We start from the raw sequence: 113,767 nt of genomic DNA, 5'->3' as shown, positions 1-113,767 counted from the left end.
GCAATTCGACTGCTCGTCGAGCGGACGCAGATCCTCCGCGTGGCGAGCGTTGCGGATATTGACCCTGCCGCGGCGGGTAAACGCCAGGCCATGGCGGCCGGAGCGGGTCGGCATCACGCAGTCGAACATGTCGATGCCGCGGGCAACCGATTTCAAGATATCGTCGGGCGTGCCTACGCCCATGAGGTAGCGCGGCTTTTCGCCGGGCAGCACCGGCAAAGTTTCCTCGAGCATCTTCAGCATGACGTCCTGCGGTTCGCCAACCGCAAGACCGCCGACTGCATAGCCCTTGAGGTCAAGCTGCGCCAGCTCTACGGCCGAGCGGATGCGGAGTGCGGGAATGTCACCGCCCTGCACGATGCCGAACATCGCCTTGCCCAGCTGGTTGCCGAAGGCGACCTTGCAGCGTTCAGCCCAGCGCAGCGAAAGCTCCATTGCGCGTTCAATCTCGCGCGGTTCAGCCGGAAGCGCCACGCATTCGTCAAGCTGCATCTGGATATCGGAGTCGAGCAGCCCCTGGATTTCGATCGAGCGCTCCGGCGACATGTGATGCAGGCTGCCGTCGACATGCGACTTGAAGGTGACGCCCTGCTCGTCGAGCTTGCGAAGACCTGAGAGTGACATGACCTGGAAGCCGCCGGAATCCGTCAGGATCGGATGTTCCCAGCGGATGAGGCTGTGTAGGCCGCCGAGGCGCGCCACGCGCTCTGCCGTCGGGCGCAGCATCAGGTGGTAGGTGTTGCCGAGAATGATGTCGGCGCCCGTTTCGCGAACCTGGTCAAGATACATGGCCTTGACGGTGCCGACCGTGCCGACCGGCATGAAGGCCGGCGTGCGGATGGTGCCGCGCGGCATTGAGATCTCGCCGAGGCGGGCGCCTGCATCGGTCCTTCTGAGCGTGAACTGGAAATTCTCGATCATCTGTCTTTCCGGAAAAGAAGGCTCGCATCCCCGTATGAATAGAAGCGGTAACCTGTCGAAATGGCGTGTTTGTATGCCGCCTGCATGGTTTCGAAACCCGCAAAGGCCGAAACCAGCATGAAGAGCGTCGAGCGCGGCAGGTGGAAATTGGTCATCAGGATATCGACTGCCTTGAAACGGTAGCCGGGCGTGATGAAGATGCCGGTGGCGCCCGCCCAGGCGCGGATTCCTCCATCGTCCGCGGTCGCGCTTTCGATCAGCCGTAGCGATGTCGTGCCGACACAAATGATACGCCCGCCCCTCGCCTTGACGGCATTCAGCTTTGCCGCCGTCTCGGCGCTGACAAAGCCGCTTTCGAGATGCATCTTGTGATCGTCAGTATCATCGGCCTTGACCGGCAGGAAGGTACCGGCGCCGACATGCAGCGTCACGAAATGGCGCTCGACGCCGGCCTTGTCGATTGCCTCAAGAAGTCGTGGCGTGAAATGCAGGCCGGCGGTGGGCGCTGCGACGGCACCTTCCTCGCGGGCATAGATCGTCTGGTAATCGGTGCGGTCGCGTGCGTCGTCCGGACGCTTGGCGGCGATATAGGGCGGCAGCGGGATATGGCCGACGGAGGCGATTGCCTCGTCCAGCGCCGGGCCGGAAAGATCGAAGGCAAGGGTGACTTCACCGCCCTCACCTTTCTCCTCGACGGTGCAATCGAGCTGGCCGAGGAAGCAGCTTTCGCCGCCGTGGCCGAAGGCGATACGATCGCCGACCTTAATGCGTTTGCCGGGCTTGCAAAAAGCCTTCCAGCGGCTGGCGCCGACGCGCATATGCAATGTCGCCGAGACCTGCTGGCCGCCTGCCCCTTCACGATGGCGGACGCCCTCGAGCTGCGCGGGAATGACCTTGGTGTCGTTGAAGACAAGCGCATCCCCTGCCCGCAGGAACGACGGCAGCTCGCTGACGGCATGGTCGCCGAGAGCCGGTTCGGCATGTGGATCGATGACGAGCAGGCGCGCGCTATCGCGTGGCTCGGCGGGCCGCAAGGCGATGCGTTCATCCGGAAGGTCGAAATCGAAAAGGTCTACGCGCATCGGGCACTTTCAGGCAAAGCGAAACCCGCCCGGCGCCTTCGCGCAAGGGCGGGTTTCAGCAGAAATCACAATCAGGCGTCGGCGGCAACCCGCATCGAGACGATGGAGTCCGGATCGCTGACGGGTTCGCCCTTCTTGATCGTGTCGACCACATCCATGCCTTCGATGACCTGGCCCCAGACGGAGTATTGCTTGTTGAGCCACGGCGCATCGGTGAAGCAGATGAAGAACTGGCTGTTTGCCGAGTTCGGACTTTGCGAGCGCGCCATCGAGCAGGTGCCGCGGACATGCGGCGTCGCGGAGAATTCGGCCTTCAGATCAGGCTTCGAAGAGCCACCCATGCCGGCGCGGCCCGGATTGAAGTTCTCGCCGCCCTTCTTGCCGAACTGGACGTCGCCGGTCTGCGCCATGAAGTCGGGGATGACGCGGTGGAAGACGACACCGTCATAGGCCTTCTCGCGAGAAAGTTCCTTAATCCGGGCGACGTGCTCGGGGGCCACCTGCGGCAGCAGCTGGATGACAACCTTGCCCTTGGTGGTTTCCAGGATAACGGTGTTTTCCGGATCCTTGATCTCGGCCATTTTCATTCTCCTCGTTTCACGAAATTACTTGCCGGCGGTAACTTTGACCATGCGGTCGGGATCGGTCACTTCGCCGTTCTGACCGGCGCCGCGCTTGATCTTGTCGACGTTTTCCATGCCGGAGACGACCTTGCCGACCACCGTGTACTGGCCGTTCAGGAAGGAGCCGTCCGCGAACATGATGAAGAACTGCGAGTTTGCCGAATTCGGATCCTGAGCACGCGCCATGCCCACCGTGCCGCGAACGAACGGCTCCTTGGAGAATTCGGCCGGAATGTTCGGCAGATCGGAGCCGCCGGTGCCCGCAAGGCTCGGATCGTAGCCCTTCGACATATTGCCGTACTGCACGTCGCCGGTCTGCGCCATGAAGCCGTCGATGACGCGGTGGAAGGACACGTTGTCATAGGCCCCCTTCTTCGCCAGCGCCTCGATCTGCGCTACGTGCTTGGGAGCCACGTCCGGCATCAGCTGGATCACGACGGGACCATCCTTGAGTTGGATCGTCAGCGTGTGGTCGGCCTGGGCAAACACGTCGCCAACGAAGGAGGCGAGGTAAAGCACGCCGGCAAATGCAATATAAAAAAGTTTCATGTGAGCTCCGTTGCGGCGGAAAACGCCTCAAGATTTGCGCTTGGATCGAAGGGCCTTCAAAACGGCGGCCGGCACAAAGGCGCTGACGTCGCCGCCCATGGCCGCGATTTGACGGACCAATGTGGCGGTAATGGGCCGTGAGGCCGTCCCTGCCGGCAGAAAGATGGTCTGCACATCCGGTGCCATCTGGCGATTCATGCCCGCCATCTGCATTTCGTAGTCGAGGTCGGTGCCATCACGAAGGCCGCGAATGAGCAGCGCCGCGCCATGCATGCGCGCGGCATCTACGACCAGATTGTCGAAGGAGACGACAGAGATGCTGCCGCTTTTCTGCGGCATGGCATCGGCAAGCGCGTTTCGGATCAGCTCCGCCCTCTCCTCGAAGGAAAATAGCGGCGCCTTGCCGGGGTGGATGCCGATCGCAACGATCACTCTTTCGGCGATGTTCAGCGCCTGGACGAGCACGTCCAGGTGTCCGTTGGTGAGCGGGTCGAAGGACCCCGGATAAAAAGCAGTCGTCATAGGACCCGGCCGTTTTGTTCGATGCCTTTTGTCATGGATACCCGCATCCCGCAAGTCATTTGCCGCCCTGCTGAACGGTAGATGAATGCCGCGTTCAACGCGGTTTCAGATGCGGTGCGCATAATCGGAAACAGCAACGCAGCCGATGCCACCCGCATCGGACACTTCCGAAAGATATCGACATGCTGATCCTGCTTCTCGCCCTTGCCGTCGCTCTCTCGCTACTTGCGGAACTGGCATATGGCTACCTGCAGGACCGCTATACGATGCGCTGGGTGCGCGCCGAAGTCAGCGAGCATCACGCCATCATGCGGCAGCTCGGAAGGGCGCGTTGAGACCTGCTCCCGAATCTGAACGCCAGATGAACAAGGCATTCAAGGTCGCTTCAGACCGGGCTTGCTAAACGAGACGCCAACATCCGCCGGAACCATTTTAAGACGGATACGTTCACTTAACCGAAGCGTAGATGCGATACGCTGCACGAAGGGAAAACAAGATGCCCGATAAGATTACCATCATCAATGTATTCTGGATGGCAATGATCACGGGAATGCTTACCGCAACTGTCGCACTCTATGACCAGAAGACCGATACGTCCAAGGTATATGGTCCTTATGCTTCGGCCCGGACGGCCATCATAAGCCAGTACTGAGGAACGTGAACGCAACTTCGGAAAGGATTGCCCATGTTCACGATCTTGACTGTTCTTACCGCTCTCATCAGCGTCATGTTCATCGTGTCTGTGGCGTCAACTGTTTCCGCGCTTCGCCGCGAAAGCGAAGAAGTGAAGGCGTTCAACGAGAAGAAGCACAGCACTTTCTGAGTTAAGTTCCCCTGCCCTTGAGCGCCTTCCCCTCCAGCGCTCGGGGCCATTCAAAAAGCCGGACGCTGTCCCCGCGTCCGGCTTTTTCTTTGGATGGTTTCAGGCCGGCCGCCAGGCTAGGCCAGCCGCTTTTGCGGAAACGCAGCACCATCAAGACACCGGAAGCGTAGGGCCTGCGCGCGCAATCGGGACTGTCGCCGGTCACGACGACGATGCAGTGCCCCAGACCAGGATTTCACGCTTTCCGGCAGCGCGGCCGGCCCCTCACCCGGCGGACGGAAGACCCTGGCGCCGGGGCATCGCCGGTCGCGATAAAGACGTCTGCAGGCAACAGGACGACCGTTGCGAGGATTGATCTTGCAAATGCCCCCGGCTTCGCGATCCGCACAGCCACTGCCATGGGCGCCTTCCTTGTTAGAAGGCGAATATACTCGATTCAGGGATCAGCAATCGGCCTGTCGCGCAGCAATTTGTGCGAGAGCGGCGATCTTCACCGAGACAAGCAGCCTGTCGCTTTCAAACCCGGTACGCGCGAAAGCGCAATCAGCTCGCCGGGCGGTGGTCTCTGATCGGCCTGCCGCACCGTGAACCACACCATGATGTCGTCAATGCCGGCAATTTCGCGGGATCGTGCCTCCTGCTTTGGCAATACCCGAAAGAATGTGGGTGTCACGTTCTTAGAGACCGTTTGAAAACGGGGTGGCGGTTTGAGGCGGTCCATGATTTAAGCTTCTGATGTGGACAGCGGCGCATCGGGCCCGGATGGCCGCCGGTGTTGGGGCACCTCAAGCGTCCGTTGTTAGACTTAGACTAGGCGTCACCTTGTAGATTGGAACGACACCTTGGAGATTGGAAACATGGCGCTCAAGCGGATGGACAACATAGGAATCGTCGTCGAAGACCTCGGAGGAACGATTGATTTCTTTCGCGAACTCGGCCTCGAGCTCGAAGGGCGGGCCACGATCGAAGGAGAATGGGCCGGACGCGTCACGGGACTGGGCGATCAGCATGTCGAGATTGCCATGATGCGCACGCCGGACGGCCACAGCCGGGTCGAGCTCTCCCGCTTCCTCACGCCGCCTGTCGTCGAAGATCACCGGAACGCCCCGGTCAACGCCCTAGGCTACCTCCGCGTCATGTTCGCCGTGGACGACATCGACGAGACGCTTGAAAGGCTCCGCACGCGCGGCGCGCAGCTCGTAGGCGCAGTAGTCCAGTATAAAGACGCGTATCGGCTCTGCTACATCCGCGGGCCTGAAGGACTTCTCATCGGACTCGCCCAAGAACTCAGCTGAGCGCTATAAGAAGCAAATGGCGAAGAGTGACCAATGTCAGCGAGCGCGTCCGAGGCCTACCCGCCTGTTTGAGGTCCATCCCTCCACGGTCGGCCGCGTTCTCGCTAAGCACGATTAGGTCGTCAACCCGGGCCGGATCGCCCGCGAAAGCCGCCGTCAGCAGCCTAAGAGACCGTTTGAACACGGGGTCGTGGTTTGAGGCGGTCCATGATTCAAGCTTCTGATGTGGACAGCAGCGAATCGGGCCCGGATGGCCGCCATCGAGAAGAAGACCCGCCGTTACCCGACGGATCTCAGACGAAGAATGGTTGCAGGTTGAAGGGCTTCTGCCGAAGCCCCGGAAGACCGGCCGTCGCCGGAATGTTGATTTGCGCGAGGTGTTGAATAGCATCCGATATCTGGCAGGCAGATGCTGCCGGTGAACTTTCCCCCGTGGCAGAGCGTGTACTGGTGGTTCCGCCGTTTCGTCCAATTGTTCCTGTTCCGCACGATCCACGACCTCATGGTCGAGCGCGCCGGACGGGAAGCGAGCCCGAGCGGCGGTATTCTCGATAGCCAGTCGCTCCGGGCACCGGCCCCTGGCGCCGAGCGGGCCTTCTCGATGGCGCCAAGAAGATTGCCGGCCGAAAGCGCCTTATCGCCGTCGACGCCGACGGCCGCTTGTTGGCCGTTAACCTGACCACCGGCGATATCTCGGACAGCGCCGGGGCTCAGATGATCCTCACCGCCATTCGTAAGCGTTGGCCTTGAATCAAGCACTGTACGCCGACAGCGGCTACGACCGGGGCAAGCTCATGGCCAAGGCCGCCTATCTTGTTTTCGTCATCGAAGTCGTCGGACGCATCGAAGGCCAGCCTGGGTTCAATGTTCTGCCGCGACGCTGGGTCGTTGAGCGGACCTTCGGCTGGATGACACGATGGTGGCGCCTTGCCCGCGACTACGAGGCCCGCATCGACGTGTCAGAAGCCATGATCCATGTCGCCATGGGCGGTTTTCTGCTCCGACGTATCAGCCACTGACTTCTCAAACGGACTCTTAGCGCGGCGTTTCGATGAGAATGCGGTCGAGCCTTTCCGAAACGATGCTAACATTGGATTAGCGCATAAAAAACCGGGCGGCAGGGGCCGCCCGGTTCTCAACCAAAGCCTGGTTGAATTATTCTTCCGTTGCAGGTGGCGCCTCGCCGCTTTCAATCGGCGTTTCGTTGACGATCTCGCCAACCTCCTCGCCGTCATCTTCCGGCTCGCTGATGCGCTCGACGGAGACGACCTTTTCATCCTTGGCAGTCGAGAAGATCGTCACGCCCTTGGTGGCGCGGCTGGCGATGCGGATGCCGCCGACCGGGACGCGGATCAGCTGCCCGCCATCCGAGACCAACATGATCTGGTCGCCCTCGTCGACCGGGAATGCGGCGACGAGTTCGCCGATCTCGCTCGTCTTGGAGGTATCGGTGGCGCGAATGCCCTTGCCGCCGCGGCCGGAGATGCGGAAGTCGTAGGAAGACGACCGCTTGCCGAAGCCCTTCTGTGATACTGTCAGCACGAATTGTTCGCGTGCCTTCAGTTCCTCGTAGCGCTCGTCTGTCAGCAGTCCCTCTTCGGTGACTTCCTCGCCGACCAGGGCGATATCCTCCTCGTCGACGCCCGTGGCGCGGCGTTCGACAGCGGAACGCTTGAGGTAGGCAGCACGCTCCCAAGGTTCGGCATCGACATGGCCGACGATAGTCATCGAGATGATGCGGTCGCCATTGCCGAGGTTGATACCGCGCACGCCGATCGAATTGCGGCCCGCAAAGACACGGACATCATCGACCTGGAAGCGGATGCACTGGCCGAGCGCCGTCGTCAGCAGAACGTCGTCATGTTCGGTGCAGGTCTCGACGGAGAGGATTTCATCGCCCTCCTCCTCGAGCTTCATGGCGATCTTGCCATTACGGTTTACCTGGACAAAATCTGACAACTTGTTGCGGCGGACCGTGCCGCGTGTCGTCGAGAACATGACGTCGAGGCTTTCCCAGCTCTCCTCGTCCTCCGGCAAAGGCAGGATCGTGGTGATGCGTTCGCCAGGTGCCAGCGGCAACATGTTGATCAGCGCCTTGCCCCGAGACGTCGGGGTGCCGATCGGTAGGCGCCAGACCTTTTCCTTGTAGACGATGCCACGCGACGAGAAGAAAAGGACCGGCGTGTGGGTATTGACCACGAATAGCCGGCTAACGAAATCTTCGTCGCGCGTCGTCATGCCCGAGCGGCCCTTGCCGCCGCGGCGCTGGGCGCGATAGGTCGTCAGCGGCACGCGCTTGATATAGCCGAGGTGCGAAACGGTAACGACCATGTCCTCGCGGGCAATAAGGTCCTCGTCGTCCATTTCGAGGCCGCCGTCGACGATCTCGGTGCGGCGCGGCGTGCCGAATTCGTCGCGAACCGATGTCAGCTCGTCTTTGACGATCGTCTGGATGCGGACGCGGGACGACAGGATATCGAGATAATCCTTGATCTCGTCGCCGATCTTGTTGAGTTCGTCGCCGATTTCATCGCGGCCGAGCGCTGTCAGGCGGGCAAGGCGGAGCTCGAGGATTGCCCGCGCCTGCTCTTCCGAGAGGTTATAGGTCATATCCTCGTTGATACGATGGCGCGGATCGTCGATGAGGCGGATCAGGCTTTCAACATCTTCCGCGGGCCAGCGGCGCGTCATCAGCTCTTCGCGCGCGGACTGTGGATCCGGCGCCTGGCGGATGACGCGGATCACTTCATCGATATTCGCGACCGCAATCGCGAGACCCACCAAGACATGCGCACGTTCGCGCGCCTTGCGAAGAAGGAATTTCGTTCTCCGGCTAACGACCTCCTCGCGAAAGAAGACGAATGCGCGGAGCATATCGAGCAGGTTCATCTGTTCGGGCTTGCCGCCGTTCAACGCCACCATGTTGCAACCGAAGGAGGTCTGCAGCGGCGTGTAGCGATAAAGCTGGTTCAAGATGACTTCGGCATTGGCATCGCGTTTCAGCTCGATGACGACGCGATAGCCCTGGCGGTCGGATTCGTCGCGGAGATCGGAGATGCCCTCGATGCGCTTTTCGCGCACCAGTTCGGCCATTTTCTCGATCATCGTAGCCTTGTTCACCTGATACGGGATCTCGGTGATGATGATCTGCTCGCGGTCGCCACGCATCGGCTCGATCGCGGCAATGCCGCGCATGATCACGGAACCACGGCCGGTTTCATAAGCCGAGCGGATGCCGGCGCGGCCAAGGATTTTCGCACCAGTCGGAAAATCCGGACCGGGAATGATCTGCATGAGCTCCGGCAGTTCGATCGCTGGATCATCGATCAGCGCGATGCAGCCGTTGATGACTTCGGTCAGGTTGTGCGGCGGAATATTGGTCGCCATACCGACGGCAATGCCGCCTGCGCCGTTGACCAGAAGGTTCGGGAATTTCGCGGGCACCACGACGGGCTCAGAGAGCGTGCCGTCGTAGTTGTCGCGGAAGTCGACCGTTTCCTTGTCGAGGTCGTCGAGCAGAGAATGGGCCGCCCTTTGCAGACGGCATTCCGTGTAACGTTCGGCCGCCGGCGGGTCTCCGTCGACGGATCCGAAATTGCCCTGGCCGTCGATCAGCGGCAGGCGGAGCGACCAATCCTGCGCCATACGGGCGAGCGCGTCGTAGATCGCGGCATTGCCGTGCGGATGGTATTTACCCATCACGTCACCGGTGACGCGGGCGCACTTGACGTATTTTTTGTTCCAGTCGATGCCGAGCTCGGACATCCCATAGAGGATGCGCCGGTGCACAGGCTTGAGGCCGTCACGCACGTCCGGAAGCGCGCGGCTGACGATGACGCTCATCGCGTAATCGAGGTAGGACCGCTGCATTTCCTCCATGATGGAGATGGGCTCGATGCCTGGCGGGAGCTTCCCGCCACCTGGGGGTGTTTGTTCAGTCAAAACAGATCACGATCTCTTTGTAGAATCACTGAAAGATTTATAGCGGAAAGGCTTGCCCGGCGCCAATTTGAGCCGCGGTTTTGAACAGACTTTGCGGCGGAAGGGCGGCAATCAAGCGATTTCAACCGCTTTTAGCGCCGGCCCGCCGCCCGTCATTTGCCAAATGGAAAACCTCGCTTCACAATCGCGAACAATCGAGCCTTCATATGGCGTTCCGGAGAGACGATGGCAAGCGCCGACCAATTGATCAACGCTTTCACGACGCTGCTCGTCACGATCGATCCTCCCGGACTTGTGCCGATCTTTCTGGGACTGACCAGCGGCATGAGCCGCAGCCAGCGCAAGCAGGTGGCGCTGCGCAGCTCCGTCATCGCTTTCATCATCCTCGCCATCTTTGCGCTGTTCGGCGCAAGCGTGCTCGGGGTGCTCGGCATTTCCATCGGCGCCTTCCGCATCGCCGGCGGGCTGCTACTCTTCTGGATCGCCTTCGAAATGGTGTTCGAGAGACGGCAGGACCGCAAGGAAAAGACCAGCGAAGTGGCGATCACAAAGGATCACATCCAGAATATCGCGGTTTTTCCGCTCGCCCTTCCTCTCATTGCCGGTCCGGGCGCGATATCGGCGACGATCCTGCTTGCGGGCTCGCTGCCGACCTCCGTCGAGCGGGCGCAGCTTCTCATCGTCATTGCCGGCAATCTTCTCTTGATGCTGGCTGCGCTGCTGATCGCCGACCGCCTCGACCGCTTCCTCGGCGTGACCGGCCGGGCGATCCTCACCCGCCTGCTCGGCGTCATCCTGGCGGCACTTGCAGCACAGTTCGTCGTGGACGGCGTGAAGGCGGCGATAGCTGTCAGTTGAAAGTGCGCCGCCGCAAGGCACACCAACAGCGCTTGACTTCTCGCGGGCCTGCAGCACATGATTGGGTCTGGGGTCGCGATCACCCCACGAGGCGACAGCTGAAGTATCGCGTCCGATAACCCGTACAACGGAGGACGCGTCATGCCGTCATTTCTGGAAATTTCATCCGACAAGCTCAACCGCATCATCGGAACGCCGAATGTGCCCGTCATTATCGACGTCCGCACGGCCGAGGATTTTGCCGCCGACCCACGGCTCGTCCCGGGGTCGATCCGGCGCAGCCACACCGATGTCAGCGAATGGAGCCACGAGGTTGCCGGCACGGCTGTCATCGTGTGCCAGAGGGGGCAAAAGCTCAGTCATGGCGTGGCCGCCTATCTTCGCCATTTCGGAACGGTCGCGGAAGTTCTCGAAGGAGGATTCGAGGCGTGGCTGCAGGCCGGTGGCCAGGTGGTGCCCTATGTCAAGCTGCCGGCGCGCGACCCGCAGGGCCGTACGGTCTGGGTGACGCGGGCCCGTCCCAAGATCGACCGGATCGCCTGCCCCTGGCTGATCCAGCGTTTCGTCGATCCCAATGCCGTCTTCCTGTTCGTTCCGGCATCGGAAGTGCCAGCCGTTGCCGACCGTTTCGGCGCGACGCCTTTCGATATCGAGGACGTTTTCTGGAGCCATCGCGGCGAGCGCTGCACCTTTGACGTGATGATCGAGGAATTCAATCTCACTTCCAAACCACTGCTGCATCTCGCCACCATTATTCGCGGCGCTGATACTGCCAGGCTCGATCTCGCGCCGGAAGCAGCCGGTCTGCTCGCCGCTTCGCTCGGACTTTCGCGCATGTTCACAGATGACCTGCAGCAGCTCGACGCCGGTCTGACGCTCTATGACGCGTTTTACCGTTGGTGCCGCGACGCCACCGACGAGACCCATAATTGGCCCAACCCGAGGCGGGCGCCGTGATGTGGCCGAAATAATGGATATGGAACGGGAGGCCCCGGCGAGCCGCGACATAGTCCCTCTTGGTGAGGCGGCGAAAGTGTGGGCAAGAGTTGCGGCGCTCAGTTTCGGCGGACCGGCGGGACAGATCGCCGTCATGCACCGCATCGTCGTCGACGAAAAACGATGGATCGGCGAACATCGCTTCCTGCATGCGCTCAACTACTGCATGCTGCTTCCCGGGCCAGAGGCCCATCAGTTGGCGATCTATATCGGCTGGCTGCTCAACAGGACGATTGGCGGCCTGATCGCCGGAGCTCTGTTCGTGCTTCCGGGCTTCATCTCCATCCTTGGGCTGAGCTACGTCTATGCCGCCTATGGAAACGTAAGCTATATCGCCGGTCTGTTCTTCGGCCTGAAGGCCGCGGTGCTGGCGGTCGTGCTGCAGGCAGTGTTCCGGATCGGAAGCAGAGCGCTTAAAAACAACGTGATGATAGGCATCGCTGCCGCCGCCTTCATCGCGATCTTCTTCCTCCACGTCCCGTTCCCCCTGATCATCATTACAGCTGGCGTCGTTGGCTTCCTCGGCGGCCGCGCGGGATCGCCCTTGTTCGAGGTGGGCGGCGGACACAAAGGCGGTTCGGCCGATATCCTCGAAGATCGCGATTCCCTCCTCGGCGAAGATACACCACTTCATGCCCGGCCGAACCTCGCCTGGTCGCTGCGGGTGTCCGGCAGCCTTGCGGCTGCCTGGCTTCTGCCAGTCGCATTGTTACTGGTGACGGTGGGATCCGGCAGTGTCTTCTCGCAGGTCGGGCTGTTCTTCAGCCAAATGGCTGTCGTGACATTCGGTGGCGCTTACGCGGTCCTCGCCTATGTCGCTCAGGAAGCGGTCCAGCATTTCGGATGGCTGAAACCGGGGGAAATGCTGGATGGTCTCGGCATGGCCGAGACAACCCCGGGACCGTTGATCAGCGTCGTCCAGTTCGTCGGCTTCATGGCCGCCTATAGGAACCCCGGCCCGCTCGATCCAATGCTCGCTGCCACATTTGCCGCCATCCTGACGACATGGGTGACCTTCATTCCGAGCTTCCTCTGGATCTTCCTCGGAGCGCCGTTCATCGAAAGGCTGCGCGGCGATCCTGCGCTGACCGGAGCGATGTCAGCCATCACGGCAGCCGTCGTTGGCGTGATCCTGAACCTTGCGATCTGGTTCGGCGTCCATGTGCTTTTTGCCGAGGTGCGCACTGCCTCATGGGGACAAGTTTCAATCGATGTCCCGGTTCCAGCCTCGCTCATCTGGCCGTCGCTGGTACTGACGGTGCTTGCCGCCTTGGCGATCTTTCACCTGAAGCTTTCGGTGATTACGACGCTGGCGATTTGCGCTGCAATCGGCGTCGCATGGACCATTCTGACAGGTTACGGCGCAATCGCGCCGTAACCGCCGAAACATCGTTCGCGCCGAATGCTTTTGCGGAAAAACACCAATAAAAAACCGCTGACAAGCAGCGGTTCTTAAAGAGATGGCTTCTTCTCAGAATGGTAATACAGAGTTTGTTTGTAAAGTGAGAGAGAAATCGTGAGATTTCAGAAGTTTATCTTCTTTCAAATTCGCTCGGATACCACACTTTGTTAATTTGGGGCCGATTTCGCGGTTCGCCGTCCCTCATATTTGGCTGGAATGACGCGGTGGGAGATCAGTCCTTGCAGCCTACTTCCGGGCCTTACAAGATCTAATCTCTGTCGGGTGCCCCCAACGGAAAAAAGCTCCTATAAGGTCGTGCCTCGTCGACGACCCGTGCGACCGAAGGATGGGACAGGAGCCGCGCTCGGTATGCCGCCAGGGCGGGGTAACAGTCGGCAATTGGATGGACCCAGTCTCCGTAAAAGAGCGCCGGTGCGGCGGCGCAGTCGGCAATCGTGAATTCTGCCGCAAGCAGCCCATTCCTTTCCTCTCAGGCGTGGCTCCAGCCAGGCGTAACATCGATCCATCAGTGCATGCGCGTCGGCGACACCACGAGGATCCCGCTCCTCTTTCTTGCGCAAAGCATCGCCGACAATCCGCTGCGTCTGCACGTGGATATAATCGTCGAACACGTCCGCCAACATGCGTGCCTCCAGCGCTTGGCGCGGATCCTCCGGTATCATCGGCGCCCCATCTCCGTGAAACAGGTCGAGATATTCAATCACGGCGTTGCTCTGCGTGACTTCCTTTTCCCCGTCGATCAGCGCAGGAAATTGCCCGGTGGGAGAAAGCGCAGCGATGCGTGCCTGATTTTCGGGATGATCGGGATCGATCATCTTGAACGTGAAGGAAACCCCGCGCTCGTAGAGCGCGATCAGCGGCTTCCAGACGAATGAGGCAAATGGATGCCCGTAAAGCGCGATGGTCATTGCATTGCTCCGCAGGATCTGAGGGTGGCTTCGATCATGTCGAATTGAATTCCAGTCCCGTGGCGGCGGTCAGCAGTGCCGTCCTTCCCGTCCAGGAAAACGATCTGCTCGGTGTAGGAGACGCGAGTTCCTCCTCCTTCCGCTTCGAGTTCCAGACTCGACAAGGTGACCGAATGGAAGCGTCCGGAGTGATGCAGGTCATAGGTGTAGACGAGGCGCCGGGCCGGCTCAATCACATGGAAACGGGCCTCGAAAAGCGTCACCGTGCCGCTTTCGAGGAAGCGCCCTTCCAAAACCTCCTGCCCGCCCACGCGAAAATCCATCGACCGGCGCAGCAATGTCCAACGCTCCGGCGGTCCGGTGAACCACTGGGCCTTCAGCTCCGGATCGCACCATGCGCCGAACACCCGGTGGGACGGGGCCGCCCAAACGCGCTTCAGCGTGAAGGTGCCGTGGAAAAACGGGGCTGCCGTCACGAGTTATCTCCTTCTGCCAATGAATGCGAAGACGCAGCGTTAACTGCGCTGTCGCCGCTTTCGAGCAGTTTGCCGAGCCGGTCGAACCTGCTCTCCCAATGCTGCCGGCGCTCCCTCAGCCAATTCTCCACACGCTGCACTGCCTCGCTGGAGATGCGGCATTCGCGGGTGCGACCGCGTTTTTCCGTCACGACCAGCCCGCTCGCCTCGAGCACTTGCACGTGCTGATGGATCGCGGCCAGCGACGAGTCGTAAGGCTTGGCCAGTTCGCTTACAGAAGCTGGCCCTTGTGAAAGACGATCGAGAATCCCCCGGCGCGTCGCGTCTGAAAGCGCGTGAAAGGCCAAATCCAGTTGTTTTAAATGCTCAACCATGCACTTAAGTAAATAGCCCACTCAGAAAAGTCAAGCGGTTGCTTAAGTGTCCACACGTCAGCTTCTGCTGCGTCTGGATCACGGTCATTTCCTGCGCCCTCTGCCCACCTTGAGCGACTGATCTCTCGCGGTGCAGACCGCCTATAGGGGATCGCAACCGATTTTGCTTCCGAACGGACCTTCTGAAATCAGGGATTGCGCCTTTCACCTGAAACGAAAGGAGCGATCTATGACCTCAGGGGAAATTGTAAGTGGCTAAATGGGCATCAGGACGATTTGGACAACGCGTTACCGCCAAGAGTTCCTGGAACGACTGAGGGCGCAAGGCTATGCGCGCTGCGCCCTGCGCACTAATGAGCGGATCGTCGGGCAATTCTGCGCGGAGATCGAGAAGCGCGGCCTCAGTGCCTGCAAACTCGACGGGCGGCAGTAGAAGCCCTTTGGCAGGCCGTGCTGACGGAGGCAAACGGGAGCGCGCGCACCTACGCCAAGTTTTGCCTGACTCGCTTTATCGATCACCTCGTCGATGCCGGCGTGGCCCGAACAGCTCGCCAAGGACCCGACGGCTCTGGACCGTCTGCGCCAGGAATGCGATGCCTATCTGCGCCAGCAGCGTGCGTTGAGCGAGGCAACAATCTATCACTGCATGCGTTTCCTGGAACGGTTTATGGCCTTTCGCTTCGGGGAAACGCTCGGCGACCTAAACGCAATCACCCCTGACGACATTGTTGCTTTCCTCGGTCAGCTCAAGGCCGGCTCGGCTGCAATCTGGATTTTCGTCGGTTCTGTCCCCAGAGCTAAACTGTGCACTGGTGTGCAGGTTCGCGACGTCTCGATGGAAGTTTACATTTCTGCCAATTCTCTTCCTGAAACAAAAAGTTCAACGCGTCGCTCAAAAAAGAAGCCGCAAAGTCGCTTGTGAACAACGACTTGCGGCATGTTAGTTTACAAAATCCGAGTCACTCTATCCTAGAACGGGATGTCGTCATCGAGATCGCGCGAGAAATTCCCGCCGCCACCGCTGCTGCGACCGGACGGCTGCGCCGGGGCGCCGTAATCGTCTCCGTAATTGCCGCCGCCACCGAAATCGTTGCTGCTGCCGCGTCCGCCGCCGGCGCTCGCAGCGCCGCCTTCGCCGCGGCCGTCGAGCATCGTCAGCGTCGAATTGAACCCCTGTAGCACGACTTCCGTCGAATAGCGGTCGTTGCCGTTCTGGTCCTGCCATTTACGGGTCTGGAGCTGGCCTTCGATATAGAGCTTGGCGCCCTTCTTCACATATTGCTCGACAACCTTGCAGAGACCTTCGTTGAAAACGACGACGGTGTGCCACTCGGTTTTTTCGCGGCGCTCGCCGGAACTGCGGTCACGCCACGTCTCGGACGTCGCGATGCGAAGATTGGCAATCGGGCGGCCATCCTGCGTCCTGCGGATTTCGGGGTCTGCGCCCACGTTTCCGATCAGAATTACCTTGTTCACGCTGCCAGCCATACTTCTCACCTTACTGCCGCCCTGCCCGGCGGCGCTTGAAACAATCGCTGTACCTTAAACTATAGAGCCCCGGCCATGCGCGTCCATCGCCGGTTCATCCACAAGGAATTTTGTTCTTTATTTGTTCTAGTTTATGCTTATGATCCTGTCAACAGAATCGAAAACCTCGCAACAGATGGATATTCAGCCTCGACTCGCCCGGCGGCATCACTAAATAAGGGGCTTACTCCAGCACAGAAGCAAAATTACGATGAGTGAACTTAAGACGATTTCCATCCGCGGCGCGCGCGAGCACAACCTCAAGGGCATCGACCTCGACCTGCCGCGCAACAAACTCATCGTCATGACCGGCCTTTCCGGGTCCGGGAAGTCGTCACTCGCCTTCGACACGATCTATGCCGAAGGCCAGCGCCGCTATGTCGAAAGCCTTTCGGCCTATGCCCGCCAGTTCCTGGAGATGATGCAGAAGCCGGATGTCGACCAGATCGACGGCCTGTCGCCGGCCATCTCGATCGAGCAGAAGACAACCTCGCGCAATCCTCGCTCGACGGTCGGCACGGTCACCGAAATCTATGACTACATGCGCCTGCTCTTTGCGCGCGTCGGCGTTCCCTATTCGCCGGCAACCGGTCTGCCGATCGAGAGCCAGACCGTCAGTCAGATGGTCGACCGTGTGCTCGAATTCGAGGAAAGCACGCGTCTTTATACTACTGGCGCCGATCGTGCGCGGCCGTAAGGGCGAATACAAGAAGGAACTGGCGGAGCTCATGAAAAAGGGCTTCCAGCGCGTCAAGGTTGACGGCCATTTCTACGAGATCGCCGATGTTCCGGCGCTCGACAAGAAATACAAGCATGATATCGACGTCGTCGTGGACCGCATCGTCGTGCGTCCCGACATGGCGTCTAGGCTCGCCGACAGCTTCGAGACCTCTCTGAAGCTCGCCGAAGGGCTTGCCATCGCCGAATTTGCCGACAAGCCGCTGCCTCCGGAGGAAACATCTGCGGGTGGGTCCGCCAACAAATCGCTCAACGAGACGCATGAGCGCGTGCTGTTCTCGGAAAAATTCGCCTGCCCCGTTTCCGGTTTCACCATTCCGGAGATCGAGCCGCGGCTCTTCTCGTTCAACAATCCCGCCGGTGCCTGCCCGACCTGTGACGGCCTTGGCGCGCAGCAGAAGATCGACGCGGCGCTGATCATCCCCGAACCGGAGCGAACGCTGCGCGACGGCGCCATCGCGCCGTGGGCAAAGTCGAGTTCCCCTTACTATAATCAGACGCTGGAAGCGCTCGGTAAACACTACGGCTTCAAGCTTGGCAACCGCTGGAGCGATCTGCCCGAAAAAGCGCAGGACGTCATTCTGAACGGCACGGACGAGAAGATCGAGTTCCACTATGCCGACGGCGCGCGCTCCTACACCACGCATAAGAGCTTCGAAGGCATCATCACCAATCTCGAGCGCCGCTGGAAGGAAACCGACTCCGCCTGGGCGCGCGAAGAGATCGAGCGCTTCATGTCCGCAGCCCCCTGCCCGGCTTGCAACGGCTTTCGCCTGAAGCCGGAAACGCTGGCAGTGAAGATCAACAAGCTGCATATCGGCCAGGTCACCGATATGTCGATCCGTGTGGCACGAGACTGGTTCGAGGCGCTTCCCGCGAGTTTCTCGGCCAAGCAGAATGAGATCGCAGTCCGCATCCTGAAGGAAATCCGCGACCGCCTGCGCTTCCTGAACGACGTCGGCCTCGAATATCTCAGCCTGTCGCGGAATTCCGGCACATTGTCGGGCGGCGAAAGCCAGCGCATCCGTCTTGCCTCGCAGATCGGCTCGGGCCTGACAGGCGTGCTCTACGTTCTCGACGAGCCGTCGATCGGCCTGCACCAACGCGACAATGCGCGGTTGCTCGACACGCTGAAGCACCTGCGCGATATCGGCAATACGGTGATCGTCGTCGAGCATGACGAGGATGCGATCCTGACGGCCGACGACGTGGTCGACATCGGTCCGGCAGCCGGCGTGCACGGCGGCCAGATCGTGGCGCACGGCACGCCGCAGGACATCATGGCGAACCCGAGATCGCTGACCGGCAAGTATCTTTCCGGTGAACTCGGCGTGCCGGTGCCCGACGAACGGCGCAAGCCGAAAAAAGGCCGCGAGATCAAGGTGGTCGGCGCGCGCGGCAACAATCTGAAGAACATCACCGCCTCCATCCCGCTGGGTGTCTTCACGGCCGTGACGGGCGTTTCGGGGGGCGGCAAATCCACCTTCCTGGTGGAGACGCTCTACAAATCGGCCGCACGTCGCGTGATGGGCGCGCGCGAAATTCCGGCCGATCATGATCGCATCGACGGCTTCGAGCACATCGACAAGGTAATCGATATCGACCAATCACCGATCGGCCGCACGCCGCGTTCGAACCCGGCAACCTACACCGGCGCATTTACGCCGATCCGCGACTGGTTCGCGGGCCTGCCGGAGGCGAAAGCGCGCGGCTACCAGCCGGGGCGGTTCTCCTTCAACGTCAAAGGCGGGCGCTGCGAAGCCTGCCAGGGGGACGGCGTCATCAAGATTGAAATGCACTTCCTGCCGGACGTCTACGTCACCTGCGATGTCTGCCATGGCAAGCGCTACAATCGCGAGACGCTGGACGTGACCTTCAAGGGCAAGTCGATTTCGGACGTGCTCGACATGACGGTCGAGGAAGGTGTGGAGTTCTTCAGCGCCGTGCCGGCGGTACGCGACAAGCTGCAGTCGCTATTCGATGTCGGCCTCGGCTACATCAAGGTCGGCCAGCAGGCAAACACGCTTTCGGGTGGCGAGGCCCAGCGCGTCAAGCTAGCCAAGGAACTGTCGAAGCGCTCGACGGGCCGGACCCTCTACATCCTCGACGAACCGACGACCGGCCTGCACTTCCATGACGTCGCCAAGCTGCTCGAAATGCTGCACGAGCTGGTGAACCAGGGCAATTCCGTCGTGGTGATCGAGCACAATCTCGAAGTCATCAAGACGGCCGACTGGGTGCTCGATTTCGGCCCGGAAGGCGGCGACGGCGGTGGCGAGATCGTTGCGGCCGGCACGCCGGAAGCGATCGTCAAGGAAACCCGGTCCTATACCGGCCACTTCCTGAAGGAACTGCTGGAGCGCCGGCCGGTGAAGAAGACGTTTGTGGCGGCGGAATAGGAGTGTCGCGAAGAGCTTTGGCGACGGCGGAACAACGGGAGGAACACATGAGCAAATCCGGCAGCATCCGCGTCGGCGTCGGCGGCTGGACTTTCGAGCCCTGGCGCGACCACTTCTACCCATCCGATCTCAAGCAGAAGGATGAGCTGCATTATGCCAGCCGGCAGTTGAAGGTCATAGAGGTTAACGGCACCTATTACAGTTCGCAGAAGCCGGAGACCTTCGCCAAATGGGCATCCGACGTGCCGGAGGGTTTCCTCTTTTCGCTAAAGGCCAGCCGCTTCGTGACGAACCGGCGCGTGCTCGGCGAGGCGGGCGAATCCATGGAGCGTTTCCTGACGCAGGGGCTGACCGAGCTCGGCGGCAAGCTCGGTCCGATCCTCTGGCAGCTCGCGCCGACCAAGAAGTTCGATGCCGAGGATTTCGAAGCCTTCCTGAAGCTCTTGCCGCACAAGCAGGACGGCCTGCCTTTGCGGCACGTGGTCGAGGTGCGCCACGACTCCTTCAAGGTGCCGGAATTCATCGCGCTGCTGGCGAAATACGGCGTGGCGCCAGTCTGCGCCGAGCACTTCGACTATCCGATGATCGCCGATATCACGGCGGATTTCGTCTATGCCCGGCTGCAGAAAGGTTCGGACGACATCAAGACCTGCTACGCTCCCAAGGACCTGAAGGCCTGGGCCAAGCGCCTTGAGACATGGGCTGAAGGCAAGGTGCCGGATGATCTGCCGCTGATCGACAAGGAGCGGAAGGTCAAGAGCGAGCCCCGCGACGTTTTTGCCTTCATGATCCACGAAGGCAAGGTCAATGCACCGTTCGGCGCGATCGCTCTTCAGGAAGAGGTCGGGAAATAGCAGCCGGCCTAGAGCGTTTCCTCTCTTGTTTGAATCTGTAGGGATTCCCGCGGTCTCGGTTTTGTGATTCAAGATGCTGGCTGGGTAGGAGGCCAGCATCGATGGTCCGACCTCTTTCTGGTGATCTGCGGGAGCGCGCTGTTGCGGCGGTTGTTGCAGGCGAGAGCTGCCGATCGGTGGCGGCGCGGTTTGGCGTTGCGGTTTCTTCTGTGGTGAAGTGGTCTCAGCGCTACCGCGCGACGGGCTCTGTGAGGCCGAGTAAGATGGGCGGCTATCGCAAGCGCGTCCTGGAGCCGCACCGCGACTTCATCGTCGAACGGCTACAGCAGACGCCGCATCTCAGCCTGCACGGATTAAAGAATGAACTGGCGGCGCGCGGCGTCGCCGTCTCCCACAACACGGTGTGGCAGTTCCTCAGGCGCGAAGGGCTGCGCTTCAAAAAAAACACTGCTGGCTCTTGAACAGGCTCGTGCTGATATCGCCCGCAAGCGTCAGCGCTGGAAAGGGTGGCAGGCTCACCTCGATCCGGAACGGCTGGTCTTTATCGATGAAACCTGGATTAAGACGAACATGGCCCCGCTCTATGGCTGGGGATTGAAAGGCAAGCGCCTGCGCGGCTTTGCTCCGCATGGGCATTGGCGCACGCTGACATTCCTGGGAGCGTTGCGCTGCGATCGGCTCACCGCCCCTTGCGTCTTCGACGGCCCAATCAACGGGCAATGCTTTCGTGCTTATGTCGAGCAGCAGCTCGTGCCAGTGCTCCGGCCCGGCGACATCGTCGTCATGGACAATCTCGGCAGTCACAAGTCGGCGGTCGTGCGCCAGCTCGTCCGCGCGGCTGGGGCCAGGCTCTGGTTCCTGCCGCCCTATTCACCCGATCTCAATCCGATCGAACAGGCCTTTGCCAAGATCAAGCACTGGATGCGCCACGCTCAGAAACGCAGCACCGAGGAGACCTGGCGCCTCATCGGCTCGCTCGTCGAAACAATCCAACCCCAGGAGTGCCGCAACTACTTCGAAAACGCTGGCTATGCTTCCAACAAAACGTGAAACGCTCTAGAACGGCTGGACATGGGCCACGAGATCTTCGGCCGTCAGGCCCTTGCCGGCGCGCTGCCCGGCTTCGCCATGGAGGTAGACGCCGAATGCAGCAGCCTCGAATGCGGGCAAACCCTGCGCCAGAAGCGCCCCGATCACGCCGGAAAGGACATCGCCTGAGCCAGCCGTCGCAAGCCAGACCGGTGCGTTCGTGTTGATCAGAGCCCGGCCATCCGGCGATGCGATAACGGTATCGGCGCCCTTGTAGACGATCGCCGCGTTGGCGCGCTGTGCAGCCGCCTGCGCTTTGTCGACCTTGCTGAGCCTCTTGTCTGCCGCGATATCCGGAAAGAGGCGTGCGAACTCGCCTTCATGCGGCGTCAGCACGAGATGCGGCTCGCCTTCCGCAAAGAGGTTGAAAAGCTCTCGCGGGTCGTCCTTGAACGACGTAATGCCGTCTGCGTCGAGCACGAGATGGCGACCGCTGAGCGCGGCGGTGAAGTCTCTTGTCGTTGCACCGATCCCGAAGCCTGGTCCGAGGACGAACGTCTGCAAGCGCTCGTCGGCCAGCCAGTCGCGCAAGGCCATCCCGTCATCGATAACATGCAGCATGACAGCCGTCAGATGGGCGCCGTTTTCAGCCATCGCGTCCCTCGGCGCGGCGATGGTTACGAGACCGGCCCCGGCTTTCAGCCCGGCCATCGCAGACATCCGCGCAGCACCTGTTTTACCCGCGCCGCCTGAAAAAACAGCAAGATGTCCGCGCTTGTATTTATGCGTCTCCAGTTTCGCAGAGGACAGCAGGTGCGCCCATTTTACCGGAGTGTTTTCGGCAATCATTCCGGACGAATGAGCCTTGATGATGCGCGCCGGAATGCCGATGTCGGCAACCTCGACGCTGCCGCAAAGCTCCCTGCCCGGCATCAGCAAGTGGCCGGGTTTGCGGGTCATGAACGTGACCGTGTGGGCCGCCTTGAATGCCGCACCCAGCACCTCGCCGCTGCGGCCGTCGAGCCCGGATGGCAAGTCGACGGAAATCACGGGAACCGCAGCGCCGGTCACCTGCTCGATGACGGAACGCACCTGCGGCGGCACATCCCGTCCGAGCCCTGCCCCGAAGATCGCATCAACAACAACATCGCCCGGCCCCGGGATATAGACAGAGAGCGGCTGCGAGGCGAGCGCGCATTCGGCCTTTGCCCGCGCGGCATCGCCGTGAAGCCTGGCCGGGTCGCCGAGATGGAAGACGGCAACCCGGGCGCCGCTTTCGGCAAGCCGACGGGCCGCGACATATCCGTCGCCGCCATTGTTGCCAGGGCCGCAGAGAACGGCGAAGCGCAGTGCGCCGGGATACAGCCGAAGCGCGGCACCCGCGACGGCCGCCCCCGCGCTCCACATCAGCCCAAAAGAGGCGATGCCCGATTCGGCCGTGGCGGCATCGACGGCAGCCATTTCTGCAGGCGTAAGGAGTAGGTCATCCAGTTTTTCTGCCATGCGCCATTCAATTCAAAAAACGCCTAAAAAACAACCGGATTTACGATCTCTTCTGCAGCTTAATTTTAAGTCATTTGCCTAATTTTAGGGCATTTGCCGTGCGGCGGATGCAATGAGAGCCCCTCCGCATAATTCCTGCTTTTGCTCGATTTTTGAATTTCCGATAGCGATCCCAACCGCTTTTGCTGGAAAAAATGCCTCAAAATGCGCCGCGAAGCCGCGAATTCGGGGGGAATTGCCATATTTTTTCGCTCTCCGGCGTTGCGAACTGGCACGATACCTGCATCATGTCTCGCGAGCGGCAATTTGCCCGCTTTAACGGGAGAAGCGGAGAGTCATTTTCTCATGAAAAAGATCGAAGCGATCATTAAGCCTTTCAAGCTGGACGAGGTGAAGGAAGCCCTTCAGGAAGTCGGGCCTGCAGGGCATCACTGTCACGGAAGCCAAGGGCTTCGGCCGCCAGAAGGGCCATACGGAACTTGTATCGCGGTGCTGAATATGTCGTCGACTTTCTGCCCAAGGTGAAGGTCGAGGTCGTACTCGCCGACGAGAATGCGCGAGGCCGTCATCGACGCGATCCGCAAGGCCGCGCAGACCGGCCGAATTGGAGACGGGAAGATCTTCGTATCCAACGTCGAAGAAGTTATTCGAATCCGTACCGGCGAGACCGGCATCGACGCTATCTGACGGCAGTGCTCGCCCGACGCTGGCGACATTTATTCGCATCGTCAATCATCGTCAACTGAACAGGGAAGATTGTCATGGCGACCGCGAACGAAATTCTTGAAGCAGATCAAGGACAACGACGTCAAGTTCGTCGATCTGCGCTTCACCGACCCCAAGGGCAAACTGCAGCATGTCACGATGGACGTTTCCTGCGTCGATGAGGACATGTTCGCGGACGGCGTCATGTTCGACGGTTCCTCGATCGGCGGCTGGAAGGCCATCAACGAATCCGACATGGTGCTGATGCCGGACACGGAAACGGTTCACATGGACCCGTTCTTCGCCCAATCCACCATGGTCATTGTCTGCGATATTCTCGACCCGGTTTCGGGCGAAGCCTATAACCGCGACCCGCGCGGCACGGCCAAGAAGGCTGAGGCCTACCTCAAGGCATCCGGCATCGGCGACACGATCTTCGTGGGTCCGGAAGCTGAATTCTTCGTCTTCGACGACGTGAAATACAAGGCTGATCCCTACAATACGGGCTTCAAGCTCGACAGCAGCGAACTGCCGTCGAACGACGACACCGACTACGAGACCGGCAACCTCGGCCACCGTCCGCGCGTCAAGGGCGGCTACTTCCCGGTTCCGCCGGTCGACAGCGCCCAGGATATGCGCTCGGAAATGCTGACGGTGCTTGACGGAAATGGGCGTCGTCGTCGAGAAGCACCACCACGAAGTGGCCGCCGCCCAGCACGAGCTGGGCATCAAGTTCGACACGCTCGTCCGCAACGCCGACAAGATGCAGATCTACAAGTACGTCGTGCACCAGGTCGCCAACGCCTACGGCAAGACAGCTACCTTCATGCCGAAGCCGATCTTCGGCGACAACGGCTCGGGCATGCACGTGCATCATGTCGATCTGGAAGGGCGGCAAGCCGACCTTTGCCGGTGATGAATATGCCGGCCTTTCCGAAACCTGCCTCTACTTATATCGGCGGCATCATCAAGCATGCCAAGGCGATCAACGCCTTCACCAATCCGTCGACCAATTCCTACAAGCGTCTCGTTCCGGGCTACGAAGCACCGGTGCTGCTTGCCTATTCGGCCCGCAACCGCTCGGCCTCCTGCCGCATTCCTTTCGGCTCCAACCCGAAGGCTAAGCGCGTCGAGGTCCGCTTCCCCGATCCGACCGCCAACCCGTATCTCGCTTTCGCCGCCATGCTGATGGCCGGTCTCGACGGCATCAAGAACAAGATCCATCCCGGCAAGGCCATGGACAAGGATCTGTACGATCTGCCGCCGAAGGAATTGAAGAAGATCCCGACGGTTTGCGGGTCGCTGCGTGAGGCCCTCGAAAGCCTCGACAAGGACCGCAAGTTCCTGACTGCCGGCGGTGTCTTCGACGACGATCAGATCGACGCCTTCATCGAGCTGAAGATGGCAGAGGTGATGCGCTTCGAGATGACCCCACATCCGGTCGAATACGATATGTACTATTCGGCTTGATCGCTCAGCGGAAGGCTCCGGTTCCGCCGGGGCCTTCCTTCCTTGTCACTGAGGCTGATGGCGACATGACACTCATGTGACGAAGACCCGCAAAAATCTTGATTTGAGCGGGCCCAATCACCAGATCAGGTGATGAAAGGAAGTCGTACCATGAAAGAAAGAGTAGCAAAGTTCAGTATCGGTGAAGTGGTCCGGCACAAGGTTTTTCCGTTTCGCGGCGTCATCTTCGATGTCGATCCGGAATTCGCGAATACGGAAGAATGGTGGAATTCGATCCCTCCCGACGTCCGCCCTGACAAGGACCAGCCCTTCTACCACCTGCTCGCGGAAAATGACGAAAACGAATATGTCGCTTACGTCTCCGAGCAGAACCTGGTGAATGACGAAAGCGGCATTCCGCTTCGCAATCAGCAGGTTTACCAGATTTTCGATCAAGCGCCGTCTGGCCAGCTCAAACCCAAGATGAGCTTCGCCCACTAAGACGCGCAATCGATTATGATTTTAAACCCCGCTCCGGCGGGGTTTTTGTTTGCCGTAACAACAAAAACCCGGCGCGGGTGCCGGGTCCTTGTTCATTCTCTTGCCACCTGGCAGGATTACTGCGCCTTAGCTGCGTTCTGCGCGTCTTCGAGCTTCTTGCGGGCTTCTTCAGCCTTCTTCTGCATGCTGTCCTGCAGGCTCTTCTGGCTTTCGGCGAGCTTGTTCGGCGAAACGGCTTCGCCATCATAGGCGCCGGTAAAGCCTTCGAGCGAAATCTTGATCGGGTTCGGCGCGCGGCGGAAGTTGATCGACGTGAAGATCACGTCGCTGCCCTTCTTGAGGCCGGCGATCATCGCATCTGTCAGCGGGATTTCGGCGGTGCACTTGTCCGGCAGGCAGACGGCGTAATCGAGCTTCTGCCCCTTGTTGTTATCGACCTGCATCATGATGCCCGGCGGAATCAGGCGAGCGGTCGGTACGGATACCTGCAGAATCTTGCGGTTGACCTTGCCGGAGATGCTGATAAGGCCGACAGCCGTGACGAGCTGGCCGCCGTTGGCGAGGATCAGGTTCTGGACGACGCAGATATCGTTGTCTTCCTGCTTGCTGCAGGTCTTGTACCAGCCAAGGCGCGGCGCGCCGGCAGCCTGTGCGGGTGCATCCTGCGCGAAGGAGGATACCGGGGCCGAAGCGGCGCCGAAAGCTACTGCCAGAACGGACAGAGCTGCCCGCAATTTCTTATCAGACTTGAACATCATAACGGATTCTGTCTCCTGATACCCATTCGGGACCGCGATCTGCCGTCCTCTCCAACCGGGGTCATTCGGCATTCCACCTCTAAAAACATTAAGGCAAATGCATGTCCCCCAAAACCCGGGACCACCTGTTACATTGAGGTGATCCAGATATCCAGTATTTCTTTGGCGATTTCTGGATGGGCCGAAAGATTTCGGCATGTGAATGTTCGATTTCCTGCCGTGCATGATAGTCTTTGGCCGAATCGTGCCTTTTGCCGGAAAGGATTTGAGCATGCTCCGGGTTGTTTTCCCTCTTGCCTTTACGCTGTTTTGCGGCGCCGTTGCTGCAAGCCCGCTGCATGGTATCGCCATGCACGGAGAACCTGCCCTGCCCCCGGATTACAGGCATTTTTCCTACGTCAACCCGGACGTGAAAAAAGGCGGCAAGATCACCTACGGCGTCGTCGGCACCTTCGATAATCTCAACCCTTTCATCCTGAAAAGCATGCGGACGACAGCGCGCGGCATGTGGGATCCGGACTATGGCAATCTCGTCTACGAATCGTTGCTGCTGCGCTCCCGAGACGAACCTTTCACTCTCTATGGACTGCTTGCGGAAACCGTCGAATGGGACGAGGACCGCACGTTCATCCAGTTCAATCTCAATCCGAAAGCCAAGTGGTCCGACGGCCAGCCGGTGACGGCCGACGACGTCATGTTCTCCTTCGAGTTGCTGCGCGACAAAGGACGCGTGCCCTTCGCGAATCGTCTCAGCCTTGTCTCCAAGATGGAGAAGGTCGGCGAGCGCAGCGTGCGCTTCACCTTCAACGACAAGGCAGACCGCGAAACGCCGATGATCTTTGGGCTTTTTCCAGTCCTGCCCAAGCACGCCATCGATCCCGAAACCTTCGACCGGACGTCTCTCGTGCCGCCGCTCGGCTCCGGCCCTTACAAGATCAAGACGGTGAAGCCCGGCGAGAGTATCACCTATGAGCGCGACCCGAACTATTGGGGCAAGGATATCCCCTCCAAGGTCGGCATGGACAATTACGACCAGATCACCGTTCAGTATTTTCTTCAGGACACGACGCTCTTCGAGGCCTTTAAGAAGGGCGATATCGACGTCTATCCCGACGGCAGCCCCGGCCACTGGGCGACCGCCTATAATTTTCCGGCGGTTTCTTCCGGTGCCGTGATCAAGGATACATTCCAGTCGAAGCTGCCGAGCGGCATGTTCGGCTTTGTCTTCAACACGCGACGGCCGCTCTTCGCAAACATCAAGGTTCGGGAGGGGCTCTCGCTGATCTTCGACTTCGAATGGGCAAACAAGACGCTCTATTCCGGTGCCTACAAGCGCACGCAGAGCTTCTGGCAGAATTCGAAGCTTTCGAGCTTCGGCGTTCCGGCCGACGCCCGCGAACTCGACATGCTAGGCCCGCTCAAAGACAAGATCGACCCTGCCATCCTCGACGGCACCTACAAGCTGCCTGTGACCGATGCTTCCGGACGCGACCGCACTGTGCTGAAAAAGGCAGTGCAGGTGCTGAAGGAAGGCGGCTATTCGATCCAGGGCGGCAAGATGGCGGATGCCAGCGGCAAGCCGCTTGCCTTCGAGATCATGACGCAGAATGCCGATCAGGAGAAACTTGCGATTGCCTTTCAGCGTTCGCTCCAAACCCTGGGCATTGCCGCTTCGGTCCGCACTGTGGACGATTCGCAATATCAGAGCCGGACCAATAGTTTCGACTATGATGTTATTCTAAAATCTTATGTGTCGTCGCTCTCGCCCGGCAACGAGCAGCTTTCCTATTGGTCCTCGGCTGCGCGCGACCGCGAGGGCAGTTCAAGTTTCGCGGGCGTTGCCGACCCAAATGTCGATACGTCGATCAAGCATATTCTTACCGCCCGCTCCGACGAGGATTTCACAGCCGCCGTCAGGTCGTATGACCGATTGCTGCTTTCCGGCCATTATGTATTGCCTCTCTACCATATCGACCAACAATGGGTCGCACGCAACAAGCGGCTCGGCCGTCCCGACGCTGTGCCGCTTTACGGCTACCAGCTTCCGGCCTGGTGGGATCAGAGCGTGCAATAAGCCTGCCGGAGCCGGTTCCTTTTTCCTGCCTGGTTGAAGTCGGACGCGTCAGGGCATAGATGGCGTGGAAAGCCTCGGACCGATGAAAGGAACCACCATGCAACGCATCACCATCGACGTCGTATCAGATGTCGTCTGCCCCTGGTGCTATCTCGGCAAGGCGCGGCTTGAGCTTGCTATCGCGGAAGTGCAGGACGAAGTGGGCGTCGACATCAACTGGAGGCCCTACCGCCTCAATCCCGACTATCCGCCCGAAGGCGTCGATCAGAAGGAAGCGCTGGAGCAGAAGCTCGGCGGCGCCGAACGCGTCGCCCAGGCCCACAAGATGCTGACCGACTTCGGCCGCGAGGTCGGCATCAATTTCGACTTCGAAGCGATCAAGATCGGGCCGAATACACTCGATGCGCACCGCCTGATCCATTGGGCGATGGTGGAGGACCGCGAGAAGCAGGACCGCGTCGTCAACGCACTCTTCAAGGCGAACTTCGAAGAAGGCAGCAATGTCGGAGACCACGCCGTATTGCTCGACATCGCCGAGCAAGTCGGGCTCGACCGTGCTGTCATCGCCTCCCTGCTTGCTTCGGATGCCGACCGCGACCTGGTGATTGCCGAGATCGAGGCGGCCCAGAAGATGGGTGTCAACGGCGTCCCCTTCTTCATCTTCGACCAGCAATACGCTGTCAGCGGCGCTCAGACGCCGGACGTGCTGGCAGGCGCGCTTCGCGACATCGCCAGGGCGAAGGCGGAAGCGCGCACCGGGCTGAACTGACCGGCCCTACGGCTTTGCCATTTCGGCCAGCTGCGTCATGACGACGGCCGCGCCCTGCAGCCGCTTTTCCGGCGTCGGCAGGTCGCGGGTCAAAAACACGCTGTGGTCCGGGCGGATCTTCGCCATCGTGCCCTGCTTGGCGATGTACCCGACCAGGTTTGCCGGGTTCGGGAATTCCTTGTTGCGGAATTGGACGACCACACCCTTCGGGCCGGCGTCCAGCTTTTCGACATTGGCGATGCGGCAAAGCGATTTGATGTAGACGATCTTCAAAAGATGCTGCACCTCGATCGGCATCGGACCGAAGCGGTCGATCATTTCGGCGCCGAAGGCATCGATCTCCTTGAGCTCAGTGATCTCGCCGAGGCGACGATAGAGCGCCATGCGCAGATGCAGGTCCGGCACGTAGCCGTCCGGGATCATCACCGGCGTCCCGACCGAAATCTGCGGCGACCAGCCGGTATCCTGAATTTCGTCAACGCCCTTCACCTCAGCGACCGCCTCTTCCAGCATCTGCTGGTAAAGCTCGAAGCCGACTTCCTTGATATGGCCCGACTGCTCCTCGCCCAGAAGGTTACCCGCCCCGCGGATATCGAGGTCGTGGCTGGCGAGCTGGAAGCCGGCGCCGAGCGTATCCAGCGACTGCAGCACCTTGAGGCGACGCTCCGCGGTTGCCGTCAGCACCTTGTTGACCGGCAGCGTGAAGAGCGCGAAGGCGCGGACCTTCGAGCGGCCGACGCGGCCGCGGAGCTGATAGAGTTGCGCCAGACCGAACATGTCGGCGCGGTGGACGATCAGCGTGTTGGCTGTCGGGACATCGAGGCCGGATTCGACGATGGTCGTCGAAAGCAGCACGTCGTAACGGCCCTCGTAAAAGGCATTCATGACGTCTTCGAGTTCGCCCGCCGGCATCTGACCATGGGCGACGGCAACCTTCAGCTCGGGAACATCCGACCGCAGGAAGGCATGCACGTCCTCGAGGTCCGCCAAGCGCGGACAGACGTAGAAGCTCTGGCCGCCGCGATAATGCTCGCGCATCAGCGTCTCGCGGATGACGAGGCTGTCGAAGGGCGAAATGAAGGTGCGCACCGCCATGCGGTCGATCGGCGGTGTTGTGATCAGCGACAGCTCGCGAACGCCGGTCATCGCCAGCTGCAGCGTGCGCGGGATCGGCGTTGCCGAAAGTGTCAGCACGTGGACGTCGCTCTTCAGCTCCTTCAAGCGTTCCTTGTGCTTCACGCCGAAATGCTGCTCCTCGTCGATGATGAGGAGGCCGAGATTGGCGAATTTGATGCCTGCGCCGAGCAGCGCGTGCGTTCCGACGACGATATCGGTCTTGCCCTCGGCCACCTCCTTCTTCGTAAGAGCGAGTTCTTTCGCACCGACAAGGCGCGAGGCCTGCTGGATACGCACCGGCAGGCCACGGAAGCGCTCGATAAAGGTCTTGAAATGCTGCCGCGCAAGCAGCGTTGTCGGTACGACCACAGCGACCTGAATACCGTTCATCGCCGCGATGAAGGCGGCGCGCAGCGCAACTTCCGTCTTGCCGAACCCGACGTCGCCACAGACGAGGCGATCCATCGGGCGCCCGGCGGCAAGGTCGCCGCGCACAGCCTCGATGGCATTGTCCTGATCTTCGGTCTCATCGTAGGGGAATCGGGCCGCAAACTCGTCGTAAAGCCCTTCCTGTGTCATCAGCGCCGGCGCGTGGCGGGTCAAACGCTCGGCCGCAATTCGGATCAGCGCGTCCGCCATGTCGAGCAGGCGCTTCTTGAGTTTCGCCTTGCGCATCTGCCATGCGCCGCCGCCGAGCCTGTCCAGCTGGGCTTCGGTTCCCTCACCGCCATAACGTGACAGGAGATCGATGTTTTCGACCGGCAGGAAGAGCTTGGCGTCATCGGCATATTGCAGCTCTAGACAGGCGTGCGGGGCGCCGGCCGCCTCGATCGTCTTCAGGCCGACGAAACGGCCGATGCCGTGTTCGGCATGAACGACGATCGAACCTTCGTCGAGACCCGCAACCTCCGAAATGAAGTCGGCAGCGCGCTTGCGGCGCTTCGTGCGGCGAACCATGCGGTCGCCGAGAATGTCCTGCTCGCCGATGACGATGAGGTCACCCATCTCGAAGCCCGACTCGAGGCTGAGCACGGCTGCCGCTGCCTCGCCCCTGTCCAGCGAATCGACGGCCTTCAACGCTTCGATCGGCTTGACGCGTTCCAGGCCATGTTCGTTCAGCACCTGCAGCAGGCGTTCAAGTGAACCTTCCGTCCAGGCGGTGATGAGAACCTTCGCGCCACCTGCGCGCCTTTCGGCGATATGCTTGACGACAACATCAAAGATGTTGACGCGCTCGGCATTGCCGCCGCCTTCGGCATTCGCCCGCGCCCAGCGTTCGCCCTGGCGCGCACCGATATTGACGACGCGCCTTGCCTCGCCCTCGTGCTCGTTGAAGGGCGAAATCCGCATGGAATTGAACGCATCCAGAGTCTTCGCAAAGATTTCGCTGTCGAGATAAAGCTGACCGGGCGTCACAGGCTTATAGGGTGTTCCCTGCGCCATCTGGCCCTTGACCTGCTGGGCTGAGTTCAGGCGGGCATCGAAGTAGTCGAGAACCAGCTTCGAGCGCTCCTCGGCGGCCTCACGCACGGTATGATCCGTGACCATCCGAAAACCCTTCAGGTAATCGAAGACAGTCTCCAGCTTCTCGTAGAAGAGCGGCAGCCAGTGCTCCATGCCGGGATAGCGGCGCCCTTCGGAAACGGCAAGATAGAGCGCGTCGTCGCGGGTCGCGGCACCAAAAGCCGAGAGATAATTCTTGCGGAAGCGGCTGATCGTATCCGGCGTCAGCGTCACTTCGCTCATCGGGTTGAGATCGAGAGAACGCACCTGACCGGTCGTGCGCTGGCTTGCCGGGTCGAAGCTGCGGATACTTTCCAGCGTGTCGCCAAAGAAATCGAGACGGACCGGCTCTTCGGAGCCCGGAACGAAAACGTCAAGGATGCCGCCGCGCACCGCATATTCGCCGACCTCGCGCACCGTCGCGACCCGGTCGAAGCCGTTGCGCTCCAGACGGCCGGCGAGGTCGTCCATACGCACCTGGTTGCCGGGGCGCGCCGAGAATGCCAGGCTCTCGATCACATCTTGCGGCGCCACCTTCTGCAGCATTGCGTTGACGGTAACGAGCACGATTGCCGCATGTGGCTTCTTGCGATGGGCGATCAGGCCGCTCAGTGCCGCCAGGCGGCGGGCCGAGGTATCGGCGCTGGGAGAAACGCGGTCGTAGGGCAGGCAGTCCCAGGCGGGCAGCGTAAGAACCGGAATGTCGGGCGCGACAAAGCCGAGCATTTGCTCCAGGTCGGCCATGCGCTGCCCGTCGGAAAGCACATAGGCGACCGGTCCGCCAGCGCGTGCCAATTCGGCGAGCAAGAGCGGTTCCAGGCCGGACGGCACATTGCCGATCGTCAGCGGCTCGGCGGCGGCTGCGAGCTTGCTTGCATCAAATCCTGGGATCATTCCGGCTTCCTGGATGCGGTGTCGGCCGGGTATTCGAAATCCGGCTTGAAGGCTGCGAGGCGTTGGAACATCGGCGTTTGAAAGCGCTCCGGCACGGGCCATGTGCCCATAACCCAGCGCAGAAGGTCGTTATCTTCCTCGCCCATAATGGTTTCGAGCTCGTCGAGCTCTGCTTCGGACAGCGTCGCCACCTCGGCTTCGGCGAACTGGCCGAACACCAGATCCATCTCGCGCAGCCCGCGATGCCAACAGCGGAACAATATGCGGCGGCGGCGCGGGTCGAGACCGGCACTCGAGAGTGTCACACCTGTCATGGCATCACCTTCCTGTTGATGCGCCTCTATAGCCCCTCGAAAGCGGCTTGTCAGCCTTGCCAATGCCCTATTCTTCATCGCATTTTGCAGCATGCGCCCCACCATCCTCGATCCTTTGTTTTCCCCCGTTTCGGCTCTTTCGGGCGTCGGCCCGAAGATTGCCGAGCTGCTGGTGAAACTGCTTGGACGCGAGACACCGGACGATACGCGGATCATCGACCTACTCTTCCATGCGCCGCATTCGCTGATCGATCGGCGCAACCAGCCGGGAATTGCACGCGCGCCGCAAGGTGCGATCGTGACGATCACTGCGCGGGTCGATCGGCACCAGCCCCCGCCGAGGGGCAAAAGCAATATCCCCTACCGCGTCTTCCTGCACGACGAGACGGGCGAACTCAGCCTCGTCTTCTTCCGCGGACAGGCGGCATGGCTGGAAAAGCAGCTTCCGATCGACGAGGAGGTCACCGTCAGCGGCAAGATCGACTGGTTCAACGGCCGGGCAACGATGGTGCATCCGGACTACATCGTAAAGGCAGGCGATACGGAGAGCCTGCCGCTCGTCGAGCCCGTCTACCCGCTGACCGCCGGGCTCTCACCGAAAACGCTGCACAAGATCATTGAGGCGGCGGTGCTGCGCATGCCGGAACTGCCGGAATGGATCGATCTTTCGCTGGCGCAGGCACAGGGGCTGCCTTCGATCGCCGACAGCTTCCATATGCTGCATGAACCGCGCGATCCAACCGACGTCGATCCGCAAGCCCCTGCCCGCCGAAGGCTCGCCTATGACGAATTCCTTGCCGGACAGTTGTCGCTCGCGTTGGTACGCCAGCGTCTTCGCAAGGTCCCCGGGCAGCCGGTCCATGCCACCGGCAAAATCAGCGGGAAGATCCTGCAGGCGCTGCCCTTCTCGCCCACGCGCAGCCAGACGGAAGCAATCGCCGACGTCCTGAAGGACATGGCTGGCGAAGACCGCATGCTGCGACTGCTGCAGGGCGATGTCGGCTCCGGCAAGACGCTGGTGGCGCTGATGGCCATGGCCGCGGTGATCGAGTGCGGCGGACAGTCCGTTCTGATGGCTCCGACCGAGATTCTCGCGCGTCAGCACTACGCGACGATCTCCAAATTCGCCGCTTCTGCCAGTCTCGGTATCGAGGTGCTGACGGGCCGCACCAAGGGACGTGAGCGCGACGATATCCTGGGACGCATCGCTTCCGGCGAGGCCCAAGTCATCATCGGCACGCATGCGCTCTTCCAGGAGAGCGTCAACTACAAGAACCTAATGCTGGCAGTCGTCGACGAGCAGCATCGCTTCGGCGTACACCAGCGGCTGCGGCTGACGGCGAAGGGGATCTCGCCGCACATGCTGGTGATGACGGCAACACCCATTCCGCGCACGCTGGTGCTCGCCGCCTTCGGCGACATGGATGTCTCGAAACTCACCGAGAAACCCGCCGGCCGCAAGCCGATCCAGACGATAACCATACCGAGTGAACGGACCGGGGAAATCATCGAGCGGCTGCAAAGCGCGCTTGCCGAAGGCAAGAAGGCCTATTGGATCTGCCCGCTGGTCGAGGAATCCGAAGAGCTCGACCTCATGTCCGCCGAAGAGCGGCATGCGACGCTGGTCTCAACGCTCGGACCGGGCATCGGCCTCATCCACGGCCGCATGAGCGGACTGGAGAAAGATGCCGTGATGATGGCGTTCAAGAACGGCGAACTCAGACTGCTGGTGGCGACGACCGTCGTCGAAGTGGGCGTCGACGTGCCGGATGCGACGATCATGGTGATCGAGCATGCCGAACGCTTCGGTCTCGCGCAGCTCCATCAGCTTCGCGGCCGCGTCGGCCGTGGCGACGAAGCTTCGACCTGCATCCTGCTCTACAAGGGCCCGCTCGGCGAAACCGGCCATGCGCGGCTTTCGATCATGCGGGAGACGGAGGACGGCTTCCGGATTGCCGAAGAAGACTTGAAACTGCGCGGCGAAGGCGAACTGCTCGGTACCCGCCAATCCGGCACGCCCGGCTTCCGGATCGCGAGCCTCGAAGCGCACGCCGACCTTCTGGAGATCGCCCGAAGAGATGCCGCCTATCTGATCGAGCGCGACCCGGAACTCACGAGCGAACGCGGTTCCGCGTTCCGCACCCTGCTCTATCTATTCCGGCGCGACGAAGCGATCCGCTTTCTTCGCGCGGGCTAGCAGTCTCGGTTTTCCCGGAACCGCCGGTTCCTTGGACGGCTTGGCCGGAAAGTCTGGCGCCACGAGGCCGCCGGAGACGAGCAGCTTGGCGCCGTCTTCCGCGCTCATGTCGAGCACGACGATCTTTTCGCGCGGCACGAAGATCAGAAATCCCGCGGTCGGTATTGGCGTCGGCGGCAGGAACACACTCACCATATCCTGGCCCATCGCATTGAACTTCGAAGCGATCTCGCCTTTTGCATCGGTTGCGATGAACACCAGCGCCCAGAGGCCGGGGCTCGGATACTCGATGAGGCCCACCTTCTTGAAGGAATTGCTGCGTTCCTCCAGCACCGTCTCGAATATCTGCTTCACGCTCTTGTAGATGCTGCGCACCAGCGGCACGCGGCGTACCACCGACTCGCCGAACTGGACGATGGTCTGGCCGATGAGGTTCTTGCCGAGAAAACCGATGATGGTGATGAAGATCATCGCGATCACCAGGCCGGAGCCGGGTACGGCGAAATTCAGGTAGCTGGCCGGATCGTAACGCGCGGGAATGTAAGGCTTCACCCAACTGTCAGCCCACCGTACGACGGACCACGTGAGCCACAGCGTGATCGCAATCGGAGCACAGATGATAAGGCCCGCAAGGAAGTTGTTTCTCATGCGGGTCGCTATCGGCAATCGGGGCAGTTTGTGCGTCATCGCTCGCGATGAACTCCCTTGAATCTACCGGCTGACGTGATCAGGCGCTCCCCCGCACCTGGAACGAAGCTGCCAGAATTCGGCCCCTTTCACAAGCCTTCCGGCGGCTTTCCGATTCACTCCACCGTGACAGATTTTGCAAGGTTTCGTGGCTGGTCGACATCCGTGCCCATGAAGACGGCGGTGTGGTAGGCGAGCAGTTGGATCGGCAGCGAGAAGATCATCGGCGCGATGATCTCAGGGACGTTCGGAAGCGCGATCGTCGCCATTGTCGGCAGCTTGGAGGCAGCAGCGCCTGCTTCGTCGGTGATGAATATGATCCGGCCGCCACGGGCTGCGACTTCCTGCATGTTCGAAACGGTCTTTTCGAAGAACCGGTCGTATGGCGCGATCACGATGACCGGCATGTTCTCGTCGATCAGCGCGATCGGCCCGTGCTTCAATTCGCCCGCCGCATACCCTTCCGCATGGATATAGGAAATTTCCTTGAGCTTCAGCGCACCTTCCATCGCCAGCGGGAAGCTGGTGCCGCGGCCGAGATAAAGCACGTCGCGGCACTTGGAGAGTTCGCGTGAGAGACTTTCCATCTGCGGCTGAACGAGGTTCAGCACACGGCTCATGATGCGCGGCATTTCGGCGAGTTGCCGGACGAGCCCCTTTTCCTCATCGGCGCTGACGGTGCCGCGCGCCTTGCCGGCACCGATCGCCAGAGACGCGAGGACGGCCAGCTGGCAGGTGAAGGCCTTGGTCGAAGCAACTCCGATTTCAGGACCAGCCATGATCGGGAAGACGGCATCGGATTCGCGCGCGATCGTCAACTCCTGCACATTGACCACGGCGCCGATCTTCAGGCCGTTGTCCTTGCAGTAGCGGAGCGAGGCCAGCGTGTCTGCGGTTTCGCCGGACTGCGAGATGAAGAGCGCCGCCTGCGACGGCTGCAGCGGCATTTCGCGATAGCGGAATTCCGAGGCGACATCGATCTCGACCGGCAGACGGGCATAGCGCTCGAACCAGTATTTGCCGATCAGACCGGCGAGATAGGCGGTGCCGCAGGCCGAGATTGCGAGGCCGCTGACTGTCTTGAAATCAATCTCCGACGCATTCGCACCAATCGTGTTCTCGGCAAAATTCATGTAGTGGCTGAGCGCGTGGGAGATGACCTCCGGCTGCTCATAGATTTCCTTCTCCATGAAGTGACGATGGTTACCCTTGTCGACGACATAGGCCGTCGCCTGCGATATCTGCCGCGGGCGATTTAGCGGGTTGCCGGAGAAATCGAGGATGGCCGCACCGTCGCGGGTGATGACCGCGCAGTCGCCGTCGACGAGATAGGTGATTTCGTTGGTGAAGGGCGAAAGAGCGATTGCATCCGAGCCCAAGAACATTTCGCCATTGCCGAAGCCGATAGCAAGCGGCGGGCCGGAGCGCGCTGCCAGCAACGTGCCCGGATCGCTCTGCAGCATAACGACGAGCGCATAGGCGCCCGTCACGCGGTTCAGCATCCTCAGCATGGCCGCGCGGGGCTCAAGCCCTTCGCGCACGTATTTCGCCATCAAGTGTGCGACGACTTCGGTGTCGGTCTGGCTTTCGAATACGGCACCTTCAGCGATGAGCTCGTCACGCAGGTCCGAGAAGTTTTCGATGATGCCGTTGTGGACGACCGCCACGCCCTCGACGAAGTGCGGGTGCGCATTGGTCTCGTTCGGAACGCCGTGCGTTGCCCAGCGCGTATGGGCGATGCCGGTCGTACCGGGCAGCGGCTCGACGTCGAGGCACTTCTCGAGATTGAAGAGTTTGCCCTCGGCGCGGCGACGGCTCATCACGCCCTCGTGGATCGTCGCGACGCCCGCCGAATCGTAACCTCGATATTCGAGCCGCTTCAGCGCATCAACCAAACGTTCCGCGACCGGCTGACTGCCGACGATCCCCACAATACCGCACATGAAAATGTCCCCAACGCTTCAAAATTACGAGCCAGTCCTAGCGATTTTCTGTTGTTTCTCAATCGGTCAGCCGGTCACTTTCGATTTCCGGCCGTTACTCAGTCTTGGCTTGCTTTGCGGCCTTGATCGCCTGCGCGCGCTCGCGGATCGCCTTGGCGCGCTCCGGCTTCACTTCCTGGCGCGCCCGGCCGAAAGCGAGCGCCTCGGCAGGGACATTGTGGGTGATGACGCTGCCCGACGCAATATAGGCACCGTCGCCAATGCTGACCGGAGCAACCAGCGCACTGTTGGAGCCGATGAAGGCGTTGGCGCCGATGCGGGTCTCGTGCTTATTCACGCCGTCATAATTGCAGGTGATCGTGCCCGCGCCGATATTGGCCCCGGCGCCGATGACCGCATCACCGATATAGGTCAGGTGGTTGACCTTGGCGCCCTCACCGATCTGCCCGTTCTTCACCTCGCAGAAGTTGCCAACCTTCGATCTCTCGCCGAGATCGGCGCCTGGCCGCAGGCGTGCAAAGGGACCGACCGTCGCACCGACGCTCACATGCGCGCCTTCGATATGGGAGAAAGCATGGATCACCGCGCCGCCGTCGATCACTGCGCCCGGACCGAAGACGACATTCGGCTCGATCAGCGCATCCTGGCCGATGACGGTGTCGTGCGACAGGAAAACCGTTTCGGGGGCGATCATCGTCACGCCGGAGATCATCAATTCGTGGCGGCGGCGCTCCTGCCAGAAACGCTCGATCGCCGCGAGTTCTGCCCTGTTGTTGCAGCCGGTCATTTCCACTTCCGGCGCATCGACGGCCGTTACCCGGCCGCCGAGCGAGCGGGCAATCTCGACGAGGTCCGTGAGATAGTATTCGCCTTTGGCGTTGCTGTTTTCAATGCGCGCAAGGAGATCGAGGGCCTTGCGGCCGTTGATCGCCATCAGGCCGCTATTGCACCATTTGACGGCGCGCTCCGCATCGGTCGCGTCCTTCTCCTCGCGGATCGCAATCAATTCGCCGTCCTTGACGAGTAACCGGCCGTAGCCCGTTGGCTTGCTCGTATGGAAGCCGATGACGACGATGTCGCTGCCCTCCGCCAGTCCCTGGCGCGCCGCCTTCAGCGGCCCCTCGGTCTGTAACGGGACATCGCCATACGTCACCAGGATATCGTCGTAGCCGCGGGCGATCGCTTCGCGTGCCGCAAGAACTGCATGTCCGGTTCCGAGGCGCTCTTTCTGCAAGTGTGCTTCGACCTCGACGCCGCCGATTCTGGCGGCATTCGAGACTTCGCCAGCATCACGCCCAACGACGAGAGCGACCGACGAAATGCCGGCCTTCGCCACCGCGTCCACAACATGTGCGATCATCGGCCGGTTGGCGACCGGATGCAGCACCTTCGATTTCGAGGATTTCATGCGTGTGCTGTCGCCGGCGGCAAGAATGACGGCAAGGCAGGTGCGTTCCATGGGACAGGCTCCGGGAATCCGTTGTTCAGCTCTGCCTCATAGCAGCAAGGCGAACCGGCGACAAAGATGAATTTGGATCAGGCGGAAACCTCGGAGAACGCCGCATAGGCGTCACGCACATGTTTGCGGCCTTCAACGATAACATCTTCCATCGCCTTGCGGGCGCCGGCAACGTCGCCGGCGACGATCGCATCGACAATGCGCATATGCGTGTCGGCAATGTTGGCGAAACCGTTCTGCGATGGCGGCGTGCTCAGGCGGAACATACCGACGAGGGCCGCCTCGATCAGACTTCCGAGCGTGCGCATGAATGGGTTGTGGGAAGCATCGGCGACGGCGAGATGGAATTTCAGGTCGGCGAGCGCAAGGCTCTCCGTCGTGTGGCCGGGCGCAGCCATATCGAGCGCCAATGCACGCAGCGTCGCGATGTCATCGGCGTTTGCACGTTCTGCCACAAGGCCCGCGGCAAAAGGTTCCACAGCAAGGCGGATGTCGTAGAGTTGCAGCAGGAATTCTTCGGTGACGCCGTGGTCGAAGTGCCAGGCGATGATCTCGCTGTCGAACATGTTCCAGAGGTTCTTCTCCGTCACACGCGTGCCGACGCGGGCCTTGGCAACAACCATGCCCTTGGCTGCAAGCGTCTTCATCGTTTCGCGAAGGACGGTGCGGGAGACCTTGAAGCGTTGCGCAAGCTCGACGTCACCGGGCAAAATCGAGCCGACCGGATAGGTTCCGGCGACGATGGCCTTGCCAAGCTCGTCCACGACCTGCGCGTGGCTCGTGCGGGTCTTCCGGCCGGTCCTTCGTGTCTCAAGCAAACGGTTGCGCAACAAGTCCTCCGTCAGGCGTACCTCTTGTTCAAACTGGACAAGAACAGGATGGCCTTTTGCATCAGGATAAACGCAAAGAGCAAAAGGCCGATCAGGATTTTCGTCCACCAGCTCGAGAGCGTCCCGTCGAAGGTGATGTATGTCTGAATAAGCCCCTGTATCAGGAGACCTATGAAGGTTCCTGCTACGAATCCTGCTCCCCCGGTCAGAAGAGTCCCCCCAATGACCACCGCCGCGATGGCGTCAAGCTCGACACCGACCGCCGCCAGGGAATATCCGGCAGACGTATAGAGCGAAAAAACGATTCCGGATAGGCCCGCCAAAAAGCCGGAGAGCGCGTAGATCCGGATGGTCGTCGGGCCGACCGGCACACCCATCAACTCCGCCGTCTGGACGCCACCGCCGAGCGCGTAGACATTTGCTCCGAAGCGGGTGCGATGCGCAATGAAGACCCCGGCGATGAAAACCAGCAGCATGACTCCGCCGACCAGCGTCAGGCGTCCGCCACCTGGCAGACGATAGTAAATTCCGGTCAGCGTCGAATAGTAATCGTGATCGATGGGGATACTGTCGATCGAAAGCACGTAGGACATGCCGCGCGCCAGGAACATGCCGGCAAGCGTCACGATGAAGGCCGGCATCTTCAGATAGTGGATTACCGCGCCCATCAGTCCACCGAAGGCAGTGGTGATGGCGAGAACCAACGCAAAGGCTGCCAGCGGATGAATCGAGGTGTCCCGCAGCACGACGGCAAGAAACACGCCGGTAAAGGCGATGACCGAGCCGATCGAAAGGTCGATACCGCCCGAGACGATGACGAAGGTCATGCCGACTGCGGCAATTCCCAAAAAAGCGTTGTCGGTCAGCAGATTGCCGGCGACGCGGGTCGAGAGCATGTTCGGGTACTGCAGCGCGCAGGCCGCATAGGAAAGGACGAAGATGACGATGGTTGCCAGGAGCGGCAGGTATTTCGAGTTCATTTCAACAGCTCCGCTCTGACTTCTGGCTTGCGGCTGAAGAAGACTGCGGCGGATTGCAGCGCAGGCGACTGGATGATGAGAATGATCAGGACGATCACGGCCTTGATGATCAGGTTGAATTCCGGAGGGAAACCGGACAGCAGGATGCCGGTATTGACCGCCTGGATGATCATCGCCCCGATCAGCGAGCCGAGAATGCTGAAGCGCCCGCCGAGGAGAGAATTACCGCCCACGACGACCGCAAGGATCGCATCGAGCTCCAGCCAGAGACCGGCATTGTTGGCATCAGCACCCTTGATGTCGGCGGCCACGATAACGCCCGCGATCGCCGCACAGAGCGCGCTCAGCATATAGACCGCCATCAATAGAACGGGCGTGCGAACCCCGGAGAGCGTGCTGGCACGGCGATTGATGCCGACCGATTCGATCAGCATGCCGAGTGCGGTTCGCCTGACGAGCAGGATCACCAACGCGCCGGCGATCAGCCAGATCACGACGGGCATCGGCAAAAAGGCGAAGGAGCCGCTGCCGAAGAATATCAGACCCGGATCATTAAAAGTCATGATCACGCCTTCGGTGATCAGTTGGGCGATGCCGCGTCCGGCGACCATCAGCACAAGCGTGGCGATGATCGGCTGGATATTCAGGATCGCCACCAAGAACCCGTTCCAAACGCCGCAAAGCAACCCGACGCAGAGCGTCGTGATCAGCGTGTAGGCCAGCGAATTGCCGGAGACGATCGACGATGCGGCAACAGCACCGCAGATCGCAATGACGGCGCCGACGGAAAGATCGATGCCCTTCGTCGCGATCACCAGCGTCATACCGATGGCGAGCAGTGCAACGGGGGCGCCGCGGTTCAGGACGTCGATCAAACTGCCATAGAGGCGGTCATTCTGAACGACGACATTAAAAAACTGCGGAAACATGATGAAATTTAACAAAAGAATGACGGCCAGCGCAATCAATTGCGGCGCCAGGCGTATGGCAAGCGCCTTCAGCGAGGAACTCATGCATCCTCCATTTTCTGTTCGGCCGCGACAATCGCGTCGATGATGTGGGATGCCGTCAAGCGGTCTCCAGCAAGCTCGGCAATGTGCTCGCGGTCGCGAAGGACGACGACGCGTGAACTATAGGCGACAAGCTCTTCCAATTCAGATGAAATCACGATCAGCGACATGCCCTTTGCACAAAGCTCCTCGATCAGCCGGATGATCTCCGCATGGGCACCGACGTCGATGCCGCGCGTCGGCTCGTCGAGGATCAGGAAATCAGGATTGGTGGCAAGCCAGCGCGCGAGGATGGCTTTCTGCTGGTTGCCCCCCGAAAGCAGCCGGATCGGTTTCTCACGGTCGGTCGTGCGGATATCGAGCGCCTTGATATATTGGTCCGCAAGAGCATTCTGTTCGCCGCGCGACAGCGGTCTTGCCCAGCCGCGGCGGGCCTGAAGCGCCAGCGCGATATTCTCGCGGATCGACAGATCGCCGATGATCCCGTCGGTCTTGCGGTCCTCCGGGCAGAAACCGAAGCCGTGCCGGATCGCAGCGCGCGGGCTCGACAGCGCCACAACCTTTCCATCGATCACCGCCCTGCCGCTGTCGGCGTGCTCTATGCCGAAGAAAAGTTCTGCCGTCTCGGTACGTCCGGAACCGAGCAGGCCGGCTATGCCGACGACTTCACCCACGCGAATGTCGAGATCGAAAGGCTTTACCTTGCCGCGCTTGCCATAGCCCTCGAAGCGATATTTGACGCTACCCGCAGCGGCCGTGCGTTCCTTTGCGGCCTCTTCCGTCTGCGCCAGTTCGCGGCCGAGCATCATCGGGATCAGCGCCTGCCGCGGCAGTTCCGCCACTTCCCGGGTGCCGACAAGCCTACCGTTGCGAAGCACAGTGATGCGGTCGCTGATCTCGTAAACCTGTTCAAGAAAGTGTGTAATAAAGACAATGCCTAATCCACGCTTCTTCAAGTCATTGATGACATTGAAGAGCATCGCGACTTCGTGCGTATCAAGGCTCGCGGTCGGCTCGTCGAGGATCAGAACCTTGCCTGAAAGATCGACTGCACGGGCAATGGCGATCACCTGCTGGACGGCGACGGAGAAGCGCTCGAGTTGTGCCGTGACATCGATGTCCAAGCCATATTGCGCCAGCAGCTCGCGCGCCATCCGGTTCATCGCGCGCGTATCGACCATGCCGAAACGGCGCGGCTGACGGCCAAGGAAAAGGTTCTCGGCGACGCTGAGATTCGGCAGGAGGTTCACCTCCTGATAGACGGTCCCGATGCCGAGCCTCTGTGCCGCCAGCGTATCGGCGGGATCGATCTCGCTGCCCTCGAGCGCAAGTCTTCCCTCGTCGCGGCGATAGGCGCCGGTCAGGCATTTTATGAGTGTGGATTTGCCGGCTCCGTTTTCGCCGAGCAGCGCATGGACTTCGCCCTTGCGAAGCGTGAAATCGACCTTGTCCAACGCCACGGCGCCGGGGAAGAATTTCGATATTCCGGACGCGACGAGAACGTTCTCGAAATCGTGAATCATGGCTCGATATTTTCCAGATATGACCGCTCATGCCCTCGCACTTGCCGGACATGGTGTCCCGCTCGCACGGGCAGCGCCGCACCGGTCCGTTAGGGACCGGTGCGGCAACAGTGTCAATTAGTAACCGAGGCCCTTTTTGGCTTCGTAGACCTTCATCGGATCATCAGCCGGCGTATAGAGCTTCGATTCCGTCTGGATCCACTTCGGCGGCTCCTTCTTGTCCTTCAGATAGGCGTCAAGCACATCGAATGCCGGGCCGGCCATGTTCGGCGTAAGCTCGACCGTCGCATTGGCTTCGCCTGCCGCCATCGCCTGGAAGATGTCCGGAACGGCGTCGATCGAGACGACGAGGATATCCTTGCCGGGCTTCAGGCCGGCTTCCTTGATCGCCTGAATGCCGCCGACGGCCATATCGTCGTTGTGGGCATAAAGCGCGCAGATGTCCTTGCCGCCGTTTTCAGCCTTCAGGAAGCTTTCCATGACTTCCTTGCCCTTGGCGCGGGTGAAGTCGCCGGTCTGGCTGCGGACGATCTTGAAGTTATCGTGGCCGGCAAGCGCCTCCTCGAAGCCCTTCTTGCGGGCAATCGCCGGCGAGGAGCCGGTGGTGCCTTGCAGTTCGACGATATTGCACTTCTTGTCGCCGGCATTCTTGACGAGCCACTCGCCCGCAACCTTGCCTTCATGGACTTGGTCGGAGGTCACAGCCGTCAGATAGAGATCATCCGGAGCCTTGATGGTACGGTCGAGCAGGATGACCGGGATTTCGGCTTCCTTGGCTTCCTTGAGGACATCGTCCCAGCCGGTTTCGACGACGGGAGCGAGAAAAATCGCGTTGACGCCTTGTGCAACGAAGGAGCGCAGCGCCTTGATCTGGTTCTCTTGCTTCTGCTGGGCATCGGAAAATTTCAGATCAACGCCGCGCTTCTCAGCTTCCTGCTTCGTCACCGTCGTCTCAGCGGCACGCCAGCCGGACTCCGAGCCGATCTGTGAAAAGCCCACGACAAGCTCCGCTGCAGATGCGGAACCGAACATGCAGGCAGCCAGAACCGTGGCACTCAAAAGTGCATTCTTCAATTTCATGATTGTCTCTCCCAAATGCCGCTCCTCGCGGCGCAGGAGAGAAAAAATCATATAGTATTACTTTTGTAAATTACTATTTTAGGATGGCTCGCAAAAAAAAGGCGCTCAGAGAGGGAGCGCCTTTTGCAACTGCGAAATGCAGCGATTATTGCGGCAGTTTGTCGTCGACGCCTTGGATGTAGAAGTTCATGCCGAGCAGCGTGCCATCATCGGCCTTTTCGCCATCCTTCAGCCAGGGCGTACCGTCCTGCTTGTTGATCGGGCCGGTGAAGGGATGCAGTTCGCCGGACTTGATCTTGGCCTCGGTTTCTTCGGCCATCTTCTTCACGTCGTCCGGCATGTTCGTGTAGGGCGCCATGGTCAAGATGCCGTCTTTCAGGCCGTCCCAGATCTGTTCAGACTTCCACGTGCCGTCGAGCAGAGCCTTCGTGCGCTTGGTATAGTAAGCGCCCCATGTGTCGACGATTGCCGTCAACTGGGTCTTCGGACCGGCCTTGATCATGTCCGACGCCTGACCGAAGGCCATGATGCCGCGTTCGGCAGCAACCTGCATCGGCGCCGTGGTGTCGGTGTGCTGTGTCAAGATGTCGACGCCCTGGTCGATCAGTGCCTTGGCGGCGTCGGCTTCCTTGCCCGGGTCGAACCAGGTGTTGGCCCATACGACTTTCAGCTTGAAGTCGGGATTGACGGACTTCGCGCCGAGTTCGAATGCGTTGATCCCCATCACCACTTCCGGAATCGGGAAGGAAGCGATGTAGCCGGCGAGGCCCTTCTTCGACATCTTGGCGGCGATCTGGCCCTGAATGTAGCGGCCCTCATAGAAGCGCGAATTGTAGGTCGCGACGTTTTCCGCTGCCTTGAAGCCCGTTGCGTGCTCAAACTTCACCTTCGGGAACTTCTGGGCGACCTTGACGGTGGCATCCATGAACCCGAACGAGGTGGTGAAGATCAGCGAGCAGCCGGAGCGGGCCATGCGCTCGATAGCGCGCTCGGCATCCGGGCCTTCCGGAACGCTTTCGAGGAAAGGTGTTTCGACCTTATCGCCGAATTCCTTTTCGACCTGCAGGCGGCCGTTTTCATGGGCTTGCGTCCAGCCGCCGTCCGTGCGGGTGCCGACATAGATGAAGCAGACCTTGGTCTTGTCTGCGGCTTGTGCGGCCGAGCCGACGCTGATGACAAGCGCAGCGGTTGCCGCAAGTGCGAGTGCTAGTTTCTTCATTTTAGCCCCTGTTGGTTTGGGAGTTTGAAACCCGTCTGTTGTTGTGCGTCACCGGTCAGGCACGAAAGCCTTGCCAAGCGATGCCGGCGTGTTGATCAACGTCGTGCGCCGATTATGAGAAATGATGATGAGAACGACAATAGTCGCGGCATAAGGCAGCATCGAAAGAAACTGCGACGGAATGCCGATCCCAAAGGCCTGCGCGTGAAGCTGACCGATCGAGACCGCACCGAATAGATAGCCTCCCGCAAGCACCCGCCACGGCCGCCAGGACGCAAAGACGACGAGCGCAAGCGCGATCCAGCCGCGCCCCGCCGCCATGTTCTCCACCCATTGCGGCGTATAGACGAGCGAAAGCTGCGCGCCGGCAAGCCCGGCACAGGCGCCGCCGAACATGACCGCCAGGTAGCGGGTACGAATGACATCGATCCCGAGCGCGTGTGCCGAACTGTGATTGTCGCCGATCGCCCGCAACTTCAGGCCCCTGCGGCTTTTGAAGAGAAACCAGTTGATGCCGATGACGAGCGCGATCGACAGGTAGAAAACCAGATCCTGATGAAAAAACACCGGTCCGATGAAGGGAATGTCGGAAAGATACGGAATGTAGACCTGCGGAACCTTGATACCGGGGATGCCGACATAGCTCTCGCCGAGCATCCCGGAGGCCCCAAGCCCGAGGATCGTCAGCGCAAGGCCGGTCGCGACCTGATTGGTTACCAGCGTCAGCGTCAGGAAGCCGAAGAGAAGCGAGAACACCGTGCCGGTCGCGATACCGGCCAGCAGGCCGATATAAGGCGATCCGGTGGCCTGGGCAGCCGCAAAGGCGCCGACGGCGCCCATGATCATCATACCCTCAACGCCTAGGTTCAAGACTCCGGCGCGCTCCGTCACAAGTTCGCCGAATGCAGCGATCACGAGGGGCGTGGCGGCCGTGATGACGGTCAGCAAGATGGCTTCGAAGATCATTGCGCCACCTTTCCGGTGACTGCCTGCGCCCGCGACCAGACGATCCTGATCCTGTAGAAGATCAGCGTGTCGCACGAGAGCACGAAAAACAGCAGGAGCCCCTGGAAGACGCGCGTCACCTTGTCGGACACCCCGATCGAGAGCTGTGCCGCCTCGCCGCCGAGATAGGTAAGCGCCAGAACTAGGCCGGAGGCAATGATGCCGAGGGGATTGAGGCGTCCGAGAAAGGCGACGATGATCGCCGTGAAGCCGTAGCCCGGCGAAATGGCCGGCTGCAGGTGGCCGATCGAACCAGACACTTCGGAAATGCCGGCGAGACCGGCAAGCGCGCCGGACAACAGAAAGCTGAACCAGATCATCCGCCTCGAGGAGAAGCCCGCAAAGCGCCCTGCCCGCTCAGACTGGCCGAGCACGACGACCTCGAAGCCCTTCAGCGTATAGCGCATCATAAACCAGACGAGGATCGCCGCGAGGATCGCGAAGATGAAGGCCCAGTGCGCGCGTCCCGACTCTTCCCAGATAGCCGGAAGGACCGCCTCCGGAGCAAAGTCGCGGGAAACGGGAAAATTGAAGCCCTTCGGATCGCGCCAGGCACCACGGATCAGCCAATCGAGGAAAAGCTGGGCGATATAGACCAGCATCAGCGAGGTCAGGATTTCATTGGTATTGAAGTGTGCCTTCAAGAGTGCCGGGATGGCGGCGAAGAGCGCGCCGCCGATGGCACCCATGATGAGCATCAGCGGCAGCACGAGCGGCGAATGCCAATCGTAGAAGACGATCGGCAGGATCGACCCTGCGATCGCGCCGATGGTGAACTGGCCCTCGGCACCAATATTCCAGTTGTTCGAGCGGTAGCAAACCGAAAGGCCGACCGCGATCAGGATGAGCGGCGCGGCCTTGATCGCCAGTTCGTGCAGCGACCAGACTTCAAGCAAGGGTTCGACGAAGAAGGCGTTCAGCGCCCCGACCGGATCCTTGCCGAGCAGAGCGAACATGATGCTGCCTGCAACCAGCGTCAGCACCAGTGCCAGGAGCGGCGAAACGAACCCGAAGAGTTTCGAGACCTGTGGCCGTTTTTCCAGTTCAATGCGCATCGGCGGTCTCCGCGGCACGCCCGCTTTCATGCAGACCGCCCATCAGGATACCGATCTGCTCGCGGGTCAGTTCACCGGCCGGGAACGGCGGCGAAAGACGCCCTTCCGAGATGACGGCGATATCGGTTGCGACTTCGAATATCTCATCAAGGTCCTGACTGATGACGACGACGGCAGAGCCGGCGCGTGCGAGATCGACGAGCGCCTGACGAATGTGGCTCGCAGCCCCCGCGTCGACGCCCCAGGTCGGCTGATTGACGACGAGGACCGCCGGCTGGCGGTCGAGCTCCCGGCCGACGATGAACTTCTGGAGATTGCCGCCGGACAACGCCCCTGCGACGGGATCCTCACCACTCTTGCGGACGTCCATGTTTTCCGAAATGCGTTTTGCCGCACTCCTCACCGCTCCGCGCCGGATGACCTTGAGAAAGCCGCCGCCAAGGAACGCCTTGCGGTCCGACTGGCTGCGCGCGAGCACCACATTATCCGAAAGCTTCATGGCCGAAACTGCGGCGTGGCCGTGGCGCTCTTCCGGGACGAAGCCCGCACCGAGCAGGCGGCGGGCGGTGATGCCCTGCGTGCCGACAGGCTTCCTGCGGATCATGATCGCCTCAGGCTGCGCCACCGGATATTCGCCGGACAATGCGTCGAAAAGCTCGCCCTGCCCGTTTCCGGCGACACCGGCAATCGCCAGGATTTCGCCGGAGCGGACCGCAAGCGACACATCCCTTAGCGGTGTGGCAAAGGGCGTGCGCGGAGCGACTGAAAGACTTGTTACTGCAAGCTGAACGTCCCCAACATTGCCGCGATCGGGATGGCTCACGCTCGGCACGTGGGAGCCGACCATCATTCTGGCGAGGGAGCCGGGAGTCTCCCGCTTCGGATCGCAGGCGCCGGTAACCCTGCCGTGGCGAAGCACGGTTGCGCGATCGCAAATGCGCTGCACCTCCTCGAGGCGATGGCTGATATAGAGCACAGAGCGGCCCTCCGCCTTCAGCTTGAAAAGCGTTTCGAAGAGTTTGTCGGCCTCCTGAGGCGTCAGAACCGAGGTCGGCTCGTCGAGGATGATCAGCTTCGGATTTTGCAGCAACGCGCGGACGATTTCGATGCGCTGACGCTCCCCGACGGAAAGGTCGGCCACATGGGCGTGCGGATCGAGCGGCAGCCCGTAAGCGCGCGACAATGCCCTCGCCTCTTCGGCGATCCGGCCGATCGGAATCTTGTCATCGAGGGAGAGCGCGATGTTTTCGGCGACCGTCAGGGCTTCGAAGAGCGAAAAATGCTGGAAGACCATGCCGATGCCGAGCTTGCGGGCTTCTCCAGGCGCGCCAACCGCAACCGGCTTTCCCTCCCAGAGGATATCGCCGGCCGTCGGCTCCAAAACGCCGAACAGCATCTTCACCAGCGTGGACTTGCCTGCGCCGTTCTCTCCGAGAAGCGCGTGGATCTCGCCTGGAGCGATATCGAGATCGATTTCGTTGCAGGCGGTAAAGCTACCGAAGAGCTTCGTCAGTTTCTGGACCGACAGTAACGCACCGGACGGCAGCGCATTCAATGACGACACGTTCCCCTCATTTCCCTCTGCCGACCTGTCCGTTCCGGATCGTTTATGGGATCAGCAGCGTAGTTCCCGTAGTTCTTCTTGTTTCTAGATCCGTGTGAGCCCGTCCCACCTCACGCAACGGATAGGTTTGGTTGATATTGATACGCACTTTGCTGCTTAGCACAATATCAAATAGCGCGTTTGCACAGGCGGTCAGTTCATCGCGCGTGGCAATGTAGGTGAAAAGCGTCGGCCTCGTTGCATATAGCGAGCCCCGCTGCGCCAGCATCGCCATCGTGAAATTCTCAATAGCGCCAGAGGATTGACCGAAAGAGACAAACATGCCGCGCGGCTTCAGGCAGTCGAGCGATTGCGGGAATGTATCACGGCCGATCGAGTCATAGACGACGTCCACGCCCTTGCCGCCGGTGACCTCACGAACGCGGTCGAGGAAGTTTTCCGTCCTGTAGTTGATGACGTGATCGTAGCCATGCTCGAGCGCGAGCTTCACCTTGTCTTCCGAGCCGGCGGTACCGATCACGGTAGCGCCCAGCGCCTTTGCCCATTGCCCTGCGATGAGGCCGACGCCGCCGGCGGCAGCATGGAAAAGCAGAACCGTCTCAGGACCGACCTTGAATGTCCGGTTCAGCAGATATTCGGCGGTCATGCCCTTCAGCATCATCGCGGCTGCTGTTTCCAGGCTGATCGCGTCGGGCACCTTGACGAGGTGCTTGGCCTCGACATTCCGCTCGACGCTGTAGGCGCCGTCGGCACCGGCATAGGCAACCCGGTCACCGACTGCGAAATCGTTGACGCCAGGTCCGATCGCCGTCACCGTGCCTGCCGCTTCCTTCCCGGCGATGAACGGCAGATGCGCCGCCTTATAAGTTCCATCGCGGAAATACACGTCGATGAAATTGAGCCCTATTGCAGCGTGCCTAATCTGGACCTCGTCGGCAGATGGCGGCGGCAAATCGACATCGACATACTCAAGAACTTCAGGACCGCCATTGCGGCTGAAAGCAATCGCCTGCGTCTTTGTCATAACCGCCTCCTATTCGCTGCGTCCCAACGCCGGGAAGAACTGCAGGACGGCGCCGATGCAATAAAGATAAACACCGCTGATCACGAAGAGAATAATGGCCCATTGCGGCATGCTGAAGTGCATAAGCAGCGAATACATGCCGAGCGCCGACCAGAAGAAGAAAACGCCGAGATTGATGAACCGCAGACGCTGGACGCGCACCGGATGCAGGAAATTGATTGGCAGGAAGGTAAGGATCACCGAGACGATCACCACCGTCAGGGCTGTCGTAGCGCTTGCGTCGATGACGAAGAGCGTAAAGACGATCATATTCCAGACGACCGGAAAACCGGAGAAGAAATACTCCTCGGTCTTCATTCCCATATCGGCATAGTAGATGGCGCTCGACACAACAATCATGCCGGCGGCGGCAAAAGACCAGGGTTCACCGATCATGCCGCTCTGGTATAGTGCGAAAGCCGGCAAAAGCACGTAGGTCACATAATCGATGATATTGTCGAGCGTGTCGCCCGACCAGTTGGGCAGCACCTCCTTCACTCGCACCTTACGGGCGATGGGACCGTCGATGCCGTCGACGAGCAGAGCAAGGCCCAACCACCAGAACATGTCGATGAAGCGGTGTTCGGCGGCGGCGACCACACCCAGAAACGCGAGGAAAGAGCCGGACGCCGTCAAAATATGGACGGAAAAGGCGCGTATCTCTGCATAAGGAACGCGCTTGTAGTTGAAAATCTTCATGTTTCCCCGTACCGCCTGCCGCCGCTTAAACCTGTCGGCAGCGTTTTGGCCTAATATGCATCCTTTGCCCCGCTTCGCCAGCGTAAAAGCAACAAGATCACGCAGGCATTGATACATGACAATGATACGCATATTTCCTACTGATAGCGTCGCGGAGAATGGAATGCCTTTAATTTCCGGCGTATTTGTAATATCTGCCTCGCATCAGACCGATCATGCGACGAATACGGGATCCGATACCGAATGAACGCTCCAGCAAAGACCGAAGATTTCGCCTCCGCCGTTCCGGCAAATGTCTATGCCGAAACGGTGCTGAGCGTCACGCACTATACGGACCGGCTCTTCCGCTTCACGATGACCCGGCCGCAGGGTTTCCGTTTCCGTTCCGGCGAGTTCGCGATGATCGGCCTCATGGTTGATGGCAAGCCGATTTTTCGTGCCTACTCCATTGCAAGCCCAGCCTGGGCCGAAGAACTCGAATTCTTCTCGATCAAGGTGCCGGACGGCCCGCTCACATCGCATCTCCAGGGCATCAAGCCGGGCGACCAGGTTCTGATGCGCAAGAAGCCGACGGGTACGCTGGTGCTCGACGCGTTGACGCCCGGCAAGCGGCTTTACATGTTCTCGACCGGAACGGGCATCGCGCCCTTCGCAAGCCTTATCCGCGACCCCGATACCTACGAGAAGTACGAGGAAGTGATCCTCACCCACACGACGCGCGAGGTCGCGGAACTGAAATACGGCTTCGATCTGATAGAAGAGATCCGGAACGACGAACTGCTGAGCGAGATCGTCGGCGACAAACTGCGTCACTATGCGACGGTCACCCGCGAGGATTTCGAATATCGCGGTCGCATCACCGACCTGATCTCCTCCGGTAAGCTCTTTACCGATCTTGGCGTTCCGCCGCTCGACCCGGCAATCGACCGCGGCATGATCTGCGGCTCTTCCGCCATGTTGAAGGACACTAAGGAACTGCTCGAAAAGGCAGGCTTTGAAGAAGGCGCCAACAGCAAGCCGGCCGAGTTCGTCATCGAACGCGCCTTCGTCGGCTGACGGTTTTTGGATTATTGATCGAACGGCTCCGGAGACGGGGCCGTTTTCATTTGTGGCTGAGATAGTCGATCAAGGCCGCCATTGCCTGCCGCGATTCTTCCACCTTGCCCTGCTGGATGGCGCGAATAACCGTGACGTGCAGCTTGATCGAGCGGTCCATCCGGTCCGGAGTGGCCGTCGAATACCAAAGACGGCGTGAATGTGTCTGCACAGGCCCGAGCGCCGCGGTGATGTACGTATTCGGGCAAGCCTCCTCGAGAAGCTCGTCGAATGCCTTGTCGGCAGCGAAGAAGGCGGCAAGATCGCCATTGACCGCGCAATTGGTCATTGTGCGGGCGCAGTCTATCAGCGCCCCCCGCTGCTCGTCCGTCGCATGCCTCGCGACCAGCGACGCAGCAATAGGCTCCAGTTCCCTGCGCACCTGCATGACATTGGCATGATCGTCCGGTTTGATCTCCGCCACCTGCAGCCCGACCCGCGGCCTGACGATGATGAGCCCCTGCCAGGCAAGCTTCTGTATCGCCTCGCGCACCGGCGTACGGCCGTGACCGGCAATATCGATCAGCTGCTTTTCGGTCACCAGCGCGCCCGGCTTCAACACCAGCGTCACAATCGCGTGTTCAAGTGCGAGATAGGCCAGATGGCTCTGTGAACTCTGCATTCGATAGTCCATACTTCATTCTGATATATCAGATATTGACACGACGGAAATCAGATGGCAAGCTGCTGTGATATATCAGAGTCAAGGAGACGAACATGTGGCGCGGCGTATTTCCTGCAGTAACGACGAAATTCACTGAGAGCGGCGAGCTAGATCTTGCCGAAATGGAACGCTGCTTCGGGCTCCAGGCCGATGCAGGTGTCGATGGCATCATCGTCTGCGGCTCGCTGGGCGAGAACATGACGCTCGAGCCGGAAGAGAAGCTGGAAATCCTGAATGTAGCGCGCTCGGCTGCGGGTTCGAGGCCAGTCCTGATGACGGTCTGCGAAAGCTCGACAAAGCGCGGCGCCGCTGCAGCCAAGGCCGCAGCAAAGGCCGGTGCGAGCGGCTTCATGGTCTTGCCAGGCGTGCCCTACAAATCCGCTCCGGAAGAGACGCTGACGCATGTCCAGACGATTGCCGCAGCCGGTGGCCTGCCGATCATGGTCTACAACAATCCGGTCGCCTATGGCGTAGACGTCACGATCCCGATGTTCGAAGAGCTGGCGAAGAACGATCTCGTCGTCGCCATGAAGGAATCGACCGACGATATCCGCCGCGTGACGGACGTCTTCAATGCCTTCGGCGAACGCTTCGATGTGTTTACCGGCGTCGACAACCTGGCGCTCGAAAGCCTGTTGATGGGGGCGCACGGCTGGGTCGCCGGTCTCGTCGTCGCCTTCCCGAAGGAAACGATCGCAATCTATAAGCTCGTTCAGGCGGGCCGCCTCGATGAAGCGCGCGCCATCTACCGCTGGTTCCGGCCGCTGCTCGACCTGGACGTCTCGACCTTCCTCGTCCAGAACATCAAGCTTGCGGAAGTCTACGCCATCCAGTCGAACGACCGCGTCCGCGCCCCTCGCCTGCCGCTTTCCGGCGAACAGCGCCTGCGCGTCGTTGACGTGATCGAAAAGGCGCTTTCAAACCGCCCGGAACTGCCGAAGTTCTGATCAATCGGCACACGGAGTGTAACAAGGCCGGGCATCACCCGGCCTTGTTCATTCGTGCCGTAAGGCCTCGATCGGATTCAGCTGCGCTGCCCTTCGCGCCGGGAAATAGCCGAAGATCATGCCGATTGCGGCCGAGAAGACGAAGGCGACGGCGATCATCAGCGGGCTGACGACGAAGGGAACTTTCAAGAGCGTCACGGCGGTGAAGCCGATGCCTAATCCGAATACGATGCCCGTGATGCCGCCGAAGAGCGACAGCGCAACCGCCTCGACCAGGAACTGCAACAGTACCTGCGTCTCCAATGCGCCGATCGCAAGCCGGATGCCGATCTCCCGCGTGCGTTCAGTGACCGACACTAGCATGATGTTCATGATGCCGATCCCGCCGACCAGAAGGCTGATTGCGGCGACAGCGCCAAGCAAGCCCGTAAGCAATGTCGTCGTACCCGTCATGGCTTCGGCGATCTGCGTCATGTCGTTGACGTTGAAATCGTCTTCGCGGCCCGGCACGATCTTGCGGCGCTCGCGCAGCAGGTTCTCGATCTCCGTCTGAACCTTGGAGGTCGAAACGCCATCGCGGGCCGAAATGACGATCATCTGGACATTGGCGTTGGCCCTGCCGCCGATCCGGCGCTGATAGATCTTCACGGGCATGATCACGACATCGTCCTGGTCAGTGCCCATGCCCGATTGCCCGCGCTTCGCCAGCACGCCGATGACGCCGCAGGACACCTTGCCCACGCGAATCTGCTGCCCTGTCGGATTGGCCGCGCCGAAAAGCTGCGATCGGACCGTCTCGCCGAGGATGCAGCGGGCGCGGCCGCGCTCTTCGACCGCCTCGAATGTGCGGCCGAGGGCAATGTCCCAGTCCTGCGCGATAAAATAGTCGTTGGTCGTGCCCATGACGGTAGTCGAATGACTCTGGCCACCGTAGATCGCCGTCGCCGTCGTCTGGTTGAGCGGCGCGACTGCACGTAGGCCAGTTAGCTGATCGCGGATCGCATCGACGTCCTTAACGGTGAACCGTCTCGCCTCGGAGCTCGCGCGCCCCGGACCGAACTGGCCGGGACGCACGAAGAGCATGTTGGTCCCGAGCCGCGAGAGCTCTGTGGAGACCTGCTCTGTGGTGCCGTTGCCGATCGTCACCAAGGCGATGACGGCGGCAACGCCGATGACGACGCCGAGCACGGTGAGGAAGGAACGCAGGATGTTGCGGCTAATGGCACGCAGCGCGAGTTTCAGTGTTTCAAGAAACATGATCCGCCTCGCCCTGATGCGCGACCTCGGCTTCGAGCTTTCCATCGACGAAACGGAGGATGCGCTCTGCATAGGCCGCAATGTCGGGTTCATGCGTGACCATGACGATGGTGATGCCCTGCTCCCGGTTCAGCCGCGTCATCAGATCCATGATCTCGGCGCTGGTTTTCGTGTCGAGATTGCCGGTCGGCTCGTCGGCAAGCAGCAGGGCTGGTTCGGTGACGATCGCGCGCGCGATTGCCACGCGCTGCTGCTGGCCACCGGAAAGCTCCTGCGTCTTATGGTGCTCGCGCCCCGTCAGTCCGACCAAGCCAAGCGCTTGCTTGGCGCGCCGGTGGCGCTCGCCCGCTGCGACACCGCGGTAGATCAGCGGCAACTCTACATTCTCGACCGCCGATGTCCGCGCGAGAAGATTGAACCCCTGGAAAACGAAGCCCAGCATATGGCGTCTGAGCAGCGTCAGCTGACTGCGACCGAAACCGGTCGTGGAAATGCCCTGGAAGACGTAGTCGCCGGCGCTCGGAACATCGAGGCAGCCGAGGATATTCATTGCCGTCGACTTGCCTGAACCCGACGGCCCCATGATCGCAACAAATTCATGGGTGCCGATCCGTAGATCGACATGGTCGAGCGCGCGGATCGCCGCCTCGCCGTGACCATAGATCTTCGATACCTGCCTGAATTCGAGAAGCGGCGGACTGATCATCGTTCGCCCGCCTATTGCGTCCGTGTCGTCGCGTCGGTCACAAGCGCATCGCCTTCCTTGAGTTCACCGGCCGTGACCTGTGTGAACTGACCGTCCGAGGAACCAACCTGGATGACGAGAGGCACCTGGCGGCCTTCGCGCAACACCCAGATGCGCCGTTTGGCGCCGGTGAGCACTTCACTGCGGTTGCCGCCGGAGCGAGGTCCCATGCGCGGCGGGCGGAAAAGACCGAAGATGCCGCGGCTGCCGCGCGATTCGGCTTCTGGCGGCGCATAGCGCAACGCAGCGTTCGGCACCATCAGGGTATCCTTGACGGCCTCGACGGTGATATCCGCCGTTGCCGTCATACCCGGGCGCAGCAGGAGATCAGCGTTGTCGACCGAAAGCACGGCCTTGTAGGTGACGACATTGTTGGTCGTCTCGGAGGCGAAACGGATCTGCTCGATCTCGGCGGGAAAGGACTTGTTCGGATAGGCGTCGACCGTGAAGGTTGCCTTCTGCCCGACGCCAATCTGGCCGACATCGGCCTCGTCCACATCGACCTGCAGTTCCATCTTCCTGAGATCGCCGGCGATGGTGAAGAGAACCGGCGCCGAAAGCGACGCGGCGACGGTGGCACCCGGATCGACAGAGCGGGTCAGGATAACGCCGTCAACCGGCGAAACGATCCTGGCCTTGGCAAGGTTGACCTCGGCGAGCCGCAGGTCGGCCTCGGCAGAGAGCACTTCCGCCTCGTTGATCTGCTTCGTGGCTGCGGCGGACTCGTATTTGTAGGTCGCATCGTCAAGGCTCTGCTGCGTCGAGACGCTGCCTCTGACGAGGCTCCTCAAGCGCTCTAGCGAAACCTGCGCCGACAGCAGATCTGCATTCGCCTTCAGCACATTCGCCTTGGCCGAATCGAGCTTCGCGCGCGAGCTCTTCACATCGGCCTCCAGTTTGTTCGTATCGAGAACTGCCAGCACCTCGCCGGATTTGACCTCGCTGTTGTAGTCGACATTGACGTCGCGCACGGTGCCGGAAAGTTCACTCGATATGTCGACCTGCTCCGTCGGCTGCACCGAGCCGGTCGCCGTCACGAGAACCGTCAGGTCGCCGCGCTTTGCCGGCTGCGTCGCATAGCTGTATCCGTTGCCGCCGCGGCCGTTGTAAAAATAGGCACCGGTCCCAGCGACCGCGATCAATGCTGCAGCGGCGATAAGGCGGCCGCGCCAGCGGCGGCCCTTGCCGCGCTTGGCGGAGGCCGCCAGGACGGCAGCAAGATCGGTATTGGCTGCTGCAGCCTTCCTGCCGGTTCCGGAATCGTCCATAAAACCCTCAAGTCAAAAATAGGAGCGCCTGCTCCCTTTACCATCCAAATAGTCATAACGAAGATGAACCGGAAATTAGCGTTAGGGGCGCATTCGCACGGAATGACGAAAAAGTGCAATTAAATCTTGGTAATGAAAGTCCGCTTTAGCCGGCATCTTCCTGATACTGGTCGGTCCCCTGCAGCGGATGCAACCAGCTTTCGCGGCGTTTGATCCACACCTCGTAGAGCGGCTCGATTTCCATCGGCGCCTCATCGAGAGATCCAAGCCGGAGCTCCGCCTCCTTCTCGGTAAGACAAAACAGCCGACCGCCGCATGCCGGACAGAAGCTGCGGCCTTCATATGTCGCGACCGAACCGGAATGCGCGAATGCCGCGAGCGGCCATACGGCGAACGTGACGAAGGCCGAGCCGCTCTCTTTCCGGCAGTCCGCACAGTGGCATAGCCCGGCACGAAGCGGCTCGCCCTTCACTTCATATCTGACGGCGCCGCAAAGGCAGCCCCCAGTGCGCATTCTCATCAGGCGTCGAAATCCAGGGGCAGCCTCGGCGGCTTGCGCTTGGCGGCCATCAGGAGATCGAGTTCGGTCGCCGACGGTCCGAATTTTTCATAGAGCCGCTTGGCCTCCTTTTCATCCAAACGGTATTTCCGGGCGAATTCGCTTATGCTGTAAGGCCGGCCGCGCAACACCCTGCGCGTCGGCACCGTCTGATTGGCAGATTCGGCCATGGCAACCTCCTTTATACAACCCGGAAGTTAGGGCGCTCAGGGCTGTTGGGAAGCTTACTGAAGCCCGAAAAACGACAGACTAAAGGCTCGAATCGTCGAGAAAGGTGCCATGCCCTCCGCGGCGCATAACGAAACACTCGGCGTCAGTTGGTGTGGGAGACTCCTTCTAATGATGCCTCGGATCGAAACGCATGCGGTGGATATTTACCGGCTATTATCCTTACCGGTTCATTGAAATGGACCGACTGAACGAAAGCCGATCAACGTTATCGGGCCGTAGAACACCCCTCCCCGCTACGGCAGGAGACCTGGCAATCGGGCTACAGGAGGCCCGCGGCTGGGTCTCCGCCATTACGTTCTCGCATCCGGAAGCGCAAAAGCCCACTCGACGGCAGGCCCGACTGTCAGCAATTCTGCTGCTCTTAGCCCATCCGCATCGCGTCCATGATTTGATCTGTGGTTTGTCGAGGTCCCCGCTTGGAGACACAGTTCTCAGCGGTATGCAGCCTATGTGCCGCAAGGGCTTCGGCAACCTTCTCAGTTTCTTTCCGTTCCGCGGTTAGCTTGCTGTCCAAGTACTTCCATGTACAAGCCGAACCCGTAAAAGAAGAACAGCACTGTGTACATGATTTTCTGGCTGGTCATTTCTGCACCGCCTTGCTACCCCGCACCCCCAAAAATAGTCCGTGTGTCACTTTCAAGTCACTCGACAATAAACATCAAGTATGTTTAAGTATTTCTTGCTCTGCTAATCAACTTTCTGGGACTTACGATACTTGCATGACACAAATCCGAAATGCGCTTCTGACCGTTGAGGCATGGGCCCGATACCCGGTGTCCGACTCTGAGGAAATGGACACCAACTTGCCGGGTCTCAGTGAGGCCTGGGAGATGGATCTAGTTGAGGAAAACAGTTCCGGCTTCGACGCCTGCATGCATTTCTCATTGACCCGCGCTGGTGTAGAGTTCCTTCACGGCCCTCAACCTTCGCTAAGTGATGTAATTTTGAGATCGGCACGACGCCTATTCGGTCATATCGTTGGATCTCCCATCGCCTGAACGTCTTGAATGCGGTCAAGATTGCCACCTTAGCCGTGCCGTTCGCCCAATTGATATGCAGCCGTCGCCGACGCCGTTGAAGACATTGCTGTCGCGGGCGGTCGAGACGATGTCGGCTGGTTCGAAAGCCGTGCCGAATTCGCCAATGCCGGACTGGGAACGCAGCCACGGGTTCAGGGCGGTGTAGATCGCCACTTCCGCGCCCGTGAAATTCTGGTTGGGCGAAGAGTCGCGAAGTGCGGTGATGCCTTCGCGTTAGCCTTGGCGGCAAGCGTCGTAGGGAAGCCCCGGATTTGCGTCAGGGTGGTTCCGATCGTTGATGCCAAGGAAACGAAAGCGTCCTGGCAACCCTCTGCAAGCGGCGGTCGGCATTAACCAACGATGCCATGAGACGGCCAGTATATAGGGTGTCATCACCGCCTGGACGCCCGAGAATACGCCGCAACTGCGCGTCGTTTCTTTATCCGCTCAAACGCCCTGTCAAGCCGCTCATGCAGGCCGTCGTTGCGGTTACCCCACGCCTTCGATCGCGCGAAGCTGTGCTCTTGCATGCCGGCCTTGGCTTGAGGCGCGCGAGGGGATGGCATTGGAGAGCAACAAATATCCCGCCTGCATTGTTATTTCATTTGATTCTAAATTAGACTTTAGTAGTGTTCCTCCATCATGAGCGGGAGGATTCCATGGAACGCGTTGAGCCGGAAAATGCAGATTCCAATATGGCGACGAAGGTCTGGTCGGTGACGGAGTTCTGCGCGCGACATCGATTGGACGAAGAAGAAGAAACGAGACTACTTGTGTTGTTTGGTCCATTCGCGACCGCATGCGAACTCATGCACAACGCCAAACGGGCACCGAAGTGGCGGTAATCCTGCGACATGGGTAAAGGCGCGTCCCGCTGCGTTTCGCTTGGTTGACCTTGAGCGTGGCGGGATGGCCCAAAAGGAGAGGGCCGCTCGATAGCGGCCCCGGAATTCGTTTTATATTTGTAACCGGATTTTTCCCGGAACTGGTGTGCACCGGCTACGCCGGTGGCTTTTCTGATCGCGATACTATCGTTAACGGCTGTTAACTTTCTCATATTCATCCCTCCTAAAATATGGTACCGCGGTTCACCGTTTGGAGACTTTGCGATGCGACGTTTCAATCTTCGACATGAAGTCGATGACAAGTGGCTTGTTGTGGATGGGCTCACGATGGAGCCTGCCACGCTTGGTGACGTGAAGGTGAGTGGCATGTCTTGGGCCGAGGCCTGCGACTTTGTCGACTTGATGAACTCGCTGGATGCTATCGAACGAGATTCGAGCCGCTATGCAGCACCTTTCGCTGCGGAGTGATTGTCGTTCGCTGCCTACGGCGCTTCCCGGCGTCACTTTGCCCTTTCGTGGAGCGTGTCATGCACCTTCCCGGCCTGTGCACCGTATGTGAAGCGCCTTCCGTCGGATGTTTCCATCGGCCGCAGTCCGTAAAGCCGCGTGTCCGCGCTCAGATCGAATAGCGCAAGGGTTCACACCCCGCGCTTTGCGCCAACTGCCTGGTCCACACTCGATCGGCACGGACCTAAATTCTCCGATTGCACCTTCGTTGAAAAGGCCACAATCGGATCGGTGCCTGTGAAGCACTACGCTGCGAGGTGGCATAAATTTCTCCACAACGCCAATATGGAGTTTTGGGTTTCCGATAAGGATGGACGGATAATGAAGACCTTGCGTCGATATGATGACCCCATCTGGGAGTTTTCATTTCCGGTGGCGCTGGAAGTTTTCATCTACGATCCGGCAAGTGCCGTCACGCCTCGTGATTGACCACTTCCAGCCGATCAAAGCCGACAGCGCGTTAAGCCAGGAACATTTGACAGTCTGGAATGTTAGAAACCGGGTCGCGTGGCTACAGCCCTCCTGTGATGTGCAATGACCCTTGCACTGCTACGCGATCCGCCTTTCACGAGCGCCACGTAAGTACGGCGCGGGCACGCTGGGGAGGTATGCTGATGGTGCCGAACAGGCTTCACTTCATTGTCGACGTCGAGATCCAACCGCCTGAATGCGCAAAGCTGGCCGATGACATTCAAGTAACGGCGTTCGTCCTTGATTTCTTTCATGCCTGACTTGGTCGGCGCACGCTGGGAGCACCGCGCACAGGCTTGCCAGCATCAGGATCTGGTCAGCTTCACGCTGGAGCTCCTCAATTTTGTTTTGTAGGGATTCGTTGGCGGCCTGCATTTCGGCAATCCGTGCGGCTTCGCGTTCTTTGGCGGCGTTGTTCGCGGCGTCTTGGCGCTCGATTTCTTTGGCGCGCGCGTCTGCCGCCTGCCGGTTCAGCTCGGCTATTTCTGCCGTGAATTTGGCGCTGGCCGCACCATAGCCGCGGTCATAAATGCCGTCGTAAACCTTGTATCCAGCGAAGAACACGAGGCTGGCCGCCAGCAGGATTGCCGCGCCTTGCACCAGCCATTTGTCGATACCAAGGAATTTTGCGATCCACGCGCCGCCCGTCGCCCCAGCGGACGCCGTGAACGACTTCACATATAATCGCAAATCGAGGTGCCCTAGGCAGGTGGGTGGCGCAAGAGGCGCGACCACCCCCTATCCCATCTCAATTGGATAACCATCAAGGCCATAGGTCACGACCATCTTGCCACGATCAATCATCTGCTTCGCACTATCGTGATGGCGTTTGCAAAATGACTGCAGGTTCGACGGATCGCAGAAAAGTTCGCCATTGCCTTTGTGAGCTTTGATGTGGTCGACGATCGTGGCCTCGGTCACGTCTTCTGTGATCAGGGCGGAAACGGCAAAGCGGCTCCATTGCCAACTGGTATTGGCGCAGTGGTTTTCACTCTGCTGTATCGTAAAGACGATGCCAGACTTTGGCCTCCGCTGAGCGTCGATCGGGAACCTTGGATTCGGTCATACGTTCACCACCTGCAGTGGAAGGAGGACCACAATGGCAGACGACAAGAGCAAGCGTGGCAAACCTGACCGGAGCCGAGTAGCGGCTGGTGAGCCGTACGAGGTGAGCTACTTCGCGAAGAAGCACGGCATCTCAAAGGAGCAGGCTGAGAAGATCGTGAATAAGCACGGCTCTGATCGTGACGCCGCGAATAAGGCGGCAGAAAAGATCAAATAGCAAACGCGGCAGGGAGCCTAGATTGCAAGCTCAACCTGCCGCAGATCACCATGTCGCCGGAGGAGGCAGCGCCATGCGGATGGGTGAACGACGCAAAAAAAGGCGTCAACATGTCTTATTTTATTTATTTCTAAATTATACCTTGGTATAGGTCTTCCCAACTGTATGGGAGGAGTAGCGTATGCAGCGAGTTGAACCGAATATCGTCGGCACCGGAGCCACGACACGTGTTTGGTCAGTCAAGGATTTTTCCAAGCGGCGCCGGCTCAACGAGAAAGAAGAGGCTCGACTGCTACAATTGTTTGGACCATTCGCGTCCGCCAGCGAATTGCTGCATAACGCAACACGAGAGCCGCGGTGGCGGTAGGGCGGCTCCGGCATCGATCGCGAGTTCTTAAACGTCGGCTCGAATTCTGCTCCCCAAAAGGAAAGGCCGCGTATTGGCGGCCTCTTTCATAAAGATACGTCACATTGCGCCACGTTTAAGCACACGGGCTGCGACTCATTATCGTCCGCCGCTGTCAGAATTCTGGCAACTTCAAGTAGGCGCAGCCATACCAGCCCGGTCAGCGTATTCTTCGGCGTATCCCAGCCGGATGCCGATTGATTTGAGTGTGCCTCGGCCGGCAACTTCTTCGATCACGGCTGCCGCTTCGGCCTTGTTTGACTTCGGGGGCCTCCCAAGCCTGGGCGCCGCTGGAAGTGTTGCCCTTAGGACTTGATACGCCACCCAGGAAGCATGCACCTTTTGCAACCACATCCTCACACAACGACACCAGCACCGTCGATGCCCAGACTCCGCAGAAGCCGACGACCTTCCTCGACACCTGTAAGCGGATCCAGCATCGGCGGCAGCACGGGCCGGCCAGACATATTCCTGTCGAGTGGCGTGGCTTCGAAAGGCGACGGTGTCGTGCCTTCGTAGACAGGTAGCGGTCAGGATTTCGCTGCGAGGTTTTCGTGGAACTCGCCGGAGCAACCCGATCAACTGGCCGGAGTTTGTGTGCCCCTTTTTCGTCACTGCCCATTCGACCACTCGGCCACGCAGAAACTTGAGTGGGCCAAAGAGCGCTGCTGGACGACCCACCTCTGGTACGACATCGGCATCGATAATGACGACTTGCGAACGGCGGGCGTTGGATATGAGGAGCGGATGGATAAGTTAGGCGGTCGCTATATGCTGGCAAAGACCCAGATCGAAACGGCCGTCGCGAAATATGAGGCGAGCATGGACGCTCTTCGCGAAGAAGGGCGGTGAGTATGAACTATCCGTCAACCCCTGCTACGCGTTATCCCCGATGTCCTTCGCTGTCAGCACTAATTCAGTTTCTTGCAAGGGGTCAAGGGTAGACCCGTCCCCGAGCGGCCCCGGCGCAGACGCCTCTTAAGCCGTCAGCCCAGCCATATCCTCAATACTTGGGTCTATGATTTGGGCAACCAATGTATAATTTCGCAAGGCACAATCGGGTGATAGGTTCCTTCGTCGCCTCAAAACGCCACCCCCAGGGAGGCGACGACCTATCGACTTCGGTGCCCCTTATTCTCACCGTGGTCGGCGGATATCGAATCCGCGTTGACCGCCTCACAGACTGGGGCGGTCTTTTTTTTGAGTTGATGTCGGCGTGTGACACCAAGAAAAACCCGCCGGCTGGTGAGGCCGACGGGCTGGGCTGAGGGGGAATCCGTTTTGGATCGTCGCTTTTCCCTGGCCTGCGAGCGCTACTGGCTAGAAATTAAAATAGATGCTGACTCCCGACCCTCGGTGGTAGCGGTAATAGTCAGGATAGCCGCCGTAGTACCGAGGATAGCCGTAGTACCCGTATCGGCGAGGGTAGCAGTTGCCGTAGTAACGGCAGGAACGGTATGCGTACCGCCGGTTCCAATAGCGATCCGAACGCCAATGACGGTGGTGCCGTCTTTTGACCTGCACGACATCACCGGTCTGCACCTGTTCTGCTTTCGGCACGAAGATCGGCGCAGCGTTTAGCGGCAGGGCGAAAGAGGCAGCCAGGACTACAACTGCGAGGGCGGATAAGAGCTTTTTCATCATGAACTCCTCCTCGCTATCTACATTGAACCATCGCGCCTGAACCACCGATGAACGTTGCGTGTGCTGCGACTGCGCTGGCCGGCGCGCTGCTTGTGTGGGCGCAGGTGGTGACCGCGCCGGCCATTGGTGTTGGAATAAAAGGCCGCGCTCAACGAACGAGCGGAGCGCGGCAAGTCGACCCCGCGGTCGAAAGGCGGTAGGCGCTCGCGAATGTAGGAGCCGGTGGTGGTCGCACCAACCTGTCGTGTATTCATTTCCTTGGCGATATGAGTTCCCAGAATTCGCCGCGTCGGTAGGTTTTGAACGTCAGCCAATCCATCGATGATCCGCGCATTCCGTTACACTCCCGGCATGCGACTGCGATGTTGTCCCACTTGGTCCAGCCATGGACGCGGCCGGTCAGAAGATGTTCAATCGTTGCGGCGTCTGGCTTCTTTTGGTCGCCGCGCTACGACACGATAACCATCGGACGGTCGCAGTAGCAGCAAAGACCGGCCTGTTTTTGGAATAGCTCATGCAGCAGTTTGCGCTTTACGGCGGTCTTCATGGCGTGTTCTTCGCAATCCCTCTTCGAGCATGAGGCGCTTGGTGATTGGGGCAGCTCCCGATTCACAAGGCTAGATCGATTGCGCTGCTCAACTTTAATGATCTTGCCATGCCCATAAGGACCCTGGATGCCGCATCTGCAACTTATCAGGTCTGGATGGCTGAGGCCGCGCTGGTTTCGACGAACTAACGGCAAAATCTCCACTCTCGCAGAAGGCTTCGAAGAAGTTTATAATGTCTGGCTTCAGGAGTTGAATAATTTTCAGGAACACTGCAGCGGACTACGCCATGGAGCGCGACGGCAAGGTTTGAGATGATAAGGCCCCTTACACTAAACGATAACTCGCCTGCTCAGGCCTCAATCTCATAAATCGCCGCATTCTCCTCCGCTTCGCGCAGCCCCTTGTACGGATGACTGCCGCAGCTTGCCGTCATGGGTCCAGGCGCGATATTCGACCTCGGCCACCAGCGCTGGCTTAACCCACACGATGTATTTGCGCCAGCCGGAATATTCCACCGGTGGCTTTTTCACCTTGAGCTTGTCGAGAGCCTCGCGCAGCTCATGCGCTGTTCGTTCATTAAACCCCGTCCCGACCGATCCGACATAGACCAGCTTGCGGCCATAGCGCGCCCCGAGCAGCAATGAACCAATCCCTGCCCGCGCAACGAACGAATGCTCGTAGTCAATGATCGCGAATCCGTCGCTCTGAATGCATTTGATCTTCTGCCAGTCGCCACGCCGGCCGGAGCGATACGGGCTCTCACGGTCTTTCGCGATGATTCCCTCAAGGCCATGCTCACAGGCAGCAAAATACAGCCGGTCTCCATCGGCCTCGATCTCTTCCGAAAGCCGGATGACATCGTCCCGGCTCTTGATCAGCCCCTCCAAGAGATGCCGCCGAGCGGTGAATTCCAGCTTCCTCAGATCATGGCCGTCGAAATAGAGCAGGTCGAACGCCATGAAGATCACTTCGGTTCGAGATGCGCTTGCCGCCCCGGTCGCCGAGCGATTGCTGCAGCAGTCCGAAGTCCGAACGGCCTTGCTCGTCGAGCACGACGGCCTCGCCATCAAGGATCGCAGTTGCCACGGCCTTGGTTTCAACAGCGCCAGGCACGGCTCTATGCGGTCTGGCATGGGATCGAGGGGAAGATTGGGCTGTGCTGGATCTCGCCGCTTGCGAGGCCGGGATCGAACCGGCGCGTTGGCATCGCTGAGGAGAGGCTTTGATTTTGGCGGCCTGGACATGGAACGGCTTGACCCTACGCTGAACTAGCGCCATGTCATATGTAGCTCGGGCGGGAGCTTTCCATAATCATTGCAGGGCGTTTGACCTCAAACGAGGAGAGGATGACGTATGGCCGTGGCTCAAAGCTGTTCAGCGGCCTCGACCATAAATTCGCGCATCTTCGCTGCGACGTCCTGCTCGCTGATACTGTGACCTGCCGCTTTGAAGATCAGCTAGAGCTTTCGAGAGAACTCCAGCGTCCCCACCACCTTTGAAGCGGGCATCAGTCATTTCATCAGCGTAACCTGCGACGTCATCCCGACCAATCAGGCCTGCGATCCACTTCGCCAAAAGCCTGTCATGACGCAGTATTTGAGCTTGAGGGTCCTCTCGGCGTCCTGGAAGTATTGGTCTTCCATTGCCTTTTTGCGGTCTTTTCAAAATCGGCCATCGACTTTCCTCCTCATTCGTGTTATTGTGAATCCGCTCAGACGGGCCTGTCCACCATAGGCGACATATCCAAGTACCTCAAGGTCGATCTTTAAAGATCGGCAATACTTCGTCCCTGAAGTAATCTAACACAGCTGAACGCTCAGTACCCGAAATTAACTTGACGATTGGCGATGTTCATGCCGGCCGCAAAGCGCCACGCGCATGACAACGAAGAAAAGCTGAATAAGGTGGTTCGACGGTTCCCCGATGACGACAAGCGGTACCCTTCCGCAACTCTATTGGCCATCTCGGACTATGAAGTTGAACATGCGAAGCCGCCGGCGCCCGAAGAGATCGCTCAGTGATCCCTCCCGAGCTTCGAGTCAGCTTTTGGCGGTTTGGTCGGTGCGCTATGAGCGGGTCGTTCTCGACGTCCGCTCGAACGCCCCGTCGAGCCGCTCGTTCAGTCCGTCGATGCCGATGACGTAGAGCCAGCAAAGAGCACAAAAACGAAAAGCCGCCTCCCCGATTAAGGAGAGGCGGCTTTGGTACGGCTACGTCGTTCAACGTAATGTAGCCGTCACTAAAATATGCTTGATGGAGGTGAGGCGTTCTCGCCTCGATCTCCAAATGTCATGCTCTTTGGCCCGCCAACACCCCCGGCGGGCCCTTTTTTCATTTCGGTGCGGCCCAGATGGGGCGGTGGGGTGTTGCCAGAAAAAGATCATGGTCATTTCTTGCACCTTACCGTGCATTAACAATCATGATACTCGTCCCCAGTCGTGTGGTTGGGGGCAAACACCGTGGCATTCGCATTTCCTCGCTTCGGCAGAACAGCCGAGCTAAGAGCTTTCGTTGATGAGAGCAAATGGCATCTCTGCAGAACTCCGTTCTTCGCCAAGCGAACCATTGACGGAGGCAACACCGGCGGCATGGGCAAGACTTGGCGGCGCAAAACCGTGAACGGATGGGAATACCGCCAAGATGCCGAAACCCTCGAAGAATTCGAGGCTCGCCAGTACTAGCACCATCAAACAATGCAGAGCATCAGATGCCATCGCAGCTTTACGACCTCGTCGTCGAAATCCACCGGGAAGCCGCCAAGTCCTTGGATGGGACATACACGCTCAGCGAGGCATCAGTCGATGACGAAGAGCGAAAGCTTATTGAGCAGGCGGCCCACGGCGGTCTGATTAACCTCAGGGTTAAAGATGACTTCGGTGACTATTTCATCATGTCATTGACGACTGAAGGGCGGCGCGAATTCAACCTCCCAGAGGTTAAGCGGAAGCCGCTTTGGGCGCGGCTTCTCGCAATGATCTCCTCGGGTATCACCAGCCATTCGCGGTGATCCAGTTTGCAATGAAAATTGCCCATTGCCGCATGCCCTGCGAGGTAGGGGTGGTGGGTGTTAGGCCCTGTCGTAGGGAAGTTGGCCTTCCACTGCGATAATTCGGTCAACAACGACTTTCAGACCGGTCGTCGTGTAGAAGCCGGGTGTCCTGACCTCGATATCGGTGATGTTTGACGCAATCAGAAGCGATGTCGCGCCCCAGATGAAGCCGTCTCGTCCGTTGCCGGAGGTGATGGCCCACCCACGGCTTGAAGCATTGTAAGCACCGCCGCCGTTGCTGCTCATCACCACGTCAGGGCCATAGACGCCCGCCGTGTTGGAAGCCGGGATCCGAAACCTTGACGCGACAGTGATATACTTGTCGCGAAGGGCTATAGCAGCAGCCCCGGTGATGACCTGCGTCATGCGCGGCTGGCTTGTCGATGTAGACGTGATCTCACCGGCCCATTCGCCGGTTTCTTTGTTAACTGTATCCTTAGCGACGGTGCAGTTCACCGGGGTCCAATTGTCCGGGTTTGCGCCGGGCCATGAGGCGAAGTCACCCACAACTCTGCCGCCGAAGATAGGCGGTGCGTAGATGCTTGAACCAAATGCCACCTGTCGATGAAGCTCGAGAAGTGCGAATGATTTGCCGGTGTCGCCGGCAGCCGAAACCATGCCAGGAATGCCAAGGGGGATCACGCCGTCTACTAGATATTCGACCGCCGGCGCCTCGCCGACGAAGCGATCGACCGTCCATTCGAAGATAGATAACGGCTGAACTGCTGGCGTGTTGTCGTTTGCCGGTACTGGTGCGGCGGCACGACAAATCGCTTCAAGTTCCTCGGTGGTTTGCACCGCGTCGAGCCAGTCGGTTACATCGCCCTTGTCGGGCAGTTCTGGCAGATCAATCCGATAAACGGTAGCGATACCCTCGAGACGGCTTATGGCAGTCGACGCCCTTTTATCGCCAGCTGAGTCGTTGTCGGCCAAGACATAGATCGTGCGGCCGAACAACACCGACAGATCGTCAGGCCACGAGCCATTTGGCACAGTCGTTGCCAGATAGCCGAGACTGGCGAGCCGGTCGGCATCCTTTTCACCTTCGGTCACGAAGACAGGATCAGTCATATTCGCCGCGATCTCATGAAGCCGATAAAAAACGGGATCGCCTCGGCCGCTATGCCAGCCGCCGTTGCCGTCAGGTTGCCGCTGGATGAATGTCTTTGTTTCGTTCGGGTGCTCGTAGCGAAGAACCTCGAACAGAACCTCGCCATCAACCGACGTATAGTCGTACGTCACCACGTGGTGATATCCGCGCGCGATCAGATACTGATCGCTGAACTGCCTTGGTGGCTCGGCCGGTTTCACTAAGCGCACGTGCGATACCGGAGCGGGCCGTTCCTGGCCATTCGGTTTCCATTCCAGGAGCCCAGCCTTGGCCCTCACGTAGTCCCGCATAGCGATTGCATCCTCGCCGGCGTGGGCGTGGATTACAAAACCTTCCGGCGCCGAAGGATCGAGGAGGATGCGGAGTGACCGGTCCTTCCTGGAGTGACCGGGACCGGGAGCTGATATCTGATTGCCTCTAGCTGTTCCGCCGAGTGCCGCGGCAATTTCTCTTGGATTGAGATGGACGGGTTCACGCTGTGCGGCGGTGAAGGTCATTGGCGGTTACTGCCTCCAGTTCGGTCGATGCTGCTGCCGTGATGGCTTCAGAGAGTGATCGCGAGAAAGTCGCGGAACGCCGGTTCCCAGCTTGGGCTGCATATGCGAAGCGCTTTCCGTCAGGGGTCTCCATCAAGCGCAGCCCATAAAGCCGCGCGTCCGCGCTCAACTCGAGATCGAATAGCGCGAGGGTTCGCACCCCACCGCCAGGACTGGCGGCGGGTGTAATGTTGAGAATCTTCATTTATTAGCCGACCAGTGCGTTCGTGAGCGGTCCAAAGTCGGATGCAGATCGGACGCTGTTGCGCGTCGAGAAGTACCTGCCGCCCAGTTCGTCGGTGTCGCCGATCGCCTTCATTCCGCATGCTGCCAGGAAGGACTCAAATCGGTGAGAACGTCGCTTGTTGTCTTGACTGACGAGGAACTGGAAAACTGTCATTTCCCGGTAACCGCCACCGGCCGGATCGCAAAAGACCTTAACGCGCCAAAGGTCGTCTTCATCCGCATCCATCTCTGCGGCGATCACCCGCCAGCCGACCCATCCGCGGACAGTCGACATACAATTGGCGGCGGCGCGCTCTACACGGGCAACGTCGTCGGAATCTTCGATCATTGTGAATGCAAGAACTTCGGCCAGCGATGGGCCTTTGACAGCTGCTGAAATGCGCAAGATATCCTCCTTCGCCGGCGAGCAGCCGGTCGGCAAATGGTTGATGATGATGTAGCTGCGGGTATTGTCGGTATTGCCGGCGCGATTGTCCAGAAAAGGACCAGGCTAGGCCGCCCTAGCCGCCCTCGCGTTGTCGTTGGCGCCGACCCACGTTTCAGTGCGGGCTCGCTCAGCCTTCCATGCGTCAAGATCCGCGGTATCGTAGATCACGGCGCGGCCAAGTTTGTAATATCGTGGCCCACCCCCGAAATGGCGAAGCTTGTCTAGCGTTGACTTCGATAGGCCAAGATGGAACGCGGCTTCTTTCACGCGAATGTTTCGCGGCATCGGCACCTCCTTGTTTCGAGTTGATGCCCGGAAAGTAGGTGAAACGCGCGGAAATTGGTACTTTGCTTAAATCGACACGGTCAGATTCGTTGGACGAGGCGACGCCTCAGGGCACGCGCCACAAGACAGTTATCTCATTTGCCGTGGCGACTGGAGCAGTCACTAAAGGCTTGAATACTCACCAAGTTATTGAAATCCTTGGTGAGAGCGCCGGGGCTCGAACCCGGGACCTACTGATTAAAAGTCAGTTGCTCTACCAGCTGAGCTACGCTCTCCCTTGACGCCTTGAACTCAAAAACAGCCCCGGCCGGAAGTGCGCGGAACATATGCAGGCGACCTATTGCGGTCAACCGAAAAATCTCCCTTTTTCGCCGCGTTAGGCATATTTCTTGCCGGGGGCTCGAAAAGGTGATTGGCATTCGGTTGGTTGCGGCGCTAAACATCCGCCAGATTGCAGCCGGAGAGAATGCGTGTCGATTGCCGATATTTCCCTGTTGAGCGCCCTGCTTGCGGGTGCCCTCTCCTTTCTCTCCCCGTGCGTGCTTCCCCTCGTTCCGCCCTATCTGTGCTACATGGCGGGCATATCGGTCGAGCAGTTCCGGGGCGGCAATGCTGTTGCGGTTGCGCCCGATGTCCGCCGCGGAGTGCTGTTTTCGGCGCTGTTCTTCACGCTCGGGTTCGCCACGGTCTTCGTCGCGCTCGGCGCCGGCGCTTCCAGCATCGGAATGCTGCTGCGCCAGCATCTGGATCTTCTGGCAAAGATCGGCGGCCTCATCATCATCCTCATGGGGCTAAACTTCCTCGGCGTCTTCCGAATCGGGCTTTTCGCGCGCGAGGCCCGTTTCCAGAGCGGCGGAAAGCCGGCGACGCTGACCGGCGCCTATATCATGGGACTTGCCTTCGCCTTCGGCTGGACGCCCTGCATCGGGCCGGTGCTCGGCGCCATTTTGGGGGTTGCGGCATCGCGCGAGACCGTCGGCTCCGGCGCGGGGCTTCTCGCCGTCTATTCGCTCGGCCTCGCTATTCCCTTCTGGATCGCCGCCGGCTTTTCCGGTGCCTTCATGAATTTTCTGGCGCGCTTCCGCCGCCATCTCGGCACAATCGAAAAGATCATGGGAGGCTTCCTCGTGCTCACGGGGCTTGCCTTCATCTTCGGTTTCGTCACCGATACTGCCATCTGGTTCCAGCAGACCTTTCCGATCTTGATGCGGATTGGCTAAAGGCAGCACATCATAGCTTGCCTTGCAAAGATTAAGCCGCCGTACCGACCGCGATCAGATCAGCCTTTCTTCCGGCTGAATTTTTCCCGCAAGGCAGTCGGAATATCCCGCAATCCGCGGCCCGGCTCGATGCCTTCGCGCATGACGACGCTGCGTAGCGGTGGAAACGCCGAGAGGATGTGGAGGCTCGCGGCGCGCAGCATCTGCACCGGCAGGAAACCCGAGAGAAGCGAGCGGTTCAGCAAATCGACACTGACCGTTCGCGTCATGATGTCGGCGCGGCGCCTGCGGTCAAACCGATCGCCCGAATCGGCTGGTATCGGCAGTTCGGCCCGGTCGCAGAGAATATCCGTCAACGCCATGATATCGCGCAAGCTGAGATTGAGGCCTTGTGCTCCGATAGGTGGGAAAACGTGCGCGGCTTCCCCGATCAGCGCCATCCGGCCCTTGCCGAAGCGGTGCGCGATCATGCCCGAAAGCGGCCAAATCTGGACGCCTTCCTCGACGCTTACCTTGCCGAGCAGCGACTGCATCCGCTCTTCGACGACATTGCTCAATTCGGCAAGCGACAATTCGAGGCCGGCGGCGGCATCCGACGGATTCTGTACCCAGACGAGGCTAGAGCGATTGCCGCGCAAGGGCACCTGGGTAAAGGGGCCGCATTCGGTGTGAAATTCCGTCGAGGTGTTTTCGTGCGGCAGCGAATGGCCGAAATTCAGCACCATGGCCGACTGTGGATAGGACCAGTTGCGCGCGCCAATGCCGGCTTTTTCCCTAAGCTTCGATTTGCGACCGTCGGCGCCGGCAGCGAAATCTGCAGACAGCATCTCGCCGCCCGCCAGCATAATCGAAACGGCATTCTCGCCGATATCAATGCTGTCAGCAAAAGCAGTGAAGCGCGTGATATTGCCTTCGAGGGCGACCGCCGCCTCGAGCACGTCGGTCAAAGCCTTGTTCGGGAAGTTGTAGCCGAAGGCGTCGAGCTCGACTTCGACGGAGCGGAACGTCGTGGTTGGTGCACGCAGCAGGCGATGTGTGCCGTCGATGATGCGCATGCTTTTCAGCGGCGCGGTCTCGGGCTTCAGCTTTTCCCAGAGCGCCAGGCGATCAAGGAAGCGGATCGACTGATCCATCAGCGCCGTCGTGCGCCGGTCTTCGGTCGCGGCGGGAGGCGCAATCAGCGCCACGCTGCGGCCGCCGCGGGCCAGTGCGATCGCGGCCACCATGCCGGCGAGACCGCCACCGATCACCGCCACTTCGAAATGTTTCATTGCATCGCTTCCGTCATCAGAGACGGCGAGCCGGCATTATGCCGCCGGCTTCGCCTGACGGCGCCAACTATAGCCCTTGCCGACGTCCGCGTCACGCACAGCCGGCTGATAATGATGGGGAATTCCGGGCAGCCGGTTTTCGGAAAGGCGCTTGAGCGCCGTTTCATTGGTCACGGCGAAGCTGTCGATCCCGACGCGCAGCATCAACGGAATCTGGTCGATTAGCACATCGCCTACCGCCCGCAATTCGTTGGCATAACCCAGTCGCTCGCGCAGGAGCGAAGCATGGCTGAAGGCACGGCCGTCGCTGAATGCCGGAAAAGCAACAGCGACGATATCGAGGCGATCGAGGTAAGGCTCGAGCTTGCGCACGTCGTCGGCGGGCTTGATGAGCACACCAAGCCCGACATCGTTGCTCTCTCCGGCCGTGGCGATCAACTCATCGAGGCCGAGCAGAGGCTTCTGATCTTCGGTCGCTTTCACCTCATCACTCTCGATCACCCAGGGATCGTTGGCGACGAAACCGGTTTCTCTCCAAATCTTCGTCATCATTCCCTCCTTATGCCGCTTCCGCGGCCGCGCCATAAAGCGCGTCCTTGAAAGGCTGGGGTCCGACGCGGCGATAGGCTGCAAGGAAGGTTTCAGACGGGTCCCGGCGGATGCCGAGATAGGTATCGACGATCGTCTCGATTGCGTCCGTCACCTTGTCCGGTTCGAAGCCGCGGCCGACGATCTCGCCGATCGAGGTGTGTTCGTCGCCGGAGCCGCCAAGCGTGATCTGATAGAGTTCGGCACCCTTCTTCTCGACGCCGAGCAGGCCAATATGGCCGACATGGTGATGCCCGCAGGCGTTGATGCAGCCTGAAATCTTGATCTTCAGTTCGCCGATCTCCGCCTGACGCGCCGGATCGCCAAATCGCTTGGAAATCTCCTGCGCAACCGGAATGGAGCGCGCATTGGCGAGCGCGCAATAGTCCAGTCCCGGACAGGCAATAATATCCGTGATGAGGCCGGCATTGGCAGTTTCGAGATCAGCCGCGACCAGGCCGCGATAGACGGCTTCCAGATCGCCCAGCGCCACATGCGGCAGGATGAGGTTCTGTTCGTGGCTCACGCGAATTTCGTCGAAGGCATATTCCTCGGCGATGTCGGCAACTGCATCCATCTGCGCGTCAGAGGCATCACCCGGGATGCCGCCGATCGGCTTCAGCGAGATCGTCACCATGCCGTAATCGGGGTTCTTGTGGGGCGCTACGTTCTGCTGCACCCAGCGAGCAAATGCCGGATCGGCCTTCTTCCAGCGGGCAAGGTTCTCCCAGCCTTCGGCGCGTTCCGGCAGCACGGGCGGCGCGAAATAGGCGGCGATCGCCTGGACGTCCTTCTCCGGCAGCTTGAGCTCGGTATCCTTGAGCTGCACGAACTCAACCTCGACCTGGCGCGCCAGTTCTTCGGCACCGGTCTCGTGCACGAGGATCTTGATGCGCGCCTTGTACTTGTTGTCGCGGCGGCCGTGCAGATTGTAAACGCGCATGATCGCGGTCGTGTAGGACAGCAGGTCCTCTTCCGGCAGGAAGTCGCGGATCAGCTTGGCGACCATTGGCGTGCGGCCCTGGCCGCCGCCGACGTAAACGGCAAAGCCGATCTCACCCTTGTCGTTCTTCTTCAGATGCAGGCCGATATCGTGGACCTGAATCGCCGCGCGGTCGCGCTCGGCGCCCGTGACGGCGATCTTGAATTTGCGCGGCAGGAAGGAGAATTCCGGATGCACGGACGACCACTGGCGCAGGATTTCCGCATAAGGACGAGGATCGGCGACTTCGTCCGCCGCGGCACCGGCGAAATGATCCGCCGTGACATTGCGAATGCAGTTGCCGGAGGTCTGCATGGCATGCATCTCGACCGTCGCAAGTTCGGCAAGCACGTCCGGCATGTCGGAGAGCTTCGGCCAGTTGAACTGCAGGTTCTGGCGGGTCGTGAAGTGACCGTAGCCGCGGTCGTAGGTGCGGGCGATATGGGCGAGCATGCGCATCTGGCGCGAGGAGAGCGTGCCGTAGGGGATGGCGATGCGCAGCATATAGGCATGGAGCTGCAAATAGACGCCGTTCATCAGGCGCAGCGGCTTGAACGCATCCTCGGCAAGCTCACCGGACAGACGGCGCTGGACCTGGTCGCGAAACTGCTCGACGCGCTCGGCGACAAAGGCGTGGTCAAATTCGTCGTAACGGTACATCAGCTTCCTCAGACTGCAATGAATTCGGGATCGGCCGGCTTGTAGCCCGGCGCATATTCCATGGTCGGGCCTTGGGCGCGGATGCGCTCGCGGAGGCGGAGCGGCCATAGAACTCCGTTGGTTTCCTGAACTTCGATGACGGCAACGTCAACGACCTTGTTGTCGGCATAGGATTTCTTGCCGATCTCTTCCAAAGCCGTCACGGCCTCGGCATGGCGGGCGATGAGCGCATCCTGCAGCGAGGTTACCCATTCGCCGCCGGCGTTAAGCCAGACCGCCACGCCGTCCGTCAGCCTGTTGGCGGTCAGAACCTTGTCGACCATGTTCAGCTCCTTGCAAATTCCGGCGCGGTCGCCTCATGGCGCACCAGTGGCTCGGACAGTTCGAAATTGGCGCCTGCGACGGCATCGCCGATAATGACCATGACCGGCCCGGTCAACTCGTCACGATGCTGCAAGTCGGGAAGATCGCGCAGAATGCCGTGCAGTAGGCGACGGTCCGCACGGCTGGCATTCTCGACGACGGCAACGGTCGTCTCGGCGGGAAGCCCAGCGCTCATCAGCCGCTCGGAGACCGAAGCTGCGACGGTCCGTCCCATATAGACGGCGATCGTCGCGCCGGACACGGCAAGGCTTGCCCAATCGGGCAGCACGTCGCCGGTCAGATCATGCCCGGTCGTGAAGACCAGCGACGAGGCAACGCCGCGCAGCGTCAGCGGCAGCTCGAAATCGGCCGCGGCAGCGAAAGCGGAAGTGATGCCCGGAACGACCTCGTAGCCGATGCCCGCGGCTCGCAGCGCCGCCATCTCTTCCCCTGCCCGGCCATAGACCAGCGGATCGCCGGATTTCAGGCGCACGACGCGCCTGCCCTGGCGCCCAAGCTGGACAAGCAGATCGTTGATCTCTTCCTGCGATTTCGAATGGCAACCCTTGCGCTTGCCGACCGAAAGGCGCTCGGCATCGCGGCGGCCCATATCGACGATCGCCTGCGGCACCAGCGCATCGAAAACGATGACGTCGGCTTCCATCATCACGCGCTGGGCGCGCAACGTCAACAGATCTTCGGCTCCAGGACCGGCACCGACGAGCCAGACGCGACCGTCAACCTTTTCCGCCGAGCGCAGGAGGCCATTTGCGGCACGCCGCGCTTCGGGAAGATTGCCGTTTGCAACGGCGTCCGCCACGCGACCAGAGAAGAAACGGCGCCAGAAGACCCTTCTGGCGACGCCGCGTGGAACGAGATGTTCGACGGTCTTGCGGTAGCTCGTCGCAAGATCGGCCAGGCGGCCGAGCGACGGGGAAAGCAACTGATCGACCTGCGCACGGATCATCTGCGCGAGCACCGGGCCGGCACCTTCCGTGCCGATCGCAACGGCGACCGGCGCGCGATTGACGAGGGCGGGCGTGAAGAAATCGCAATAGTCCGGCTGGTCGACTGCATTGGCCGGAACTCTGACCGCCCGGGCAGCTTCCACGACCGCGCGATCTTCGGCAGCATTACCGGTTGCAGCAAAAACAAGCGTCGCACCATCCACCTGCTCGGGCGAGAAAGCGACACGGACCGTTTCGATTCGATTGGAAATCAGGAACGAATGATAATCCGCCTCGGGATGGTCCGCATAAGCAACAATGCGGGCGCGCGTGTTCAGCAGCAGGCGCACCTTGGCGAAGGCCTCGTCTCCATTGCCGAAAACGGCGGCGATCCGCCCTTCCACACGGAAGAATGCGGGAAACACCGATAGCTGTTCGTTGCTAAAAGGCATTATCATTCCACTTCGAAGTTGGCCGACTATGCCTTTTACGGTCAACGGATTGAAGAAACAGAAATTCGAAAGCCCCGCTGAGCGCGTATTCTTTTGCTCGCCATCTCAAGGATTTGAGAAAAGTCGCCCGGTCGTTTGAAAATGCTGCTGCAGCGCATCATAAGCTTGTGACAAATGCACAAATTCGGCGGGATCATGCATTCCGCTTCCCGGCGGCAACCGGTAAACTGCACGAAACAGGAGAACACCATGCCGGAAAAGACGATTGCTGCCCGTCTTCTCGAAGTCATCGAGAAGCATATCCTGCCGATCACGGAGCTCGGCGTTTCCGAGGGCAACAAGGTCTTCGGCGCGGCAATCCTGCGTAAGTCCGACCTGGCGCTGGTCGTCGCGGAAACGAACAACGAATTGGAAAATCCGCTATGGCATGGCGAAGTCCACACATTGAAGCGCTTTTACGAGTTGTCCGATAAGCCCTCGACCAAGGATCTCATTTTTCTCTCGACGCACGAGCCCTGCAGCATGTGCATGTCGGCGATCACCTGGGCGGGTTTCGATAATTTCTATTATTTCTTCAGCCATGAGGATTCGCGCGACAGCTTTGCCATCCCGCATGATCTGAAGATTCTGAAGGAGGTCTTCGGCCTCGAACCGGGCGGATACCGCCGTCACAACGCATTCTGGAACAGCCTGGCGATCGCCGATCTCATCGAAACCGAGGACGAACCGCTGAAAACCGGTCTGAAAGCGCGGGCCGCCAGCATCAAGGCCCGCTACGATGCGCTGTCCGACATCTATCAGGCGTCCAAAGACGCCAATGCCATCCCCTTGAACTGAGATATCATGGAAGCTTCAAAAGATATTTCGCGCCTGATCGAGATCATGGCGGCACTGCGCGATCCCCAAACCGGCTGCCCCTGGGACATCGTCCAGACCTTCGAAACGATCAAGCCCTATACGATCGAGGAAGCCTACGAGGTCTCCGATGCGATCGAACGCAACGACATGGACGACCTTTGCGAGGAACTTGGCGACCTGCTGCTGCAGGTCGTCTTCCATGCCCGCATGGCCGAGGAAGCCGGAAAATTCACCTTCGGGGACGTCGTCGAAGCCATCACGCGCAAGATGATCCGCCGCCACCCGCATGTCTTCGCGCGATCCGATGCCGACACGCCGGAACTCGTCAAAAAGCAGTGGGACGAGATCAAGCAGGCGGAGAAACACGAGCGTGCCGAAAGGCGCGCAAGGCGCGGCGTTTCCGAAGATTTCAGGGCAGGCTTTCTTGGCTCCGTGCAGCGGAGCTTCCCCGCGCTCACAGAAGCGCTGAAACTGCAGGAACGCGCCGCAAAGGTCGGGTTCGACTGGTCGGCGCCAGAGCCCATCCTCGACAAGATCGAGGAAGAGATCGGCGAGCTTCGTGCCGCACTCAAGGAGGCCAATCACGCGAAGGTCAGCGATGAACTCGGCGACCTGATCTTCGCCATTGCCAATATCGGCCGGCATGTACAGGCCGATCCCGAGCAGGCGCTTCGCGGCACGAACACGAAATTCAGGCGCCGATTCAATCACATAGAGAAAACACTTGAAGCAGATGGCGAAACGCTGGAGGCGGCAACGCTGGAGCGCATGGAGGAAATCTGGCAGGCCGCCAAGGCGATCGAGCGGGCGGTCGCGGGGGGCTAGCGTCGAGAAGTCGACGCTCATTCGTCCAATCTGCCGCCTTGTGCATAGGTGCCTGAAGGCGAAGCCGCAGGGCCTCGAAGGATCTCCTCCCCGCAGGTCGCCTTTGCGGTATGGATCCGCTGAATGACTGCCCTTTGCCACCAGCGTCCATCCCATGCTCGCCTCACAGGAAGCCAGCCACCGCGCGTCCGCGCGGTGAATAACTCACATGCCACGAGAGAAAAGTTGCCTGCACCCAAGGACTTGAGCGCTGGAACCCTGCGACAGGCACAGGGATGAGAAGGAGGCAAGGCGACATCAAACAGCGACAGCTTCTGTGCCGAACCGTCTTTTCATCCGCAACGGACGCCGGGTCTCGAATTTGCTGAGAAGCGGTCAGGCGTCTCGCTATTCCCAGTCTTCCTTCTGCGGCTTCGGGCCGTCGCCCATGCGCCGTTCCAATTCGGCGGCTTCGCTTTCAGCGAGCCTTACGTCGAGCGTCACCGTGCCGTCTTCATTGTCTTCGCGGCCGTCGACGATCGAATGTTCGTAAAGCCAGGGTAGCAGCGCCAGCTTGCCCAAAGGCAGCTTGATCGTCGTCGCGGTCATCACCCCGGAAAGGCGCTTGCTGATTTCCTGCATCAGGTGATCGATGCCCTCGCCGCTGATGGCCGAAACAGCGACCACGTTTTCGGCGCCCGCAACCTTCTGCACCATCGCATCATGCGTTTCCGGTTCGAGACGGTCGATCTTGTTCCAGACTTCGACGATGCGTCGTGCCCCTTCAGCCTCGTCGATACCGAGATCTTTCAGGATGCGCATCACGTCTGCGCTCTGCGCCTGATTGTCCGCATCCGACATATCGCGGACGTGGAGGATCAGATCGGCTTCCAGCACCTCTTCAAGGGTTGCGCGGAAGGCGGCGACAAGATGCGTCGGCAGGTCGGAGATAAAGCCGACGGTGTCGGACAGGATGACGGTCCGGCCATGCGGCAGCTTCATGCGGCGAAGCGTCGGGTCGAGCGTTGCGAAGAGCATGTCCTCCGCGAGCACGCCTGCGCCGGTAATGCGGTTGAAGAGCGTCGACTTGCCGGCGTTGGTGTAGCCCACCAGTGCCACGATCGGATGCGGCACCTTCTTGCGCTTGGCTCGGTGCAGCTGGCGGGTGCGGACGACCTGCTCCAGCTCGCGCTCCAGCTTGATGATTCGATCCTGCAGCAGACGGCGGTCGGCTTCGATCTGCGTTTCGCCCGGGCCGCCCATGAAGCCGCCGCCGCCGCGCTGGCGTTCAAGGTGGGTCCAGCTGCGGACCAGACGGCCCTTCTGATAGTTTAGATGCGCAAGATCGACCTGCAGCGTGCCTTCCTTCGTGGAGGCGCGGCGGCCGAAGATTTCCAAAATCAGGCCCGTGCGGTCGATGACCTTGGCATTCCACTCCTTCTCGAGATTGCGCTGCTGCACCGGCGTCAGCGGGTGATCGACGATCACCAGGCCGGAATCATGCTCATCGAGCTGCGCCTTGATGTCCTCGATCTTGCCGGTGCCGAGCAGCGTAGCCGGACGCGGGTCGGAGATCGGTACGATCGCGCCGTTGACCACATCCAGATCGATTGCCTCAGCGAGACCGCTCGCTTCCTCAAGGCGGCTTTCCGGCGAGCGGGTCGCAGCTCCTTCGATGGGCGCACTCCTACTCCGCGCCTGCTTGAGCACAGGCACGACGACGGTTGCCCGCATATCATCCCGAAGTCTCTGAGCCTCCGGGATGATGGAATCATTCCTGGTATCGCGTGTCGAAATGACTGCTGACCTTGTTAGGACGCTGCTTCTTCGCTCTCGAACATCTGCATGGGCTGACCCGGCATGATCGTTGAGATCGCGTGTTTATACACGAGTTGCGAATGGCCGTCACGGCGAAGAAGAACGCAGAAATTGTCGAAAGAAGTGACAACGCCCGTGAGCTTTACGCCGTTAATGAGAAAAATTGTGAGAGAAATCTTTTGTTTGCGAACAGTATTGAGAAATAAGTCCTGCAAATTCTGAGAACGTTCCGCCATCGCGCCGCTTCTTTCTTTATTGCCGGCTTGATCTGGCCGGTGAATATTAATCAACCTCTCCTGAAAGACGGATGGTAACCCTCATCCCTTCCGTCCAGCAAATCTTGGTATCAAATCGCAATCTTTTCCGCAACGTCGAAAAAGGCTTCTCGAATATTCTGCGAGATCGTGCCGGGATGACCGTTGGCAATTGTCTGCCCGTCGATGGAAACGACGGGAAAACAAATGCTTGTGGCGGCCGTAATGAAGACCTCGCGTGCCGCCAGCATTTCGGCGACGGTGAAGTTCCGCTCGGCGATCCTGAGGTCGAGCTTCACCGCGACATCCATCAGCGTCGTGCGCGTGATGCCGCGCAGAATACCATGTTCGGCAGGGCGCGTGATCAAGGTGCCGTCGGCGTCGACCATCCAGACATTCGTCGCGGCACCTTCTTTCACGCAGCCGTTGGCATCGACATAGATGGCCTCCTGGGCGCCGGCTTCCTTCGCCTGCTGGCGGACCAGGGCATTCGAAAGAAGACCGACCGTCTTGATATCAACCCGATCCCAGCGATTGTCCGGAACGGTGATCGCCTTGATGCCGTTTGCGTTTTTCTTCGCGATGATCGCGGGATCGGTGCTTTTGGCCGTGATGACCAGCGAAGGCTTGGTGCCTTCAGCCGGAAAGACATGGTCGCGGCGCGCCACGCCGCGCGTCACCTGCAGATAGAATAGGCCGTTGCGTACCTTGTTGCGGCGCGCGGTTTCACGAATCACATGGATCATCGCCTGGCGGCTCATCGGCCAGGTGATACGCAACTCGCCAAGCGAGCGGTTCAAGCGGTCGAGATGGCGTGTGATATCAACGATGTAGCCGTGACGTATTTCGCAGACCTCGTAGACCCCGTCCGCGAACTGGTAGCCGCGGTCTTCGATATGTACCATCGCATCGGCGTGCGGCACGTAGCGGCCATTTACATAGGAAATTCTCGGCATGGAAATCCTGCATCCAAGGCAATGAAATGGGAAACCGGCGCAGAAAATTGCGCCGGAGCAATCAGACGCCGAGCGACTTCAGCTTACGATGAAGCGCCGAGCGCTCCATCCCGACGAATTCCGCGGTGCGCGAGATATTGCCGCCGAAGCGGTTGATCTGCGCGATGAGATAATCTTTCTCGAACATCTCGCGGGCTTCGCGCAGCGGAAGCGTCATGATGTGGTAGTCGTTCTTGGCAGACACCTTGGGCAGCATGTCGCCGAGGTCCGTCGGCAGCATGTCGGCTGTAATCGGCGCATCCGGGCCATCCGAGCGTGCAAGGATCATCAGCCGTTCGATATTGTTGCGCAGCTGTCGGATGTTGCCTGGCCAGTCATGAGCCTGCAGCACCGCCATTGCATCGTCGCCGATGCGGCGCAGGCGGATGCCCGCCTGCTCGGAAATCTGACGCATCAACTGATCGACAAGGAACGGGATGTCTTCCCGGCGTTCGGCCAATGCCGGTACGCGAACGGGGACGACCGCAAGGCGATGGTAAAGGTCCTCGCGGAACCAGCCTTCGGCGATGCGGCTTTCCAGATTGTAAGCCGTCGAAGAGATGATACGGACATCCACCTTCACGCGCTTCGATCCGCCGACGCGCTCGAACTGCTGGTCGACAAGCACGCGCAGGATCTTGTTCTGCGTCTCGCGCGGCATTTCGCCGACTTCATCAAGATAGAGTATGCCGCGGTGGGCTTCTTCCAGCGCCCCGGTCTTGCGCGCTTGGCCAGGGGAGCCTTCCGTCCCGAAGAGGGCGACTTCCATGCGGTCCGGCGTAATGTTCGCAGCGTTCAAGGCCACGAAAGGCCCGTTGGCGCGCGCCGACTTTTTGTGGATCATCCGCGCCACCAGCTCCTTGCCGGAACCAGATGCGCCGAAGATCATGATGCGGCTGTTGGTCGGCGCGACCTTTTCGATCGTCTGGCGAAGCTGCGAGACCGCGACGGAAGTGCCGATCAGTTCGACGGCGTCGCCTGCGCGCCGCTTCAGCTCGGATACCTCCCGCTTCAGCTTTGAGTTTTCCAGCGCGCGTTCGGCAATCAGGATCAGGCGATCAGCCTTGAAGGGCTTTTCGATGAAATCGAAGGCGCCGCGTTTGATGGCGGAAACAGCCGTTTCGATATTGCCGTGGCCCGAAATCATGACGACCGGAATGTCGGGATGGCGCGTCTTAATCTCGTCCAGCAATGAGAGACCGTCGAGCTTGCTGCCCTGCATCCAGATATCCAGGAAAATCAAGCGCGGCGCGCGATCAGAAATCGCGGCGAGCGCGCTGTCGCTGTCATGCGCGGTACGCGTCTCGTGTCCTTCATCAGAGAGGATGCCGGAGACGATCTCGCGAATATCATGCTCATCATCGACGACGAGAATATCAGAGGCCATACACACTTTCCTTGTCATTTGACGCCGGGGCGGCGGGAACCGGCTCGAGACGCGGCAGATGCACGCGGATCATGGCCCCCCTTCCCTGGTCGAAATCGGCGGGCGCATCATGCAGTTCCAACTGCCCGCCATGCTCTTCAATGATCTTCTTGACGATTGCGAGGCCGAGGCCAGTGCCCTTGTCCCGCATCGTCATGTAGGGCTCCAGGATGCTGTGCCGATTTTCCACCGGCAGTCCCCGGCCGTTGTCGATGACGTCGACCGTGAAGCGGTCGCGGCTCTCGTCCAACGACGCCCTAACGAGAACCTTCCGTTGATCGCGCTCGCCACTCGGGACAGCCTCGATGGATTCGACCGCATTCTTGATCAGGTTTCCGAATGCCTGGCCCAGCATGCGGCTGTCGAACTGGCCCTCCAGCGGTTTGTCGCCGAATTCCTGCAGGAAGCTCACATGCGTATTGCCCATCTCACGCAGGAAGATGGCATCGCGGAGAATATTGCGCAGATCGGTCTGTTCCTTCGTCGGCTTGGGCATGCGCGCAAAAGCCGAAAACTCGTCCACCATGCGGCCGATATCGCCAACCTGCCGGATGATCGTATCGGTACACTGATCAAAGACCGTGCGATCCTCCTGATTGATCTGCTTTCCGTAACGGCGCTGGATGCGCTCGGCGGAGAGCTGGATAGGCGTCAGAGGGTTTTTAATCTCATGGGCGATGCGCCTTGCCACGTCGCCCCAGGCCGTCGAGCGTTGCGCGATCACGAGATCGGTAATGTCGTCGAGGGTGATCACGTAGGAATCGCTGGTATCGCGAACTTCCTCGCGCGTGACCTGCACGCTCAGCGTTCGCACCGTTCCGCCGCGCACGAGGGCAATCTGCTTGCGGAAATCGCCGCGGTAGCGCGATGCGGCTTCGCTGAGCACCTGATCGACTTCGGGAGCAATTTCATTCAGCTGCTTCCCGAGCATCTCGCGTGCCGGCAGCGACATCAGCGTCTCGGCAGAACTGTTGACGATGGTGATCCGCCGGTCGTTCTCGACGCCTATCACTGCGGCGGTGACACCCGACAGCACGGCCTCGATGAAGCGGCGGCGGTCGTCCACCTCGTCCTTCGCCTCCAGAATCTCGTCACGCTGTGTGCGGATTTCCGAAATCATCTTGTTGAACGTGCGGGATAGGTTTGCAACGTCGCCATCGACCGCATGAACCGGCACGACGATATCCATGTTGCCGGACGCCACGCTGTCGGCCGCGGTGATTAGCAGGCGGATCGGGCGGACAATCCGGTCGGCAACGGCAATAGCCGTCCAGATCGCCGCAAGCAGCACGATCAGGGCAAAACCGATATAGAGAACCGCGAACGCGATCTGCAGCGAGACGCGACCCGCCTCCATCGAGCGGTATTCCGTCGCGTTTTCCTCCATCATGCGCATTGCGCCCATGACCTTCGGATCGACGGCGCGCACGGTGTAGAGGAACGCGCTTGGAATCTGCTCGAGTTTGATGATGGCGCCGACAAGGTTGGTTACGCCCGGCGGAATGAGCGTCGGCTGGCCAGCGGCGGCTTTCTGCAGGGCATCCTGCGGGATCGCTGGTAACGGCTTCTCGGTCTTGATGTCCGCCTGAACGATGACAGTGCCGTCGCTTTCAACCAGGAATGCGCCAAGCAGCCCGCGGCCCCGCGCCTGACGCGTCATCAACTCCCCGAAGCCCGTGCGGTCGAGGTTGTAAAGCACCCGGTTGCGTTCCAGGTCGTTGGCCATGGAGATGGTCTGGCCCTGCAGATAGCTGGCGTTCTCCATCATGTAGGCTTGGCCGATATTGCGCGATGAACTGACGATGGATTGCGTGCGCAGCGCGAACCAGCGGTCGAGCCCCGCATTCAGCGTGATACTTGCAAAGATCGCCACCAGGATCGCCGGCGTGATGGCGACGATCGAGAACAGGACAACGATCCGGATGTGCAAACGGGCGGCGGCGCGGCCGCGGGTGCGCGCTTTGAGCAACCGCGCAACTTCGCGTCCGATCAGCGCTATCAGTGCAAGCACGAAGAAGGAATTCACCACGACCGAAGTGATGACGACGCGGGTCGTCGGGTCGATCGGCGTCACACCCAGCAGAATGAAGAGCGTCAGCGTCGCGCAGAGCAACGCGCCGCCGGCCAGGACAAGACCCGGCAGCGCAAACAGCGCCCGGCGATCGGTAACGGTCGAGACCGTATCGCTGTCTGCCGCAGGCGGTGCCGCATCCTGCTTCATCAAGTCATCACTCCAAGCGGCAGAAGCCGGTATATCACGGTTCATCGACTGGATATGATCGCCATGCATGCAAAGCCCCCGGCGTCTCAGCCTTCTGCTGAAACGGCGCCGGACAGCCTGAAACATGAGCTTCAGCAGCCTCGATGAGATGGCGAAGTCCAAACCCTATGCGTGACCTTTAAGCAACGCATTGTGGCGAAAATGCAACGCGGCCTGCAGCCTTGTCAAGCTGTTCGAGAGCTTCTGTAAACGGAGACGCCGAGTTCGCGGATCTTTTTGCGCAGCGTATTGCGGTTGAGTCCGAGCAAATCCGCCGCTTTGATCTGGTTGCCGCGCGTGGCCGTCAATGCGGCGAGGATCAGCGGATATTCCAGTTCCGTCAGCACCCGGTCGTAAAGGCCCGGAGGCGGCAGATTCTCGCCGAAACTTGCGAAATAAGTTCGCATGTTTTCTTCCACTGCCTGGGCAATCGTCATCGATCCCGCACGGATCGGCCCCTTGTCGATCGGGCTGTCCGGCACGTCGGAACGAAGCTCGGCTTCGATTATCTCGCGCGTGATCACGTCCTGTGGATAAAGTGCCACCAAGCGGCGGATAAGGTTCTCCAACTCGCGCACATTGCCCGGCCAGGCGTAGGCCTTCATCAGCTCAATAGCTTCCTGGTCAAACCGCTTGGTACCGAGCCCTTCCTTTTCGGCCTGCTGGATGAAGTGCCGAACCAGGTCCGGAATATCCTCGGCGCGGTCGCGCAACGGCGGAAGCCGTAGCGGGACGACGTTCAAACGGTAATAGAGATCCTCGCGGAAGAGCCCCTGGTTGATCGCCTGCTTCAGATCCTTGTTGGTCGCCGCGACGATGCGGACGTCCGTGCGGATCGGCGTGCGCCCGCCGACAGTCGTATATTCGCCCTGCTGCAGGACGCGCAAAAGACGCGTTTGTGCGTCCATCGGCATATCGCCGATTTCATCGAGGAAGAGCGTGCCGCCTTCGGCCTGTTCGAAGCGGCCGGTGGAACGGGTCTGCGCCCCGGTAAAGGCGCCCTTTTCGTGGCCGAAGAGCTCGGATTCGATGAGGTCACGAGGGATGGCCGCCATGTTGATCGCCACAAACGGTCCGTTGCGGCGCTTGCCGTAATCGTGCAACGCGCGGGCCACAAGCTCCTTGCCGGTACCGGATTCACCCGTGATCATCAGCGTCAGGTCGGTCTGCATCAGGCGGGCAAGGACGCGATAGATTTCCTGCATGGCCGCGGAACGGCCGACAAGCGGCATGCCGTCCTGCATGTCTTCGTCGAGCTTGGCTGGTTTCTTTTTCGGCTCCGCCAGCGCGCGACCGATAATGCCGATGAGTTCCGTCAGGTCGAAGGGCTTTGGAAGATAGTCGTAAGCGCCCTTCTCGGAGGCTTTGATGGCCGTCATGAATGTGTTCTGCGCGCTCATGACGAGCACCGGCAGCTCGGGACGAGCCTTCTTGATTCTCGGCAGCAGATCGAAGGCATTCTCGTCCGGCATCACCACGTCAGTCACGACCAGATCGCCCTCGCCAGCCGAAACCCAGCGCCAGAGCGTGGCGGCATTGGAGGTGATGCGAACATCATAACCTGCACGGCTGAGCGCCTGGTTTAGCACGGTACGGATGGCCGCGTCATCATCCGCGACGAGGATCGTTGCTGTCATCGAGAAGTTCCTGTTGGGTTTGCAATTGCCGCATCATCGGCCGAAGCATCCTTGGAAGCCGGCATAAGGACGCGGAACGTCGTCTTGTTGTTCTGGCTGTCGCATTCGATGATGCCGCCGTGATCGCCGATGATCTTGGCGACCAGTGCAAGGCCGAGGCCGCTGCCGTTCGTCTTTGTGGTGATGAACGGATCGAAGAGATGCGGCAGCAAGTCGGACGGCACGCCGGGACCGTTGTCTTGCACGCAGAACTCCAGCGGCAGCGAGATTTTTTCGCGCGTTCCGGCGACAGAAAGGCGGATGCCGGGGCGATAGGCCGTCGTCAGCATGATCTCGCCGTCCTGCCGGTCTCCGACTGCTTCGGCTGCATTCTTCACGAGGTTGAGAAAGACCTGCACGAGCTGATCGCGGTTGGCGTAAACTGCAGGTAGCGACGGATCGTAATTCTCGGTGATGCGGATGTGCCGGGCAAAGCCTGCCTTTGCCACCGCCTTCACATGGTCGAGCACCGAATGGATGTTGACGGGCAGACGATCGACAGGGCGCTCGTCTGAGAAGACCTCCATGCGATCGACCAGCGACACGATGCGGTCGGTCTCGTCGCAGATGAGCCTCGTCAGCGCGCGGTCCTCATCGACGACCGACTGCTCGAGAAGCTGGGCCGCACCACGAATGCCGGAGAGCGGATTCTTGATTTCGTGGGCGAGCATGGATGCAAGGCCCGTCACCGACCGGGCGGCCGCCCGGTGCGTCAGCTGACGGTCGATCTTGTCGGCCATCGAACGCTCCTGGAACACCACGACGACGGAGCCGGGCTCGCTGATCACCGGCGCGACGTAGATATCGACCAGCTTGTCTTGGCCAAGACGGGGCGAACTCAGGTCGACGCGGTATTCGTTGACGGGCGCCCTGCGCTCCCGCACCTGATCGATCAGGGCCAGTAGCGGGCTTCCGAACGGAATGAAGGTGGAAATCTTGTAGCGGGCAAGGTGCGAGGCGCTGGCGCCGAAGAACGATTCCGCCTCCCAGTTCGCGAAGGCGATCAAGCCCGCCTCGTCGACCATCACCACCGGATTCTGGATCGCGTTCAGCACTGCCATCGCAACGCCACCGGTATGATCGGCTTGAACCTTGTCCATCATGCCGCCTCCCGGCTCTTTGAAATTTCCAAACCGGCCGCCAGCGCATCGCGAAGGCGCGAGACTACTTCTGCCCGTGTATGCGATGTCATGATTGCCGCCTTCTGCGAAACCGGCAGCAACGGTGCGAAACGCTCCAGATACCAGCCGAGGTGCTTGCGGGCATGGCGGATAGCCGGTGCCTCGCCATAGAAATCCAGCATCATTTCGTAGTGCTCGACGGCAATGTCCGGTATTTTCTCCCGCAACGGCGCGGGTGCGCCAGCCAGCACGCCTGCGTGCCATGGCCGCCCCTGACAACCCCGGCCGATCATCACCACATCAGCGCCCGAGCGGCGAAGGATCTCCTGCGCATCTGCATTTGTGTCGACATCGCCGTTTGCGATCAGCGGAACCGAAATTGCGTTGCGAACGGCGCGGATCGCGTCCCAGTTCGCCTTGCCTTCGTAAAACTGCATCCGCGTACGGCCATGAATGGTGATCAGCTTTACCCCTGCAGCTTCGGCACGCTTGGCGATCTCTGGTGCGTTAATCGAATTGTCGTCCCAGCCGAGCCGCATCTTCAGCGTCACCGGAACATCGACAGCCTTCACGGTTGCCTCGATAAGGCTCAGCGCATGATCCGGATCGCGCATCAGCGCCGAGCCGGAATAGCCGCCGATCACCTTCTTGGCCGGACAACCCATGTTGATGTCGATGATGTCGGCGCCGCTATCGGCCGCGATCTTGGCCGCCTGCGCCATCCAATGCGCCTCGCGGCCGGCGAAGCTGCACCATATGCGGCTTGAAGCCGGCAGCCCTCAGTCGCGACCATGATTCGGCGGTATTGTTCACGAGCTCCCTGCTCGCTACCATCTCGGTTACAACCAGGCCTGCGCCGTAGCGCCAGGCGAGTTGCCTGAAGGGCATGTCGGTGACGCCGGACATCGGCGCCAGCACAACGCGGTTGCGCACGGAGACATTTCCGATCTGCAAGGGCGCCGCAAGATTTACTGGATGCAATTGATTATCTTTCAGGCACACGATACTGCTGCACTATTTTTAGCCATACTAAGGGGGCTTGCCAAGAGGCTTCGGTGAGAATTGATATTTTTTGGGCAGATGCTGGAAAGCGAACCGCGAAGACGATAGAGCAGTCACGCCGCTTTCCGCACATTTTTAGGGATTTATGCCGCAAATGCATTCGAAGCAACCGATCTCGGCTGGAATTGTCATCGTTGCTGCCGGCCGCGGCGAGCGGGCGGGCTCGCATGAGGAAGGTCCGAAGCAATACCGATTAATCGGCGGAAAGCCGGTTATCACGCATACGCTGGAAAACTTCATGACATGGGAGCACGCCGCCCACGTCGTCGTCGTCATCCATCCCGACGACGATGCGCTGGTCGCAAAGGCATTTCGCCAGGCGCTGTCCGCCACGCCGATCGAAGCCGTTCACGGCGGTGAAACGCGACAGCAGTCTGTTCTCGCCGGACTGAGGCACCTGAAAAACAAAGGCATTACGCATGTCCTCATTCATGACGCCGTTCGCCCCTTCTTCGACCACCAGCTTCTCGATCGCATTGCCGATGCACTGGCCGGCGGCGCGCCGGCGGTCCTGCCCGCAATGCCTGTTGCCGACACGCTGAAGCGGGCTGACGGTACGGGCACGGTTCTGGAAACGGTGTCGCGCGAGCATCTTTTCGCGGCCCAGACGCCGCAATCCTTCGTCTATGACACCATCCTCTCGGCGCATGAAAAGGCAAGCGAGATCGGCCGCACGGATTTCACAGACGACGCATCAATCGCCGAATGGGCGGGGATTCCCGTGACGATCGTCGAAGGTGCTGCCGACAACGTGAAACTGACGGTCAAACGGGATATCGCCCTTGCCGACGACCGACTTTCGTCATCGCAGCTGCCCGACGTGCGCACCGGCAACGGCTATGATGTGCATCAATTGGAAGCCGGCGACGGGGTCACGCTGTGCGGCGTCTTCATCCCGCACGACCAGCGGCTCAAGGGCCATTCGGATGCGGACGTCGCGCTGCATGCCCTGACGGACGCGCTGCTTGCCACCTGTGGCGCAGGCGATATCGGCGATCACTTCCCGCCTTCGGACCCACAATGGAAGGGTGCCGCCTCGCGCATCTTCCTCGAACATGCGGCGAAGATCGTGCGCGATCGCGGCGGCACGATCATGAATGCCGACGTCTCGCTGATTGCCGAAGCGCCGAAAGTCGGCCCGCACCGCCACGCGATGCGGACCAATCTCTCCGAATTTCTGGGTATCTCGATCGACCGCTGCTCAGTGAAGGCCACGACGAACGAGACGATCGGCTTTGTCGGCCGCCGCGAGGGCATTGCGGCGATCGCAACCGCGACCGTCGTCTATCGCCGAGCAAAGGGGTAAGTATGTTCACCGCCGACATTCTCTCGCTCGCGGAGACCATCGTGCGCGATTTCACGACGGCAAAGAAAATGATCTCAACTGCTGAAATCCTGCACCGGGGGGCTGATTGCCGGCGCGCTCACCGAGATCTCCGGCTCCTCGGCAGTCGTCGATCGCGGTTTCGTCACATATACCAATACCGCCAAGATCGAGATGCTCGGCGTTCAGGAACGCACACTCGAAAGCTTCGGCGCCGTTTCCGAGGAGACTGCGCTGCAGATGGCGCACGGCGCCCTTTTCCGCTCCCGCGCCGACGTCGCGGTCGCCGTGACAGGGATTGCCGGGCCGAGCGGGGGCTCGCCGCAAAAGCCGGTCGGATTGGTTCATCTGGCGGCGAAATCGCGCACCGGCGCCCTCATCCGCCGCAAGATGCTCTATGGCGATATCGGCCGCGACAGGGTGCGTCTTGCAACCGTACAGACCGCGCTGGAAATGCTGATCGAACTCCAGGAAAACCGGGCCTAATCCTGCGCTTGGAACAAAGAGCACTGGCGCCCGTTCCTATGCCGGATTTCATTCCGCAAAGGGTTACGTCGATGAGATATCTGGCCGCAATGGGAGTTGCTTTGAGCCTGGGCTGCGTATCGGCTGCCGAGGCCCCGTCAAACTATCAGACATATCATGGAATCCGCGTCGATTCCCGACCCTGTCTTGCTGGCGAAATACGACCGTGCACTTGGATATTGCCAGTACGAGGCGATGTCCTGGCGAAGAGGGTCGCCCAACCCGTACAGCCTCGTTTACAACGCGGCCCTGAGAAGTTGCCTGTCCCGGCGTAACTTTATTGATCGGGGGGCATATGCCTATCCGGCAAATCGGTACTTCTATCACTTCTTCGATCGGTAAGGCTGTCAGGACACGGCCGTCTGGCGACTATCCGGTAGACCGCTTCCGCCCTCTTTTCGAAGGCCTCGGAAAACATGCGGAAGGCGCGGTCGAACATCGAGCCCATCAGCGCACCGAGGATGCGACTCTTGAACTCGTAGTCGATGAAGAAATGGATGGTACAGCCGTCACCGACGGCCTCCTCAAAGCGCCAGCGATTGTCGAAGCGCACGGAACGGCCCGTCGATATATTCGACGTCGATGAAGCGCTCCGCCTTGTTCAGCAGCACCTGCGTCGTGAAGGTCTCGCGGATCGCCTTGTAGCCGACGGTCATGTCGGCAATCAGCAAGATCTTGCCGTCGCGCTCCTTGCAGCTGCGGATGCTCAAGGCTTCGCAGAGCGGCAGGCATTCCGGAGAGCGTTCCACATCGGCCACGAGGTCGAACATCTGATCAGCGGAGTGCGGGACGCGGTGATGCGTTTCCGAATTGCGGCATGATCGGCAGTTAAGCGGGAGAACCGAGAAGATCAAGAAGCTCGCGCATCTGATGGCGTGATTTTAGCTGGAGAACCGGGACATCGGGGCCGTGGGCGGCCATGGCGCCGAGAACCGGGGGGAATGCTGCTTTTTCGAAATTCCAGATGTAGCGCAGGAATTCGAGATCGACCTTCTCCGGACAGCCCGGCGTCATTTCCGGCCGTGTACGCCCAATCCACTTCAGCCAGCGGCTGACGGCGCCCCAAACGCATATCAGACGCGGCATGCGGACCCATAGGACGATATCGGTCCGCGGCAGCCGGAGATCAAAGCTCGACGAGGTCGGGCTTCCGTCCATGATCCAGCGATCCCGCTTGATCCGTTCGGCTATCAACGCCCGCTGCTCCGGCCGTGCGCGTGCGACCCAGCCCGGCAGCCGAGAAGAACTCGCGATCCATGGAAATGAAGGGCAGGCTGAAGCGCGTTGCGATCGTCCGCGCAAGCGTGGTCTTGCCGCCGCCGGAGCAGCCGATGACGAGTACGCGATCAGCTGTCTTTAGCCGGTGGGCGGCATCCCTGACATCGCTCATCCAGGCCATGGCATCCTCCACAGAAAAAGCCGCGGGGACGATCGCCGCGGCTTTTAGAAAATACAAGCCTTCGTTGATTATTCCCCCGCCATCAGCAGCTTCTTTTCGCGTGCCGCCCTCAATCGGGTGAAATCGTCGCCGGCGTGGTGCGAAGAGCGGGTGAGCGGGCTCGATGCCACCATTCAGGAAGCCCTCGGCGTAGGCGACGGTTTCGTAGGACTTGAATTCGTCCGGCGTCACGAACTTCTCGATCTTGTGGTGCTTGCGGGTCGGCTGCAGGTACTGGCCGATCGTCAGGAAGTCGACGTCGGCGGTGCGCACGTCGTCCATCAATTGGAGCACTTCGTTGCGCTCTTCGCCAAGGCCAACCATGATGCCGGACTTGGTGAACATCGTCGGGTCCAGTTCCTTCACGCGCTGCAGCAGGCGAATGGAGTGGAAAATAGCGGGCGCCTGGACGGACCGTCAGGTAGTTCGACGGCACGGTTTCCAGATTGTGGTTGAACACATCCGGCTTGGCGGCGACAACGCGCTCCAGGGCGCCCGGCTTGCGCAGGAAGTCCGGCGTCAGGATTTCGATCGTTGTTGCCGGCGAGGCGGCGCGGATCGCCCAGATCACCTTCTCGAAATGCTCAGCACCGCCGTCTTCCAGATCGTCGCGGTCGACCGAGGTGATGACGACGTGGGAAAGGCCCATCTCCTTCACGGCCTTGGCGACGTTCTCAGGCTCTGCCATGTCGAGCGCGTTCGGCTTGCCAGTCGAGACGTTACAGAAGGCGCAGGCAACGGGTACAGACCCCGCCCCATGATCACGAAGGTCGCGTGCTTCTTGTCCCAGCACTCGCCGATATTCGCGACATCCGGCTTCTTCGCAGACGGTGACGAGCTTGTTTTCCTTCACGATCGCGCGCGTTTCGGCATAGCCCTTCGAGGTCGGGGCCTTGACGCGGATCCAGTCCGGCTTGCGCATGACTTCCGTATCGGGGCGGTTCGCCTTTTCCGGATGCCGCACGCGCTTGACGTCGGGATTGACCGTGTCGAGAATGGTTACCATTGCCGTATCGACTTTCCGCCCGCCCCATGCGGCTTCGTCATCCGTCTCGCACATAAGCGTTTTGCGCGAGCCTTACAATTCGAGTTCGTGATGCGCATTATCGCCGCACCGAGCCGGGCGATGAATATCAGCAGGCAGGCGCCGAGGAAACCGGTGACGAAGTAGCCGAGCCGTCCTGCGGCCACCTCGACATGGAATTGCGCCAGGATGGCGGTCGCGACCACCGAACCGACGATGCCGAGCACGATGTTCAGCACAATGCCATATCGCGCTTCCATCAGCTTGCCGGCGAGCCAGCCCGCAAAACCGCCGATGATGATTGCCGCTATCCAGCCGACGCCTTCCATGATGATCTTTTTTCCCTAAGCTATCGCCCTTGCAATCAACACCACGACAATGGCGCCGACTGTGGCGTGAATGATCTGCACGACCAACACATTCTCAATGCCGAGCGATATACCCAGGGCATTGAACAGAAACCCGCCCACGAACGCGCCGATGATGCCGCTGAGCAAGGTACTGAATCCGCCTCCGCCGACCACCAAGCTCGCGAGGAAGCCCGCAACGAGGCCGATCAGCAGGAAGACAAGCCATGCCTGCGTCTCCATAGACATCATGATTTCCTTTCGTTTTTTCTACCTCGGATAGAGGGTGGAAAGGGAAATTATAAGACGTTCAACACTCGGCCGTAGGCGTCCGAGCACGGCTCTCCTGCATCAATCTCGCTGAGACCGTCGGGTGCGGGAAGACCGTGTGCATCAGCTCTTCCTCGGTGGTCTCGAGGTTCATGCGCGATCGACGAAGCCCTGGATCAGCTCGGTTACCTCAGCGCCGACCATGTGTGCGCCGAGAAGCTCGCCGGTCTTCTTGTCGAAGATCACGTCTTCACGAAGCCCTCGGCCTCGCCGAGCGCGATCGCCTTGCCGTTGCCGATGAAGGGGAAGCGGCCGACGCGGATGTCGTAGCCCTGCTCCTTCGCCTTGGCTTCGGTGAGGCCGACGGAGGCGATCTGCGGACTGACAATAGGTGCAGCCCGGGATCTTGCGCCTTGTCCATCGGCGTGCGTGTGCAGGCCGGCGATGCGTCTCGACGCAGATCACGCCCTCGTGCTCGGCCTTGTGCGCCAGCATCGGCGGGCCGGCGACGTCGCCGATCGCGTAGATGCCCGGCACGCTGGTCAGGCCGTAGACCGTCAACGTGACCACAGTCAGCCGCGCTCCGATCTTCACCCCGAGCGTTTCGAGGCCGAGCAATTCTCGATGTTGCCCTGCACGCCGACGGCCGACGATCATGCGCTCCGCGGTGATCGTGCTGCGATCTTCCGCCCTCAGCCGTCATCGACGTGTGGCGGTGGTGCTAGCCGGCGCCCTTCTCCACCTTCGCCACCTTGGCGCCCGTGACAGGATCTTCATGCCGCTGCTTCTCGCAGCTGCTTGCGGGCGATGGGCGGTCGACTCTCCGCATCCTCGACCGGCAGGATCGTGCGGCAGCACCTCGACCACGGTCACCTCCGACGCCCATCGGTGCGGTAGAAGCACGCGAACTCGATGCCGATGGCGCCCCAGCCCATCACGATCGAGCGACTTCGGCATGGACGGCCGGCACCATGCGCCTCGAAATCGGTCCAGATCAGCTTGCCGTCCGGCTCGATGCCCGGCAGCGCGCGCGGACGCGCGCCGGTCGCGACGATGATGTGCTCCGCCGTCGTACTGTGCCGGGCTCCAGCACGCCTCTTCGGCACCGGATGCTGCGGCTGCATGGCGGCCGGCTTCGGACGCCGTGGACGACGACGACTCTCGCCCGGCTTGGAGATGCTTGGCTTCGCCCCAGATCACGTCCACCTTGTTCTTCTTCAGCAGCGATGCCGACGCCGCCGTTGAGCCGTGCCCGAGACGCCGCGCGAACGGGCGACGACGGCAGCTTCGCATCGGCAGCCGACCTTGCCCTGCGCCGAACGAGGCCGTAATCCTTCGGCGTGCGTGGAATGGTCGTGGTAGTCTCGGCCGAGCGCAGCAGCGCCTTGGTCGGGATGCAGCCCCAGTTCAGGCAGATGCCTCCCAGGTGCTCGCGTTCGACGATCGCGGTCTTCAGACCGAGCTGGCCGGCACGCACGGCGGCGACATAGCCGCCCGGACCGGAGCCGATGATGATGACGTCGTAGTTCTGCGAGCCACGTTTTCCTGCCTTTTTTATCCGGCGAGGCGGGTCAGAAGCACCCACTCGTGTTTCCTGCTGTTTTTCAGAAAAGCGCCACGGCCTCAGCGCGGGCGGCTTGCGAAAATCCATTCTTCTCGTACAGCGCGAGCGCTGCCTCATTATCACTTGCGGTGATCAGGCTGACGGCCCGCTCTCCCGCCTTCTCGATCTGATCGCCCAGCAATCGCTTTCCGATGCCAATGCCGCGCAGATGGCGGTAGACGGCCAGAGTGCCGATGAACCAGTTTCCGGCCGCCTGCTTCTGTAGCGCTATTACCGGCTCCAGCGCCGGACGATCCCGCCGCGATCGCTCTCGATCTCTTCGCCAAGCGCATAGCCCACCGCCGTTCCGGCGATCTCGCCGTGCAGCCTCGGCAATCACCGCACTCTGCCAATTCCCCCACCCGCCATCGCGGCTCATCTTCATCCGGCCCCGCTCCAGCGGCGTGTCGGCGCTGCTGCCCGCCACCTCCGCCAACCAAAGCCAGGAAGCAAAGCCGTGCGAGCCGATGTCCACGAGGATGGCCAGCTCCGCCGCGTCCCGCCGTTCTGCCGGCCGCAGCGCGGCGAAAGCGGCCATGGTCAGAGCCCCAGCATCATCCGTACCGTTGAATGTCCAGCCCGCGCCCGAGAGCACGGGTATTTTCCGCATCGAGATGGATGCCGTCGACCGGTGTCGTCTTCGCGACCGAGTTGCCGTCGAAGAATCCGCAACCGAGTTCGTCGGCAAGGTCACGATAAAGCGTTGCAAGTTTTGTCGAATTCCTCGATACCGCCCGGGAACGAAGCGGCAAACGGCACATTCCCTGTCGCGCAGATCGCCGGCGGTGCTATGATTAGGATGTCCGGCCCATCGTACTCGAAGGGCCAGGCATGAGTGCGGACCAGGCGCACCAGGCGGCCGATGCCCTGGCAGGCGGCAAAAGCCGATCCCGCCACGACCGACTTCATGTCGTTGGTTCCGAGCATGATGATGACGAGATCAAGCGGCGCATGCGTCTGCAGGATCGTCGGCAGGACGCGCGCACCGTTGCGGTCGCAATCGGCGAGATGGTCGTCGAAAGCGGTCGTCCGGCCATTCATTCCTTCCGGAATGACATGCGCCGCACCGCCAAGCGCTGCCTGCAGCACGCTCGACCAGCGGTCCTCATAGGCATGCCGCCTCAGCGAAACAGGATCGTAGCCCCAGGTCGGCGAGTCAGCCATAGCAAAGAACGGTCTTCGTCATTTCCGTCTCCGCTCAATGATCAGACAAGCATGCTCATCGGGTTTTCGATATAGGCCTTGAAGGCCTGCAGCAACTCGGCGCCGAGCGCACCGTCGACGCAACGGTGGTCGGTCGAAAGCGCGACGCCGATCACGGTCGCGATCGCCACTTCGCCCTTCTTGAGCAACGACGCGCTGCTCGCCGGCGCCGACCGCAAGGATCGTCGCATGTGGCGGGTTGACGACGGCTGCGAAGTCCTTCACGCCCATCATGCCCATGTTCGAGACCGAGGTCGTGCCGCCCTGGTATTCCTCAGGTTTCAGCTTGCGGTCCTTGGCGCGCTTGCCGAGATCACGCATCTCGTTGGAGATGGCGGACAGCGTCTTTTCTTCAGCCTTGCGAACGATCGGGGTGATCAGCCCGCCTGGAATGGAGACGGCGACGCCGACATCGGCATGCTTGTGCTTGACCATGTTGTTTTCGGTCCAGGACACATTCGCGTCCGGAACGTCTCGCAGCGCAAGCGCCATCGCCTTGATGACCATGTCGTTGACAGAAAGCTTGTAGGCCGGGGCACCATCCTTGCGCGGGGCGGAATTGTTGAGCTGGGCACGGAGCGCCAGCAGCGCATCCAGTTCGCAATCGACGGTGACGTAGAAGTGCGGGATGGTCTGCTTGGATTCCACCAGACGGCGGGCAATCGTCTTGCGCATGCCGTCATGCGGCACCAGCTCGTAGGAGCCTGGCTCAAAGAGCTTGAGGACAGCCTCTTCCGTTGCCCCCTTGGCTGCAGCCGGAGCCGGGGCCGCAGCAGCCTGCTGCGCCGCCGCAGGGGGCGCCGCTTTAGCGCCACCACCGGCGACGGCGGCCTCGACATCGCTCTTAACCACGCGGCCGCGCGGGCCGGAACCGGCAATTGCGGAAAGATCTATACCGGCTTCCTTGGCCAGACGCCGCGCGAGTGGCGAGGAGAAGGTGCGTGTGCCGCCCTCGCCCTTCGGGGCGGCCTGGAGCGGCACCTCAGGGTGAGGGCTCACATTGGCATTTGCGGCAAGCAGGGCAGCGGCTGGTGCGGTGCCTTTGCCTGCCTCATCGCGAGGGGCGGAAGCGCTTTGGGCTTTCGCTTCCAAGGACGAGGCAGCAGCCGAACCCGCGCCGCTTGCAGCGACAGCAACGTCCTCGCCTTCGCCGGCAAGAACCGCGATCAGCGCATTGACCTTGACACCTTCCGTACCGGCCGGAACGACGATCTTGGCAATCGTGCCCTCATCGACGGCTTCGACTTCCATTGTCGCCTTGTCTGTCTCGATCTCGGCGATCACATCGCCGGACTTGACGGTGTCGCCTTCCTTGACGAGCCATTTGGCCAGATTGCCTTCTTCCATCGTCGGAGAAAGGGCTGGCATCGCGACGTTCGATAGGCATCGAAATACCCTCCCCTTGTTATTTGTAGCAGACGGCCTTCACCGCATCGACGACTTCGCCGACATTCGGCAGAGCCAGCTTCTCGAGGTTGGCCGCATAGGGCATTGGCACGTCCTTGCCGGCAATCGTCAGGATCGGGCGCGTCGAGATAGTCGAAGGCCGTGCTCCATGACGCGGGTGGCGATCTCCGTGCCGACGCCCGACTGCGGATAGCCTTCCTCGACGGTGACGCAAGCGGCCCGTCTTCTTGACCCATTCGATGACGGTCGGCGGGTCCATCGGACGGATCGTGCGCAGGTCGATCGACCTCGGCCTCGATGCCAAGTTCCTTCGCCAGTTCCGCGGCGGCCTTCAGTGGCGTAGGTCATGCCGATGCACCCACGAAACGACGGTCGACGTCCTTGCCCGGACGGTGGATACGGGCCTTGCCGATCGGCACGAACGAAGTCATCGAGCTTCGGCACGTCGAAGTGCTGGCCGTAGAGGATTTCGTTCTCGAGGAAGACGACCGGGTTCGGATCGCGGATGGCGGCCTTTAGCAGGCCCTTGGCGTCCGACGCCGTGTACGGCATGACGACCTTGAGGCCCGGGATGCTGCGAGTACCAGGCCGCGTAGTCCTGGCTGTGCTGGGCGCCAACGCGGGCAGCCGCGCCGTTCGGGCCGCGGAACACCATCGGTGCGCCCGATCTGGCCGCCGGACATGTAGAGCGTCTTGGCGGCCGAGTTGATGATCTGGTCAATCGCCTGCATGGCGAAGTTGAAGGTCATGAACTCGACGATCGGCCGTAGGCCGGCCATAGCCGCGCCGACGCCGATGCCGGCAAAGCCGTGCTCGGTGATCGGGGTGTCGACCACGCGGCTTGCGAGCCGAACTCCTGCAAGAGGCCCTCGAGTTACCTTGTAGGCGCCCTGGTACTCGGCAACTTCCTCGCCCATCGACGAAGACGCTCGTCGTCGCGCGCGCATCTCCTCGGCCATGGCGTCGCGAAGCGCTTCGCGAACGGTCATCGACACCATCTCGGTGCCCGTCCGGGATTTCCGGATCGTTCGGAACGACAAGCCTTAGGCTCGGCCGGGAACGGACGCCGTGCGGCGGCCGGGATGGTTTTCCGGTCGGCCTGACGGAGCCTCGTCAGCGGCGGAGCCGGCTGCTGCGGCGCCGGCGCTGCGGCGGAGATGTCCGAAGCCGATTCGCCGTCCTCGCCAGCAGCACGGCGATCTTGGCGTTCACCTTGACGTTTTCGGTGCCGGCCGGGACCAGCAGCTTGCCGATCACGCCTTCGTCGACGGCTTCGACTTCCATCGTCGCCTTGTCGGTCTCGATCTCGGCAATCACGTCGCCGGACGTGACCTTGTCGCCTTCTTTCTTGAGCCACTTGGCCAGCGTGCCCTCTTCCATCGTCGGAGAGAGGGCGGGCATGAGGATATCGATAGGCATGGGTTCCCTCCCCGATTAGAGCAGAATGTCGGTGTAGAGCTCGGATACATCCGGCTCTGGATCGGCCTGGGCGAAATCGGCGCTGTCGGCGACGATATCGCGCACGTCCTTGTCGATGGACTTCAGGTCATCTTCCGACGCCCAGCCCTTCTCGATGAGGCGCAGGCGCACCTGCTCGATCGGATCGGATTCGGAGCGCATCTTCTGCACTTCGTCCTTCGAACGATACTTCGCCGGGTCGGACATCGAATGGCCGCGATAGCGATAGGTCAGCATTTCGAGGATCATCGGACCCTTGCCGGAACGGGCAATACTCGATCGCTTCATCGGCAGCAGCCTTGACGGCGCGCACGTCCATGCCGTCCACCTGCATCGCCCGGAATGCCGAAGGACGCGCCGCGCTTGGAGAAATCGGCCTGCGCCGTCGCGCGAGCGGTCGAGGTGCCCATGGCGTAGCGGTTATTCTCGATCACGTAGATGACGGGCAGCTTCCAGAGCTGCGCCATGTTGAAGCTTTCGTAGACCTGGCCCTGGTTGGCCGCGCCGTCGCCGAAATAGGCGAGGCTGACATTGTCATTGCCGCGATACTTGTTGGCGAACGCGAGGCCGGTGCCGAGCGAAACCTGGGCGCCGACGATGCCGTGGCCGCCGTAGAAATGTTTTTCCTTGGAGAACATGTGCATGGAGCCGCCCTTCCCCTTGGAATAGCCGCCCCTGCGTCCCGTCAGCTCCGCCATCACGCCGCGCGCGCTCATGCCGGTCGCCAGCATATGGCCGTGATCGCGGTAGCCGGTTATGACCTGATCGCCTTCCTTGAGCGCAAACTGCATGCCGACGACAACGGCTTCCTGGCCGATATAAAGGTGACAGAAACCGCCGATGAAGCCCATGCCGTACAGCTGGCCCGCCTTTTCCTCGAAACGGCGGATGAGCAGCATTTCGCGATAGGCCTTAAGTTCGGTATCGCGGTCGAAATCGGCGATAGCCCCGCCATTCGATTGCTTGCTCTGAGGTTTTGCGCTGGTTTTGCGGCTGGAAACGGTCGCGGTCTTTCGCGGCGCCATTCAACCCTCCCTATGGGTTTGTCGTTTGTTAGGTGGCGCGTACCATAGGGAAGAAATTTGGCCACAGCAATGCCATAAATGCATGGCACGTATTCTGCTTTAAATAATTGATAAAGCTACACAATTGCCAATTAACTTGTTTCTGGTTAATTGGCATAAGAATTGAATATGACGATTTCGTCGGCCCGCGACATGTTCAATTGATAGCGGGCTTTTTCGTCCAGCATGTCCTTGTCGAGCGAGCCATCGCTCAACAGCGCGACTTGCTGCTCCAGTGTTCGCGTTTCGCCTTCAAGACCGCAAGCTCACGCTCGCGCGCAATTCGGCGCTTCTCGAAGCCTTCGGTGGCCCGGAGACCATAGTCGCCGTGAATGCAGTGATAACCGAAATAGGAGAGAAAAGCGACCGTCATGGCCGGAATGACGAACCGACCGATCTTTCTCTTCTTATGATGCTTTGTCCACATACGCGCACATGCTCTCAAACGCATTACCTATTTAACCAGCTTACGCCTGAGAGATTAACCGTCCGTTGACTATGAACTTAGAGCAAAAAAACCCGCGCCGGTGAAGCGCGGGTTCAAGGATCTGATTTTTAAAGGCTATCAGCCACGGATGATCGAGCGGCCGGCATAGCGAGCCTGCGGGCCAAGGCCCTCTTCGATGCGGATCAGCTGGTTGTACTTCGCCAGACGGTCGGAGCGCGACAGCGAGCCCGTCTTGATCTGACCGCAGTTGGTCGCGACGGCGAGATCGGCGATCGTGGAGTTTTCGGTCTCGCCCGAGCGGTGTGACATGACGGCGGTATAGGCTGCCTTGTGCGCGGTATTGACGGCGTCGAGCGTTTCGGTCAGCGATCCGATCTGGTTGACCTTCACGAGGATCGAGTTGGCGACACCCATGCGGATGCCGTCGCGCAGGCGCTCCGAGTTGGTGACGAAAAGATCGTCGCCCACCAGCTGCACCTTCTTGCCTGCGAGGTCCGTCAGGGCCTTCCAGCCGTCCCAATCGTCTTCAGCCATGCCGTCCTCGATCGAGATGATCGGGTACTTGCCGGCGAGATCGGCGAGGTATTCAGCCATGGCGCCCGATTCAAGCGTGCGCCCCTCTCCTTCGAGAACATACTTGCCGTCCTTGAAGAATTCGGTCGAAGCGCAATCGAGACCGAGGCAGATGTCATCGCCTGGCTTGTAGCCGGCTTTCTCGATCGACTTCATGATGAAGTCGAGCGCTTCGGGCGCGCTCTTCAGGCCCGGCGCGAATCCGCCCTCGTCGCCGACATTGGTGTTGTGCCCCTGGGCCGAGAGCTCCTTCTTGAGGACGTGGAAGACTTCCGAGCCCATGCGAACCGCTTCGCGGATCGAATCGGCGCCGACCGGCATGATCATGAATTCCTGGAAGTCGATCGGATTGTCGGCATGCGCGCCGCCGTTGATGATGTTCATCATCGGAACCGGCAGCAGATGCGCGCTCGCGCCCCCAACGTAGCGATAGAGCGGAAGGCCGGCAGCCTGGGCGGCAGCCTTGGCGACGGCGAGCGATACTCCGAGGATGGCATTGGCGCCGAGGCGGGCCTTGTTTGCCGTGCCGTCCAGTTCGATCATGATGTTGTCGATCTGGATCTGGTTCTCGGCATCGATGCCGCCGATCGCGTCGAAGATTTCCGTATTGGCAGCTTCGACGGCCTTTTCAACACCCTTGCCGAGATAGCGCTTGCCGCCGTCGCGAACTTCGACGGCCTCATGCGCACCGGTCGAGGCGCCGGACGGCACAGCCGCACGGCCCATACTGCCGTCTTCGAGATAGACATCGACTTCAACGGTCGGATTGCCACGGCTGTCGAGAATTCCGCGGGCGATAATGTCGGTAATTGCAGTCATGATCTCTTCCTGCTCGGTGGGTGATAAATCGTTCGAAGCCTGTTTAATCGAAGGCACGCAAATTACAATGCCACACCGACGACACACGGCATGGGCCATGGCCTATAGCCCGAATATGTCAGGCTTTTGAAGAAGCCGCTCGCACCCCATCGATCCCTGCCGCGAGCTTGCTCCGGCGTTCGGAACCTCAGGTTTTGAAATGACACTGGTCACTTTCGATTTGGTTGTAAATTTATCGGTCAGTAACCAATCAATATTATAATTAATACTCAGTGAGGAAATACTGCCCCGCTCTTTGGCAAGTAGTATTGCATGATGCGCTTCCTCGTGCGGTCCAAATCCGCCTGATTATACGGACCTCACGATTTCAGGTCCCCTCGGAAATTCCAGAATAATTTCAAGCGAACAGCATCTGTTCGCTATTCAATTCATGGGGCGCAGGATGAAACTCAATATTGCACGCAGTCTTGCTATCTTCGCGGTGGTCGTCGCCGCCGGATTGATCGCTTCGATCGGCATACAGAATTATGCCTTCAATCAGCTGCGGGTAAACGGCGAGATGTATAAGCAAATCATCTACGGCAAGGATCTCGTCGCCGATATCCTGCCGCCGCCCCTCTACCTCGTTGAGTCTTACATGCTTGCGCTCGAAGCGGTGCAGCGCCCCGACATTGCCAAGAAGAACGTCGACCGCATAGAAAATGTCCTGAAGCCCGCCTACGAGGACCGCCGCAAATATTGGCTAGCGACCGCGCTCAGCTCGGACCTTAAGCAGAAGCTCTTGAACGATGTCCTTGTCAAAGGCGACGTGTTCTGGAAGGTGATGGAGGAGGAACTCGCGCCGGCCATTGTCAAGAATGACTCCGCGGTCATTCCGGCGTCCTTCGAAAAGCTTGCGACGAATTTCCATATCCATGAAAACGCCGTCAACGAACTCGTCGATATGGCGAACACCTTCCTGGCGTCCGCTGAAAAGGACGCCGCCGAACAGACACGCATCCTTTCGGCTATAACGCTCGCGGCTGCCGCAGTCTCGCTTTGCCTGCTTCTCGGCGGCCTTTACGTCTTCCGCCGCCGCGCCATCGTGCCGCTCTCGGCGATGCGCGACTATATGGCGGTCCTTGCCGGCGGCGACTATTCGAAGGATGTGCCCTTCAGCCGCCGGGCCGACGAGATCGGGGAGATGGCGCGCGCCGTCACCGTCTTCCGCGAATTCCGCCGAAGAGCGGAACAATATCCGTGCGCGCCAGGATGCCGAACGTCAGGCCCAAGCACAGCGCGATGCGGCGCTTGCCGCTGCCAAGGCAGACGAGGAAGCCGTCCGCGAGGGCGTCATCGCCAGCCTGAGCCGCGGCCTGGAACGGCTCTCCGGCGGCGATCTCACAGTCCAGCTTAGCGAGCCTTTCGACGCAGCCTACGAGAAGCTGCGCGGGCAGTTCAATTCGAGCGTCCGCACGCTTTCTGAAGCGATGAAGGAAATCTCGACCGTGACGAATGTCGTAAGGACCGGCTCCGGCGAAATCGCATCGAGCACAAACGATCTGGCCCGGCGAACAGAGCATCAAGCCGCCTCGCTGGAGCAGGCGGCCTCGGCGCTCGCCCAGATCACGGTCACTGTCAAGAACTCGTCGGAACGGGCCAATGAAGCCAACGTGATGATGACGGCGACGAAGGAAAGCGCCAGCTATTCGGCAACCGTCGTGCACGAGGCGGTCGCTGCGATGGAGAAGATCGAGACATCATCTGCGCAGATCGGCGAGATCATCAACGTCATCGACGAAATCGCCTTCCAGACCAACCTGCTCGCGCTCAATGCCGGCGTGGAAGCCGCCCGCGCGGGTGAGGCGGGAAAGGGTTTTGCGGTCGTTGCACAGGAAGTGCGCGACCTTGCCGGCCGCTCCGCCAATCTGGCAAAGGAAATCAAGCAGTTGATCGAGACGTCTTCCAGCCAGGTTTCGGCCGGCGTTGCCTTGGTCAACCGCACCGGTGAAGCGCTCGGCAATATCGATCGGCAGGTTCTGAAGGTCACCGCGCTGATCGAGTTGATCGTGCGTTCCTCTGCCGAACAAACGACCGCTCTCCTGGAAGTCAACGCCGCCGTCAACACTATGGACAGCGTCACGCAGCAGAACGCGGCTATGGTTGAACAGACAAATGCTGCCTGCCGCGAGCTGGGTGACGAGGCGATACACCTCAATCACCTGTTGGCCCGTTTCCTTCTCGAAGACGCAACGGCGTCCGCGGCAACGCGGTCGTACTCAAGCCAAAGGGTGGCGCTCGCCGGTTGACGGCGGGCACCTTCCGCCAGTATCAGGCCACCTTGGCGACGGCGTCGAGGGCCAGCAGCTTTTCCAGAAGCCGCGGCATGTCGTTCAAATACACCATGTTGGGGCCGTCGCAGGGGGCATTGTCCGGATCTTGGTGGGTCTCGATGAAGACACCTGCAACTCCGACCGCAACCGCCGCCCGCGCCAGCGTCTCGACGAACTGGCGCTCCCCGCCCGACGTCGTGCCCTGGCCACCGGGCTGTTGTACGGAATGGGTCGCATCGAAAATGACCGGAGCCCCCATGGCCGCCATGATCGGCAGCGAGCGCATGTCCGAGACCAGCGTATTGTAACCGAAGGACGCGCCACGCTCACAAAGCAGAACATTCGGGTTGCTGCTCTGATTTAGCTTGGCGAGAACATTCTTCATGTCCCAGGGAGCGAGAAACTGGCCCTTCTTGACGTTGATGACACGGCCGGTCTTCGCGGCTGCCACAAGCAGGTCCGTCTGACGGGAGAGGAAGGCCGGGATCTGCAGAACGTCCACGACCTCGGCGACCAGCGCGCATTGCTCTTCCGAATGGATATCTGTCAGGACCGGAATGCCGAGTTCCTTCTTGAGGTCGGCGAAGACTTCCAAGCCCTTCTCTAGGCCGATACCGCGTTTGCTCGACAGCGAAGAGCGGTTCGCCTTGTCGAAGGAGGTCTTGTAGACGAGCCCGATGCCGAGCTTGCCGCAAAGCTCCTTGAGCGTTCCCGCAACCATGAAGGCATGGTCGCGGCTCTCCATTTCGCATGCGCCGGCGATCAGGGACAGCTTGCCACTGTTGGAAAATACGACGCGGCCGGCACCTTCGCCCACTGCGACTTCGGAATTCGTATTGCTCATCGGGTCTCCTCGAAGGCGAAGATCGCACCTTGGCCGGGCGCAGGCTTCACCAGGACTCTGTTGTTCTTGCGTGTATAGGGCATCCCGTTATCAGCCAAAAGCGCTTCTGTCACGGCAAGATCGGTGGTGCGGAAAACGATAGCGCTGCCTCTCAGCCCCTTATCCACGGTTAACGGCCCCGAATCGAAATAAGCCTCCATCCCTTCCGGCGACAGCAGACTGATCCTGACATTCGCGGCCGCGATCGCCACGCCAAACGGTGTCCGCTCGATTTCCGTCGTAGACACGGCCAACTGAAGGAACGAACCGAAGGCTTCAGGCTCGGGCGCGCTTAGCACCATCTCCGAGATACCGGTTGCACCGTTCGCGTGCTTTTCCAGCGCGCTCCGATCGCCCGGAGAGGCGTTGATGCGCTGGCAGTCAAAGAGGAAGAAATCCGGCGCCCGAAGATCGGCGGCAAAGGCAAGCTTGAAAGTGCCTGTCGATTGCGACCCGTCCGGCATCTTGATCAGGCGCGAAAACTCCAGCATGGCGCCGCCGCTCTTTCTCGCACGCACGAAATGAGCATGATCGGCGTCCGCGTCGTCCGTGCTGAATGCTGCCGCAGAGAACCCGTCATTGCCGCACCGGAACCGAAAGGCCTGGTCGCGCGCCACAAAGACGTTTCCGTGCCGCACTGATTCTTCACATTCTTTCGCACTCGCGACGCCAAGCGGCTCGAGATAGGTCTTGTCGGCGAAAAAAACGCAAGCATTCACCGTGCCGAAAGGATGACGGCCCTCGGCGGCAACCGTGAACCCCAGTCGTCCCAGCCGCTCCCGCGCGAGATCGATGTTGGTGACCGGTAGAACAAGATGATCCAACGGATGCAGCATGGCGTCAGGTCTCCATTTCCTGTGCTGAAGATGTGTGCCGCTATGTGGTCAATGCAAGCTGAAAGCGCTGATCCGGCAAACAAAAGTTTCAGGAAATGAACGCAGTTGAGACGAAGTTTTACGAAAATTTAGGTACTTGCGGAACACATATGGAACATATAGTGTCTGTTCTTGATTTGTTTCACGACTCTGGAGGTTGAACTTGCCATGCTGACCCGCAAGCAACAGGAACTTGCTTCTCTTCATTCATGAACGTATGAAGGAGTCCGGCGTTCCGCCGTCCTTCGACGAAATGAAGGATGCGCTGGATCTCGCGTCCAAATCCGGCATCCACCGGCTGATCACCGCCCTCGAAGAGCGCGGTTTCATTCGTCGGCTACCGAACCGCGCGCGCGCGCTTGAAGTGATCAAGCTGCCGGAAGCCTATAGCCGCGAGCATCCAGCCCCGCCGCGGCTTTTCGCCGAGCGTCATCGAGGGCAGCCTCGGCAAGCCGCAGCCGTGCTGCCGCCGCGCCGAAGCCGGCAGACGGTAGCACGAATAACAGCTCCGTTTCGGTTCCCGTCATGGGCCGCATTGCGGCCGGCGTGCCGATCTCGGCGATCCAGAACAACACGCACGACATTACCGTTCCGGCTCGATATGCTCGGCAGCGGCGAACATTATGCGCTTGAGGTCAAGGGCGATTCGATGATCGAGGCCGGCATCTTCGATGGCGACACGGTCATCATCCGCAACACCAGCACGCGCCAATCCCGGCGACATCGTCGTGGCACTGGTCGATGACGAGGAAGCGACGCTGAAGCGGTTCCGCCGCAAGGGCGCGTCCATTGCGCTCGAAGCGGCCAACCCGGCCTACGAGACGCGCATCTTTCGGACCGGATCGCGTGAAGATTCAGGGTAAGCTCGTCGGCCTGATCCGCCGCTATCATTGACCGGCAGCGTGTCGCCGGCAAAGGCGCCGGCGCGCCAATCATAGGCGTGGCGGCTCTAGGGGCGATCGAGTTTGTCGAAGGCTGTTGTTCAAAGCACGGTTCGACGGCGCCGGTTTTCCGCAAGGTTTCATCCGCGAAATGCGCTGCGCCGGACCGGCAGGCGCCGAACCGCAGCCTTGCCCGCGTGACCGACGATGTCCGCGGCATCGCGAAGCCGGCCGTGGCACCATTCCGCATCGCATTTCTTGCCTCTTCCTGCTGCTCCGGTGAAAACTTCGCTTTCCCTCCATCTTTGGCGGGTCGCAGCGCCTCGCGGCTGCGATCGGTCAAGGCCAAAGCGTTGAGCCCTATATGACCGAAGTAGCAGGGAAACGTTCGTGCCGGACGCAAACCAGATCGCCGCCCCAAGCCCGAAAAAACCGTCGCAAAGTGCACGCGTGTGCCCCTGAGCGGCTTCGCTCGCCATTTGCAGGTCGAAAGCTGGGAATGCAGCCAGAATGATTTATCTGTGGCTATGGGACTGAACGGTGGCTGTTGACTGGGCGAGAGCTCTCTGCTTTTGCCGAAGGCTCCTTCCCGCACTCCAAAAGCGCAGGCCGGGAAGCGCGCACACTGCTTGTCCGCGACATCTGCTGAAGCGGAAATGCGCAGCTCGGCCGTTTTCAACTCCGGCATGCACCCAGCCGCCGACACCCTATGAATACAACCGGAATGCAGCCCTGAGGGCGTTTCAGCAACAATAATCGATTGAAAAAAGACCAAAAAATTCGATTGCAAAAAGCCGAACTAAATCATTGGCTTCCGCTATGCGCCTCCGGCATCGCAGGAGTGTCTAAAAGTTGATACTGCGATGCACAAAATGGCGCCACGTTAACTTGGCATTGGCGCCGTGATCATATAGCTATCGGAGAGGACGCTTAACCCTATGGCGCTTTTATGGCGCCGCCGCCAGTTTGGAGGATCAGCATGACGGATCAAAGCGCAACAATCAAAATCGGCGACAAAACCGCCAATCTTTCCGTGAAAAGCGGAACGATCGGTCCGGATGTCATCGATATTGGTGCACTCTATAAAAACACCGGTTCCTTCACGTACGATCCTGGTTTCACCTCGACCGCTTCCTGTGAATTGAAGATCACCTATATCGACGGCGATGAAGGCATTCTGCTGCATCGCGGCTACCCGATCGAACAGCTTGCCGAACATGGCGACTTCCTGGAAGTCTGCTATCTGCTGCTTTACGGCGAATTGCCGACGGCTGCCCAGAAGAAGGATTTCGACTACCGCGTCACGCATCACACCATGGTGCACGAGCAGATGTCTCGCTTCTTCACCGGCTTCCGCCGCGACGCCCATCCGATGGCCGTCATGTGCGGCTGTGTCGGCGCTCTGTCTGCCTTCTACCACGACTCGACAGACATCACCGATCCGCATCAGCGCATGGTCGCAAGCCTGCGCATGATCGCCAAAATGCCGACTATCGCGGCCATGGCCTACAAGTACTATATCGGCCAGCCTTTCGTTTATCCGAAGAACGATCTCGACTACGCCTCGAACTTCCTGCGCATGTGCTTTGCGGTACCGTGCGAAGAATATGTCGTGAACCCGGTTCTCTCCCGCGCCATGGACCGTACTCTTCATCCTGCACGCCGATCACGAGCAGAATGCCTCGACCTCGACAGTTCGTCTCGCCGGCTCTTCGGGCGCCAACCCGTTCGCATGCATCGCGGCCGGCATTGCCTGCCTTTGGGGCCCGGCACATGGCGGTGCCAACGAGGCGGCGCTCAACATGCTTTCGGAAATCGGCTCGGTCGAGCGCATTCCGGAATATATCGCCCGCGCCAAGGACAAGAATGACCCGTTCCGCCTGATGGGCTTCGGTCACCGTGTCTACAAGAACTACGATCCGCGCGCCAAGATCATGCAGAAGACGACGCATGAGGTCCTCGCCGAACTCGGTCACAAGGACGATCCGCTTCTCGAAGTGGCGATGGAGCTGGAACGCATCGCGCTGACCGACGAATACTTCATCGAAAAGAAGCTCTACCCGAACATCGACTTCTATTCCGGCATCACGCTGAAGGCGCTGGGTTTCCCCACGACGATGTTCACGGTGCTCTTTGCGTTGGCCCGCACGGTCGGCTGGATCGCCCAGTGGAATGAGATGATCGAGGATCCACAGCAGCGCATCGGCCGTCCGCGCCAGCTCTATATCGGCGAACCGCTGCGCGACTACGTTCCGGTTTCGAAGCGCTAAGCCGCTTCCGCCCGAAAAAAACCCGGTCAGAAACGGCCGGGTTTTTTCTTGTCCAGAATGTCGAAAACGATATCCGCCGCTTTCTCACCCGGCGGCTTTTCCGTCTGCATGCGCTGCCAGACAAGGTCGAAACCTTCGAGCATTGCGCGCCGCTGGAGCGTGTCGCTGGAAAGGCGTTCCATCCAGCGCGCCAGGCTCGCGCCACGAACGACCTCGTTGATATATTCCGGGACGACGGCATAGTCGGCGATCAGATTCGGGATTGCTCCTGTCCACGTCTTGATGCGCCGCGTCATCATCGTGATGATCCAGTCTGTCTTATAGACTGAGACTGTCGGCACGCCTGTAAGTGCAAGCTCAAGGATGACAGTCCCCGAGGCAGCCATTGCCGCATCGGCCTCCGCGAAGGCCCGCCATTTCTGTTCATTGCCAGTCAGGATCTCCGGTTTCGTTTCCCAGTCCTTCACGAGGTTGCGAACCATCGATTCCCTGCCGGCTGACGGTCGGCATGAGAAACCGCATTGTGCCATCGCGGGCGACGAGCTCATTGACGGCATCGCGAAAATAGGGAAGCAGTTTTGTGATCTCCGACGAGCGCGAGCCCGGGAGCAGCATGATCGTTTTCCGGCCCTCGCCGGCGGTCTTGGGCTTTTCTGCCCGGCCGCGCCTGGCGGCAATCAAATCCGCATCCGCCGTCAGCCGGTGCCCGACATAGGTCGTCTGCGGTCCGCCGAGCTGCTCCATCACCGCGGGCTCGAACGGCAGAACGGCCAGCACATGGTCGACGTAACCGAGCATCTGCTGGGCCCGATATTCCTTCCACGCCCAAACGCTGGGACAGACATAATTGACGACCGGGAGTTCCGGCAGGGCTTCGCGAACACGTTTGGCAACGCGATGGGTGAAATCCGGGCTGTCGATGACGATCAGTATATCGGGCTTTGCAGCAATGATTGCAGCCGTCGTCTGCCTGATGCGGGCGACAAGCTTCGGCAATTTTCCAAGCACCTGTGTGACGCCCATAATCGAAAGCTCGGAGAAGTCGAAGAGCGACTTCAGCCCCTGTGCCTCCAGCGCGTCGCCGCCGACGCCGACAAGTTCAATCCCGGCATGCCTGCGCTTCAGTGCAGCCACGAGATCGGCGCCGAGAAGGTCTCCGGAAACCTCGCCTGCCACGATCGCGATCTTCATCACAGCCCCCATGACGGCAGGCCGCGATCGAGCCCGCAGACAAAAAGCCCGGCTTCGTCGGCTGCCTTGATCACAGCCTGGCGATCCAGCACGAGAGCACGTCCCGCCTCGATTGCAATTCCCGCCAAGCCCGCCGCCTTGGCATTCGTTCACCGTGGAGAGGCCGATCGACGGAAGGTCGGCGCGGACATCCTGCTGCGGCTTGCAGAGCTTGACCAGCACGCCACGGCGGCGCGGCGATATACGCCCGGCGCCACGCAGCGATGCGACGCGCTCAAGCATTCCGTCGGTCCCTTCGGCGCCCTCGAGCGCCACGATGCGTCCGCCGACGGAGACTGCGCCCTGCCCGACATCGAGCGCACCAAGCGCTTCAGCGGCTGCTGCCGCCTTCAGGATATCGATCTTGTCGTCATTCCCCGGCGACATGACGCCGATCGGCCCGACAGCCGCCAGAAGGTCGGGGGCGATATCTCTGAGCGCCGAGGACGCGCCGGCCGTCGTCTTCGATGAGCTTGATGACCATCTGCAACACCGTATCGTCGCCGCCCGAAAGCAGCGTACGCACCACACCCGGCATCTTTGCGACCGTCCGCCAGGTTGGCCTCACTTCCCGCCATTCGGGGCGACGGCGAACGCCGCCAGACATGACGACGCGGGTGATGTTGTTGCGTTTGAAAATTTCTGCCAGCGCCGACAAATCACCGACGCCGATGACTGCATGGTCATAGTCCTCCCATCGACCGGTCAAGTTCGCCCTTCAGCGAAATCACGAATGGATCCTCGCCGGCTGCCCGCGCCGCCTCGGCGACATAAGACGGCAGAAGACCGTTTCCCGCAATGATCGCCAGACGGCCTTTGTCGGTATCACCGGCGGGGGACAAGGTCAGCCTTTCTGTCCTCGCGTCGGCGATGACAGCGCGCGGTCGCTTTCCGCGGCAATGAAATCGAGGATTTGCATCACCGGCTCGCAATCGGCATATTCGTCGCGGATCGCTGCCGCGTTGTCGCGGATCGAACCTGATCCTTCAAAAATCGCCTTGTAAGCGCGCCGCACCGTATGGATGACAGCGCGATCAATCCCGGCCCGCGTCATGCCGACTACGTTGAGACCGCCCAGCAAACCGGGATTTCCATTGAGCATCCCATACGGAATGACATCGTAGCTGACAGCCGAAAGGCCGCCGACGAAGGCCTGGCGGCCGACGCGCGTGAACTGATGCACGGCCGATCCGCCGCCGAGAATGACCCGATCCTCGATCGTCACATGCCCGGCGAGCATGACATTGTTCGACATGATGACGTGATTGCCGACACGGCAGTCATGGGCGACATGCGAATTGGCGAGAAACAGGTTGTTGTCGCCGACGATTGTCTTGCCGCCGAAATCGGCGGTGCCGGTATTCATCGTCACGCCTTCGCGGATGGTGCAATTCTCGCCCACCGTCAGCGTCGTCTCCTCGCCGCCATGGTGCACGCTCTGGGGGTCGCCGCCGATGACCGCCATCGGGAAAATCCGGGTGCCTTTGCCGATCTCGGTTCTGCCGGTCACCACGACATGCGCCAGCAGTTCGGCATTGTCATGAAGAACAACCTTCGGACCGACATGGCAAAACGGACCGACGGTCACGCCTTCGCCGATGACCGCGCCATCCTCGACAACGGCCATGGCATGGATGCGGGCGCTCCCTGCGATCGTGCTCATCGCTCGTCCTTACGAAGAATCATCGCGCCGATATCAGCTTCCGCGGCCAATGCGCCGTCGACCTTGGCGTCGCAATGGAACTTCCAGATATTACCGCGCTGCTTCTGCTTCTTCACATGAAATTCGACCCGATCGCCCGGGATGACGGGCTTGCGGAAACGTGCATTGTCGATGGTCATGAAATAGACGAGGTTACCGCTCGTTCCGTCCTTGCGCGCGCAGATCGCACCCGCCGTCTGCGCCATGCCTTCGATCAGCAGCACACCCGGCATGATCGGCGACTCGGGAAAGTGGCCGGTGAAATGAGGCTCGTTGGCAGTGACGTTCTTGATGCCGATTGCGGAATCATCGCCATCGATCTCAATAATCCGGTCGACCAGCAAAAACGGATAGCGATGCGGCAGAAGCTTCATGATCTCCATGATGTCCGCCGAAGCAAGCGTCTCCTTGACCCCTTCAGTCATTGTTGATCTCCCGTTTTATGAGCCCGAGCGCTCACGCGCGCCATTATTTCCGCCGAGTCTCGAAGAAAATCCTTTAACGGACGTGCCGGAATGCCGCCATAACGCTCACCGGCAGGAATACTGTGAATGACGCCGCTCTTTGCCGCGATCTGTACGCCATCGCCAATCGTAATATGGCCATTGATACCTGTCTGGCCGCCGATCTGCACGCCGTTTCCAATAACCGCACTGCCGGCGATGCCGACCTGCGAAACGATCGCGCAATGACGCCCGATCCTGACGTTGTGGCCTATCTGCACCTGGTTGTCGATCTTGGTGCCCTCGCCGACGACCGTGTCGTCCATCGTGCCGCGATCGATCGTCGTGTTCGCGCCGATCTCGACATTGTCCTGGATGATGACCCGGCCGATCTGAACGATCTTGATCATCCCTCTGGGGCCAGGCGCATATCCAAAGCCATCCTGGCCAATACGCGCGCCGTTGTGCACGATCACGCCATTGCCCAAGAGCGCGCATATCACGCTGGCACCGCCGGCGATCGTGCAATC

93 protein-coding genes, 1 tRNA gene and 23 pseudogenes (2 of these 117 running past the window's edge) are annotated in these 113,767 nt (G+C 60.3%); 37 read left to right on the top strand and 80 right to left on the bottom strand.

Features of this window, described 5'->3' with window-relative positions:
- From tgt to coaD, 5 genes are all read right to left on the bottom strand, one after another.
- Positions 1-921, bottom strand: partial view of a tRNA guanosine(34) transglycosylase Tgt gene (gene tgt / locus ACW4PC_RS05665; protein ID WP_455873117.1) — the 5' portion only. The gene continues 210 nt to the left of window position 1, outside the view; 921 of the gene's 1,131 nt are visible here — the first part of the coding sequence; the start codon lies at positions 919-921; its stop codon lies off the left edge, out of view.
- Positions 918-2,003, bottom strand: coding sequence for a tRNA preQ1(34) S-adenosylmethionine ribosyltransferase-isomerase QueA (gene queA, locus ACW4PC_RS05660; RefSeq protein ID WP_455873116.1), 1,086 nt, complete (start codon positions 2,001-2,003; stop codon positions 918-920). Before queA ends, tgt begins: the two co-directional genes overlap by 4 nt.
- 71 nt (positions 2,004-2,074) lie before the next feature.
- Complete coding sequence (locus ACW4PC_RS05655; RefSeq protein ID WP_039844879.1) at positions 2,075-2,584, bottom strand: peptidylprolyl isomerase; 510 nt, start codon at positions 2,582-2,584, stop codon at positions 2,075-2,077.
- Positions 2,585-2,608: 24 nt separating this feature from the next.
- On the bottom strand, positions 2,609-3,175 hold the full coding sequence (locus ACW4PC_RS05650; protein ID WP_455873115.1) for a peptidylprolyl isomerase: 567 nt from the start codon (positions 3,173-3,175) through the stop codon (positions 2,609-2,611).
- A 27-nt stretch (positions 3,176-3,202) separates the two neighbouring features.
- Entirely contained in the window at positions 3,203-3,697 is a 495-nt protein-coding gene (gene coaD / locus ACW4PC_RS05645; RefSeq protein WP_074068109.1) for a pantetheine-phosphate adenylyltransferase, read from the bottom strand.
- Between the two features lie 182 nt (positions 3,698-3,879).
- On the opposite strand from coaD, the gene ACW4PC_RS05640 reads away from it, so the two are divergent.
- From ACW4PC_RS05640 to ACW4PC_RS05620, 5 genes and pseudogenes are all read left to right on the top strand, one after another.
- Positions 3,880-4,032: a hypothetical protein gene (locus tag ACW4PC_RS05640; protein ID WP_455873114.1), complete on the top strand. Its 153-nt coding sequence runs from the start codon at positions 3,880-3,882 to the stop codon at positions 4,030-4,032.
- A 161-nt stretch (positions 4,033-4,193) separates the two neighbouring features.
- The gene (locus ACW4PC_RS05635) at positions 4,194-4,349 is read left to right on the top strand and encodes a hypothetical protein (protein WP_022715592.1); all 156 of its coding nucleotides are present in this window, start codon (positions 4,194-4,196) and stop codon (positions 4,347-4,349) included.
- Between the two features lie 33 nt (positions 4,350-4,382).
- Positions 4,383-4,520: a hypothetical protein gene (locus ACW4PC_RS05630; RefSeq protein ID WP_166677326.1), complete on the top strand. Its 138-nt coding sequence runs from the start codon at positions 4,383-4,385 to the stop codon at positions 4,518-4,520.
- Positions 4,521-5,377: 857 nt separating this feature from the next.
- The gene (locus ACW4PC_RS05625) at positions 5,378-5,815 is read left to right on the top strand and encodes a VOC family protein (RefSeq protein ID WP_455873113.1); all 438 of its coding nucleotides are present in this window, start codon (positions 5,378-5,380) and stop codon (positions 5,813-5,815) included.
- 223 nt (positions 5,816-6,038) lie between these two features.
- A pseudogene (locus ACW4PC_RS05620) lies at positions 6,039-6,834 on the top strand (IS5 family transposase).
- Between the two features lie 136 nt (positions 6,835-6,970).
- Here ACW4PC_RS05620 and gyrA read toward each other — a convergent pair.
- On the bottom strand, positions 6,971-9,757 hold the full coding sequence (gene gyrA, locus ACW4PC_RS05615; RefSeq protein WP_455873112.1) for a DNA gyrase subunit A: 2,787 nt from the start codon (positions 9,755-9,757) through the stop codon (positions 6,971-6,973).
- Between the two features lie 225 nt (positions 9,758-9,982).
- Here gyrA and ACW4PC_RS05610 point away from each other — a divergent pair, with 225 nt between their 5' ends.
- The 3 genes from ACW4PC_RS05610 to chrA all read left to right on the top strand — a co-directional run bounded on the left by ACW4PC_RS05610 (position 9,983) and on the right by chrA (position 12,989).
- On the top strand, positions 9,983-10,615 hold the full coding sequence (locus tag ACW4PC_RS05610; protein ID WP_455873111.1) for a MarC family protein: 633 nt from the start codon (positions 9,983-9,985) through the stop codon (positions 10,613-10,615).
- A gap of 141 nt (positions 10,616-10,756) precedes the next feature.
- Positions 10,757-11,572, top strand: a complete 816-nt coding sequence (locus tag ACW4PC_RS05605; protein ID WP_455873110.1) for a chromate resistance protein ChrB domain-containing protein — start codon at positions 10,757-10,759, stop codon at positions 11,570-11,572.
- A gap of 13 nt (positions 11,573-11,585) precedes the next feature.
- On the top strand, positions 11,586-12,989 hold the full coding sequence (gene chrA, locus ACW4PC_RS05600; protein ID WP_455873109.1) for a chromate efflux transporter: 1,404 nt from the start codon (positions 11,586-11,588) through the stop codon (positions 12,987-12,989).
- Between the two features lie 329 nt (positions 12,990-13,318).
- Here chrA and ACW4PC_RS05595 read toward each other — a convergent pair whose 3' ends face one another.
- Genes ACW4PC_RS05595 through ACW4PC_RS05585 form a run of 3 tightly spaced genes read right to left on the bottom strand, consistent with a single transcriptional unit; the run spans position 13,319 to position 14,792 of the window.
- On the bottom strand, positions 13,319-13,942 hold the full coding sequence (locus tag ACW4PC_RS05595; protein WP_455873108.1) for a glutathione S-transferase family protein: 624 nt from the start codon (positions 13,940-13,942) through the stop codon (positions 13,319-13,321).
- Positions 13,939-14,418: an SRPBCC family protein gene (locus ACW4PC_RS05590; RefSeq protein ID WP_455873107.1), complete on the bottom strand. Its 480-nt coding sequence runs from the start codon at positions 14,416-14,418 to the stop codon at positions 13,939-13,941. The genes ACW4PC_RS05595 and ACW4PC_RS05590 overlap by 4 nt, the downstream gene beginning before the upstream one ends.
- Positions 14,415-14,792, bottom strand: a complete 378-nt coding sequence (locus ACW4PC_RS05585; RefSeq protein WP_455873614.1) for an ArsR/SmtB family transcription factor — start codon at positions 14,790-14,792, stop codon at positions 14,415-14,417. Before ACW4PC_RS05585 ends, ACW4PC_RS05590 begins: the two co-directional genes overlap by 4 nt.
- A 526-nt stretch (positions 14,793-15,318) precedes the next feature.
- Here ACW4PC_RS05585 and ACW4PC_RS05580 point away from each other — a divergent pair.
- Positions 15,319-15,714, top strand: coding sequence for a hypothetical protein (locus ACW4PC_RS05580; protein WP_455873106.1), 396 nt, complete (start codon positions 15,319-15,321; stop codon positions 15,712-15,714).
- Positions 15,715-15,761: 47 nt separating this feature from the next.
- Here ACW4PC_RS05580 and ACW4PC_RS05575 read toward each other — a convergent pair whose 3' ends face one another.
- Complete coding sequence (locus ACW4PC_RS05575; RefSeq protein WP_455873105.1) at positions 15,762-16,280, bottom strand: single-stranded DNA-binding protein; 519 nt, start codon at positions 16,278-16,280, stop codon at positions 15,762-15,764.
- A gap of 250 nt (positions 16,281-16,530) precedes the next feature.
- Between ACW4PC_RS05575 and uvrA the strand changes: the two are divergent.
- The 3 genes and pseudogenes from uvrA to ACW4PC_RS05560 all read left to right on the top strand — a co-directional run bounded on the left by uvrA (position 16,531) and on the right by ACW4PC_RS05560 (position 21,360).
- Positions 16,531-19,456: pseudogene (uvrA, locus tag ACW4PC_RS05570) on the top strand (excinuclease ABC subunit UvrA).
- A 47-nt stretch (positions 19,457-19,503) separates the two neighbouring features.
- Complete coding sequence (locus tag ACW4PC_RS05565) at positions 19,504-20,310, top strand: DUF72 domain-containing protein (RefSeq protein WP_455873104.1); 807 nt, start codon at positions 19,504-19,506, stop codon at positions 20,308-20,310.
- Between the two features lie 101 nt (positions 20,311-20,411).
- Positions 20,412-21,360 (top strand): IS630 family transposase gene (locus ACW4PC_RS05560; protein WP_133938656.1). Its coding sequence is split into 2 segments (ribosomal slippage): positions 20,412-20,747 and positions 20,749-21,360, totalling 948 coding nucleotides; the frame shifts between segments, so codons are not numbered across the junction.
- 6 nt (positions 21,361-21,366) lie between these two features.
- On the opposite strand, the gene ACW4PC_RS05555 is transcribed toward ACW4PC_RS05560, so the two are convergent.
- Complete coding sequence (locus ACW4PC_RS05555; protein WP_455873103.1) at positions 21,367-22,842, bottom strand: NAD(P)H-hydrate dehydratase; 1,476 nt, start codon at positions 22,840-22,842, stop codon at positions 21,367-21,369.
- 345 nt (positions 22,843-23,187) lie between these two features.
- Between ACW4PC_RS05555 and ACW4PC_RS05550 the strand changes: the two are divergent.
- From ACW4PC_RS05550 to hspQ, 3 genes and pseudogenes are all read left to right on the top strand, one after another.
- Positions 23,188-23,529: pseudogene (locus ACW4PC_RS05550) on the top strand (P-II family nitrogen regulator).
- Positions 23,530-23,603: 74 nt separating this feature from the next.
- Positions 23,604-25,017: pseudogene (glnA, locus tag ACW4PC_RS05545) on the top strand (type I glutamate--ammonia ligase).
- 150 nt (positions 25,018-25,167) lie between these two features.
- On the top strand, positions 25,168-25,497 hold the full coding sequence (gene hspQ / locus ACW4PC_RS05540) for a heat shock protein HspQ (protein ID WP_022715579.1): 330 nt from the start codon (positions 25,168-25,170) through the stop codon (positions 25,495-25,497).
- 116 nt (positions 25,498-25,613) lie between these two features.
- Here hspQ and ACW4PC_RS05535 read toward each other — a convergent pair whose 3' ends face one another.
- On the bottom strand, positions 25,614-26,255 hold the full coding sequence (locus ACW4PC_RS05535) for an invasion associated locus B family protein (protein WP_039844866.1): 642 nt from the start codon (positions 26,253-26,255) through the stop codon (positions 25,614-25,616).
- Positions 26,256-26,526: 271 nt separating this feature from the next.
- Here ACW4PC_RS05535 and ACW4PC_RS05530 point away from each other — a divergent pair, with 271 nt between their 5' ends.
- Together ACW4PC_RS05530 and ACW4PC_RS05525 are read left to right on the top strand one after the other, a co-directional pair.
- Complete coding sequence (locus tag ACW4PC_RS05530) at positions 26,527-28,329, top strand: extracellular solute-binding protein (RefSeq protein ID WP_455873102.1); 1,803 nt, start codon at positions 26,527-26,529, stop codon at positions 28,327-28,329.
- Positions 28,330-28,426: 97 nt separating this feature from the next.
- Positions 28,427-29,098 (top strand): DsbA family oxidoreductase, encoded by a 672-nt coding sequence (locus ACW4PC_RS05525; protein WP_455873101.1) that lies wholly within the window; start codon positions 28,427-28,429, stop codon positions 29,096-29,098.
- A 6-nt stretch (positions 29,099-29,104) separates the two neighbouring features.
- Here the strand turns inward: ACW4PC_RS05525 and mfd are convergent, their stop codons facing one another.
- Positions 29,105-32,611, bottom strand: a complete 3,507-nt coding sequence (gene mfd / locus ACW4PC_RS05520) for a transcription-repair coupling factor (protein WP_455873100.1) — start codon at positions 32,609-32,611, stop codon at positions 29,105-29,107.
- Positions 32,608-32,925: an FAD assembly factor SdhE gene (locus ACW4PC_RS05515; RefSeq protein ID WP_455873613.1), complete on the bottom strand. Its 318-nt coding sequence runs from the start codon at positions 32,923-32,925 to the stop codon at positions 32,608-32,610. Before ACW4PC_RS05515 ends, mfd begins: the two co-directional genes overlap by 4 nt.
- A 91-nt stretch (positions 32,926-33,016) precedes the next feature.
- On the opposite strand from ACW4PC_RS05515, the gene recG reads away from it, so the two are divergent.
- Complete coding sequence (recG, locus tag ACW4PC_RS05510) at positions 33,017-35,122, top strand: ATP-dependent DNA helicase RecG (RefSeq protein ID WP_455873099.1); 2,106 nt, start codon at positions 33,017-33,019, stop codon at positions 35,120-35,122.
- On the opposite strand, the gene ACW4PC_RS05505 is transcribed toward recG, so the two are convergent.
- The 14 genes from ACW4PC_RS05505 to pcsA all read right to left on the bottom strand — a co-directional run bounded on the left by ACW4PC_RS05505 (position 35,078) and on the right by pcsA (position 51,239).
- Entirely contained in the window at positions 35,078-35,809 is a 732-nt protein-coding gene (locus ACW4PC_RS05505; RefSeq protein ID WP_455873098.1) for a DUF502 domain-containing protein, read from the bottom strand. The genes recG and ACW4PC_RS05505 overlap by 45 nt on opposite strands.
- Before the next feature lie 116 nt (positions 35,810-35,925).
- Positions 35,926-37,752 (bottom strand): glutamine--fructose-6-phosphate transaminase (isomerizing), encoded by a 1,827-nt coding sequence (glmS, locus tag ACW4PC_RS05500; protein ID WP_455873097.1) that lies wholly within the window; start codon positions 37,750-37,752, stop codon positions 35,926-35,928.
- 94 nt (positions 37,753-37,846) lie between these two features.
- Positions 37,847-39,211 (bottom strand): bifunctional UDP-N-acetylglucosamine diphosphorylase/glucosamine-1-phosphate N-acetyltransferase GlmU, encoded by a 1,365-nt coding sequence (gene glmU, locus ACW4PC_RS05495; RefSeq protein ID WP_455873096.1) that lies wholly within the window; start codon positions 39,209-39,211, stop codon positions 37,847-37,849.
- Between the two features lie 77 nt (positions 39,212-39,288).
- The gene (locus tag ACW4PC_RS05490; RefSeq protein WP_074068082.1) at positions 39,289-40,041 is read right to left on the bottom strand and encodes a FadR/GntR family transcriptional regulator; all 753 of its coding nucleotides are present in this window, start codon (positions 40,039-40,041) and stop codon (positions 39,289-39,291) included.
- Positions 40,042-40,052: 11 nt separating this feature from the next.
- Positions 40,053-41,021 (bottom strand): galactofuranose ABC transporter, permease protein YjfF, encoded by a 969-nt coding sequence (gene yjfF / locus ACW4PC_RS05485; protein WP_455873095.1) that lies wholly within the window; start codon positions 41,019-41,021, stop codon positions 40,053-40,055.
- Positions 41,018-42,034 carry an ABC transporter permease gene (locus ACW4PC_RS05480; protein WP_455873094.1) on the bottom strand — a complete coding sequence of 339 codons (1,017 nt, stop codon included), beginning with the start codon at positions 42,032-42,034 and terminating at the stop codon, positions 41,018-41,020. Before ACW4PC_RS05480 ends, yjfF begins: the two co-directional genes overlap by 4 nt.
- A complete protein-coding gene (gene ytfR, locus ACW4PC_RS05475) occupies positions 42,031-43,554 on the bottom strand; it encodes a galactofuranose ABC transporter, ATP-binding protein YtfR (RefSeq protein WP_074068078.1) in 1,524 nt (507 codons plus the stop codon). Before ytfR ends, ACW4PC_RS05480 begins: the two co-directional genes overlap by 4 nt.
- A gap of 117 nt (positions 43,555-43,671) precedes the next feature.
- Entirely contained in the window at positions 43,672-44,634 is a 963-nt protein-coding gene (ytfQ, locus tag ACW4PC_RS05470) for a galactofuranose ABC transporter, galactofuranose-binding protein YtfQ (RefSeq protein WP_022715566.1), read from the bottom strand.
- Positions 44,635-44,779: 145 nt separating this feature from the next.
- Complete coding sequence (locus ACW4PC_RS05465) at positions 44,780-45,853, bottom strand: BMP family ABC transporter substrate-binding protein (RefSeq protein ID WP_455873093.1); 1,074 nt, start codon at positions 45,851-45,853, stop codon at positions 44,780-44,782.
- Positions 45,854-45,901: 48 nt separating this feature from the next.
- On the bottom strand, positions 45,902-46,819 hold the full coding sequence (locus ACW4PC_RS05460) for an ABC transporter permease (RefSeq protein ID WP_455873092.1): 918 nt from the start codon (positions 46,817-46,819) through the stop codon (positions 45,902-45,904).
- Entirely contained in the window at positions 46,816-47,913 is a 1,098-nt protein-coding gene (locus tag ACW4PC_RS05455) for an ABC transporter permease (RefSeq protein WP_455873091.1), read from the bottom strand. Before ACW4PC_RS05455 ends, ACW4PC_RS05460 begins: the two co-directional genes overlap by 4 nt.
- A complete protein-coding gene (locus tag ACW4PC_RS05450) occupies positions 47,903-49,468 on the bottom strand; it encodes an ABC transporter ATP-binding protein (RefSeq protein WP_455873612.1) in 1,566 nt (521 codons plus the stop codon). Before ACW4PC_RS05450 ends, ACW4PC_RS05455 begins: the two co-directional genes overlap by 11 nt.
- 52 nt (positions 49,469-49,520) lie before the next feature.
- A complete protein-coding gene (locus ACW4PC_RS05445; protein ID WP_455873090.1) occupies positions 49,521-50,501 on the bottom strand; it encodes a quinone oxidoreductase family protein in 981 nt (326 codons plus the stop codon).
- A gap of 9 nt (positions 50,502-50,510) precedes the next feature.
- Positions 50,511-51,239 (bottom strand): phosphatidylcholine synthase, encoded by a 729-nt coding sequence (pcsA, locus tag ACW4PC_RS05440; RefSeq protein ID WP_455873089.1) that lies wholly within the window; start codon positions 51,237-51,239, stop codon positions 50,511-50,513.
- A gap of 243 nt (positions 51,240-51,482) precedes the next feature.
- Between pcsA and ACW4PC_RS05435 the strand changes: the two genes are divergently transcribed.
- Complete coding sequence (locus tag ACW4PC_RS05435) at positions 51,483-52,295, top strand: ferredoxin--NADP reductase (RefSeq protein ID WP_455873088.1); 813 nt, start codon at positions 51,483-51,485, stop codon at positions 52,293-52,295.
- 46 nt (positions 52,296-52,341) lie between these two features.
- Here ACW4PC_RS05435 and ACW4PC_RS05430 read toward each other — a convergent pair whose 3' ends face one another.
- Positions 52,342-52,956, bottom strand: coding sequence for a GntR family transcriptional regulator (locus ACW4PC_RS05430; RefSeq protein ID WP_455873087.1), 615 nt, complete (start codon positions 52,954-52,956; stop codon positions 52,342-52,344).
- 95 nt (positions 52,957-53,051) lie between these two features.
- Here ACW4PC_RS05430 and ACW4PC_RS05425 point away from each other — a divergent pair, with 95 nt between their 5' ends.
- Entirely contained in the window at positions 53,052-53,945 is an 894-nt protein-coding gene (locus ACW4PC_RS05425) for a dihydrodipicolinate synthase family protein (protein WP_455873086.1), read from the top strand.
- A gap of 48 nt (positions 53,946-53,993) precedes the next feature.
- Here the strand turns inward: ACW4PC_RS05425 and ACW4PC_RS05420 are convergent, their stop codons facing one another.
- The 6 genes from ACW4PC_RS05420 to ACW4PC_RS05395 form a co-directional block, all read right to left on the bottom strand.
- Positions 53,994-55,202, bottom strand: coding sequence for an ABC transporter permease (locus tag ACW4PC_RS05420; RefSeq protein ID WP_455873085.1), 1,209 nt, complete (start codon positions 55,200-55,202; stop codon positions 53,994-53,996).
- A complete protein-coding gene (locus tag ACW4PC_RS05415; protein ID WP_455873084.1) occupies positions 55,192-55,908 on the bottom strand; it encodes an ABC transporter ATP-binding protein in 717 nt (238 codons plus the stop codon). Before ACW4PC_RS05415 ends, ACW4PC_RS05420 begins: the two co-directional genes overlap by 11 nt.
- 11 nt (positions 55,909-55,919) lie before the next feature.
- Positions 55,920-57,215 carry an efflux RND transporter periplasmic adaptor subunit gene (locus ACW4PC_RS05410; RefSeq protein WP_455873083.1) on the bottom strand — a complete coding sequence of 432 codons (1,296 nt, stop codon included), beginning with the start codon at positions 57,213-57,215 and terminating at the stop codon, positions 55,920-55,922.
- Positions 57,216-57,360: 145 nt separating this feature from the next.
- Positions 57,361-57,735 carry a GFA family protein gene (locus tag ACW4PC_RS05405; protein ID WP_455873082.1) on the bottom strand — a complete coding sequence of 125 codons (375 nt, stop codon included), beginning with the start codon at positions 57,733-57,735 and terminating at the stop codon, positions 57,361-57,363.
- Positions 57,735-57,944 (bottom strand): hypothetical protein, encoded by a 210-nt coding sequence (locus tag ACW4PC_RS05400; RefSeq protein ID WP_455873081.1) that lies wholly within the window; start codon positions 57,942-57,944, stop codon positions 57,735-57,737. Before ACW4PC_RS05400 ends, ACW4PC_RS05405 begins: the two co-directional genes overlap by 1 nt.
- A 1,074-nt stretch (positions 57,945-59,018) precedes the next feature.
- Positions 59,019-59,198 (bottom strand): hypothetical protein, encoded by a 180-nt coding sequence (locus ACW4PC_RS05395; protein ID WP_455873080.1) that lies wholly within the window; start codon positions 59,196-59,198, stop codon positions 59,019-59,021.
- A 485-nt stretch (positions 59,199-59,683) separates the two neighbouring features.
- Here ACW4PC_RS05395 and ACW4PC_RS05390 point away from each other — a divergent pair, with 485 nt between their 5' ends.
- Positions 59,684-59,869: a hypothetical protein gene (locus tag ACW4PC_RS05390; RefSeq protein WP_455873079.1), complete on the top strand. Its 186-nt coding sequence runs from the start codon at positions 59,684-59,686 to the stop codon at positions 59,867-59,869.
- A 264-nt stretch (positions 59,870-60,133) separates the two neighbouring features.
- A complete protein-coding gene (locus tag ACW4PC_RS05385) occupies positions 60,134-60,337 on the top strand; it encodes a hypothetical protein (RefSeq protein WP_022715545.1) in 204 nt (67 codons plus the stop codon).
- A 675-nt stretch (positions 60,338-61,012) separates the two neighbouring features.
- Here ACW4PC_RS05385 and ACW4PC_RS05380 read toward each other — a convergent pair.
- Together ACW4PC_RS05380 and ACW4PC_RS05375 are read right to left on the bottom strand one after the other, a co-directional pair.
- A complete protein-coding gene (locus tag ACW4PC_RS05380) occupies positions 61,013-61,525 on the bottom strand; it encodes a hypothetical protein (protein ID WP_455873078.1) in 513 nt (170 codons plus the stop codon).
- 60 nt (positions 61,526-61,585) lie between these two features.
- A complete protein-coding gene (locus tag ACW4PC_RS05375; protein WP_455873077.1) occupies positions 61,586-61,768 on the bottom strand; it encodes a hypothetical protein in 183 nt (60 codons plus the stop codon).
- Positions 61,769-61,946: 178 nt separating this feature from the next.
- Between ACW4PC_RS05375 and ACW4PC_RS05370 the strand changes: the two genes are divergently transcribed.
- The 3 genes from ACW4PC_RS05370 to ACW4PC_RS05360 all read left to right on the top strand — a co-directional run bounded on the left by ACW4PC_RS05370 (position 61,947) and on the right by ACW4PC_RS05360 (position 63,387).
- Positions 61,947-62,129 (top strand): DUF3606 domain-containing protein, encoded by a 183-nt coding sequence (locus tag ACW4PC_RS05370; RefSeq protein ID WP_455873076.1) that lies wholly within the window; start codon positions 61,947-61,949, stop codon positions 62,127-62,129.
- A 181-nt stretch (positions 62,130-62,310) separates the two neighbouring features.
- Positions 62,311-62,496 carry a hypothetical protein gene (locus ACW4PC_RS05365; protein WP_082046511.1) on the top strand — a complete coding sequence of 62 codons (186 nt, stop codon included), beginning with the start codon at positions 62,311-62,313 and terminating at the stop codon, positions 62,494-62,496.
- A 636-nt stretch (positions 62,497-63,132) separates the two neighbouring features.
- The gene (locus ACW4PC_RS05360) at positions 63,133-63,387 is read left to right on the top strand and encodes a hypothetical protein (RefSeq protein WP_455873075.1); all 255 of its coding nucleotides are present in this window, start codon (positions 63,133-63,135) and stop codon (positions 63,385-63,387) included.
- A 468-nt stretch (positions 63,388-63,855) separates the two neighbouring features.
- Here ACW4PC_RS05360 and ACW4PC_RS05355 read toward each other — a convergent pair whose 3' ends face one another.
- The 4 genes and pseudogenes from ACW4PC_RS05355 to ACW4PC_RS05340 form a co-directional block, all read right to left on the bottom strand.
- Positions 63,856-64,176: a hypothetical protein gene (locus tag ACW4PC_RS05355; protein WP_455873611.1), complete on the bottom strand. Its 321-nt coding sequence runs from the start codon at positions 64,174-64,176 to the stop codon at positions 63,856-63,858.
- A 253-nt stretch (positions 64,177-64,429) separates the two neighbouring features.
- Positions 64,430-64,600, bottom strand: a pseudogene (locus ACW4PC_RS05350) (HNH endonuclease); the annotation flags it as partial.
- A gap of 476 nt (positions 64,601-65,076) precedes the next feature.
- Positions 65,077-65,971: pseudogene (gene ligD, locus ACW4PC_RS05345) on the bottom strand (non-homologous end-joining DNA ligase).
- Positions 65,972-66,101: 130 nt separating this feature from the next.
- Positions 66,102-66,302 carry a hypothetical protein gene (locus tag ACW4PC_RS05340; RefSeq protein ID WP_455873074.1) on the bottom strand — a complete coding sequence of 67 codons (201 nt, stop codon included), beginning with the start codon at positions 66,300-66,302 and terminating at the stop codon, positions 66,102-66,104.
- A gap of 278 nt (positions 66,303-66,580) precedes the next feature.
- Here ACW4PC_RS05340 and ACW4PC_RS05335 point away from each other — a divergent pair, with 278 nt between their 5' ends.
- From ACW4PC_RS05335 to ACW4PC_RS05325, 3 genes are all read left to right on the top strand, one after another.
- Positions 66,581-66,748, top strand: coding sequence for a hypothetical protein (locus ACW4PC_RS05335; RefSeq protein ID WP_455873073.1), 168 nt, complete (start codon positions 66,581-66,583; stop codon positions 66,746-66,748).
- Positions 66,749-67,186: 438 nt separating this feature from the next.
- Entirely contained in the window at positions 67,187-67,408 is a 222-nt protein-coding gene (locus ACW4PC_RS05330) for a hypothetical protein (RefSeq protein ID WP_455873072.1), read from the top strand.
- 26 nt (positions 67,409-67,434) lie between these two features.
- Positions 67,435-67,734 (top strand): hypothetical protein, encoded by a 300-nt coding sequence (locus ACW4PC_RS05325; RefSeq protein WP_455873071.1) that lies wholly within the window; start codon positions 67,435-67,437, stop codon positions 67,732-67,734.
- A 60-nt stretch (positions 67,735-67,794) separates the two neighbouring features.
- Here ACW4PC_RS05325 and ACW4PC_RS05320 read toward each other — a convergent pair whose 3' ends face one another.
- The 4 genes from ACW4PC_RS05320 to ACW4PC_RS05305 all read right to left on the bottom strand — a co-directional run bounded on the left by ACW4PC_RS05320 (position 67,795) and on the right by ACW4PC_RS05305 (position 70,656).
- Positions 67,795-69,384 (bottom strand): AAA family ATPase, encoded by a 1,590-nt coding sequence (locus tag ACW4PC_RS05320; protein WP_455873070.1) that lies wholly within the window; start codon positions 69,382-69,384, stop codon positions 67,795-67,797.
- Positions 69,385-69,631: 247 nt separating this feature from the next.
- Positions 69,632-70,054 carry a hypothetical protein gene (locus ACW4PC_RS05315; protein ID WP_455873069.1) on the bottom strand — a complete coding sequence of 141 codons (423 nt, stop codon included), beginning with the start codon at positions 70,052-70,054 and terminating at the stop codon, positions 69,632-69,634.
- 105 nt (positions 70,055-70,159) lie between these two features.
- Positions 70,160-70,381 carry a helix-turn-helix transcriptional regulator gene (locus ACW4PC_RS05310; RefSeq protein ID WP_455873068.1) on the bottom strand — a complete coding sequence of 74 codons (222 nt, stop codon included), beginning with the start codon at positions 70,379-70,381 and terminating at the stop codon, positions 70,160-70,162.
- A 199-nt stretch (positions 70,382-70,580) separates the two neighbouring features.
- Positions 70,581-70,656, bottom strand: a tRNA-Lys gene (locus tag ACW4PC_RS05305).
- Between the two features lie 195 nt (positions 70,657-70,851).
- Here ACW4PC_RS05305 and ACW4PC_RS05300 point away from each other — a divergent pair.
- Positions 70,852-71,601 carry a cytochrome c biogenesis CcdA family protein gene (locus ACW4PC_RS05300; RefSeq protein WP_455873067.1) on the top strand — a complete coding sequence of 250 codons (750 nt, stop codon included), beginning with the start codon at positions 70,852-70,854 and terminating at the stop codon, positions 71,599-71,601.
- Between the two features lie 59 nt (positions 71,602-71,660).
- On the opposite strand, the gene ACW4PC_RS05295 is transcribed toward ACW4PC_RS05300, so the two are convergent.
- From ACW4PC_RS05295 to cysG, 5 genes are read right to left on the bottom strand one after another with little or no spacing between them, the layout of a single operon-like run.
- Positions 71,661-72,872, bottom strand: a complete 1,212-nt coding sequence (locus ACW4PC_RS05295) for a UbiH/UbiF family hydroxylase (RefSeq protein ID WP_455873066.1) — start codon at positions 72,870-72,872, stop codon at positions 71,661-71,663.
- A gap of 36 nt (positions 72,873-72,908) precedes the next feature.
- A complete protein-coding gene (locus tag ACW4PC_RS05290) occupies positions 72,909-73,421 on the bottom strand; it encodes a DUF934 domain-containing protein (protein WP_133937790.1) in 513 nt (170 codons plus the stop codon).
- A gap of 10 nt (positions 73,422-73,431) precedes the next feature.
- Positions 73,432-75,102, bottom strand: coding sequence for a nitrite/sulfite reductase (locus ACW4PC_RS05285; RefSeq protein ID WP_455873065.1), 1,671 nt, complete (start codon positions 75,100-75,102; stop codon positions 73,432-73,434).
- A gap of 8 nt (positions 75,103-75,110) precedes the next feature.
- Complete coding sequence (locus ACW4PC_RS05280) at positions 75,111-75,425, bottom strand: DUF2849 domain-containing protein (RefSeq protein WP_194729659.1); 315 nt, start codon at positions 75,423-75,425, stop codon at positions 75,111-75,113.
- A gap of 2 nt (positions 75,426-75,427) precedes the next feature.
- Positions 75,428-76,864 carry a siroheme synthase CysG gene (cysG, locus tag ACW4PC_RS05275; protein ID WP_455873064.1) on the bottom strand — a complete coding sequence of 479 codons (1,437 nt, stop codon included), beginning with the start codon at positions 76,862-76,864 and terminating at the stop codon, positions 75,428-75,430.
- A 249-nt stretch (positions 76,865-77,113) separates the two neighbouring features.
- Between cysG and ACW4PC_RS05270 the strand changes: the two genes are divergently transcribed.
- Both ACW4PC_RS05270 and mazG read left to right on the top strand, forming a co-directional pair.
- Positions 77,114-77,701, top strand: a complete 588-nt coding sequence (locus tag ACW4PC_RS05270) for a nucleoside deaminase (protein ID WP_455873063.1) — start codon at positions 77,114-77,116, stop codon at positions 77,699-77,701.
- Positions 77,702-77,707: 6 nt separating this feature from the next.
- A complete protein-coding gene (mazG, locus tag ACW4PC_RS05265; protein WP_455873062.1) occupies positions 77,708-78,547 on the top strand; it encodes a nucleoside triphosphate pyrophosphohydrolase in 840 nt (279 codons plus the stop codon).
- Positions 78,548-78,934: 387 nt separating this feature from the next.
- Here the strand turns inward: mazG and hflX are convergent, their stop codons facing one another.
- The 8 genes and pseudogenes from hflX to dusB all read right to left on the bottom strand — a co-directional run bounded on the left by hflX (position 78,935) and on the right by dusB (position 89,078).
- Positions 78,935-80,260, bottom strand: coding sequence for a GTPase HflX (gene hflX, locus ACW4PC_RS05260; protein WP_455873061.1), 1,326 nt, complete (start codon positions 80,258-80,260; stop codon positions 78,935-78,937).
- A gap of 77 nt (positions 80,261-80,337) precedes the next feature.
- Complete coding sequence (gene hfq, locus ACW4PC_RS05255; protein ID WP_003539403.1) at positions 80,338-80,580, bottom strand: RNA chaperone Hfq; 243 nt, start codon at positions 80,578-80,580, stop codon at positions 80,338-80,340.
- Between the two features lie 110 nt (positions 80,581-80,690).
- Complete coding sequence (locus tag ACW4PC_RS05250; protein ID WP_455873060.1) at positions 80,691-81,554, bottom strand: D-amino-acid transaminase; 864 nt, start codon at positions 81,552-81,554, stop codon at positions 80,691-80,693.
- 61 nt (positions 81,555-81,615) lie between these two features.
- On the bottom strand, positions 81,616-82,980 hold the full coding sequence (ntrX, locus tag ACW4PC_RS05245; RefSeq protein WP_022715522.1) for a nitrogen assimilation response regulator NtrX: 1,365 nt from the start codon (positions 82,978-82,980) through the stop codon (positions 81,616-81,618).
- The gene (locus tag ACW4PC_RS05240; RefSeq protein ID WP_455873059.1) at positions 82,970-85,240 is read right to left on the bottom strand and encodes an ATP-binding protein; all 2,271 of its coding nucleotides are present in this window, start codon (positions 85,238-85,240) and stop codon (positions 82,970-82,972) included. The genes ntrX and ACW4PC_RS05240 overlap by 11 nt, the downstream gene beginning before the upstream one ends.
- Before the next feature lie 224 nt (positions 85,241-85,464).
- Positions 85,465-86,916 (bottom strand): nitrogen regulation protein NR(I), encoded by a 1,452-nt coding sequence (ntrC, locus tag ACW4PC_RS05235; RefSeq protein WP_455873058.1) that lies wholly within the window; start codon positions 86,914-86,916, stop codon positions 85,465-85,467.
- Entirely contained in the window at positions 86,913-88,058 is a 1,146-nt protein-coding gene (locus ACW4PC_RS05230; RefSeq protein WP_092587129.1) for a two-component system sensor histidine kinase NtrB, read from the bottom strand. The genes ntrC and ACW4PC_RS05230 overlap by 4 nt, the downstream gene beginning before the upstream one ends.
- Positions 88,055-89,078, bottom strand: a pseudogene (gene dusB, locus ACW4PC_RS05225) (tRNA dihydrouridine synthase DusB). Before dusB ends, ACW4PC_RS05230 begins: the two are co-directional and overlap by 4 nt.
- A 145-nt stretch (positions 89,079-89,223) precedes the next feature.
- Here dusB and ACW4PC_RS05220 point away from each other — a divergent pair.
- The 3 genes and pseudogenes from ACW4PC_RS05220 to ACW4PC_RS05210 all read left to right on the top strand — a co-directional run bounded on the left by ACW4PC_RS05220 (position 89,224) and on the right by ACW4PC_RS05210 (position 91,329).
- Positions 89,224-90,444 carry a bifunctional 2-C-methyl-D-erythritol 4-phosphate cytidylyltransferase/2-C-methyl-D-erythritol 2,4-cyclodiphosphate synthase gene (locus ACW4PC_RS05220; protein ID WP_455873057.1) on the top strand — a complete coding sequence of 407 codons (1,221 nt, stop codon included), beginning with the start codon at positions 89,224-89,226 and terminating at the stop codon, positions 90,442-90,444.
- 2 nt (positions 90,445-90,446) lie between these two features.
- Positions 90,447-90,948 (top strand): annotated as a pseudogene (locus ACW4PC_RS05215) (CinA family protein).
- A gap of 71 nt (positions 90,949-91,019) precedes the next feature.
- Positions 91,020-91,329, top strand: a pseudogene (locus tag ACW4PC_RS05210) (hypothetical protein).
- Positions 91,330-91,360: 31 nt separating this feature from the next.
- On the opposite strand, the pseudogene ACW4PC_RS05205 reads toward ACW4PC_RS05210, so the two are convergent.
- The 15 genes and pseudogenes from ACW4PC_RS05205 to eno all read right to left on the bottom strand — a co-directional run.
- Positions 91,361-91,806, bottom strand: a pseudogene (locus tag ACW4PC_RS05205) (type II toxin-antitoxin system RatA family toxin); the annotation flags it as partial.
- A gap of 9 nt (positions 91,807-91,815) precedes the next feature.
- Positions 91,816-92,386: pseudogene (locus ACW4PC_RS05200) on the bottom strand (AAA family ATPase).
- 68 nt (positions 92,387-92,454) lie between these two features.
- A pseudogene (gene lipA, locus ACW4PC_RS05195) lies at positions 92,455-93,431 on the bottom strand (lipoyl synthase).
- 110 nt (positions 93,432-93,541) lie between these two features.
- Positions 93,542-93,778: pseudogene (locus ACW4PC_RS05190) on the bottom strand (GlsB/YeaQ/YmgE family stress response membrane protein); the annotation flags it as partial.
- Positions 93,779-93,793: 15 nt separating this feature from the next.
- The gene (locus ACW4PC_RS05185; protein WP_455873610.1) at positions 93,794-94,045 is read right to left on the bottom strand and encodes a GlsB/YeaQ/YmgE family stress response membrane protein; all 252 of its coding nucleotides are present in this window, start codon (positions 94,043-94,045) and stop codon (positions 93,794-93,796) included.
- Positions 94,046-94,216: 171 nt separating this feature from the next.
- Positions 94,217-94,723 (bottom strand): FAD-dependent oxidoreductase, encoded by a 507-nt coding sequence (locus ACW4PC_RS05180; protein WP_455873056.1) that lies wholly within the window; start codon positions 94,721-94,723, stop codon positions 94,217-94,219.
- 212 nt (positions 94,724-94,935) lie between these two features.
- Positions 94,936-95,172, bottom strand: coding sequence for an FAD-dependent oxidoreductase (locus ACW4PC_RS05175; protein ID WP_455873055.1), 237 nt, complete (start codon positions 95,170-95,172; stop codon positions 94,936-94,938).
- Positions 95,061-95,651, bottom strand: coding sequence for an FAD-dependent oxidoreductase (locus ACW4PC_RS05170; protein ID WP_455873054.1), 591 nt, complete (start codon positions 95,649-95,651; stop codon positions 95,061-95,063). Before ACW4PC_RS05170 ends, ACW4PC_RS05175 begins: the two co-directional genes overlap by 112 nt.
- Positions 95,621-96,207: pseudogene (locus ACW4PC_RS05165) on the bottom strand (GNAT family N-acetyltransferase). The gene ACW4PC_RS05170 and the pseudogene ACW4PC_RS05165 overlap by 31 nt, the downstream one beginning before the upstream one ends.
- Before the next feature lie 2 nt (positions 96,208-96,209).
- Positions 96,210-96,855: pseudogene (locus tag ACW4PC_RS05160) on the bottom strand (SGNH/GDSL hydrolase family protein).
- Positions 96,852-98,240, bottom strand: coding sequence for a pyruvate dehydrogenase complex dihydrolipoamide acetyltransferase (locus ACW4PC_RS05155; protein WP_455873053.1), 1,389 nt, complete (start codon positions 98,238-98,240; stop codon positions 96,852-96,854). The pseudogene ACW4PC_RS05160 and the gene ACW4PC_RS05155 overlap by 4 nt, the downstream one beginning before the upstream one ends.
- Positions 98,241-98,277: 37 nt before the next feature.
- A pseudogene (locus ACW4PC_RS05150) lies at positions 98,278-99,698 on the bottom strand (pyruvate dehydrogenase complex E1 component subunit beta).
- A gap of 15 nt (positions 99,699-99,713) precedes the next feature.
- Positions 99,714-100,762, bottom strand: a pseudogene (pdhA, locus tag ACW4PC_RS05145) (pyruvate dehydrogenase (acetyl-transferring) E1 component subunit alpha).
- A gap of 146 nt (positions 100,763-100,908) precedes the next feature.
- Positions 100,909-101,228 (bottom strand): annotated as a pseudogene (locus ACW4PC_RS05140) (FtsB family cell division protein).
- Between the two features lie 138 nt (positions 101,229-101,366).
- The gene (gene eno, locus ACW4PC_RS05135) at positions 101,367-102,641 is read right to left on the bottom strand and encodes a phosphopyruvate hydratase (protein ID WP_455873052.1); all 1,275 of its coding nucleotides are present in this window, start codon (positions 102,639-102,641) and stop codon (positions 101,367-101,369) included.
- Between the two features lie 442 nt (positions 102,642-103,083).
- Between eno and ACW4PC_RS05130 the strand changes: the two are divergent.
- Positions 103,084-104,929: pseudogene (locus ACW4PC_RS05130) on the top strand (methyl-accepting chemotaxis protein).
- A gap of 22 nt (positions 104,930-104,951) precedes the next feature.
- On the opposite strand, the gene kdsA reads toward ACW4PC_RS05130, so the two are convergent.
- A complete protein-coding gene (kdsA, locus tag ACW4PC_RS05125) occupies positions 104,952-105,797 on the bottom strand; it encodes a 3-deoxy-8-phosphooctulonate synthase (RefSeq protein WP_455873051.1) in 846 nt (281 codons plus the stop codon).
- The gene (locus ACW4PC_RS05120; protein WP_455873050.1) at positions 105,794-106,672 is read right to left on the bottom strand and encodes a VOC family protein; all 879 of its coding nucleotides are present in this window, start codon (positions 106,670-106,672) and stop codon (positions 105,794-105,796) included. The genes kdsA and ACW4PC_RS05120 overlap by 4 nt, the downstream gene beginning before the upstream one ends.
- Positions 106,673-106,879: 207 nt before the next feature.
- Here ACW4PC_RS05120 and lexA point away from each other — a divergent pair.
- Positions 106,880-107,605, top strand: a pseudogene (lexA, locus tag ACW4PC_RS05115) (transcriptional repressor LexA).
- 966 nt (positions 107,606-108,571) lie between these two features.
- Positions 108,572-109,862: pseudogene (gltA, locus tag ACW4PC_RS05110) on the top strand (citrate synthase).
- Between the two features lie 26 nt (positions 109,863-109,888).
- Here the strand turns inward: gltA and lpxB are convergent.
- The 5 genes and pseudogenes from lpxB to lpxD form a co-directional block, all read right to left on the bottom strand.
- A pseudogene (gene lpxB, locus ACW4PC_RS05105) lies at positions 109,889-111,065 on the bottom strand (lipid-A-disaccharide synthase).
- A pseudogene (locus ACW4PC_RS05100) lies at positions 111,053-111,934 on the bottom strand (LpxI family protein). The pseudogenes lpxB and ACW4PC_RS05100 overlap by 13 nt, the downstream one beginning before the upstream one ends.
- A 2-nt stretch (positions 111,935-111,936) precedes the next feature.
- Complete coding sequence (gene lpxA / locus ACW4PC_RS05095; protein WP_455873049.1) at positions 111,937-112,755, bottom strand: acyl-ACP--UDP-N-acetylglucosamine O-acyltransferase; 819 nt, start codon at positions 112,753-112,755, stop codon at positions 111,937-111,939.
- Positions 112,752-113,219, bottom strand: a complete 468-nt coding sequence (fabZ, locus tag ACW4PC_RS05090; RefSeq protein ID WP_455873048.1) for a 3-hydroxyacyl-ACP dehydratase FabZ — start codon at positions 113,217-113,219, stop codon at positions 112,752-112,754. Before fabZ ends, lpxA begins: the two co-directional genes overlap by 4 nt.
- Positions 113,216-113,767: the 3' portion of a UDP-3-O-(3-hydroxymyristoyl)glucosamine N-acyltransferase gene (lpxD, locus tag ACW4PC_RS05085; protein ID WP_455873047.1), read on the bottom strand. 510 nt of this gene lie beyond the right edge of the window; the window shows 552 of its 1,062 coding nt (coding positions 511-1,062); its start codon lies beyond the right edge, outside the window; its stop codon occupies positions 113,216-113,218. The genes fabZ and lpxD overlap by 4 nt, the downstream gene beginning before the upstream one ends.

Source organism: Rhizobium yanglingense (genome assembly GCF_977109285.1).
Note: the sequence above shows the minus strand (reverse complement) of the source record. Positions and strands in the feature narration are given on the sequence as shown.

What these genes read in the sequence shown, in the direction of transcription:
- chrA (WP_455873109.1), top strand. Translation starts at nt 11,586, where the DNA reads ATGGATATGGAACGGGAGGCCCCGGCGAGCCGCGACATAGTCCCTCTT.
- ACW4PC_RS05370 (WP_455873076.1), top strand. Translation starts at nt 61,947, where the DNA reads ATGGCAGACGACAAGAGCAAGCGTGGCAAACCTGACCGGAGCCGAGTA.
- ACW4PC_RS05445 (WP_455873090.1), bottom strand. Translation starts at nt 50,501, where the DNA reads ATGACAAAGACGCAGGCGATTGCTTTCAGCCGCAATGGCGGTCCTGAA.
- ACW4PC_RS05335 (WP_455873073.1), top strand. Translation starts at nt 66,581, where the DNA reads ATGCCGGCCGCAAAGCGCCACGCGCATGACAACGAAGAAAAGCTGAAT.
- ntrC (WP_455873058.1), bottom strand. Translation starts at nt 86,916, where the DNA reads ATGACAGCAACGATCCTCGTCGCGGATGATGACGCGGCCATCCGTACC.
- hfq (WP_003539403.1), bottom strand. Translation starts at nt 80,580, where the DNA reads ATGGCGGAACGTTCTCAGAATTTGCAGGACTTATTTCTCAATACTGTT.
- ytfQ (WP_022715566.1), bottom strand. Translation starts at nt 44,634, where the DNA reads ATGAAATTGAAGAATGCACTTTTGAGTGCCACGGTTCTGGCTGCCTGC.
- ACW4PC_RS05430 (WP_455873087.1), bottom strand. Translation starts at nt 52,956, where the DNA reads ATGCAGAGTTCACAGAGCCATCTGGCCTATCTCGCACTTGAACACGCG.
- ntrX (WP_022715522.1), bottom strand. Translation starts at nt 82,980, where the DNA reads ATGGCCTCTGATATTCTCGTCGTCGATGATGAGCATGATATTCGCGAG.
- ACW4PC_RS05465 (WP_455873093.1), bottom strand. Translation starts at nt 45,853, where the DNA reads ATGAAGAAACTAGCACTCGCACTTGCGGCAACCGCTGCGCTTGTCATC.
- cysG (WP_455873064.1), bottom strand. Translation starts at nt 76,864, where the DNA reads ATGCCTTTTAGCAACGAACAGCTATCGGTGTTTCCCGCATTCTTCCGT.
- ACW4PC_RS05555 (WP_455873103.1), bottom strand. Translation starts at nt 22,842, where the DNA reads ATGGCAGAAAAACTGGATGACCTACTCCTTACGCCTGCAGAAATGGCT.
- ACW4PC_RS05525 (WP_455873101.1), top strand. Translation starts at nt 28,427, where the DNA reads ATGCAACGCATCACCATCGACGTCGTATCAGATGTCGTCTGCCCCTGG.
- ACW4PC_RS05400 (WP_455873081.1), bottom strand. Translation starts at nt 57,944, where the DNA reads ATGGCCGAATCTGCCAATCAGACGGTGCCGACGCGCAGGGTGTTGCGC.
- eno (WP_455873052.1), bottom strand. Translation starts at nt 102,641, where the DNA reads ATGACTGCAATTACCGACATTATCGCCCGCGGAATTCTCGACAGCCGT.
- hflX (WP_455873061.1), bottom strand. Translation starts at nt 80,260, where the DNA reads ATGCGGGCAACCGTCGTCGTGCCTGTGCTCAAGCAGGCGCGGAGTAGG.
- ACW4PC_RS05565 (WP_455873104.1), top strand. Translation starts at nt 19,504, where the DNA reads ATGAGCAAATCCGGCAGCATCCGCGTCGGCGTCGGCGGCTGGACTTTC.
- ACW4PC_RS05290 (WP_133937790.1), bottom strand. Translation starts at nt 73,421, where the DNA reads ATGACGAAGATTTGGAGAGAAACCGGTTTCGTCGCCAACGATCCCTGG.
- ACW4PC_RS05650 (WP_455873115.1), bottom strand. Translation starts at nt 3,175, where the DNA reads ATGAAACTTTTTTATATTGCATTTGCCGGCGTGCTTTACCTCGCCTCC.
- glmU (WP_455873096.1), bottom strand. Translation starts at nt 39,211, where the DNA reads ATGGAACGCACCTGCCTTGCCGTCATTCTTGCCGCCGGCGACAGCACA.
- ACW4PC_RS05425 (WP_455873086.1), top strand. Translation starts at nt 53,052, where the DNA reads ATGTGGCGCGGCGTATTTCCTGCAGTAACGACGAAATTCACTGAGAGC.
- ACW4PC_RS05480 (WP_455873094.1), bottom strand. Translation starts at nt 42,034, where the DNA reads ATGAGTTCCTCGCTGAAGGCGCTTGCCATACGCCTGGCGCCGCAATTG.
- ACW4PC_RS05610 (WP_455873111.1), top strand. Translation starts at nt 9,983, where the DNA reads ATGGCAAGCGCCGACCAATTGATCAACGCTTTCACGACGCTGCTCGTC.
- ACW4PC_RS05385 (WP_022715545.1), top strand. Translation starts at nt 60,134, where the DNA reads ATGCGACGTTTCAATCTTCGACATGAAGTCGATGACAAGTGGCTTGTT.
- ACW4PC_RS05155 (WP_455873053.1), bottom strand. Translation starts at nt 98,240, where the DNA reads ATGCCAGCCCTTTCTCCGACGATGGAAGAAGGCAATCTGGCCAAATGG.
- ACW4PC_RS05635 (WP_022715592.1), top strand. Translation starts at nt 4,194, where the DNA reads ATGCCCGATAAGATTACCATCATCAATGTATTCTGGATGGCAATGATC.
- ACW4PC_RS05460 (WP_455873092.1), bottom strand. Translation starts at nt 46,819, where the DNA reads ATGATCTTCGAAGCCATCTTGCTGACCGTCATCACGGCCGCCACGCCC.
- ACW4PC_RS05415 (WP_455873084.1), bottom strand. Translation starts at nt 55,908, where the DNA reads ATGATCAGTCCGCCGCTTCTCGAATTCAGGCAGGTATCGAAGATCTAT.
- queA (WP_455873116.1), bottom strand. Translation starts at nt 2,003, where the DNA reads ATGCGCGTAGACCTTTTCGATTTCGACCTTCCGGATGAACGCATCGCC.
- ACW4PC_RS05530 (WP_455873102.1), top strand. Translation starts at nt 26,527, where the DNA reads ATGCTCCGGGTTGTTTTCCCTCTTGCCTTTACGCTGTTTTGCGGCGCC.
- mfd (WP_455873100.1), bottom strand. Translation starts at nt 32,611, where the DNA reads ATGATCCCAGGATTTGATGCAAGCAAGCTCGCAGCCGCCGCCGAGCCG.
- fabZ (WP_455873048.1), bottom strand. Translation starts at nt 113,219, where the DNA reads ATGACTGAAGGGGTCAAGGAGACGCTTGCTTCGGCGGACATCATGGAG.
- ACW4PC_RS05310 (WP_455873068.1), bottom strand. Translation starts at nt 70,381, where the DNA reads ATGCCGCGAAACATTCGCGTGAAAGAAGCCGCGTTCCATCTTGGCCTA.
- ACW4PC_RS05280 (WP_194729659.1), bottom strand. Translation starts at nt 75,425, where the DNA reads ATGGTCGACAAGGTTCTGACCGCCAACAGGCTGACGGACGGCGTGGCG.
- ACW4PC_RS05405 (WP_455873082.1), bottom strand. Translation starts at nt 57,735, where the DNA reads ATGAGAATGCGCACTGGGGGCTGCCTTTGCGGCGCCGTCAGATATGAA.
- recG (WP_455873099.1), top strand. Translation starts at nt 33,017, where the DNA reads ATGCGCCCCACCATCCTCGATCCTTTGTTTTCCCCCGTTTCGGCTCTT.
- ACW4PC_RS05515 (WP_455873613.1), bottom strand. Translation starts at nt 32,925, where the DNA reads ATGACAGGTGTGACACTCTCGAGTGCCGGTCTCGACCCGCGCCGCCGC.
- ACW4PC_RS05595 (WP_455873108.1), bottom strand. Translation starts at nt 13,942, where the DNA reads ATGACCATCGCGCTTTACGGGCATCCATTTGCCTCATTCGTCTGGAAG.
- ACW4PC_RS05585 (WP_455873614.1), bottom strand. Translation starts at nt 14,792, where the DNA reads ATGGTTGAGCATTTAAAACAACTGGATTTGGCCTTTCACGCGCTTTCA.
- lpxA (WP_455873049.1), bottom strand. Translation starts at nt 112,755, where the DNA reads ATGAGCACGATCGCAGGGAGCGCCCGCATCCATGCCATGGCCGTTGTC.
- ACW4PC_RS05220 (WP_455873057.1), top strand. Translation starts at nt 89,224, where the DNA reads ATGCCGCAAATGCATTCGAAGCAACCGATCTCGGCTGGAATTGTCATC.
- ACW4PC_RS05390 (WP_455873079.1), top strand. Translation starts at nt 59,684, where the DNA reads ATGGAACGCGTTGAGCCGGAAAATGCAGATTCCAATATGGCGACGAAG.
- ACW4PC_RS05605 (WP_455873110.1), top strand. Translation starts at nt 10,757, where the DNA reads ATGCCGTCATTTCTGGAAATTTCATCCGACAAGCTCAACCGCATCATC.
- ACW4PC_RS05365 (WP_082046511.1), top strand. Translation starts at nt 62,311, where the DNA reads ATGCAGCGAGTTGAACCGAATATCGTCGGCACCGGAGCCACGACACGT.
- ACW4PC_RS05295 (WP_455873066.1), bottom strand. Translation starts at nt 72,872, where the DNA reads ATGAAACATTTCGAAGTGGCGGTGATCGGTGGCGGTCTCGCCGGCATG.
- ACW4PC_RS05120 (WP_455873050.1), bottom strand. Translation starts at nt 106,672, where the DNA reads ATGCTGCATCCGTTGGATCATCTTGTTCTACCGGTCACCAACATCGAT.
- ACW4PC_RS05435 (WP_455873088.1), top strand. Translation starts at nt 51,483, where the DNA reads ATGAACGCTCCAGCAAAGACCGAAGATTTCGCCTCCGCCGTTCCGGCA.
- ACW4PC_RS05575 (WP_455873105.1), bottom strand. Translation starts at nt 16,280, where the DNA reads ATGGCTGGCAGCGTGAACAAGGTAATTCTGATCGGAAACGTGGGCGCA.
- ACW4PC_RS05630 (WP_166677326.1), top strand. Translation starts at nt 4,383, where the DNA reads ATGTTCACGATCTTGACTGTTCTTACCGCTCTCATCAGCGTCATGTTC.
- ACW4PC_RS05240 (WP_455873059.1), bottom strand. Translation starts at nt 85,240, where the DNA reads ATGAAGCAGGATGCGGCACCGCCTGCGGCAGACAGCGATACGGTCTCG.
- ACW4PC_RS05655 (WP_039844879.1), bottom strand. Translation starts at nt 2,584, where the DNA reads ATGGCCGAGATCAAGGATCCGGAAAACACCGTTATCCTGGAAACCACC.
- coaD (WP_074068109.1), bottom strand. Translation starts at nt 3,697, where the DNA reads ATGACGACTGCTTTTTATCCGGGGTCCTTCGACCCGCTCACCAACGGA.
- ACW4PC_RS05640 (WP_455873114.1), top strand. Translation starts at nt 3,880, where the DNA reads ATGCTGATCCTGCTTCTCGCCCTTGCCGTCGCTCTCTCGCTACTTGCG.
- ACW4PC_RS05230 (WP_092587129.1), bottom strand. Translation starts at nt 88,058, where the DNA reads ATGATGGACAAGGTTCAAGCCGATCATACCGGTGGCGTTGCGATGGCA.
- yjfF (WP_455873095.1), bottom strand. Translation starts at nt 41,021, where the DNA reads ATGAACTCGAAATACCTGCCGCTCCTGGCAACCATCGTCATCTTCGTC.
- ACW4PC_RS05505 (WP_455873098.1), bottom strand. Translation starts at nt 35,809, where the DNA reads ATGACGCACAAACTGCCCCGATTGCCGATAGCGACCCGCATGAGAAAC.
- ACW4PC_RS05355 (WP_455873611.1), bottom strand. Translation starts at nt 64,176, where the DNA reads ATGAAAAAGCTCTTATCCGCCCTCGCAGTTGTAGTCCTGGCTGCCTCT.
- ACW4PC_RS05410 (WP_455873083.1), bottom strand. Translation starts at nt 57,215, where the DNA reads ATGGACGATTCCGGAACCGGCAGGAAGGCTGCAGCAGCCAATACCGAT.
- ytfR (WP_074068078.1), bottom strand. Translation starts at nt 43,554, where the DNA reads ATGATTCACGATTTCGAGAACGTTCTCGTCGCGTCCGGAATATCGAAA.
- ACW4PC_RS05185 (WP_455873610.1), bottom strand. Translation starts at nt 94,045, where the DNA reads ATGTCTATGGAGACGCAGGCATGGCTTGTCTTCCTGCTGATCGGCCTC.
- ACW4PC_RS05180 (WP_455873056.1), bottom strand. Translation starts at nt 94,723, where the DNA reads ATGATCGTCGGCCGTCGGCGTGCAGGGCAACATCGAGAATTGCTCGGC.
- ACW4PC_RS05625 (WP_455873113.1), top strand. Translation starts at nt 5,378, where the DNA reads ATGGCGCTCAAGCGGATGGACAACATAGGAATCGTCGTCGAAGACCTC.
- ACW4PC_RS05535 (WP_039844866.1), bottom strand. Translation starts at nt 26,255, where the DNA reads ATGATGTTCAAGTCTGATAAGAAATTGCGGGCAGCTCTGTCCGTTCTG.
- ACW4PC_RS05285 (WP_455873065.1), bottom strand. Translation starts at nt 75,102, where the DNA reads ATGTACCGTTACGACGAATTTGACCACGCCTTTGTCGCCGAGCGCGTC.
- pcsA (WP_455873089.1), bottom strand. Translation starts at nt 51,239, where the DNA reads ATGAAGATTTTCAACTACAAGCGCGTTCCTTATGCAGAGATACGCGCC.
- mazG (WP_455873062.1), top strand. Translation starts at nt 77,708, where the DNA reads ATGGAAGCTTCAAAAGATATTTCGCGCCTGATCGAGATCATGGCGGCA.
- hspQ (WP_022715579.1), top strand. Translation starts at nt 25,168, where the DNA reads ATGAAAGAAAGAGTAGCAAAGTTCAGTATCGGTGAAGTGGTCCGGCAC.
- ACW4PC_RS05420 (WP_455873085.1), bottom strand. Translation starts at nt 55,202, where the DNA reads ATGTTTCTTGAAACACTGAAACTCGCGCTGCGTGCCATTAGCCGCAAC.
- ACW4PC_RS05270 (WP_455873063.1), top strand. Translation starts at nt 77,114, where the DNA reads ATGCCGGAAAAGACGATTGCTGCCCGTCTTCTCGAAGTCATCGAGAAG.
- ACW4PC_RS05325 (WP_455873071.1), top strand. Translation starts at nt 67,435, where the DNA reads ATGCCATCGCAGCTTTACGACCTCGTCGTCGAAATCCACCGGGAAGCC.
- ACW4PC_RS05455 (WP_455873091.1), bottom strand. Translation starts at nt 47,913, where the DNA reads ATGCGCATTGAACTGGAAAAACGGCCACAGGTCTCGAAACTCTTCGGG.
- kdsA (WP_455873051.1), bottom strand. Translation starts at nt 105,797, where the DNA reads ATGAGCAATACGAATTCCGAAGTCGCAGTGGGCGAAGGTGCCGGCCGC.
- ACW4PC_RS05580 (WP_455873106.1), top strand. Translation starts at nt 15,319, where the DNA reads ATGCCGGCGTGGCCCGAACAGCTCGCCAAGGACCCGACGGCTCTGGAC.
- ACW4PC_RS05250 (WP_455873060.1), bottom strand. Translation starts at nt 81,554, where the DNA reads ATGCCGAGAATTTCCTATGTAAATGGCCGCTACGTGCCGCACGCCGAT.
- glmS (WP_455873097.1), bottom strand. Translation starts at nt 37,752, where the DNA reads ATGTGCGGTATTGTGGGGATCGTCGGCAGTCAGCCGGTCGCGGAACGT.
- ACW4PC_RS05320 (WP_455873070.1), bottom strand. Translation starts at nt 69,384, where the DNA reads ATGACCTTCACCGCCGCACAGCGTGAACCCGTCCATCTCAATCCAAGA.